Origin of the sequence: Sphingomonas melonis (genome assembly GCF_013409985.1) — a bacterium.
Taxonomy (GTDB): domain Bacteria; phylum Pseudomonadota; class Alphaproteobacteria; order Sphingomonadales; family Sphingomonadaceae; genus Sphingomonas; species Sphingomonas melonis_A.
Map to the genome: position 1 here is coordinate 1 of NZ_JACCBY010000001.1, position 111506 is coordinate 111506.

A 111506-nucleotide genomic window follows, 5' to 3' on the forward strand; every position below is an offset into this window, starting at 1 on the left:
CAAACTCTCAAGTTTATGTAACCACCCGGCGCCAGCGGAATAACCGACGTCAGGCAATCCATCTCAAGGACCCGCTCTGCACATTACTTCAGACCACCACCAAGGTCGAAACCCCAATGGCAGCCCATTACGTATGGATACGTGAAGGACATATAGAGCGAGCTATAGCTTTTACCGACCACACGACGCCTTGAAACGTCGCAGACCGGAGCCGCCGCCCACATGTCCCTTCATCTAACTAACAATGTCAAAGAGCCGACAAAAATACCGGCGCCTCGTCCAACCCTCTTTTTGGGAGAGCGACACCAGCGCCTGATTTTCGGTGACTGCAGAGGCGAACCGTATGGCCCGTCGCTGCGGTGACGTCCCTCTAGGCGGGGTGTTCCGGGCCGTCAAATGCTTTTTGCATTTTTCCTGTCACAAATCGTCAAACGGCGGTTTTGCGGGGCTTTACGGGATGTGAAGACCACGGTCTTACGCGCATGCCATGCCAGCCACTCCCCCGCTTCGCGACGAATCGCCCGAATCGTTCGGGAATCAGGTGCGGCGTGCGGTGATCTGGCGCTCGGGCAGCCAGATCGGCGCGCAGCTGGTGCAATGGGCGGCGACCTTCCTGGTGATCCGCATCCTCGATCCGCGCGACTACGGTCTCTATGCGATGACCGGGGTGATCCTCGTCTTTCTCAACATGCTCAACGGCTATGGGCTGGCGAGCGGGTTGATCCAGCGCGACGACGTGACGCCGCGGCAGGTACGCCAATTGTTCGGGATGCTGATTGTCCTCAACGGCGTACTCGCCCTCGCGCAATGGTGGCTCGCGCCGTTCGCCGCATCCTATTACCGGCAGCCGGAGGTGGCGGCGCTGCTGCGCGTGCAGACGCTGATCTACCTGTTCACGCCCTTTACCGTCCTGCCCTATGCGCTGCTCAGCCGGGCGATGGAGTTCCGCCGGCAGGCGACAGCGAATCTCGCCGCTTCGCTGGCCGGCGCGGCGACGGCCCTGGGCGGGGCGCTCGCCGGATGGGGAGTGTGGACGCTCGTCTGGGCGCCGATCGCGATGTATGCGGTGCGCGCGATCATGCTCACCTGGGGCGCACGGTCGCTGATGTGGCCGAGCTTCGACTTCCGCGGCGCCGGTCATCTCGCCCGCTATGGCGGGATCATGGCGGCGGGGCAGTTCTTCTGGTTCCTGCAAAGCCAGGTCGACGTGTTCGTCGGCGGGCGCTGGTTCGATGCGCACCAGCTGGGCATCTATACCACCGCGCTGTTCCTCGCGCAGATCTTCGTGGCGAAATTCGTGCCGCCGCTCAACGAGGTGGCGTTCAGCGCCTATGCGCGAATCCAGCATGACGAAGGCGCGATCGCGCGCGGGTTCGTGCGCACGGTGCGGATGATCATGGTGCTGGCGATGCCCTTCTACTTCGGCCTCGCGACCACCGCCGAGCCGCTGGTGCTGACCATGCTCGACGCCAAATGGGCGGAGGTCGTGCCCGTCGTGCGGCTGATCGCACTGGCGATGCCGTTCATGACCTTGCAGGTGCTCTACGCCCCCGCTTGCAACGCGCGCGGCCGGCCGGGGATCGGCGCACGCAACGGCGCGGTCGGGGCGCTGCTGCTCGGCCTCGCCTTCCTGGTCGGCGTACATTGGGGGCCGCTCGGTCTCGCCTGGAGCTGGCTCGCCGCCTACCCCGTCTACCTGCTGGTGAGCAGCTGGCGGTCGCTGCCGGTGATCGGGGTGGACAGCCGCGCCATCGTCGCGGCGGTGGCGCCGCCGACGCTCGCCGCGACCGTGATGGCGGGGGTGGTGATGATCGTCGACCAGCTGCTGCCGGCATTGCCGCCGGCGGCGCGGCTGGCGACGCTCGTCCTCGTCGGTGGCGCCACTTACGGCGGCTGGCTGCTGCTGTTTGCCCGCGCGACGCTGCACGAGCTGGTCGCGATGGTCCGCAAGCAGCCGCTGCCCGCCTGATCAGCCGCGCTGGATATAGTCGCGCATCGCCGCGGCCTCCGCCTCGATCCGGTCGATGCGATATTTGACGAGATCGCCAATCGAGACGAAGCCGACCAGCCGGTCGCCCGCGACCACCGGCAGATGGCGGATGCGCCGCCGCGTCATCAGCGAGAGCGCGCCGATCACCGGCTCGTCGGGCGACACCTGCTGCACCGGCTGCGTCATCACCGAAGCCAGCGCGCGATCGAGCGCCGCCACCCCGTGCGCGGCGAGCGAATAGACGACATCGCGTTCGGAGACGATGCCGACGACCTGGCCAGCGTCGATCACCGGCACCGCGCCGATCCGGCGCTCGGCGAGCAGCGCCACCGCCTGCCCCAAGGTGGCGTCGGGCGGCAGCGAGGTCACGTCGCCCCCCTTGTCGCGCAGGATTGCCGCGATCGTCATACATGCCTCTCCTGGTCCGACTCCGTACGATGCGGCGCCGGTTGTGCAGGATGAGACCACGTTTACCGTGACTTGGCAAAGCCCGTCGCAGCAGCCCGAAACGACGAAGGCCGGCTCCTCGCGAAACCGGCCTGGCCGTCAGGTCAGCGCCGGGCGCTTATTCGGCGGCGGGAACGTCCGCCGCCGGGGTGCGCACGCGACGGCGACGCGGCTTGGGCGCCTCGTCCTCGGCATCGTTGGCGGCAGCGATGTTGAGCGACGGCGGCAGCCGGTCGGCATCGACGCCGTTACCCTCGGACGCCTCGGCAACCGGAGCCGGCGCAGGCACCGGAGTCGCGGCAGCCTCGGGCGCGGCCTCGACCTGCGCGTCACGACGCGGACGACCGCGACGCGGGCGCGGCGCGAGCACGGGCGAATCCGCCTCGAGCACCGCTTCGGTCCGGTCCTGCAGGTTCTCGCCCTCGGCGAGCGGGTCAGCGCGGCGCTGGCCGGCGACTTCGACCGGCGCTTCGGCCTCGAAGCGCGGGCGACGGACGCGATCCTCACGCTGGGGGCGATCCTCGCGCTGCTGCTGCGGGCGATCCTCACGCGCGGCGCGCTCTTCGCGCTGGGGGCGATCGTCGCGGTTGCCGTCGCGCTGGCCGCGATCGTCCCACTGGCGCGACTGGCGCTGCTCGCCGTCCTGGCGATCGCGGCGCTGCGGGCGCTCGTCACGGTTGCCGCGGTCGTCGCGCTGCTGGTCGCCGCGCGCCTGACCCTGCTGCTCGCGCTGCGGCTCGCCGCCGTCCTGCTCGCCGGCGCGGATCGGCTCACCCTCGTCGCCGTAATCGTCGTCGTCGTTGAGATCGAACGGCTGCTGGCGCTTGGGCTGGCTGTTGTCCTCGAACCGGCCGCGCTGGTCGGCGATCACGCGGAAATAATGATCCGCGAACTGGAGGTAATATTCGGTGTTGACCCGGTCGCCCTGGCGTTGCGCCTCGCTGGCGAGATTCTTGTACTTCTCGAACAACTGGTTCGCGTTGCCGCGCGCGCGGCTGTCGATACGATTGCCGTTGTCGGGCCGACCCTGGCCACCCTGACGGGGACCGTTATTGCCACCATTGTTACCGCCACGACCGCGACGACGGCCGTTTTGCTGCCGATTGTTGATCAAGCTACTGTCCCATGATCAGAGTATAAATGGTCCCTGGAAAACCAATCCGGTCGATCGCGGCCAATCCCGCATCGACCTGCCCGACCCGGCATCCGCCGGTCAAACAAAGCGCCCTTCCGGGTCGCCGCGTGCCAGAAGCGACGCTCGAGCCTGCCATGGCCACCGGTATCCAGTGGCGTCATGACGAAGGATGCGGGTCACCGCCTGACGATCAACCTGCCAATGCTGATGGTGCGTGCCCCGGCCCGACCAATAGCTGGCGCAAGGCAGGTCCTACAAGCGAAATATGAGGGCGCGACACGCTTCTTTCAACCCCGCCGCGCGGGACGGACGAGCAGACAGCGATCGCGCCCGCCGAGATCGTGGTGAACCGCGATCGTCAGCCCCTGTTCGGCGAACAAGGCGGCGACCGCCGCCGCCTGCGTGTGACCGATTTCCACCGCAGCACAACCGCTTGGCGTGATGAGCCGGGGCAACTGCCCGGCGAGGACGCGATAATCGTCGAGCCCGTCGGCGCCCGCGAACAGCGCCGTCGCCGGCTCGTGGGCGCGGACCTCGTCGGGAAGACTTTCACCGGTGCCGATATAGGGCGGATTGGCGAGCACCAGATCGAAGCGCGCCGCGATCGCCGCCGCCCAATCGCCTCGCGCAAACCGCGCGCGCCCGGCCATGCCGAGCCGGGCGGCATTGTCGCGGGCGTAGCGCAACGCATCGGCGGACCGGTCGACGCCGAGGCCCTGCGCGCGCGGCCATTCGTCGAGCGCGGCGAGCAGCAACGTGCCGGGACCGGTGCCGAGATCGAGGATCGTCGTCGGCGCCTCGGGAGCGAAATGCGCAGCGGCGGCGATCAGCAGCGCCTCGCTGTCCGGCCGCGGGACGAGCGCGCCGGGCCCCACCGCAAGGTCGATCGTCCAGAAGCCGCGCGTGCCGGTGATATAAGCGACCGGCTCGTGCGCCGCGCGGCGCGCGACGAGCTCGGCAAAGCCGGACGGCACCGCCCGCGCCATGTCGAGCAGCAGCTGGTTGCGCTCGATGCCGAGCGCATGCGCCATCAGCAGCTCGGCATCGAGCCGCGCGGTGGCCGAAAAGGTAAACTGCGCGGCCGCGTCGCTTAGCGCAGTGCGCATCGCGCGGGCGGGGTCAGGATCGGGACTGGTCATGCTATCACCGCCCCCCCTTCGTCATCCCGGCGGACGCCGGGACCCATGGTTGCGGGCGGCCGATGGCACGTGTCCACGCCGCCGACATCGGCTCCATGGATTCCCGCCTGCGCAAGACTGACGACGATACGCCACGCGGATCGCGATCCCCATTCCGCGACCGCGCTGACCCAACACGCGCCTGCGGACCAGAACGCGCCGCCGAGCCGCAACGCCCGCCCCCCCGCCCCCGCGGGACCGGCACCGCGTGGCCGCGCCCCGCCCGCCTCACCCGTCGAGCGATGCCAGCCGCTCCGCCTCGTCCTGCGCGATCAATGCGCCGATCAGCTCGTCCATCTCGCCTTCGAGGATTTCGGGCAGACGGTGCAGCGTCAGGTTGATGCGATGATCGGTCACCCGCCCCTGCGGGAAATTGTACGTCCGGATCCGCTCCGACCGGTCGCCGGAACCCACCATCGCGCGCCGCGTGCCGGACCGCTCGCTCGCAAGCCGCTCGCGCTCCGCCTCGTAGAGCCGCGTGCGCAACACCTTCAGGGCCTTGGCCTTGTTCTTGTGCTGCGACTTCTCATCCTGCTGGATGACGACGAGCCCGGTGGGCAGATGGGTGATGCGCACCGCGCTGTCGGTGGTGTTGACCGACTGGCCACCGGGACCCGACGAGCGATAGACGTCGATGCGCAGGTCCTTGTCGTCGATGCGCACGTCGACATCCTCCGCCTCGGGCAGCACGGCGACCGTCGCTGCCGAGGTGTGGATGCGGCCGCCCGCCTCGGTCGCGGGCACGCGCTGGACGCGGTGAACCCCGGCCTCGAACTTCAGCTTGGCGAACACGCCCGACCCGGTGACGGAGGCGACGACCTCCTTGAACCCGCCCGCATCCGAGGTCGAGCCGCTGATCATCTCGACACGCCAGCCCTGCCGCTCGGCATAGCGCTGGTACATGCGGAACAGGTCGCCAGCGAACAGCGCCGCCTCGTCGCCGCCGGTGCCGGCGCGGATCTCGAGCATCGCGGCGCGTTCGTCGGCAGCGTCGCGCGGCAGCAAGGCGAGCGCCAGCCGGCGGTCGGCGGCATCGAGCGCGACGCGATTGTCGCGCAGCTCCTCGGCCGCCATCAGCCGCAGCTCCTCGTCGCCGGTATCCTCGGCCATATAGGCGAGGCTGTCGGCCTCCTGGCGCAGCCGGCGCACCTCGCCCGCCGCCTGTGCGACGGGTTCGAGCTCGGCATATTCCTTCGACACCGCGACGAACCGGTCGGACGACAGGTCGCCGGTCGCCATCAGCGCCTGCAACTCGTCGCGCCGCGCCTCGATCTGCGCGATCCGCTCGGGGGAGATGGTGGTCATCGTACGATCCTCCCCGGCGCGGAGAGGAAGGACACCGCCCTCATCGCAGCGCCTCGGCGAGATCGGCGAAGGCGACCTGCCGCTGCTCGCCGCTGGCGAGCGTCTTCACCGTTGCGACCCCGGCCGCCAGTTCGTCGTCGCCAAGGATCAGCGCGTAACGCGCACCCAGCGCATCCGCCTTGGCAAGCCGCTGCTTCATCTTGCCCTTGTACGCCATGTCGACGGCGATGCCGCCGCGGCGCAGCTCGGCGACGAGGCCGAGCGCACGCGCCTCGGCCGCCGCGCCCATCGGCACGACCACCGCGTCGATCGTCGGCGCCGCCGGTTCGTCGAGCAGCATCGCCAGCCGCTCGACCCCCGCCGCCCAGCCGACGCCGGCGGTCGGCGCGCCGCCGAGGCTCTCGACCAGCCCGTCATAGCGCCCGCCGGCGAGCACCGTCCCCTGCGCCCCGAGCCGATCGGTGACGAATTCGAACGCGGTGTGGCGGTAATAATCGAGCCCGCGCACCAGCCGCGCGTTGCGCGTCCACGCCACGCCCGCCGCATCCAGCCCCGCGGTCACACTATCGAAAAAGGCGCGCGCGCCCTCCGTCAGATAGGCGTCGATGTCCGGTGCCGCATCGGCGATCGGCCGGTCACGCGGGTCCTTCGAATCGAGGATGCGCATCGGGTTCTTCTCGAGCCGGGTCAGGCTGTCCTCGGACAATTCCCCGCGATGCGCCTCGAAATGCGCGACCAGTCCGGCGCGCCACGCCTCGCGCGTCTCGGCATCGCCCAAGGTATTGAGCTGCAACGTCACGCCGTCAGCAATGCCGAGCTCGCGCAGTAACTGGTCGGCCATCACCAGCAGTTCGACGTCGGCCGCCGGCTCGGCCGCGCCGAGGATTTCGGCGTCGATCTGGTGGAACTGGCGGTAACGGCCCTTCTGCGGGCGTTCGTAGCGGAACACCGCGCCGCTCGTCGTGATCTTGAGCGGCGCATATTGCTGCCATCCCTCGGTCAGGAAGGCGCGCGCGATCCCCGCGGTGAACTCCGGGCGCAGCGTCAGCGAATCGCCGCCGCGGTCGGGGAAGGTGTACATCTCCTTCGACACCACGTCGGTCGTCTCGCCGATCGAGCGTGCGAACACCTCGGTCGCCTCGAAGACGGGCAGATCGACCCGGCCGAAGCAATAGAGCCGCCGCACGCGCTCGAACGCCGCGAGCACATGGGCGAAGCGGCGCTGGTCGTCGCCGAAGATGTCCTGGGTTCCGCGCACCCGGCGCGGCGTTTCGATACGGGCCATATGCGGGCGCTATCTAGGCGAGCCGGCTCCCGAGCGCTAGCACCCCTGCATGACCGATCCGCAACGCTTCTGGGGCATCGGCAGCCGCATCGCCCCGCCGCGATTCGCGCTGTTCGCCGTGGTGTTCGCGGCGGGGCTGGCAGGGCTGATCCCGCGGATCGGCGCGACGCGCGGCGCGATGGCGGCGTTCGATATTGCGGCGATCCTGTTCCTCGCCTCGGTCGCCAGCCTGTTTCGTCACGGCGAGGCGGTGCGGATGCGGCAGTCGGCGCGCGACAATGACGCCAATCGCGCGCTGCTGCTCGCGATCACCGCGGCGACGATGGTGGTGATCCTGGTCGCCGTGGCCGGCGAGCTGAAGGGGCGCAACGACGCGCTGGCGATCGCGCTGGTCGTCACGACCCTGGTGCTCGCCTGGCTGTTCTCCAACATGGTCTATGCGCTGCATTACGCGCATCTCTTCTACCTGCCCGACGGCGACGGCGATCCGGGCGATGCCGGCGGGCTCGAATTCCCGGCGTGCTCCGAGCCCGATTACTGGGACTTCCTCTATTTCAGCGCGACGCTGGGGATGACCTTCCAGACCTCCGACGTGTCGATCACCTCGCGCCGCCTGCGCCGCGTCGTGCTCGGCCATTGCCTCGCCGCCTTCGTCTTCAACCTCGGCGTGCTGGCGTTCACGATCAACGTGCTGGGCGGCGGCTAGGCGGCGGCGGGCGTTGCGGCGCTGCCGAACGGGCGCACGGCAAAGGACTGGACGGGTGACCTTTCGCCCGCTTACACCTTGCCGCAACACTCTTCCGCGAAAGCCCTCCATGATCCGCAAGCTCGTCGTCGCGTCCCTCTTCCTGTCCGCCGCCGCGCCTGCCCTGGCGCAGGTGCCCGCCGGCAACAGCGCGCCGCAGCCGGTGCCCTTCGTCGATACGATCCCCGCGCCGCGCGACGTTCCCTATCCGGGCACGCTCAAGGTCGACGTCGACGCGACCGACACCGAGCGCGGCATCTTCCGGGTCAAGGAAACGATCCCGGTCGCGAAATCGGGCGCGATGGCGCTGCTGTTCCCCAAATGGCTGCCCGGCGCGCATTCGCCGCGCGGCGAGATCGAGAAGCTGGCCGGGCTGGTGATCCGCGGCAACGGCCGCATCCTGCCGTGGACGCGCGACCCCGTCGACGTCTTCGCCTTCCACATCGACGTGCCCGCCAGCGTGCGCACTCTCGATGTCGACTTCCAGTTCCTGTCGGCGACCAAGCCCGACCAGGGCCGCGTCGCGGTCACCCCCAATCTGATCAGCCTGCAGCCCAATTCGGTCAGCCTCTATCCGGCCGGCTATTTCACCCGCCAGATCCCGATCCAGATGACGGTGAAGTTCCCGACCGGCTGGACCGCCGCCGGCGCCGTGCCCGCCAAGGTGGCCGGGTCGACCTACACCTATGACAAGACCAATTACGAGGTGCTGGTCGATTCGCCGATGCTCGCCGGCCGCTACGGCAAGGTTTGGCCGCTCAGCGACCGGGTCAACCTCAACGTCTTCGCCGATTCGCCCGAGCTGCTCGCCGCCAAGCCCGAACAGATCGACGCGCACAAGCGGCTCGTCGAACAGGCGGTGAAGACCTTCGGCGCGCAGCATTACGATCGCTATGAATTCCTGCTGTCGCTGTCCGACCAGCTCGGCGGCATCGGCCTCGAACATCACCGCAGCTCGGAAAACGGGTCGCGGCCGACCTATTTCACCGAATGGGACAGCAACGTCGCCGCGCGCAACCTGCTGCCGCATGAATTCACCCACAGCTGGGACGGCAAGTTCCGCCGCGGCGCCGACCTGTGGACCCCCGATTACCGTACGCCGATGCGCGGCTCGCTGCTCTGGGTCTATGAGGGGCAGACGCAATTCTGGGGCTATGTGCTGCAGGCCCGCTCGGGCCTGGTCAGCAAGCAGGACACGCTCGACGCTTATGCCGGCATCGCCGGCAACTACGATCTCGCGCCGGCGCGCCAGTGGCGCAATCTGGTCGATACGACCAACGACCCGGTGATCTCCGCCCGCCGGCCCAAGGGCTGGACCAGCTGGCAGCGCTCGGAGGATTATTACAACGAGGGCCTGATGGTCTGGATGGAGGTCGACGCGATGCTCCGCCAGCAGTCGGGCGGCACCAAGTCGATCGACGATTTCGCCCGCGCCTTCTTCGGCGTGCGCGATGGCGACTGGGGCGAGCTGACCTACCGGTTCGAGGATGTCGCCGCGACGCTCAACGCGATCCAGCCCTATGACTGGGCCGGCTTCCTGCGCAAGCGGATCACCGAGACCGGCCAGCCCGCGCCGGTCAACGGCTTCGCGATGAACGGCTACAAGCTCGTCTACGGCCCCGAGCCGACCAGCTATTTCACCAACGCCGAAAAGAGCGGCACGATCAACGTCACTTATTCGGTCGGCCTGTCGATCGCCAAGGACGGCGAGGTCGCACAGGTGATCTGGGACTCGCCCGCGTTCAAGGCGGGGATCGATGTCGGCACGGTGATCCAGGCGGTGAACGACACCGCCTATAGTGGCGATGCGATGAAAGCGGCGATCGTCAATGCCCAGACATCGAAGCAACCGATCCGCTTACTGCTCAAGAATGGGCCACGTTACCGTGAAGTCGCCATCGACTATCACGGCGGCCCGCGGTATCCGCGCCTGCAGAAGACCGGCACCGGCGAAAGCGGCCTCGACAGACTGTTGGCGCCGCGCTGACGGACAGCAGGCGAAGAACTGTGAAGGACATGCATGCGTATTGATCTGATCCCGGTCGGCAAGAACCCGCCCGACGACCTCAACGTCATCATCGAGGTGCCGACCGGCGGCGAGCCGGTGAAGTACGAATTCGACAAGGCGTCTGGCGCGCTGTTCGTCGACCGCATCCTCCACACGCCGATGCGCTATCCGGCCAATTACGGCTTCGTGCCGCACACGCTGTCGCCCGACGGCGACCCGCTCGACGCGCTGGTGATCGCCCGCTCGCCGTTCATCCCGGGCTGCGTCGTGCGCGCCCGTCCGATCGCGGTGCTCAATCTCGAGGACGAGGCCGGCGGCGACGAAAAGCTCGTCTGCGTTCCCGTCGACGAGGTCTTCCCTTATTATTCCAACGTCGGCGGCCGCGCCGACGTGCCGGAGATCGTGTTCGAGCAGATCGAGCACTTCTTCACGCACTATAAGGACCTCGAGAAGAAGAAGTGGGTGCGCGTCGGCACCTGGGGCGACCGCGACGAAGCGCGCCGCATCACGCTGGAGGCGATCGAACGCTACGACGCCGCCAAGGCGCAGGGCGAAGAGCCGCATAACCACGACGTCCCCGGCCGCAGCTGAAGGATAAGGGCGCGACCGGTGGTCGCGCCCCCCTCTTGCCCCTCGGGACGGCCACCCGCCTTGCCCGAAGCGAGGCTGGGCGGTGTCGACCGGCACGGCGGCAGGAGTCAGCGCGCCTTGCGTCAGCCTCCGCTTTCCGCCAGCCGCCGCAGCGCGTCGCCGCTGAGCCGCTGCACGGTCCATTCGTCCATCCCCACCGCGCCCATCCGGCGGTAGAAGGCGATGGCATCGGCATTCCAGTCGAGCACCGACCATTCGAACCGCGCGCAGCCGCGCGCCACCGCCAGCGCCGCGATATGGCGCAGCAGCGCGCCGCCGACGCCGCGCCCGCGTGCCTCCGGCGTCACGTACAGATCCTCCAGGTAGATGCCGCGCCGCCCGGCCCATGTGGAAAAATTGTGGAAGAACAGGGCGAAGCCGAGCGGCCCGGTCCCGTCCTCGGCGATCACCGCCTCCGCCGCGGGCCGGTCGCCGAACAAGGCGTCGTGCAGCATCAATTCGGTCGCCTCCACGGCATCGGGTTCGCGCTCGAACGCGGCAAGATCGCGGACGAAGCGCAGGATAACGGGCACGTCGGCGGGGGTGGCGGGGCGGATCATAGGGCGGCTTCCGTTTGCGGCCCCGGCGCGGGCTTGCGCACCGCGACCAGGCAGCCGGCGATGATGAACAGCGCACCGGCGACCGTATAGGGCGACACGCGCTCGGCGAAGACCAGCCAGCCGAACAGGGCCGACCAGACGAAGGCGGTGTATTCGGTCGGCGCGAGCACCTGCGCCTCGGCGCGGGCATAGGCCCAGGCGAGCGCCACCGCCGACACCGAGCCGAGCGCCGCCGCGAGCAGCACCGCCGGCCATTGCGCCGCCGAGGGCACGACGCCGAACCACGGCGCGGCGAGCAGCAGCAGGCCGCTGAGCACGATGCTGGTGAACAGCGCCACTTCGAGCGGGTCGGCCGCCTGCGCCTGCTGGCGGAGCAGGATCAGGCTGACCGCATAGATCACCGAGGCGACGAGGATCGCGACGCTGCCCATCACCACCGTCTCTGAGGCATGCGCCTGCACCTGCCCGGCGGCGATGATCAGCACGCCCACACTGGCGACGAGCGACCCGCCGATCGCCGCGCGGCGGATGCGCTCGCCCAGCGTCAGCCCGGCGAGGAACAGCGCGATCAGCGGCGCGAGGAAGGTCAGCGCCACCCCCTGCGCCATCGGCACCCGCGCCAGCCCCCAGAAGAACAGCAGCACCGACGCGCCGCCGGCCGACCCGCGCGCAAGATGCAGTCGCAGCGCCCTGCCACCCGGCCAGGGCAGCCGCCGCGCAACGAAGATCGGCGCGAGCAGCGCCACGCCGGCCAGCGAGCGCCACAGTACCGCGGCATAGGCGCCGCTGGCGATCGACAGCCCCTTCATGACGGTATCCATCGCCGAATAGACGGCGATCCCGATCGCCGCGACGAGGAAGGCCGCGAGCGGCGGCGTCTCGTGCCTCATCGGATCGGGCGAACGTCGATGTCGAGGCCCAGCCTGACCCAATCCGTGTCGCCGGTCAGCACCGCGCATCCCGTCGCGAGCGCCGGCGAAAGACAGGCGCGATCGGCAACGGACGTATCGGTACCATGCAGCCGCGGATGCAGAGCAGCGCAGACGCGCGCCTGACCGGCATCGATCGCCACGGGATCGAGCCCCCGGCGCGCGACCTTGTGAAGACCTTCATCAAGGTTGACCGCGCTCAACAATGCCCCGCGGCAGGAGGCGAGAATCACCGCACAACCAGGCTTCTCGAAGACAAGGGCAAGGACGGCCGAAGCATCGATGACCGTTACGGCTGGCGCGCCAGCCAAGCCTCCTCCTCGGCGGCATCGAGGCGCGCTTCCTCACGGCGATCGGCGATCAATTCGGCCACGTACCACGATATCTATTCCGCCGCCACGGCCGGTACCGGCTGCGCGGCGGCGTCCGCCGCCTCGATCTCCGCCGCCTTCGCCTCGACCAGCCGGACGATATGGTCGATCATCCCCTCGTCCTGGACATGGTGGTCGGTGACGCCCGACAGATAGACCATATGCTTGCCGTTGCCGCCGCCGGTGATGCCGATATCGGTCTCGCGCGCCTCGCCGGGGCCGTTGACGACGCAGCCGAGCACCGACAGGCTCATCGGCGTGCGGATATGCTGGAGCCGTTCCTCCAGTGCCTGCACCGTGCGGATCACGTCGAAGCCCTGCCGCGCGCAGCTCGGGCAGCTCACCACGCGCACGCCGCGGTTGCGGATGCCGAGCGCCTTCAGGATCTCGAACCCGACGCGCACCTCGTCCTCCGGTTCGGCGGACAGCGAGACGCGGATCGTGTCGCCGATCCCGTACCAGAGCAGGCTGCCGATGCCGATCGACGATTTGACCGTGCCGCCGACGAAGCCACCGGCCTCGGTGATGCCAAGATGCAGCGGGCAATCCACCGCCTCGGCGAGCTGCTGGTAGGCGGCGACCGCGAGGAACAGGTCGGACGCCTTCACCGCCACCTTATATTCGTGGAAGTCGTGATCCTGGAGCAGCTTGATATGATCGAGCGCCGATTCGACCAAGGCATCGGGGCACGGCTCGCCATATTTTTCGAGCAGGTCCTTCTCGAGGCTGCCGCCGTTGACGCCGATGCGGATCGAACAGCCATTGGCCTTGGCGGCGCGGACCACCTCGGCGACGCGGTCCGACGAGCCGATATTGCCCGGGTTGATCCGCAGGCAGGCCGCGCCCGCATCCGCCGCTTCCAGCGCGCGCTTGTAGTGGAAATGGATGTCGGCGACGATCGGCACGTTCGACCCGCGCACGATCTGCTTCAGCGCCGCGGTCGATTCGACGTCGGGGCACGAGACGCGGATGATGTCGACGCCCGCCTCCTCGCAGCGGCGGATCTGATCGATCGTCGCGCGGATATCGGGCGTCGGCGTATTGGTCATCGTCTGCACGGTGACCGGGGCGTCGCCACCCACGGGAACGTTGCCGACCATGATCTGGCGGCTCGGACGGCGGATGATATCGCGCCACGGACGTAAGGACATACCCGTCATATACAGCAGCCGGGTTGCGGTTCAAAGGCGCTGGTGTAGGGCGTGTCGCGGTTAACGATGTCGCGCCCCCCGATCCCCCGCCATTATGGCCTCGACTGGCTGCGCGTCGCCGCCTTCGCGATCCTCATCGTCTATCATGTCGGCATGGTGTTCGTGCCCTGGGGATTCCACGCCAAGAGCACGCACGGTGCCGCCTGGGCGGTGCTGCCGATGCTGGCGGTCAACGCCTGGCGACTGAGCCTGCTCTTCGTCGTCTCGGGCTATGCGAGTCGCGCGCTGCTCACCCGTGCGGCGGGCACCGGCGGCTTCCTGCGCCAGCGCACCGCGCGGCTGCTGGTGCCGCTCGCCTTCGGCGTGGCCGTGGTGGTGCCGCCGCAATCCTGGGTCGAGCTCGTCACGCAGCATGGCTATGCCGGCGGCTTCCTCACCTTCTGGAGCCGCGATTACTTCCGCTTCGCGACGCTCGGCGGGATCGTGCTGCCCGCGGTGAACCACCTCTGGTTCGTGCTGTACCTGTGGCTCTACACCGTCGTGCTCGCGCTGCTGGTGCCGCTGGTCCGCTGGCGGCGCGCCCAGGCGCTGTTCGACCGGCTGTTCGCCGGACCGGCGCTGCTCGTCGTGCCGACCGCCTGGCTGATCTGCATCCACGGCTGGTGGTTCCCGATGGGCTATGAGACGCAGAACCCGTTCGACGATGCGATGGCGCACCTCATCTATCTGCCCGCCTTCCTGTTCGGCTTCGCGCTGGCGGCGTCCGCGCCGGTGCTCGCCGCCTGCGTGCGCTGGCGCTGGGTCGGCGCGGCGATGGGGGTGCTCGGCTATGGCTTCATCCTCGCGGTCGAACTGGGACTGCACGGCGACGCGCCGCGCTGGCTCTACCCGATCTACGGCGGCGCGCATGCGGTGCAGCAATGGGGGACGATCGTCGCGCTGATCGGCTTCGCCGAACGCCACTGGAACCGCGACGCGCGTTGGCGCCCGCTGCTGACCGAGGCGGTCTTCCCCTTCTACCTCGTCCATCAGACGATCATCGTCGTCGTCGCGTACTGGCTGATGCCGGCGGGCCTGTCCGGTGGCGTCGAGTTCGTGCTGCTGGTCGCGGCGACGATCCTCGGCTGCCTCGGTTTCTATCTGGTCGGGCGGCGGATCACGCCGCTGCGGCCGTTGATCGGGCTGCGCCCGCTTCCCCATCCCCAGCACAAGGCTGCATCATGACCGATACGCCCCTCTGGTCGCTCGTCCTCCACGGCGGCGCCGGCTCGATCGAGCGACACCGGCTGACCGAGGCGCAGGACCGCGGCGTCCGCGCCGCGCTGACGCTGGCGCTCGACACCGGCAGCGCGATCCTCGCCGGCGGCGGCAGCGCGCTCGACGCGGTCGAGGCGGCGGTGCGCGTGCTGGAGGAAGACCCGCATTTCAACGCCGGCCGCGGCGCCGCCTACACCCGCGAAGGGACGATCGAGCTCGACGCGGCGATCATGGACGGCCGCGACCGCGCCGCCGGATCGGTCGCCGGCCTCACCGCGACACGCTAGCCGGTCGGCCTCGCGCGCCGGGTGATGGAGGCGAGCCCGCACGTGCTGCTCAGCGGCGAGGGCGCGGAACGCTTCGCGCGCGAACAGGGCATCGCGGCGGAAGATCCGGCGTGGTTCGCCACCGCCGAACGCCGCCGCCAGCTCGACGAACTGCTCGCCCGCAACGCCGATGCCTTCGACATCGACATGAAATACGGCACCGTTGGCGCGGTGGCGCGCGACGCGGCGGGTCACCTCGCCGCCGCGACCTCGACCGGCGGCGTGACCGGCAAGCGCTGGGGCCGGATCGGCGATTCGCCGCTGATCGGCGCGGGCACCTATGCGGACGACCGGTCTGCCGCAATCTCGTGCACCGGCTCGGGCGAATTCTTCATCCGCGTCGGCGTCGGCCACGAAATCGGCGCGCGCATCCGCCTGTCCGGCGAGAGCCCGCAGGTTGCCGCCGACGCGGTGATGGCGGAGGTCCGCGCGCTCGGCGGCACCGGCGGCGTTATCGTCACCGCGCCCGGCGGCGAGGCGGTGTGGAGCTTCACCACGCCGGGCATGTACCGCGCCCGCGCCACCGCCGCGGGCGTGCGCGAGGTGGCGATCTACGGCGACGAATGACGGGCTTTTCGTTGGAGAGGCGGCGGCGAGCCGCTATGGCCTAGCGCCATGAAAATCCTCCGCTTCGTCGTCGCCGCGCTGCCGGCATTCGGGTTCGCCGCGCCGGCCTCGGCCTATTGGGAGTTCGGGCATCAGACGATCGCCAGGATTGCTTATGCCAATGTCGCCCCGCGCACGCAGGTGGCGATCCGCAAGCTGCTCGCCGAGACGCCGCGGCTCGACACCCCCGAATGCCCCGCCACGACGATCGAGGGCGCGAGCACCTGGGCCGATTGCGTCAAGCCGCTCAAGGGGCCGGATGGCAAGTCGCGCTTCGGCTATGCGTATAGCTGGCACTTTCAGGACGTGAACATCTGCCAGCCGTTCACGCTCGAAGAGGCATGCAAGGACGGCAATTGCGTCTCGGCGCAGATCACCCGCGACGTCGCGATCCTCAAGAACCGGCGCGCATCCGCGAAGGAGCGCGCGCAGGCGCTGGTGTTCCTGATCCATTTCGTCGGCGATCTGCACCAGCCGCTCCACGCCGGCGAGAAGAACGACAAGGGCGGCAACGACGTCGCCGCCGCTTATGGCAGCTACGGCCCGAAGCGCTTCAACCTGCATTCGGTCTGGGACGGCACGCTCGCCGAACGCGCGATCACCAGCGGCCCGTCGCTGGTGCGGCGCTATCCGGCCGCCGAGAAGCGGCGCATCGCCGCCGGCACGGTGACCGACTGGAGCCGCGAATCATGGCAAGTCGCGCACGACGTGGTCTATGCGAGCGCCTTGCGGGGCGATCCCTGCGCCCCCTCCCCCGCCAAGGTCACGCTGGACGAGGCGACGATCGAGCGGATCGTGCCGGTCGCACGGCTCGAGGTGGAGCGCGGCGGCCTGCGGCTGGCGAAGCTACTCGATCAGGCGCTGGGCTGACCCGGCCGTCCGGCGCCCTCGGGCGGGGGGCCCGACCGCTCATTCGACATCCGCGTCATAGTGGGCGAGCGCGGCCATGACCGCGGGATTGTTCGCATGATGTTCACGCAGGTCGGCCAGTTGCGCATCGGTTCCGGCGCAGGAATCGTCGAGCTTGCGGGCGAAATCCGCTGCGTGCGCTTCGTCGGCGGCGTCTTCGCCGCGCAGTTGGTCGCATGAGTCGCGCCGCTTGATGAAGACCGCCACCTCGCTCGGCAGCGCATCGGCGGATCGCGACGGCGATGGCCCGGCCCCGGCGCGCGCGCCGTCCGCCTGCGCGTCTTCGCCGGGCGAGAGGTTGGCGTTGGCGCCCGGCACGTCCCGCTCTGCCGGCACCGGATCGCAGCCGGTCAGCAGCCAACCCGATGCGATGAGGAGCCCCAGCGACGCTGACCGCCGCAGGATGCTCGGTGTTTCAGCCCATGATTGCACGCCTGCCTCCGTAACCCGTGACAGGTCCATCATAGCAAGGCGCAGGCCCCCGGCGCACAAACGCCGGGGGACGGCCGACAATCCTAGTTGAGCACCACCGTGACCGAGCGACGGTTCTGCGCCCAGCTCGCCTCGTCCGACCCCAGCGCGACCGGGCGTTCCTTGCCGTAGCTGATCGTCGTCAGGCGCGACGGGTCGATCCCCTTGGCGACGAGATAGTTCTTCGCCGCATTCGCGCGACGATCGCCGAGCGCGAGATTGTATTCGCGCGTGCCGCGCTCGTCGGCATGGCCTTCGATCGTCGCGCGCACCTGCGGGAAGCGCTGCAGCCACGTCGCCTGGCTGTCGAGGATCGCGCGCGCTTCCGAATCGATGTCGCTCTGGTCGAGGCCGAACAGGATCGTGTTCGAGCTGACCGAACGGCGGAAGTCGGCGTCCGACCCGGGCGTGACCGCGCCATCGGCGTTGCCGGTGGCGGGCGGCAGCGCATTGCCGGCGCCGCTGGTGTCGACCGGCGGCGGCGGCAGCTGCTTGGGCTTGTGCGCGCAGGCGCCCAGCGAGGCGAGCGCGGCTGCGGTCAGCAGGGTGGTCGTCAGTCTGGCCATCGTCGTATCTCCCGTGAGTAAGCTTATTTCGCCCCCGAAACCCGCTGTCGCGTTACGGCCGCAACGGCCCCCAGGCCGGGTCCGACCCGTCGAGCGGCGTCGGGATCCTGCGTTCGACCTGTCCGGTCAGGTCGACCATCCACAGGTCGGCCTTGCCGCCGCTGCCCTGGCCGCTGCGATAGAAGGTGATGACGCGGCCGTTCGGCGACCAGCTCGGCCCCTCGTCCTGCCCGCCGGTGAGGATCTTCTCACCGCCACCCGACGGCGACATCGTGCCGATGCGGAAGGCGCCGCCCAATTTGGTGAAGGCGATCAGGTCGCCGCGCGGGCTCCACACCGGCGTCGCATAGCGGCCGCCGCCGAAGCTGATCCGCTGCTGGTTCGATCCGTCGGCGTTCATCACATAGATCTGCTGGCCGCCGGAACGGTCGCTCTCGAAGACGATGCGCGACCCGTCGGGCGAATAGCTGCCGCCGGTGTCGATGCCGGGCGAGCTGGTCAGCCGCTGCGGCGTGCCGCCCTGCGCCGAGACGCGATAGATGTCGGTATTGCCGCCCTGCGCCATCGAGAACAGGATCCAGCGCCCGTCCGGCGAGAAGCGCGGCGCGAAGGTCAGTGCGGCATTCTGCACGACGCGGCGCGGCCGGCCCGAGCCGAGATCGTAGACGTAGATCGACGGCTTGTCGTTCTCGTAGCTCATGTACACGATCGACTGCTGGTTGGGCGCGAAGCGCGGGGTCAGCACGATCGACTGGCCGTTGGTCAGGAAGCGGTGATTGGCGCCGTCCTGATCCATGATCGCGAGTCGTTTGACGCGCTTGCCCTTCGGCCCGGTTTCCGAGACGTAGACGACGCGGCTGTCGAAATAGGGGCCTTCGCCGGTGAGCCGCGCATAGACCATGTCGGCGCATTTGTGCCCGGCGCGACGCCAGTCGGACGGCGAGACGACGAAGCCCGACCGGGTCAGCTCGACCTTGGACGAGACGTCGTAGAGATAGCAGCCGATCGTCAGATTGCCGTCGCCGGTGGCGCGGACGAAGCCCTGCACCAGCGCCTGCGCACCCGTCCCGCCCCAATAGTCGAAGGCAGGGGCGTTGACCTCCTGGAAGCCCACGGGGCGCAGCTGACCCGCGCCGAGCGGCGTGAACAGGCCCGAATTCTTGAGGTCGTTGGCGATGATCTCCGCCATCTGGCGACCGAGCACGTCGGTCGACCCCGCCGGCGTCGGGACGACCTGCGCGGTCGGCATCGCCGGAATCGCGATCGGCATCGGGGCGGAGACGCCGCCGGTGACCGACACTTCGAGCGGCGCCGCCTCCTGTCCGGCGGGGGGCGCCGGCTGCTGCTGCGGCGCGGGCGCGGGCGCTTCCTGCGCGAGCGCCGGAAGCGCGGTGGTGACGCTGAGCGCGATGAGCAACGACCGGATCATGACCTCAAACCCTTTTCGCGAGCGATTGCCGCATTGAGACGTATGCCGCTTACCACAAACGTCCCGTCACCCCGGACTTGTTCCGGGGTCCACTCCGCGGCGAGGAGCGAGGTCAGAGCCGAGCGCGATCCCCCGCGGCCAGGTGGACCCCGGAACGAGTCCGGGGTGACGGGTGGAGGGGGGGCGGTAGCGATCCGCAAACTCCGTCCGCCCTGAGCCTGTCGAAGGGCGCGTGCCACGAGAGGGCCGCTCCGGTGACGCGCCGCCGCTTCGACGGGCTCGGCACGGACGGGAATGGCCATCACTGCAGCTTCCACTGGAAGTTGATGTTGTTCCAGCCGCCCGACGGCGTCGAATAATATTCGGGCGGCAGCTTGAGCGGCGAACAGCCCTTGAAGGCTGCCACGCCGAGATCGACGACGCGCTGCTTGTAGCGCTCGTTCTCGTCGGTGACGCCCGACTGGCGGACCATCCGCGGCGTCGCCGCGAGCGTACCGTCCTCGTTGAGGCGTAGGTTGAGCGTCGTAACGATCTCGTTGGCGCCCGGCCCCGGATTGACCTGCCGGTCGGCGCACGGCTGGATCTGGCGCGCGATCGCCTGGACGATCGATGCCATCGCGCGGCCGTCGATCTTGGCGGCGCGCGGCGCGGTCGACTTGCTCGGCGACGGATCGCTGGTCAGTCCGGCGAGGAAGTCCGATCCCAGCCGCGAGCCGCGCGGCTTGGCGGTCTTCGCGGTCTCGCTGCTGCCCGATCCCTTGGCCGCGGCGGGCTTGGATGCGCTCGAAGGCTTGGCCGCGCTCTTCGCCGGCGCGGACGGCGCCTTGCTGGCGGTCTTGGCCGGGGCGGCGGGGGCGGGCTTGGCCGGCTGTTTGGCGGGCGCAGGCTTGGGCGACGGCTTGGCCGGGGCCTCGGCCGCCGGCTTGGGCCTGGGCTGCGGCTTGACCGGTGCCGGCTTGGGCGCGGGCGCAGGCGCGGGTTTCGGCGGCGCCGGCTTGGGCGGGGTCGGCTTCGGTGGTGCCGGCTTGGGCTGCGGCGCCGGTGGAGCGGGCTCGGGTTCGGGCGCCGGTTCGGCGGCCGGCTCGGGCGGCGGCGCGGCGTCTTCCGGCTCGCCCTCCTCGGGCGCGACCGACTGCGCGGGCGGCGTCACCGCCTGCGGTGCGGTCGCTTCGAGAGCGACGTCCTTGACCAGGCTGACCTCCATCGGGGTCTGCTGGAGCTTCTGCGGATTGGGCGTCGCGAGAAAGCCGACCGACAGCAGGCCGAAGAGCACGATATGCCCGACGACCGCTACGCCCAGTCCGATCTTCTCCGCGCGATCCATCAGCGGGTGCTGCCGCCTGCGCCAGCGCCTTCGACCGTCAGCAGCGAGACGCGGTTGAGCCCGGCGCGGTTGAGTTCGCCCATCACGCGCATCACCCGCCCGTAATCGAGCGCACGATCGGCGCGCAGGAAGATCTGCGGCGGTTCGCCGCCGGCCTGCACCGCGGCGATCTGTTCGAGCCGCTGCGGCAGCGCCGCCTCGCCGATCTCCTCATCGTCGAGGAACAGCTTGCCGCTCGCGTCGAGCGAGAGCTGCACCGGCTTCTGGTCCTGGTCGAGCGCCTTGGCGCGGCTGTCCGGCAGGTTGACCGGCACGCCCGCGGTGAGCAGCGGCGCGGTGACCATGAAGATGATCAGCAGCACCAGCATCACGTCGACCAGCGGCGTGACGTTGATATCGGCCACCGGCGCGCGCCGGCCACGCCCGCGGTTCGAGGGAAGGTTCATGCTCATATCGTGATCCCTCCCCCGCTAAAGCGAGGAAGGATCGGGTTGGTCGCCCCGCTCACCGGCCGCTGTCCAGCTGGCGCGACAGCGTGGTGTGGAAGCCGTCGGCGAAGCGGTTGAGCGCCGCCTCGATCCGGTTCACGCCATGGCTGAAGCGGTTGTAGGCGATCACCGCGGGGATCGCTGCGAACAGGCCGATCGCGGTGGCGAACAGCGCCTCGGCGATACCCGGCGCGACCACCGCAAGGCTCGAATTCTGCGCCTGCGCGATTCCCGTGAAGCTGCGCATGATGCCCCAGACGGTGCCGAACAGGCCGACGAACGGCGCCACCGACCCGATCGTCGCGAGGATGTTGAGCCGGTCCGAAATGGTGTCGATCTCCAGCGCCGCCGCCGCGCCCATCGCGGTCGCGAGCCGCTCGCGCGTGCCGCTCTTGTCGATCGAGCCGCCCGCGGTGGAGCGGCGCCATTCCTTCACGCCCGCCACGAACACCCGCGCCGAGGGCAGATCCTTGTCCGCCTCCGCCTTGTAGAAGGCGTCGATATCCTCCGCCTTCCAGAAGTCGCGCTCGAACCCGGCCATGCCCTTGCGGATGCGGCCGAGCCGCCGCCAGAAGGCGATGATCAGCGCCCAGGTCCAGATGCTGGCGAGCAGCAGCCCGGCCATCACGAACTTCACCACGAGGTCGGCCTGGAGGAAGAGCGCGACGGGCGAGAGCGTCGCCGCATCCATGTTGAACACCGGATTCATGAATTGGTCCCCTGCCAGATCAGGCTTTGGTAGATGTCCGTCCAGGCGGCCGGTTGACGCTTCGGCCGCCCCGATGGCGCGACCAGCGCCACCGTGACCTCGGCCTCCGCCAAGACAAGCGAACCGCGCCTGACTGTGTGATGAATGACGACGCTGGCGGCGCGCACCGCGATCACGCGGCTGATGACGAGCAAGGCATCGTCGAGCCGCGCCGGCGCACGATAGCGGATGGCGAGATCGGCGACGGCATAGGCGCCCTCGCCCGCCTCATGCGCGCCGCGCTGGTCGATACCGGCGACGCGCAGCATGTCGGACCGCGCCCGCTCCATATAGCGCAGGTAATTGGCGTGATAGACGACGCCGGACAGATCGGTGTCCTCGAAATAGACGCGCACCGGAAAGCGGTGCTCGGCTCCCAAGAAGCGTCCTGCCTGCGGCTGGTCCTCGTCCTTCATCCCGGCGGGCGTTAACCGAACCGCGGCGCCGGGGGAACCCTGTCGATGGTCTCAGTGGGTGACGGCGGCGCCGGTCTCGGCGAAGACGCTGGGGTCGAGTTCCAGTCGCGGGCGCGGCGGCGGTGCGGCGGCGGGGACCGCCTGCACCACCAGCGTCCGCGGCGGCGGGGTGACGGCGGCCATCGCCATGCGACTGGCGGCGGCGCGCTGCGCCCGCCACGCGTCATAGGCGGCGTAGAAGTCGGTGAACGGCTTCTCCAGCACGGCCAGCCGCCCGGCGGCGAAGGCGGGCAGGTCGGCGGCGGTCACCGTCGCGCTGTCGGCGAGCGTCGCCGCGGCGGCGTTGCAGAAGGCGTCGCGCGCCTGGCTCTGCGAGAAGAAATTGTAGAGCCGCGTCATCTGGTCGTCGTAGCGGTCCTGCCAGTCGCCGCCGGCCGCCTTATATTCGGCGGTGAGCCGGGTCTGCGCCGTGCTGAGCGTCGTCTTCTGCCGCGCGATCAACGCGTTGTAGCCGGCGATGATCGCCGTTTCGTCGGGTCCCCGACAGGCGAGCGCGGCGACGTTGAGCGCGGCGCGCAGATGCCAGACCGCGCCGTCGGCGGACAGGTTGCGATTCGGCGTGGCATAGCGCCCGTCGCTCATCAACGCCGGGATCTGCATGCCGACATAGGCCCCCTTCGGCATCGCGAGCGGGGCGGGGGCGGGCGTCTGCGGCACCGGCGGCGGCGCGACCGCCACCATCTTGGGCTTGATCGCGCAACCGGCGAGCAGCGCCAGCCCGACGCCAGTAAGAGCTATGGTACGGCGCATGACCAGATCGTCCTTCCCTGCCCCCCGGCCGGTCCGACTCTGAAAGGAAATGGTTAACGCGAAGTAAGCGACGAACAAATCCTCCCTCGCTTTAGCGGGGAAGGGGGACCGCCGGCCGGAGGCCGGTGGTGGAGGGGGCGTTTCGGCATACGCCGAACTGACCGTATCCTCCCCCTCCGTCAGGCCTTCGGCCTGCCACCTCCCCCTGGCGGGGGAGGAATGAACGCATCACCCCGCCCGCTTGTCCAGCGCCGCCGCCGCTTCGGCGACGAGCGCGCCGATGATGTCGGCGATCGGCTCCTCCTTGGTCACCATGCCGACCGACTGGCCGGCCATCACCGAGCCGTGCTCGACATCGCCGTCGATCACCGCGCGGCGCAGCGCGCCCGCCCAATAATGTTCGATCTGCAATTGCGCCTCGCCCATCGCCACCGCGCCCTCGTCGAGGCTCGCGGCGACTTCGCGCTGCTTGGCGGTGAACAATTCGCCGCCGGCGTTCTTCAAGGCACGCACCGGGATCACCGGCAGGCGCGGGTCGAGCTGGACGCTCGCCACCGCGTCGCGGGCCGAGGCGCGGATGAACGCCTTCTTGAAATTGGGGTGGGCGATCGATTCGGTCGCGCAGACGAAGCGCGTGCCGAGCTGGACGCCCGCCGCCCCCATGTCGAGGTAACCGGCGATCGCCTCGCCGCGGCCAATGCCGCCGGCGACGAACACCGGCACCGATCCGGCGATCTCGGGCAGCATCTCCTGCGCGAGCACGCTGGTCGAGACGGGGCCGATATGGCCGCCCGCCTCCATCCCCTCGATCACCAGCGCGTCGACGCCCGAGCGGATCAGCTTCTTGGCGAGCGCCAGCGTCGGCGCGAAGCAGATCACCTTGGCGCCGCCCGCCTTGATCGCCTCGAGCGAGCCCTTGGGCGGCAGGCCGCCGGCGAGCACGACATGCCCGACGCCATGCCTGGTGCAGACCGCGATCAGGTCGAACAGCGCTGGATGCATGGTGATGAGATTGACGCCGAACGGCTTGTCGGTCAGCGCCTTGGTCGCGGCGATCTCGGCATCGAGCAATGCGGGGGTCATCGCGCCGCAGGCGATCACGCCGAACCCGCCGGCGTTCGACATCGCCGAGACGAGGTTGCGCTCCGACACCCACGACATGGCGCCCGCCATGATCGCCACCTCCGCGCCGAGGAAGGCGGCGCCGCGCGCCATGCGGCGTTGCAGTCGCTCCCCTCCCACCTGCAGGAGGGGTTGGGAGAGGGCCTGCGTGCCGGTATCTGCTGGGGAAAGAGTCATGGACACGCCATGCCCTCCCCCAACCCCGCCCGCAAGCGGGAGAGGGATTATGCGGCGTCGGCGGCGTCGAGGCCGTAGGCGGTGTGCAGCATGCGCACGGCGAGTTCGGTCTCGTCCTCGTGGATCAGCACGCTCACCTTGATCTCGCTGGTCGAGATCGCCTGGATGTTGATGCCGCGCTTGCCGAGCGTGGTGAACATCGTGCTGGCGACGCCGGCATGGCTGCGCATGCCGACGCCGACCACCGAGACCTTGGCGACGCGGGTGTCGTGGACCAGCTCGGCGAAACCGATCGCCTCGCGCGCCTGGTTGAGCGCCTCCAGGCTGCGCGCGAGGTCGGCGGACGGCACGGTGAAGGTGACGTCGGTCGAGCCGTGGTTGTGCGCGATATTCTGGATGATCATGTCGACGTTGATGTTCGCCGCGGCGAGCGGCTCGAAGATCGCCGACACCGCGCCCGGCTGGTCGGGAACGCTGGTCAGCGTGATCTTCGCCTCGTTCTTGTCATGGGCGATGCCCGTGATGAGCTGGCGTTCCACGTCGTCGATCTCCTCTTCGCCCACGATCATCGTGCCGGGCAATGTGTCCGCCATCGGCGCCTCGGGTCCGGTGAAGGACGAGAGCACCTGGACGCGGACCTGTTCCTTCATCGCGAGGCCGACCGAACGGGTCTGCAACACCTTCGCGCCGACGCTGGCGAGTTCCAGCATCTCCTCGTACGTCACCTTGTTGAGCTTGCGCGCGCGCGGCACGATACGCGGGTCGGTGGTGTAGACGCCGTCGACATCGGTGTAGATGTCGCAGCGGTCCGCCTTCATCGCCGCCGCCACCGCCACCGCCGACGTGTCAGAGCCGCCGCGGCCGAGCGTGGTGACCCGCCCATCCTCCGCCATGCCCTGGAAGCCGGGGATCACCGCGACCTCGCCCGCCGCCATGCTGGCGTTGAGCGCGTCGACCTCGATCGTGCCGATCCGCGCCTTGGCATGCGCGTCGTCGGTGCGGATCGGCAATTGCCAGCCGAGCCACGAGCGCGCCGGCACCCCCGCCGCCTGCAAGGCGATCGCGAGCAGCCCGCTGGTGATCTGTTCGCCCGCCGCGACGACGACGTCATATTCGCGCGGATCGTAAAGCGACGACGCCTCGCGGCAGAAGCCGACCAGCCGGTCGGTCTCGCCCGCCATCGCCGAAACGACCACCGCGACCTGGTTGCCCGCCTCGACCTCGCGTTTGACGCGCGCGGCGACGCTCCGGATGCGCTCGATCCCGGCCATCGACGTGCCGCCGAACTTCATCACGATGCGTGCCATCTCTTGTCGCCAAACTCCTTGGGGTCGGGGGGTCGCCCTGATAGGAAGCGGCCATGATGATGGCAAGCAGCACGATCGACCCGCGCGAGGCGCAACACTTTGGCGCGATGGCCAAGGATTGGTGGGACCCGAAGGGGTCGTCGGCGATGCTGCACAAGCTCAATCCGGTCCGTCTGGGCTATATCCGCGCCGCGGTCGACCTCCACTGGGACGGCGACGACACCAGCTTCACCCCGCTCGCCGGCAAGACCGCGCTCGACGTCGGCTGCGGCGCGGGGCTGTTGTGCGAGCCCCTGGCACGGCTCGGCGCGGCGGTAGCGGGGATCGACGCGGCGGCGGAGAATATCGCGGTGGCGCAGGCACATGCCGCGCAGGCGGGGCTCGCCATCGACTATCGCGCGGTCGGCGTCGAGGCGATGACCGGCCGCTTCGACCTCGTCACCAGCCTGGAGGTGATCGAGCATGTCGCCGATCCCGCCGGCTTCGTGCGCGGGCTGGCGGAATCGCTCGCCGACGGCGGCCTGCTGGTGATGTCGACGCCCAACCGCACGCCCTTGTCGCGGCTGGCGCTCATCACGCTCGCGGAAGGCACCGGCCGCATCCCGCGCGGCACGCACGATTGGGACAAGTTCCTCACTCCCGAGGAACTGACCGACCTGCTGGAGCGCGCCGGCCTGACGGTGATCGACGTGCAGGGACTGGGCTTCTCGCCGGCGACCGGCTTCACGCTGAGCGCCTCGACGCAGCTCGACTATTTCGTGACGGCGAAACGGGCATAAGCCCGCCGCCGGGGCGTATCGGATCGGCTGGCCTCCGCGATCCATGCACGGGCCTCGGGCGCATGCTGTCCCACGAACGAGCCAGCACGTAGCATCGACGGGGGGAACGACGGGGACCGCGCGGGCGCGCGCCTTTCCAATCCCCCCGCCCGCCGCTACCGCCCCGCGCGATGCATCCCCTCACCCACCCGCGGCTGCGCCTGCCGATCCTGCTGTGCGTCGCGATCGCCGCCCGCGCGCTGACGTTCGGCAACCCGATCGTCCACGTCGACGAGGAATTCTATTTCGTCACCGCGCATCGGATGTGGCAGGGCGCGCTGCCGTTCGTCGACATCTGGGATCGCAAACCGGTCGGGCTGTTCCTGCTCTATGCCCTGCCGGCCGCGCTCGGCTTTCCCGCCGGCATCTGGGCATATCAGGGGCTGGCGCTGGTCTGCACGGTGGCGACCGCGTGGTGGATCGCGCGGCTCGCCGAGCGGCTCGGCTTCGCGGCCGGCGCGACCGCCGGCGCGCTCGCCTATATCCTGTGGCTCGACCTGCTCGGCGGCCAGGGCGGCCAGACCCCGGTCTTCTACAATCTGCTGATGCTTGCCGCCGCGCTGCTCGTGCTGCGCCCCGCGCCGCAGCACGCGGCGCGCGGCCTGCTCGTCATGGCGATGGTCGGCATTGCCTTGCAGATCAAATATTCGGCCGTGTTCGAAGGCATCCTGTTCGGCCTGTGCCTGCTTGCCGACGCCTGGCGCGCGACGCACCGGCCGGCGCGAACGATCCTCTACGGTGTGGCGCTGGTCGTCGTCGCGCTGCTGCCGACCGCGCTCGTCGCGGCCTATTATGCGGCGGTCGGCGCGTGGGACGCCTTCGTGTTCGCCAATTTCCTGTCGATCTTCCACCGCAACCCCGATCCGCTGTCGGAACTCGCCGGCAATTTCGGCGAGATGGTGCTGATCATCTCGCCGGTGGTCACGCTCGCCATCCTCTCGCTGTGGCGCGATCGTGACGCGCCTGCACATAGGCGCGAACGGCGCTTCGTCGCGCTGTGGCTCGCCGTCGCCATCGCGAGCGTCGCGGTCTTCCGGCCGTGGTTCGATCATTACAGCCTGCCGATCCTGCTCCCCGCCTGCGCCGCGGCGGCCGGGATGCTCGGCCGCGCCGACTGGCAGCGCTGGCGCACCCCCGCGCTGCTGCTCACCGCCGCGCTCGCCGGACAGATCGTGCTGGTCGTGCAGCGCGCCGGTCGCGGCGACGCGCGCCAACTCGCCGCGCTTGCGAATGCGGTCGGGCGCGGCCCCGGTTGCCTCTACGTCTATTCGGGCACCGACATGCTCTACAGCGCGACCGGCCGCTGCACCCTGTCGCGCTATCTCGTGCCCTCGCACCTGATCCGCTTCCGCGAGGCGGGCGCGACCGGCGTCGATCAGGATAGCGAGATCCGCCGCATCCTCGCCGCGCGCCCGGCGGTCGTCGTCGTCCGCCCGCCGTACCGCGGCGAGCGCCCCGCCGCGCACGCCATCGTCACCGCGGCGGTGGCGCGCGACTATCGGCTTACCGCGCAGCTGCCGATGGGCAACGAGATCATCAGCGTCTATCATCGCACGCGATGAAACGCCTGTTCGCCTCCATCCACGACGTCTCGCCCCGCTTCGAGGGGCAGGTGGACCGTCTGCTCGACCATCTCGCCCCCCATGTCGGGCGCCGCCTCGCGATGCTCGTCGTCCCCGATCACTGGTCGAGCGCGCCGATCACCCCCGCCTTCGCCACCCGCCTGCGCGGCTGGGCCGACGAAGGAGTCGAGATGTTCGTCCACGGCTGGACGCACCGCGACGACAGTGCGCACGCCGGCACGGCCGCAGCCCTCAAGGCCCGGCACATGACCGCGGGCGAGGGCGAATTCCTCGGCCTCAGCCATGCCGAGGCGCTGGCGCGGATGCGCCGCGGCAAGGCGCTGGTCGAGGATATCACCGGCCGCCCGGCGACCGGGTTCATCGCGCCGGCGTGGCTGTATTCCGAGGGTGCGCGCGCGGCGCTGGCCGACGCCGGCTTCGCGCTCGCCGAGGATCATGCGCGGGTGTGGCGGCCGGGTGGCGCGATCGTCGCGCGCGGACCGGTGATCACCTGGGCGAGCCGGACGCGGATGCGGCAGCTGAGCTCGCTCGCCGCGGCCGGGGCGCTGCGCTACGCGCTCCAGCCGACGCGCAACGTGCGGATCGCGGTGCATCCGGGCGACACGACGGTGCCGGTGCTGCTCGACAGCATCACGACGACCTTTGCGGCATTCCGTCGACACCGGCCCGCCGCTTATGCGGAACTGGCGGGGTAGCGAGCCAATTTCTTCCCTCGCGCAGCGGGGGAGGCCGATGGTGGTGGTGGGGGCGTTTCGGCCTACGCCGAGCTGACCGTATCCTCCCCTTTCGTCAGGCCTTCGGCCTGCCACCTCCCCTGCGCAGGGGAGGACTTCAGGTTCACGCCCGCTTCCGCACCCCGTCGCGCGCCGCGATCACGCTGGCGTAATGCGCGACCAGATCGGCGGCATGTTCCTCGTCGTTGCGGACCGTCGCCGACGCCACCCGCGCCGCGCGCCGCACGATCGCGCGATCGCGCGCGAGCATCCGCTGGATCGCATCGGCGCAGCTGTGCGCGTCGCGCTGCGTATAGACTTCGGCGAACAGCGGATCGGCGATCTCCGCGGTGCCGCCGCCATCGGGCACGATCAGCGGCGTGCCGCTCGCCAGCGCCTCGGCCGGCACCAGCCCGAACGTTTCGGTGCCGCAGCCATGGATGTAAATGTCGGCGCTCGCCATGATCGTCGCCAGCCGCCGCCGGTCGTAGACCGGGCGGAACAGGCGGATATGGGGATTGGCACCGATATGCCGTTCCAGCGTCTTGGTATCCATGCCCTGGCCGAGGATGACGAGCCCGACCGGTGCCTGCGTCCCGACGCGATGCACCGCGTCGATCACCGTCGGCCAGCATTTCTCCGGATGATGCCGACCGACGCCGAGCAGCAGATGCGCCTCCGGCGGCAGGCGACACTGGCGCAGCAGCGCGGCGCGTAACGTCTCGTCGCGCAGCGTCGGCGAGAAATGCGCCCGCTCGATGCCGAGCGGCATCGTCGCATCGACGCGGATGCCGCGCGCGGTCAGCTGCTTGGTCAGCGAGGGGCCGTTGGTGACCACCGTGTCATATTGCGCGAGACAATGGTTGAGGTAGCGATCGTACCACGAGAACGCGCGCTCGATCCGCGGCTCGGACGCGATCGGCTTGAACCAGCGCTTCGGATAAGCTTCCAGATTGTCGTTGTGCATGAAGTAGGAGCGTACCGATCGCCCCTGCCATTGCGCGACGATCCACGCCGATTTCCACGGCGAGCAATTCTCGACCACGTCGGGGTCGAGCGCATCGAGCCGCCGGTGGATCGGCTCGGCATCCCAGAACAGGCCGTAATTGGCGTCGAACGGCATGCCCGGCGCCTTGATATAATGGATCGCGCCGCCGCCGGGCCGCTCCTCGATCCGGTCCTCACGGCCGGGTGCGAGCACGATCAGCTCGTGACCCATGCCGGCGAGCACCTCGATCTTGCGGTCGATATAGGTGCGCACCCCGCCGCCGGTCGGCGAGTAGATCTCGTTGACGTCGACGATCCGCATCACTCGTCCTTGGTCGGCGAAAAGCCGCCCAGGCCGTGCAGATACTGCATCTGGACGGTGCGTTCGGCGGTGCTGCTGCCGACGTCGACCAGCGCGCGCTCCACCTTGGGCCGCGACATGCCGATCTTGCCCGGGCCGGGGAACCCGGCGCCGTCGGCGAAGAAGTTGAACTTGTTCTTGCCGTCGCGGTCGTGCGTGACGAGCAGCGCATAGCGGCCGGGCCGCGGCACGCGGATGCACACCTGCACCTGGCCGCTCGGCGGGATCGTCGTCCACACCCGGCGAAAGGTCTTGCCGGCGGCGAGCAGCACCGTGTCGTCGGCCAGGAAATCGGCCTCGTCGGCGGGATACAGCTCCAGCTTGATCCGTCCCTTGCGGTCCTTCAGCCCGGCGATCTGCGCCAGGATTGCCGGACCGCCGCCGGGCTTGCACGCGGCGGCATCGCTGCCCAGCACCTGCGTCTGTGCCTGCGCGGGTGCGGCGAGCAGCAGGACGGCGGGCAACAGCGCGGCAAGGACCGCCAACGGCGTCATGACGGTTTCCTCGTCAGCAGGTGATGGATGCCGAAGGCGACGATCAGCAGCGCATGGATCAGCAGCACCGCCGCGGCGGTGAAGGCGATCAGCTCGGACAGCGCCTGATCCTCGCCGATCATCAGGATCGCGAAATTGGCGAACAGCAGGTCCTTGTTCGGCAGCAGCGGCAGGCGCGAGAAGAGCATGCGGCCGGCGGACAGGAACAGCCAGGTGCCGATCGCGACGCTCGGCATCGCCAGCGCCCAGGCGAGCGCGAGGAAGAAGCCGCCGAGGATCAGCCGCAGGCAGTGGATGCCGAAGATCGCCCACAGCTCGCGCCGCGGCAGCGAGAATACCTTGCGCGAGAAGATCAGGAACGGCAGCGACGTGCCGAAGATCACCGCCAGCGATCCATAGACGTAGCGCATCATCTCGGGCGGGATCAGCTCGCGCCCGACCGGCAGCGCCACCGCGATCATCGCCAGCGTCACCGCATTGCCGGCGATCGCCGACAGGATCGACACGTCCTTGACCGCACCGAACGGCGCCGCGACCAGCTGCGCGCGCGCCCGCGCCCAGGCGTAGAAATAGGCCTCGCCCGAATAGCCCATGACGACGTCGTTCGCGATCCGCTTCTTGATCAGCGCGACGAGTCCGCCCAGCGGGATGTGCCACAGCCGCCGGAAAATCCAGTAATCGGCCAGCGGCGGGACGAAATACAGCGCGGCGAAGGCGATGTAGAACAGCGGGTTGCGCGGCGTCGCCCGGTCGAGCCCGGCAAGGCCCGAACTCAGCAGCTCGTGCGCGAGGCCGGCGAGCATCGCCAACGTCACCACGGCACCGATGATCGCAGGCCAGCGGCTCTTGATGGTCTTCAAGGGTTGAAGTCCCGCGATATCGGGGGAGGGCGGCACGATCTCGAGAGGACGGCCGGCACTGTGATCGATCTGCACCCGTTGATCCGAACGATGACGATGGGGTCGCTTAGCCATATAGGCTCTGTGTTGCACATGAATTTCGTTTCACTGTCGCGTCACGAAGGTCTGTGGCAAGGCGGGCGGAACGATGTCTGCCGATCATATCCTGACCTTTGCCCAAGATTTATCCGGCGGCGGCGTCGAGCGCGCGCAATTGCGGCTGGCGGCGCAATGGCTGGCGGCGGGGCGGCGGGTGACGCTCGCGGTCGGCGACGCCAGCGGCCCGCTCGCCGCCGACCTGCCCGCCGGGCTCGCGATCGAGCCGCTCGGCCACCGCCGCTATATCGCACAGCGACGCCTGGCCGAGATCACGCTGCGGCTGCGCCCCGATCTCATCTTCTGTGCGGGCAACCATTATACGCTCGTCGCGGCGTGGCTGCGCTGGCGCCTCGCCGACGACTGCCCGCCGATCGTCGCGAAATTGTCCAATGCGATCGATCGTGCCGACCACGGCCGGCTCATGGGTGCGGGGCATCGGCTGTGGCTGGCGCAACATGGTCGCTTCCTCGATCATCTCGTCGCGATGACGCCGGCGACCGCGGCACTGGCGGCGCGCGCGATGCGGATGGAGCGGCGGACCAGCGTCATCCCCAATCCGCCGGCGCCCGCCGCTAGCGGGGCGACCGGGGTCGCGCCACTGCCGCCGGGGCGGATCGTGCTCGGCGTCGGGCGGCTGGTGCCGCAGAAGCGCTGGGACCGGCTGATCGCCGCCGTCCCCGCGCTCCCCGCCGATGTCGGCGTCGTGATCCTCGGCGAGGGCGAGTTGCGCCCCGCGCTGGAGCGGCAGATCGCCGCCGCAGGGCTGGAAGGGCGTGTCACATTGCGGGGCCATGTCGCCGATCCGCTGCCGGCGATGGCGCGCGCCGCGGTGCTCGCCCTGCCCTCCGACTACGAGGGCGTGCCCGGCGTGCTGCGCGAGGCGCTGTCGGTCGGCACGCCGGTCGTCGCCACCGCGTCGAGCCCGGCGGTGCGCGAGATCGTCGGCGATCCCCGCCTCGGCAGCGTCATCCAGGCGGAGGATGCGGCGGGCTTCGCCGCCGCGATCAACCATTGGCTGGAGGCGCCCCGCCCTGCCCCGGTGCCGCAGCCCGGCCGCGATTCGGCGGCGCGCTACCTAGCCTTGTTCGACACCCTCGCCTGAGCCGTCGCGCTCGGCTTCGCGTTCGGAACTGCGCTCCAGCGCGGTCTTGATCATCGCCGTCATCGGATCGGCGAGCGCCAGCCCGAGGATGCCGAACAAGGCGCTCGCCATGATCTGCGCACCGAGCGTCAACGCCGGCGGCAGGTCGACCGTCTTCTTGGCGACGATCGGCAGCAGGACGTAGCCGTCGAAGCCCTGGACGATGACATAGGTGCCGATCGCCCAGAAGCCGATATGCGTCCCCGCCGAAAAGCCGACCGCGATCATCAGCGCGCCGCTGATGAAGGCGCCGATATTGGGAATGAAGGCGAGCAGGCCGGTGAGGATGCCGAGGATCATCGCCATCGGCACGCCGCCGATCGACAGCGCGATCCCCGTCAATATCCCCTCCGCCAGCATGCCGAGCAGCCGTCCGGCGAGCAGCCGGCGCAGCGTCTTGCCCATCCGCGCCAGCACCGTCGCGAACTCGGGCCGGTTGCGCCGCGGCACCATCCATTCGAGCCCGCGCTGATAGGTGGCTGGGTCCATCGCCACGAACAGGCCGATGACGATGATCATGAACATCGTCGTCAGCGCGCCGAAGGCGGTGCCGACCCACGAGGTGATCCGGCCGACCGAGCTGAGCGCCTGGCGCGCGATACCGCTGACGTCGGACGCGCCGGGCATCAGCCCCTGCCCGGTCAGCCAGCGCGCCAGCCGGTTCGCCTGCGTCTCCAGCGTCGCACGCAACTGCGAGAACTGGTCGGCGACCTGCACGCCGGTAAGGTAGAAGGTGCCGGCGAGGAAGGCGATGGTCAGCAGCACGACGATCAGCAGCCGCCAGCCGCGCCCGATCGGCAGCACCTTGCCGAGCAGCCGCACGCCGCCGTCGAGCAGGGCGGCGAACACCAGCCCCGCGAAGATGATCAGCAGCGGCTGGACGAGGATCACCGCCAGCGCCATCACCGCGGCGAGGCCGAGCCAGATCGCCGCGCGTTTCAGCTCCTGCCGGACGAAGGGATCGCGCAGCTCGTTGGGGCTGGGGTCCTGGATCGCCGGCGTTTCGGTCACATCATTGTCCCGTGGCAGGGTGGAGCGACAGGCCGGCGCGGCCCGAGCGCAGCGATCCCCACCAGGTCAGCGGGTTGAGCGTGGCGTCGCCGTCGAGGCTGAAGGTCAGGAATTCGGCGCGGCCCCCGAGATTCTCATAGGGCACCGGCCCGCCGAGGCCGAGCTGCGCGAGCGGGAAGCGGCTGTCCGCCGAGCGATCGCGATTGTCGCCCATCAGGAAGACGTGGTTCGCCGGGATCGTCACCTGCGGATAATTGTCGCCGGGGCTGTCGGGCTCGAGATCGACGGTGTCGTAATGGCGGCCGCCGGGCAAGGTCTCGGTGACGATCGGCAGATGGCAGACATAGCCGCCGCCCGGCGCTGGCCGGCGCGCGCCGAAATAATCGCGGTCGCTGCACGGACTGTTGGTATCGACGGGCAGGTCGACATAATGGAGCGTGCCGCGCGGGATCGGCTTGCCGTTGAGGATCACGACGCCGCCGCGCACCGCGAGCGTGTCGCCGGGCAGGCCGATCACCCGCTTGATATAGTCGTTGCGCGTGCCGGGCGGGGTGACGATGACGACGTCGCCGCGCTGCGGCAGGCTGCCGAACAGGCGGCCGTGGATGAACGGCAGGCCGACGCTCCAGCTGTCCTCGGGCTGGCGCATCACCACGCCCTTGAAGATCGCGACCGGGTTGGGGATCGTCGGCGAGACGAACGACCAGCCATAGGCGAATTTGGAGACGACCAGCCGGTCGCCGATCCGCAGCCCCGGCAGCATCGATTCGGACGGGATGTAGAAGGGCTTGGCGATGAAGCTGTGGAAGCCGAGCACGATCAGGATCAGCCAGAAGATGCCCTTCACCTCCCCCCACCAGTCGGTCTTCTTCCGCGTCGTACCGGCGGCCGGCGTGGTGGGCGCGTTCTGCGCCGTTTCGGTGGACTCGCTGCCGTCCAACACCGCTTCCTTCATGCCTTGGGGTCCGCGATCGCCTCGATGATCACAAACGCCTGTGCCCAGGGATGATCATCGGTCAAAGTCAAATGTATCCGTGCGACGTGGCCTTCGGGGATCATGCCGTCAAGCCGTTCCTTCGCGCCGCCGGTCAATGCCAGCGTCGGCGCGCCCGACGCCGCGTTGACGACGCCGATGTCCTTCATGAACACCCCCGCCTTGAACCCGGTGCCGACCGCCTTGGAAAAGGCCTCCTTGGCGGCGAAGCGCTTGGCGAGCGTACCCGCCTTGGTGAACGGCCGCTTTGCGGCGCGCGCCCGTTCGGCGTCGGTGAACACCCGCGCCTCGAACCGTTCGCCGAAGCGATCGAGCGACGCCGCGATCCGCTCGATGTTGCATAGGTCGGACCCGAGACCGACGATCATCCCTCTGAACGGGAGCGAAGCAGCGGCAAAGCCGGGCGGAGCGGTGCGGGCGTCATGCCGCCCTCTTACCGGCCCGGCACCGGCAGGAAAAGTATCGCGCCGCGATAAACCGCCGCCGCGCCGCCGCTACAAAGCCGGGAGGGGCATGACGGGAGGCCGGCTTGGGCATCGCGATGGGACGGCTGCTCGCCTGTATCGCCGCGCTGACGCCGACGCCGGGACCGGCGGCAGGACTGGCGGCGGCGGGCGACAACGGGCGGCGGCTGTTCGAACAGCGCTGCGCCGTCTGCCATGGGTCGGACATGCGCGGCACGGGTCCGCTCGCGCGCAAGAGCAACCCGCCGGCCAATGACCTGACCGCACCGGCATTCCGGCGACGGCTCGCCGCCAATCCCGGCGTCATCGTCTCCTCGATCGTGCTGCGGTCGAACGGCGACCTCATCCCGCGGACGCTGCGGCAGAACAACGTCCACATCCCGCCGCACCGCTGGACCCTCGACGACCTCCGCGACGTCGACGCCTATATCAAGGGCTATCCCCGTCGCGTGAAGTGACGTCCTCAAGCCGGAGACCTGGCCCCGTCTTTGCGGTTCACCCGCGGGCGGCGTCCATTTCCTCGCGCATCCGCTGCACCGCCGCGCCGAGGCCGACGAACAGCGCCTCGCCGACCAGGAAATGGCCGATGTTGAGTTCGCGCACCTGCGGGATCGCCGCGATCGGCCCGACATTGGCGAAGGTCAGGCCGTGACCGGCGTGGACCTCGATGCCGTTCTTCGCCGCCAGCGCCGCCGCGTCGGACAACCGGCGCAGCTCTGCGGTGCGCGCCTCGCCGTCAAGTTCGGCATAGCGGCCGGTGTGCAGCTCGACGACCGGCGCGCCGAGCCGGATCGCCGCGTCGATCTGCCGTGCGTCGGGCTCGATGAACAGCGACACGCGGATCGCCGCCTCGCGCAGCTGCGCGACCAGCGGTTCGAGCCGCGCATACTGGCCGGCCGCGTCGAGCCCGCCCTCGGTGGTCAACTCCTCGCGCTTCTCCGGCACGATGCACGCCGCATGCGGCCGATGGCGCAGCGCGATCGCCAGCATCTCGTCGGTCGCCGCCATTTCGAGGTTGAGCGGGATGGTCAGTTCGGCCGACAGCCGCGCGATATCGCCGTCGGTGATGTGGCGCCGGTCCTCGCGCAGATGCGCGGTGATGCCGTCCGCCCCTGCTTCCGCGGCGAGCAGCCCGGCCCGCACCGGATCCGGATAGCCGGCGCCGCGCGCGTTGCGCACCGTGGCGACGTGATCGATGTTGACCCCGAGCCGGAGGCGATCGTCGGCGGCCCGGCGCAGATGATCGGTCAAGCCGCGCGGCTCCCCGGCTTGATCGCGGGGATCGCCGCCAGCTCGGGCGGCAGCGCATCCGCCGCATAGGTCGGCACGTCGAGCCGGATCAGCGGAAAGAACGGCACGCCGAGGTCGACGGTGCCGCCCGACCGGTCGACCAGCGCGGCGCCGGCGATCACCGCGCCGCCCGCCGCCTCGATCGCCTTGATCGCCTCGCGCGACGACAATCCGGTGGTGACGACGTCCTCCATCATCAGCACCTGCTGCCCCGGCTCCAGACGGAAGCCGCGGCGCAGTTCGAACGTGCCGGTCGGCCGCTCGACGAACATCGCCTCGACGCCCAGCGCGCGCGCCATCTCGTGGCCGGCGATCACCCCGCCCATCGCCGGCGAGACCACCGCAGCGATGCTTGCCTTGATCTCGGCAGGGATGCGCGCCGCCAGCGCCTCGGCGAGGCGCGCGCCGCGGCGCGGGTCCATCAGCACCCGCGCGCATTGCAGGTAGCGCGAGCTGCGCAGGCCGGACGAGAGGATGAAATGTCCTTCGAGCAGGGCATCGGCGGCGCGGAATTCGGCCAGCACGTCGTCGTCGGTCATCGGCAGCCCCGGGAAAGTCGGTCGGATGCCGCCGCTCATAGGAAGTCGCCGCGCCGCCGCCAAGCGGCCAACGCGATAAACATGGGTCAGGTGCTTGAGGCCGGGGCACCCCCCGCGTATAGGTCATGGCAAAAGGGGCGTATTCCAACGCCTATAACGGCCCGTTCGCCGGGCAGGCGAGGGAATCTGGACGGGGTGACGAAACGCATGCGCAAGAGGTTCAAGGGGTTCGCACTCGCCGCCGGGTTTGCACTCGCCGGTCTGAGCGCGGCATCGCAGGCCGCCCCCGCCCCGCAGGGGGCCGCCGCGCCCGCCGGCGTTTCCAACATCGCGCCGACGACCGCCAACGCCACCGCACCGGCGGCGCCCGCCTCGCCGCTGCTGGCGATGGACGGCGCCCCCGCCATGACCGCCGAGGCCGGCATCGGCCACCCCGTCGACGGCCGCATCGGCATCCAGCCGCAGGTGACCGAAAATGGCCGGTTCGCGCACTGGTTCCACGATTCGATCCTGGTACCGCTGATCGTCGCGATCTGCCTGCTGGTGCTGGCGCTGCTGCTGTGGGTCGTCTTCCGCTTCCGCAAGGCGGCCAATCCCGTCCCGTCGAAGACCAGCCACAATACGGTGATCGAGATCATCTGGACGCTCGCGCCGGTGGTCATCCTGGTGCTGATCGCCGTGCCGTCGATCGGCCTGCTGCAGGCGCAGTTCAAACCCGCCCCGGCCGGCGCCGTGACGCTGAAGGCGATCGGCAACCAATGGTATTGGAGCTACCAATATCCCGATAATGGCGGCTTCGAAGTCACCGCCAACATGCTCAAGGAAAAGGATCAGGTCGCCAAGGGCGAGCGGTTCCGCACCGATGCTGACGGGCCGCGCCTGCTCGCCGCCGACAATCGCATCGTGCTGCCCGTCGGCGTGCCGATCCGCCTGATCACCACGTCGCAGGACGTGATCCACAGCTGGGCGGTCCCCGCCTTCTGGATCAAGCTCGACGCCGTCCCCGGCCGGCTGAACGAGACGAGCTTCACCATCAAGAAGCCCGGCCTGTATTTCGGCCAGTGTTCCGAATTGTGCGGTGCGCGCCACGCCTTCATGCCGATCGCGGTGGAGGCGGTGCCGCCGGCGCAGTTCGCCGCCTGGGTCCGCGCCAAGGGCGGCACGATGCCGACCCCCGGCAAGGCCAGCGACAAGGTCATCCCGCAGCCCGGCGCCGAAGGTTCGGCGGCCAAGCAGGCGGAAGGCAACACCGCCGACGCCGCCACCGGCCCGGTCGAGAACGTGACCACCGCCGCCCCAACGACTTCGCAAGGTGCGACCGGCAATCCGGCCACCGGCAACGCGGGACAGTAAGATGACCGATACCGCCCTCCACGCCCCCCACGGCGCGAAGTTCGTCGCGCACGACGATCACGCGCACAGCGATGCGGACCACAAGCCCGGCTTCTTCGCCCGCTGGTTCATGTCGACCAACCACAAGGACATCGGGACGCTGTACCTGATCTTCGCGATCATCGCGGGGATCATCGGCGGCGCGATCTCGGGGCTGATGCGCGCCGAGCTGGCGCAGCCCGGCATCCAGTATCTCGTCGGCTGGGCGAACTTCCTGCCCGGCGGCGACGGCGGGCTCGACCATGCGCTCCACCTGTGGAACGTGCTGATCACCGCGCACGGCCTGATCATGGTGTTCTTCATGGTGATGCCGGCGATGATCGGCGGCTTCGGCAACTGGTTCGTGCCGATCATGATCGGCGCGCCCGACATGGCCTTCCCGCGGATGAACAACGTCAGCTTCTGGCTGCTCATCCCGGCGTTCACGTTGCTGCTTGCCTCGCCCTTCTTCGGCGGCGCCGGCACCGGCTGGACGGTCTACGCGCCGCTGTCGACCTATGGCGAGCCGGGGCCGTCGGTGGACATGGCGATCCTGTCGCTCCACCTCGCCGGCGCCTCGTCGATCCTCGGCGCGATCAACTTCATCACCACCATCTTCAACATGCGCGCGCCGGGCATGACGCTGCACAAGATGCCGCTGTTCGTCTGGTCGGTGCTGGTCACCGCCTTCCTGCTGCTGCTCGCGCTGCCGGTGCTCGCCGCGGCGATCACGATGCTGCTCACCGACCGCAATTTCGGCACCACCTTCTTCGATCCGGCCGGCGGCGGCGATCCGATCCTCTACCAGCATCTGTTCTGGTTCTTCGGTCACCCCGAAGTGTACATCATGATCCTGCCGGGTTTCGGCATCGTCAGCCAGATCATCGCGACGTTCAGCCGCAAGCCCGTCTTCGGCTATCTCGGCATGGCCTATGCCATGGTCGCGATCGGCGTCGTCGGCTTCGTCGTCTGGGCGCACCACATGTTCGTCACCGGCCTCAGCGTGAACGTGAAGATGTACTTCACCGCCGCGACGATGGTGATCGCAGTGCCGACCGGCATCAAGATCTTCAGCTGGATCGCGACGATGTGGGGCGGCTCGCTGACCTTCAGGACGCCGATGGTCTGGGCGATCGGCTTCATCTTCATGTTCACCGTCGGCGGCGTCACCGGCGTCGTGCTCGCCAACGGCGGCATCGACGATTACATGCAGGACACGTATTACGTCGTCGCGCACTTCCACTACGTGCTGAGCCTCGGCGCCGTGTTCGGCCTGTTCGCCGGCTTCTATTACTGGTTCCCGAAGATGTTCGGGAAGATGTACAACGAGTTCCTCGGCCAGGCGCACTTCTGGGTGTTCTTCGTCGGCGTGAACCTGCTGTTCTTCCCGATGCACTTCCTGGGGCTGCAGGGCATGCCGCGCCGCTATCCGGACTATCCCGACGCCTATGCGACGTGGAATGCGCTGGCGAGCCATGGCTATGAGATCATGGCCGCGGGCATGGTGATCTTTTTCGTCAACGTGATCTATTCGCTGATCGCCGGACCGAAGGCGCCCGACAATCCCTGGGGCGAAGGCGCGACAACGCTGGAATGGACGCTGTCCTCGCCGCCGCCCTACCACCAGTTCGAGACGCTGCCGAAGATCGACTGAGGCACCAACCCCGGGGGAAACCCCGGGGTTTTTGTTTGGGCGTCCGGACCCGATCCGAGCATCCCCGGAGCAGCCGGGCCTGCGACCGTTCCGGCCTAAGCCGCGGTGAACCGAGCGCGATGACGAACGCTTCGTTAAGACCGTAATGGCTACATCGTTCCGCAATGCACGGCGCTTGCGGGAAGCGCCACGCATCGGGGTCGGGATCAAAGCGGTGCTGGACGAGGAACGCGTGGACGCGGGGGCGTCCGTCGACGTGGATGAGGCGAGCGGCGCCATCGCATCGCTCAAGGCGGGCGGCGTCCTCGCCCCCGCGCTGCTGCTCGCCGCCTGCGGAAGTGGCGGCGGTGGCAGCGGCGATACGGGCAGCGCCCCGGCCACGCCGAGCGCGCCGGTCGTCGTCACCCCGGCCGCGATCACCGCGACGCAGGCGAGCCGCTTTCTGGCGCAGGCGACGATGGGCGGCACGCGCACGATGATCGAAAGCGTCGTCAGCCGCCGCTACGAAGGGTGGATCGACGACCAGTTCGCGCTGCCGCGCGCCACCTCGCACTGGGACTGGCTCGTCGCCAACGGCTATGCCGTCGCCGCCAACATCAACAGCGAAGCCGGCTTCGACACGACGCTGTGGCGACAGATGATCGCCGAGCCCGATCAGCTGCGCCAGCGCATCGGCATGGCGCTGCTCGACATGCTCGTCGTCGGCATCGGCGGGGTCAATCTCAACTGGAAGCAGTTCGCCGCTGCCGCCTATGTCGACGTGCTGCTCGACAATGGCTTCGGCAATTACCGCACGCTCCTCGATGCGATCACGACGAACGCGGCGATGGGCTCGTTCCTCACCTTCCTCGGCAACCGCAAGGCCAATCCGAAGACGGGGGCGCAGCCCGACGAGAATTACGCGCGCGAGCTGATGCAGCTGTTCACGCTCGGCCTCTACCAGCTCAATATGGACGGCAGCGTCAGGACGAATGGCGGCGTGCCGCTCGAAACCTATGGGCCCGCCGACGTCAGCGGGCTGGCGCGCGTCTTCACCGGCCTCAGCCTCGCGACCACGATCGGCACCACGCCGGACCGCTATCGCCAGCCGCTGGTGATGAACGCCGCGATCAACGAGACCGGCAGCGCGAGCTTCCTCGGCACCACCACGACCGGTGGCGGCATGGCGGCGATCAAGGTCGCGCTCGACACGATCTTCGCCCACCCCAATCTGCCGCCCTTCGTGTCGAAGCAGCTAATCCAGCGGCTCGTCACCAGCAACCCCAGCCCGGCCTACGTCGGGCGGGTCGCCGCCGCCTTCGCCGACAATGGCGCGGGCGTGCGCGGCGACATGAAGGCGGTGATCAAGGCGATCCTGCTCGATACCGAGGCGCGCCGCGACGATGCGCTGACCAGCACGACCGCGGGCAAGCTGCGCGAGCCGGTGATGCGGCTGACCGCCTGGGCGCGCTTCGCCAAGGTCAATTCGCCATCCAACGCGTGGAGCTTCGGCGACACGTCGAGCCAGTCCAACCGGCTCGGCCAGTCGATGGGGCGCAGCCAGACGGTCTTCAACTTCTTCCGCCCCGCCTACACGCCGCCGGCGAGCGCGATCGGCAATGCCGGGCTGGTCGCGCCGGAATTCCAGATCACCAACGAACAAAGCGTCGTCGCCTACGTCAATTACATGCAGAATCTGGTCGCCAACGGCGCCGGCGACGCCAAGCCCGATTATACCGATCTGATCGCCAAAGCGGGCGACAGCGCCGCGCTCGTCGACGAGGTCAACCTCGTGCTCGCCGCGGGGCAACTCGGCAGCGCGACGGTGGCCGCGATCCGCGCCGCGGTCGACAGCGTCGCGGTGACGCCGACCGCGCCCAACGCCACGGTCAACCGCGTCGGCATCGCGCTGCTGCTGACGCTCGCCTCCCCCGACTTCCTGACCCTGCGGTGACTATCATGGACGTTAGCCGAGATGCCTCGCGCCGCGCCTTCCTCAAACGCTCCGCCGCGCTCGGCGTGGCGGGGGTGGCGACGCCCTTCGTCACCAGCCTCGCCGCGATCGGCGAGGCCGCCGCGGTGACCGCGACCGATTACAAGGCGCTGGTCTGCGTCTTCCTCTACGGCGGCAATGATTACGCCAACACCGTCGCCGCCTATGACGAGGCGAGCTACGCCGCCTATCTCGCCGCGCGCGCGAACATCGCGCTGACCCGCGAATCTCTGGCCGCGACAATGCTCAATCCTGACGCGGGCCTGCCCGGCGGCCGCCAATATGCGCTGGCGCCGACGATGGCGTCGCTGCTGCCGCTGTTCGACCAGGGCAAGCTGGCGGTAACGCTCAACGTCGGCACGCTCGTCCAGCCGACCACCAAGGCGCAATTCCAGCAGAATGCGGTCCGGCTGCCGCCCAAGCTATTCAGCCACAACGACCAGCAGAGCTATTTCCAGGCATCCAATCCGGAGGGTGCGACCTCCGGTTGGGGCGGGCGGATCGGCGACCTGCTCCAGTCGGGCAATGGCGCGGCGACGCTGACCTGCATCAACGCCAGCGGCAATGCGGTCTATTTGACCGGCAAGTCGGCGGTGCAATATGCGATCGGCACCGGCGGCCCGATCGCGCTGCTCAACAACGGGTCGACGCTTTACGGATCGAGCACCGCCGCGGCGACATTGCGCAGCCTGATGACCGGCGGCAGCGCGCATCTGCTCGGCAACGAACATGCCCGCGTCAGCAAACGCGCACTCGATACCTATGCGCAGGTCAGCGGCGCGCTCGCCGCGGCACCGGCGAGCGGCTTCACGCTGTTCCCCAGCGGCAACCCGCTTGCCGACCAGCTCAAGATGGTCGCACGGCTGATCTCGGTCTCGTCGCAACTGGGCGCCAAGCGGCAGGTGTTCTTCGTGTCGATCGGCGGCTTCGACCTGCACGACAATCTCGTCGCGGTGCAGCCGGGGCTGATCGGCAAGGTCGCCGATGCGATGCGCGCCTTCTACGACACCACCGTCGCGCTCGGCGTGGCGGACAAGGTGACGAGCTTCACCGCCTCCGACTTCGGGCGCACGCTGCAATCGAACGACGACGGTTCGGATCATGGCTGGGGCAGCCACCATCTTGTCATGGGTGGCGCGGTGCGCGGCAAGCGCTTCTACGGCACCGCACCGCAGGTCGGCAACGGCACCCCCGACGATGTCGGCCAGGGAAGGCTGCTGCCGACGATCGCGGTCGATCAATATGCCGCGACGCTGGCGAGCTGGTTCGGCGTGGGCAACGGCGACCTGCCGACGGTCCTGCCCAATATGGGTAATTACAACGCGTCAGCGTGGAATCTGGGGTTCGTCTAGGACGCAAATCCTCCCCCGCCAGGGGGAGGGGGACCGTTCGGCTTCAGCCGAATGGTGGAGGGGGAGGACAGGGCGGGAGCCCAATGACGAAGCTCCCGCCCTGTCCTCCCCCTCCGTGACCGCTACGCGGCGCCACCTCCTCCTGGCGGGGGAGGACTTGGGGTCAGCCCATCAACACCGCGCGATAGGCGTCGAAGCACCGCTCGCCGCACTTCAGGCGGATCAGCGCGCCCTCGGCCATCGCGGTGGCGCGACGCGGATCTTCCTCGACCGCCGGACGGATCGCCTCGCGGTTCCAGTCCTCGCTATGCTTGATGTCGAGCACCGCATGCAGGTCGAAATAGCGCCGCTCCTTGTCGGAGAAGCCGAGGCGTCGCAGCCCCTTCGCCGTCGCGGCGGAGCGATCCGGCGCGGTCAGCTCGATCACGCCGAGCGCGCCCACCGAATGCCACGCATAGCGACGGCTGGTCGCCATCGCCGTCATCGCATTGGCGAGGCACAGGCTCTGCCACAGCGTGTTCTCGATCACCGGGTCGACCGCCAGCGTCTCGACCAGGGCATCGAGCATCGGGCCGTGCATGCCCTTGGCATTGCCGCGGCCCATCTCGTCCCAATAATTGCGCGCGAGTTCGAGCTTCGGGAAGGTCGGCAGCTTGACCTGCGTCATCGCGACGAGATCGTCGAACCCCGCCTCGCCGGCTGCTTCCTGTTCGAAGAACCAGCGCAGCTGGTCGAGGTTCGCCTCTTCGGCCAGCCACGGGAACAGCGGATCATGCTGACCGGGGCCGCTCTGCTTGAGCTCCTCGAACCAGGCGATGAAGCCCTCGACGTCGGTCGGCGCGGCGGCCGCCTCCTCGGCGATCTCCTCGCGCAATTCCTCCAGGAAGCCGCCTTCCAGGCGCTGCATGCGGACGTCGCGGTCCAGCGTGCGCTGCCAGTCGGCCGTCGGGAAGCCCGGTTCCAGCCGCTCGCGGTTCCAGTGCGCCAGTCCGCGCTGGAAACTGTCAGTGAGGAATTGTGACGCGCGCAGGTCGGCGTCAACTATACGGGTAGCCATTCGAGTCTCCTAGTGGGCTGGCCAACCGCTTGATCGGTTTATCGTTCCTTGCGGCCCCGAGTCGCTTGACTTAGATCAGGACGATAGTGATCCGGGCCTCGCGCTGCTTCCCCAAGCCCCCCGGCGCGCGTATAGCCGATCGATGATGACGGTCGCGACGCCCCTGCTGCCCCCCGCCGACTGGCGCGACTTCCTTGCGCTGACCAAGCCGCGGGTGATGACGCTGGTCGTGTTCACCGGCCTGTGCGGGATGCTCGCGGCGCCGGTCGGCATCCATCCGGTGCTCGGCTTCACCGCGATCCTGTGCATCGCGCTCGGCGCGGGCGCGGCGGGTGCGCTCAACCAATGGTATGAGGCGGACCTCGACGCCAAGATGCGGCGGACGCAGAAACGGCCGCTACCGGACGGGCGGATGGAGCGCGAATCGGCGCTGCACTTCGGCGTCGGTCTCGCCGCCTTTTCCGTCATCCTGATGTATTTCGCGATCAACCTCGCCGCCGCGGCGATCCTGAGCGTCTCGATCCTGTTCTACGTCCTCGTCTACACCGTCTGGCTCAAGCGCCGTACGCCGCAGAATATCGTCATCGGCGGCGCCGCCGGCGCCTTTCCGCCGCTGATCGGCTGGGCGGCGGCGACCGGACAGGTGGCGCTGCTGCCGCTGCTGCTGTTCGGCCTCGTCTTCCTGTGGACGCCGCCGCATTTCTGGGCGCTCGCGCTGTTCGTGAAGACCGATTACGCCAATGCCGGTGTGCCGATGCTGCCGGTCGTCGCCGGCGAGCGGGTGACCCGGCGCCAGATCGGCCTCTACACGATCCCGATGGCGCTGGTCGCCATCCTGCCCTGGCCGCTCGGCCTGACCGGCCCGATCTATGGCGGGGTGGCGAGCGTCACCACCGCGATCTTCGCCGCGCTCGCGCTCGTCGTCGCGACCCGCACCACCGCCCCCGACGACGCGATGAAGCCGGAGAAGCGCTTGTTCAGCTATTCGATCCTCTACCTCTTCGTCGTGTTCGGCGCGCTCGTCGTCGACCGCTGGGTGTTCGCATGACCCCCGACGAACAGGATCTGATCCGCCAGCGCCAGCGGTCGCGCGCACGGGTGATGGCGCTGCTGCTCGGCGCCTTCGTCATCCTGATCTTCGCGATCGCGCTGACCAAGATCCGCCAGGGGATGATGTGACCGCGCCGGTCCATCCGGATGCCACCCGGCGACAGCTGCGCACCGCGCTGTTCGCGGTGCTCGGCATCTGCTTCATGACCGGCGTCGCCTGGGCCAGCGTGCCGCTCTACCGATTGTTCTGCCAGGTGACCGGGCTCAACGGCACCACCCAGCGCGGGCTGGAGGCGCCCGGCGCGGTCAACAAGCTGATCCGCATCGACTTCGACAGCAATGTCGCGCCCGGCATGAAATGGCGCTTCCGCCCCGAAGCGGGGTCGGAGACGGTCAAGATCGGCGCGCGCGACATGGCCTTCTTCACCGCGACCAACACCGATTCCAAGCCGGTCACCGGCACCGCGACGTTCAACGTCACCCCCAGCCAGGCGGGGAAATATTTCACCAAGATCCAGTGTTTCTGCTTCACCCAGCAGACGCTGCAGCCCGGCGAGACGCAGCGCATGCCGGTCATCTTCTTCGTCGACCCGAAGATCATGGACGATCCCGACGCGAAGGACGTCGAGACGATCACCCTCTCCTATACGTTTTACCCGGTGGATTCCGCCAAATCCGCGGGCTAAGCGTGGCGTTAGAGGATAAAAGAACAGGGAAACGATCATGGCCGGCGCCAAGAACCACGACTACCATATCCTGCCCCCCAGCATATGGCCCCTGTTCGGATCGCTGTCGGCGCTGGTGATGGCGGCGGGCGCCGTCATGTGGATGCACGGTGCGCATCTCGCCGCCGACAAGGCCAATGGCGGCGGCTGGATTTTCCTCGCCGGGCTCGGCGGCGTGCTGTTCACCATGTACAGCTGGTGGGCGGAAGTGGTGCGCGAGGCGCATCACGGCGACCATACCCCCGTCGTCCAGCTTCATTTCCGCTACGGCATGATCCTGTTCATCGCCTCCGAGGTCATGTTCTTCGTCGGCTGGTTCTGGGCATTCTTCGATTTCGCGCTGTTCCCGACCGCGATGAGCTTCGTCGACGGCCAGGTCGAACGCGCCGCCGAGGGCGCCGCGGCGATCGCCGCGCAATGGCCGCCCAAGGGGCTGGAGGTCATCAACGCCTTCGAACTGCCGCTGCTCAACACGCTGATCCTGCTGACCAGCGGCACCACCGTGACCTGGGCGCACCATGCGCTGATCCACAACCAGCGCGGCGGCGCGAAGACCGGCCTGTGGGGCCTGCTCGGCGTGGGGGATCGCGACGGCGTGCTCAAGGGGCTGTGGCTGACGGTCGCGCTCGGCGTGCTGTTCAGCTCGATCCAGGCCTATGAGTACATGCACGCGCCCTTCCCGTTCAAGGGCCTGAACTATGGCGCCGCCTTCTTCATGGCGACCGGCTTCCACGGCTTCCACGTGCTGATCGGCACGATCTTCCTCGCCGTCTGCCTGATCCGCGCCTACAAGGGCGACTTCACGCCGCGCCAGCATTTCGGGTTCGAGGCGGCGGCCTGGTATTGGCATTTCGTCGACGTGGTGTGGCTGTTCCTGTTCGTCACCATCTACGTCTGGGGTGGCTGGGGCGCGCCGGTCCACGGCGGCTGATCGATGAGGGGCGTCGCGTATGACTGATCCGACGCCCCTGCCACCGAGCGGGACGATACCTTCGGTGGTGCAGGCCGGTCTGCATGGCCTCTGCCCGCGCTGCGGCAAGCCGACGCTGTTCGCCAAGATGATCACCTTCGCCGATCGCTGCCCGGCCTGCGGGCTCGACTTCACGCAGTTCAACGTCGGCGACGGGCCCGCCGCCTTCCTGACGCTGATCCTCGGCACGATCGTGGTCATCGGCGCGATCATGCTCGAACTGACGCTGCACCCGCCCTTGTGGCTGCACATGCTGATCTGGATCCCGGTGACGCTCGCCGGCGTGATCTGGTCGCTGCGCCTCGCCAAGGGCGCGCTGATGTCGGCGGAATTCCGTAACGCCGCACGCGAGGGGCGGATCGACACGCGGCCATGAGGCGGGTGCCGGTGATCCCGACCCTGGTCGTCGCACTCGCGGTGGCGGCGATGGTCGCGCTGGGCCTGTGGCAATTGCTCGACCGCGCGCCGAAGAAAGAGGCGTATCTTGAGCAGCTCGCCGCCAATCCGTCCAAGCCGCCGATCGCCTTTCCGGCGGTGCCGGACGACCGGCTGCTCTTCCGCCGCACGACCGCCATCTGCAACCGGCCCGTTGCGCAGCGACTGGCCGGTGCCGGTGCCGCGGGGTTCCGGCTGATCGCGGATTGCGGCAACGGCCTGGTCATCCAGCTCGGCACCACGCCCGATCCGATGTTCAAGCCGCGCTGGTCGGGCGGATCGGTCACTGGCTATATCAGCCACGCGCCTGACGGGCGCTCGCTGATCGGGTCGCTGTTCGACCATAGCCCGCAGCGGCTGATGCTGGTCGCCGACGCGCCGCCGCTCGGCCTCGCCGCCAACGGCAAGCCGGACCTGTCGACGGTGCCGAACAACCATCTGTCCTATGCGGTGCAATGGTTCTTCTTCGCCGCGATCGCCGCGGTGATCTACGTGCTGGCATTGCGGCGGCGGGTTGCTCCCCCAAATCCTCCCTCGCGTTAGCGGGAGTGCCGGGCGATCGTCTATCGCTGGGTGATGAGGTTCGATCGGTTTCCTCATTATAGCCGTCACCCCGGGCTCGTTCCGGGGTCCACCGCGCTGCAAGGGAACGGTGTCGAATCAAGCCTTTCCCTTCGCCGCCGAGTACCCCGGAACACGTCCGGGGTGACGGGGTGGGGTTGGAAGACCGCGGGCTTGCACGAGCGTTCCTATGCGAATCCCCTGCCCCGGCGGGGGAGGAGTGGGTCTGGCCCCCACCCGATAGCCGCAACCCCATCGCCCCCAAGCAAACCCGTCGTTGCCCCTCGCGCATCGGCCCGCTACCCCGCAACGATGCGTTATGTCAGCACCCGCGGCGCCGCGCCCGCGCTCGATTTCCGCGACGTCACCCTTGCCGGGCTGGCCTCCGACGGCGGCCTCTATCTGCCCGACCACTGGCCGAGCCTGACCCGCGAGCAGATCGCCGGCCTCGCCAACCTCTCCTATGTCGATACCGCGGTCGCGGTGATGACGCCCTTCGTCGGTGACGCGCTGACGCCCGAGGAGCTGAAAGACCTCTGCACCCGCGCCTATGGCCGTTTCAGCCACGCCGCGGTGACGCCGCTGGTCCAGCTCGACCACGACCAATGGCTGCTCGAGCTGTTCCACGGCCCGACGCTGGCGTTCAAGGACGTCGCGCTGCAATTACTCGGCCTGCTGTTCGAGCGGTTCCTGACCGGCAGCGACCGGCACCTGACCGTGGTCGGCGCGACCAGCGGCGATACCGGCTCGGCGGCGATCGATGCGCTCGCCGGCCGTGCCGGGGTCGACGTGTTCATGCTCCACCCCGCCGGCCGCGTGTCCGACGTGCAGCGCCGCCAGATGACGACGGTGCTCGCCCCCAACGTCCACAATATCGCGATCGACGGCGACTTCGACACCGCGCAGGCGCTGGTCAAGCAGATGTTCAACGATCCCGGTTTCTCGGGGACGTTCGCGCTGTCGGCGGTCAATTCGATCAACTGGGCGCGGCTGATGGCGCAGGTGGTCTATTATTTCTACGCCGCCGTCCGCCTCGGCGCGCCCGACCGCGCGATCGCCTTTTCGGTGCCGACCGGCAATTTCGGCGACGTCTTCGCGGGCTATGTCGCCGCGCAGATGGGCCTGCCGGTATCCAAGCTGATCGTCGCGACCAACGTCAACGACATCCTCCACCGCGCGATCTCGGCGGGCGATTACAGCAAGGGCATCGTCCAGCAGACACCGACGCCGTCGATGGACATCCAGGTCAGCTCCAATTTCGAGCGGCTGCTGTTCGACCTCGGCGCGCGCGACGGTGCCGCGCTCGCCCAACAGATGCAGGGCTTCGAATCGTCGGGTGCGATGCGGCTGACCAACGTGCAGCATACCGGCGCCGCGCTGTTCGCCAGCGACCGCGTCGACCTCGACGACATGACGCTGGCGATGCGCTGGGCGCACGAACATGCCGGCGAAGTGATCGATCCGCACACTGCGATCGCGCTCGCCGCCGCCCGCCGTCACGCCAGCGACGTGCCGGTGGTGACGCTCGCCACCGCGCATCCCGCCAAATTCCGCGACGCGGTCGAACGCGCCACCGGCCAGCGTCCCACCCTGCCCGGCCGCATCGGCGACCTGTTCGAACGCGAGGAACGCTTCGCCACCCTCCCCGGCACGTTCGAGGCGGTGACCGCCTATATCGCCGAGCGCGCGGTGCCGCGCCCATGAAGCTCGACACGCTGATCGGCGAGCCCTGGGCGGATTACGGCCTCGTCGATTCGGGCAACGGCCGCAAGCTCGAACGCTACGGCCGCTACCGCTTCATCCGCCCCGAGCCGCAGGCGATGTGGGCGCCCGCCACCGAGAACTGGCGCGCGCAGGGCGAGTTCGTGCCGGCGAGCGACGAGGATGGCGGCGGCCGCTGGGTCTTCGCCGAGCCGGTGCCGCGCGAGGGCTGGCCGCTGAAATGGAACGAGGTGCGCTTCACCGCGCAGCCGACGCCGTTCCGCCATCTCGGCTTCTTCTCCGACATGGCGCCGGTGTGGAGCTGGATGCGTGAGCAGGTCGCCGATCTCGACCAGCCCGAATGCCTCAACCTGTTCGGCTATACCGGCGTCGGCACGCTGGCGATGGCGACCGCGGGCGCCAAGATGGTCCATGTCGACGCCTCGAAGAAATCGGTCGAGGCGGCGCGCGGCAATGCCGTCCTGTCCGGCATGACCGAGGCGCCGATCCGCTGGATCGTCGACGATGCGGTCAAGTTCGTCGCGCGCGAGGTGCGCCGCAAGCGCCGCTATGACGGCATCCTGCTCGATCCGCCCAAATATGGCCGCGGGCCGGAGGGCGAATTGTGGCGGCTGGAGGAGGATCTGCCGCGGCTGATCGCCGATTGCCGCAAGCTGATCGATGCCGACAGCCGCTTCCTGTTCCTCACCGTCTATGCGGTACGCATGTCGGCGCTGGCGATCGGCGAGCTGGTCCGCCAACTGTTCGGCGACCTGCCCGGCAAGGTCGAGGCGGGCGAACTGGGGGTGCGCGAGGAAGCGCGCGGCCTGACGCTGCCGACCGCGATCTGGGCCCGGTGGAGCCGCTGACACGCCGGTTGGTGCAGCGCAGCAAACAAACGTTACGGAACGCTCGTCGATCAGAAGGCTTTCCCGTCTATATCGGTAGATCAGCACATGGAGGCATGATGATGCGACCCAATGACGATCTCGCCAATACGACGCATGACGATGCCGAGCCGAACCCGCTGTGGGGCCGGCTGGCGCTGCTGATGTTCGGCCTGACCGTGCTCGCGTTTCTTACCGCGATCGACCGCCCTGAATGGTTTCATTTGAAACCGGCGACCGGCACCGCCGCGGCGATGGTCTATGCTTCGGATCACGGCTCGAAGTCGTAACCTCTATTCAATCCATCCCGCTCCGGATCGCCGCCGCGGCGATCCACGGCGCGCCGGCGGTCAGCACCAGGCTGACCGCGGCGAGCAGCTTCACCGCCCCCGCGCCCGCGCCGCCATCGAGCGTCCCCGCGCCGAAGATGAGCAGCGGCACGGCGAGCGGCAGCATCACCAGCCCGGCCACCGCACCGCCGCCGCGCAATCCCGCGACCAGCGCCGCGGTGGCGACTCCGAGCGCCGCCAGTCCCGGCGTGCCGATCAGCAGCCCCAGCTCGACGCGCGCCAGCGTCGCCGCCGACAGGTCGAACAGGCCCGCCGCGACTACCGCCGCCAGCATCAGCGGCGGCGCGAAGCCGATCCAGTGCGCGACGATCTTGGCGAAGGCGACCAGCGCCAGCGGCACCTGACGCACCGCATATTGATCGATCACCCCCGCCTCGACGTCGGGCGCGACGAGCCGCTCGATCGGCAGCAGCGCGGCGAGCAGCGCCGCCGCCCAGATCACGCCGCCGCCGATCCGCGCCAGCAACGCCGTGTCTGGACCGACCGCGAACGGGAACAGGATCGCGGTGAGCAGGAAGAAGGCGACCGGCCACAGCGCGCCACCACCGGCCCAGGCGCGGCGCAGGTCGCGCGCGACGATCGCGGTGATCCGCATCAGCCGAGCGCCAATTGCGCCGCTCCGGGCAGCGCGACCGGCTGATGCGTCGCGACCATCGCGATCCCGCCGGCCGCACGGTGCGCGGCAATCAGCGCCTCGATCTGCGCGACCCCCGCGGCGTCGAGTCCGTTGGCGGGTTCGTCGAGCAACCAGATCGGCGCATCGGTCCCGACGATACGTGCCAGTCCGGCGCGGCGGCGCTGCCCGGTCGACAGCACCCGCACCGGGATCGCCGCCAGATGCGTCAGTCCGACGGCATCCATCGCCGCCTGCGTCCGCGCACCCGTCCAAAACGCCAGCGCGCGGGCCAGCGGCAGTTCGGGATCGAGCGCATGCGCCTCTCCGAGCAAGGCCACCGCGCCATCCCGCGTCACCGCCCCGTCGGCGGGTCTGAGCAAGCCCGCGGCGATGCGGATCAGGCTCGACTTGCCGACGCCGTTCGGCCCGGTCACCAGCGCGGCGTCTCCCGCGCTGAGCGCAATGCTCACCCCGGCGAACAGCATCCGCCCGCCGCGCGCGCAGGCGACCGCGTCGAGCGCCAGCGCCGTCAATCCACCACCGCGTCTTCCAGCGCATGCATGTCGTCGTCGGACAGGCCGAAATGGTGGCCGATCTCATGGATCGTGACATGGCGGACGAGATCGTCGAGCCGCACCCCGGTCTCCACCCACTCGACCAGGATCGCCCGCCGATAAAGATGGATACGGTCGGGCATGGCGCCCGACTCCATCGACGATTTTTCGCCGAGCGGCCGCCCGTGATACAGGCCGGTCAAATCGAGCGGATGCTCGATCCCCAAGGCGGCGAGCGTCTCGTCATCCGCCTCTTCCTCGACCAGCAGCACGACATCGCCGAGGTGCGCGGCGAACGCCGCCGGCAGCCGCGCGATCGTGTCGCGGGCGATGGCGTCGATCGCCGCGGCATCGGGTGCCGGTCCATAAGCATCTTGCCCGTTCATGCGTGCCGCCATACCGCGTCCCTTTCCCGTCCAGCAAGGAAGACCGCCGATGATCGAGGCTCTTAGCGAAGCCGAACGTGCCGATGCCCTCGATGGCCTGCCGGAATGGGATTATGACGAGGCCCGCGATGCGATCACCCGCAGCCTCGTCTTCGCCGATTTCGTCGAGGCCTTCGGCTTCATGACGCAGGTCGCGCTGATGGCGGAAAAGGTGAACCACCACCCGGAATGGCGCAACGTCTACAATCGCGTCGAAATCCTGCTGACCACGCATGATGCCAGCGGCCTGTCGAGCCGCGACATCGAAATGGCCGAGGCGATCGACGCGATCGTCGACGAATAAGCCGACACCCCCCGCCCGTTCGCGCTGAGCCTGTCGAAGCACGTTGAGACTCAGGCCCTCCCCCGTTGGCGCCGAGCCTGTCGAAGCGCCTTGGACAAGGCCCCTCCCCGTTCGCGCTGAGCCTGTCGAAGCGCCCTGAGACTCAGGCCCTTCGACAGGCTCAGGGCAAACGGGGGGGATATCGCGCGCCGTCAGCGCAGCGACCGCCGCATCCGCTTGCGCAGCTGGCCGGGGAACCAGCGTGCGGCGAAGCGCAGCCGCTCCGCGGTCTTGCCGACATAGGTGTGGACCGCGTCGCCATGGACCGCCTTCCACGCCGCCTCGGCGACGGCTTCGACCGGGGTCAGTTCCAGCCCCGCCCCCGTCACCGATTCGCGGATCGTGCGGTTGGTGCCGCCGGCGACGCCGTCGAGCAGCGGCGTCTCGATGAAGCTCGGCAGCAGGCAGCGTACCTTGATGCCCTCGCGGTGCCATTCGCCGTCCAGCGCTTCGCTGAGGCCGCGCACCGCGAACTTGGTGGCGGAATAGGTCGCCAGCCCCGACGAGCCATAGATGCCCGATGCCGACGAGGTGTTGAGCAGCACCGATCCCGGCGTACGTGCCAGATAGGCGTGGCCGATCCGCGCACCGTTGACCACGCCGGTGAAATTGATCGCGATCGTCCGGTCGATCTCGTCGAAGCTCGCCTCGGCGAGCGGCCCGCCGGTGCCGATCCCGGCGTTGTTGAACAGCACGTCGAGCCGGCCGCCGGTCGCCTGCGTGAAGGCGTCGAGGCTGGCGGTCCAGGCATCACGGTCCCGCACGTCCATGACATAGCGCTCTACCATGCCGACGGGGATCAGCGCCGCGGTCTCGTCCAGCCCGGCGGTGTTGACGTCGGCGATGCCGACCCGCCAGCCGCGGCTGGCGAACAGCCGGGCGACGGCGCGGCCGATGCCCGATCCGCCCCCGGTGATGAAGATCGCGCGTCCGTCGCTCATCCTGCCCTCCTCACGTCCATTGTTGGACTTTCCCAACGGCATCCCGCATCCTCTGCGGCGATGCCAGCAGAATCGCTCCGTTTCGACGCCGTGATCAAGAGGTTCGGCGACACCTTGGCGGTCGACCGCGTCACGCTCGCCATTCCGGCGGGCAGCTTCGTCGCGCTGGTCGGCGCCTCGGGATCGGGCAAGTCGACGCTGCTCCAGACGATCAACCGGCTGATCGAGCCCAGCGACGGCCGCGTGCTGATCGACGGGGACGACGTCGCCGCCGGACCGGCACCGGCCCTGCGGCGGCGGATCGGCTACGTCTTTCAGGGGATCGGCCTGTTCCCGCATATGACCGTGGGCGAGAATATCGGCATCGGCCCGCGTATCGCCGGCGAGCCGTCTGCCGATGTCGCCGCGCTGCTCGACCTCGTCGCACTGCCCGCCGCGATCGCCGACCGGCTGCCCGACGCGCTATCGGGTGGCCAGCGCCAGCGGGTGGCGATCGCCCGCGCGCTCGCACCGGGCGCCAAGCTGCTGCTGCTCGACGAGGCATTCGGCGCGCTCGACCCGGTGACGCGCGACGCGCTCGGCAGCGAGATCCGCCGGCTGCACGAACGGCTCGGCCTCACCACGATCCTCGTCACCCACGACATGGCGGAGGCGCTGCTGCTCGCCGACCGCGTGCTGGTGATGGCGGCGGGGCGGATCGTCGCCGATGCGACGCCGGCCGAGCTGCTCAACGGCGGCGGCGGCGAGGCGGCGCAGGCGCTGGTCGCGGTGCCGCGGCATCAGGCCGAGCGACTGAGGACGCTGGCGGGCGGAGCGGCGGCATGAGCGCCTTCCTCGACGCGCTCGGCCGGGTGCCGCCGCTGCTCGCACAGCACGTGCTGCTGTCGGCATCGGCGCTGCTGCTCGGCATCGCGATCAGCCTGCCGCTGGCGATCGTCGCGGCGCGGCGGCCGCGTACCGGGCGCGTCATCCTCGGCGTCGCCAGCCTCGTCCAGACCATTCCCAGCCTGGCGCTGCTCGCGCTTTTCTACCCGTTGCTCCTATGGCTCTCGGCGCTCCTCGGCGGCGGCATTCCCGCGCTCGGCTTCCTGCCGTCGCTGATCGCGCTGACGCTCTATGCCCTGCTGCCGATCATCCGCAACGGCGTCGCCGGGCTGACCGGCATCGATCCGGCGGTGCGTCAGGCGGCCAAGGCGGTCGGCATGACGCCGGCGCAGACGCTGCGTCTGGTCGAGGCGCCGCTGGTCGCGCCGGTGCTGATCGCGGGCATCCGTACCGCCGCGGTGTGGACGATCGGTGCGGCGACGCTGTCGACCACCGTCGGCCAGCCGAGCCTCGGCGACATGATCTTCGCCGGCTTGCAGACCCAGAATTGGGCGCTGGTGCTCGCCGGCTGTTGCGCCGCGGCCGGGCTCGCGCTCGCCGTCGACGCGCTGATCGGCATGATCGAACATGGCATCGCCCACCGCCGCCGCCTGCTGTGGCTCGGCGCGACGGTGACGTTGATCGCCGCGTTGCTCGCCGCCACCGCGCCGCTCTGGCCGCGCAGCGGCGGGGGCAAGGTGGTGACGGTCGGCGCCAAGAACTTCTCCGAACAATATATCCTGGCGCGGCTGATCGGCGACCGGTTGACCCGCGCCGGCTATAGCGTGCGGTATCGCGACGGGCTCGGCTCCGCGGTGATCTACGGCGCGCTGACCAGCGGCGCGATCGACGTCTATGTCGATTACGCCGGCACCCTCTGGACCGGGCCGATGCGGCGCCGCGACGTGCCCGACCCCAAGGCGATGGCCGCCGCCATCGCGCGCTGGACACAGACGACCAGTGGCGTGCGCCTCGTCGGGTCGCTCGGCTTCGAGAATGCCTATGCCTTCGCGATGCGCGGCGATGACGCCCGCCAGCGCCATATCGCCAGCCTGTCGGATCTCGTCGCGGCGGCGCCCGCACTGCGCCTTGGCAGCGACCTCGAATTCCTCGAGCGCCCCGAATGGGCGGCGGTGCAGCGCGCCTATCCGCTACGCTTCAAGGCGACGACGCCATACGCGCCGACCTTCATGTACCGCGCGCTGGCGAGCGGCGAGGCGGATGTGATCTCGGCCTTTTCGTCGGACGGCCGGATTGCGGCGGACCATCTGGCGGTGCTGAGCGATCCCAAGCACGCCATCCCGAGCTATGACGCCCTGCTGCTCGTCGCGCCGGGACGCGCCAAGGACGCGGCCTTCACCGCGGCACTCACGCCGCTGGTCGGACGCATCCCGGTCACCGCGATGCGCGAGGCCAATTATCAGGTCGATCGCGACAGCGCCAAACGCACGCCCGAACAGGCGGCGGACTGGCTCGCGCGGCGACTGGGCCTGTAAGGTCCGCACCCCGTCGTGGACCGCCGATGGCGGGCTACGGCGGGATGCGGACGTGCCGCGCCGGTACAGGGCGCCTTGTGTCGACGAGGGCTCAGAAGAATAGCTTGCGCAGGCTCAACCGCACCGTCCGGCCGAGGGGATCGAGATAGTCGGGCTGGTAGCTGATCGGCGTGACGCCGGCGGCATCGCGCACGGTCTGGCGGGCATTGAAGATGTTGTCGACCGACAGCGTCACCCGCGCGCCACGCACCCAGGGATGCGCCTTCACCAGGTTGAGCCGCTGGCCGAGGTCGGCGAACAGCCGCAGGTTGGCGGTTCCCAGCCCCGAGAAGCGCAGCGTCTGCGGATTGGCCGAAGTCCCGCCGTTGACGCGCGTACCGGTCGCGTAATCGGCCGACAGCCGTACGCCGATGCCGTTGTTCGAATAGCCCGCCTGCGCCTCGAACTCGTGCCGCGGTTGTCCACCGTTCGCCCCGGTCGCGTCGCCGTTGAGCAGGTCGAGCAGCGGCCCGCCGTTGGCGATGGTCACGCGCTCGGCGAGGTGCCAGGTATGGTAGAGCGCGAACTGGACGCGCCCGCCGCCCTGTCCACGACCACCGCCGCCGAAGCCGCGCCCGCCGCCGAACCCGCGACCACCACCGCCACCACCGCCGCCCGGTGGCGGCGGTCCGTCCGCACCGGGGGGTGGCGAAGGGGGTCCGTTATCGGCGCCCGGCGGTGGCGGCGGCGGACGCTCGCCATCGGCACCGCGCGGCGGCGGTGGGGGCGCGCCATCCGCGCCCGGCGGCGGCGGTGCCCCTTCCGCGCCGGGCGGCGGCGGACCGCCATCGGCCGCCGTGCCGCCGGCACCGCGACTGAAACGCCCGCCCGCGCCGGGAAAGCGCATGCCGGCGAAGGGATTGGGGCCGTTCCCGGCGCGGAACGCCTCCAGCTCCCGTTGCACCTTGGACTTCAGCGGCTTGGAGAAGTTGATGCCCCAGCGGATCTGCTCGCTCTCGGCGCGCGCGAAGTTGATGGGTCGCGCGTCGAGCCGGGTCAGATTGCGGTCCGCGTCGCGGGTGAAGCGATCGGGAAACGCCGCCTCGATCGCCGCGGTCGGCGACGGGAAGGACTGGATCGGGTTGCGCGTGTCCTGCTTGGTGTAATTCGCGATCAGCGTCAGGTCCTTGTCGCTCCACGGTTTGAGCGTCAGCCCGAGCCGGGTGACGCGACGGCTGCTCGACCGCAGGTCGGGATTGCCGCCGCTCAGCGTCGTCACGGTCACGGTTTCGCCGCGCACATAATCGAAGACCCGCGCGTTGGGCATCGAGACCAGCGGATTGCCGAGCTGCGTCGCAGTCGGCGCGACATCCTGCTGGTTGATCGATCCGATCACCCGCAGCGCGTTGATCGGGCCCCAATTGATGCCATAGCCATAGGCCGTCAGCGTGCCGAAATCCGAAAGCTGGTTAATCGCGGCATTGCCGTTGACCGACAGATTGCCGAGCCAGCCGAGTACGGCGCGCGATTTGCTGGCGATCGGCACGTCGATATTGACGCGACCGTTGGCCGCATCCCGCGACACGTCGCCGCTGCTGATCCGTTCGCCGAAGGATCGGCTGGAGAAATCGCTGGTCTGCGCGCCGACGCGGATCGCGGTGGAGACATCGCCCGCGGGCAGCGTAAACAGCGGCCCGTTGACCAGCGCTTCGAGGTCGCCGGTGTTCGACGTCGAGCGTGCGCGATTGTCCGGCATGGCCACGCCGGTCTGCGTGTCGGTGTGGCTTTCGGCGCGATCATAGGCGCCGGTGACCGTCCACAGCCAGCGCGGGCTCAGCCGGCCGTTGAGGCTGGTGCCGAGATGCGCGGTGATGCCGTCGTTGCGCTGGGTCAGCGCATCGCCGACCGGCTGGTTGTTTGCGTCGAGCGGGCGACCGAAGCGGCCGACGCTTTGCGTTGCGGTCAGCTCGCCGTTGATCGAGGCGCTGACGTCGCCGAGCGGACGGGCATAGGTGGCGTTGGTGCCGAAGCTGCGGCTGAACGGCTGCAACGTCCGATACGGCCGCTGGTCGTAGCCGGCCGCGCCGCCCTCGGTGCGCTGCGGGCTGATGTCGCGCTCGGCCTCCGTGAGCGCCGAACTCTGCTGATAGCGGCTGTGGATGTTGAGCCGCGACCCGTTGCGGATCGTCAGCAGGTCGAGGTCGCCCTGCGGGCTGTTGCGGCCGCCCTCGGTCGGCGCGGTGTCGGCGAGTTCGACGGTGGTCGAGCGGAAGCGGCGACGCAGTACGAAGTTCACGACCTTCTGGTCGGCGGTATAGCCGTATTTGAGCGCCACCTCTTCGGGCAGGATGTCGACGCGCAGGATCGCCTCGGTGGGGATATCGCGGATTTCCTGGAAGCCGGATATACGCTTGCCGTCGAGCAGCACCACCGGCGATCCCCCCGCGCCACTGCGCGTCTGCGGCGCCAGTTCGGTGAGCAGGTCGGAGACGCTGCTGACACCGTAACTGCGCACGTCGGCCGGGCTGAGCACCTGTTCGGCGGGAATGTCGCCGACCACCGATCCGGGCGGCCGGCGGCCGGTGACGACGATGTCGCTCTCTTCCTCCTCGGCGTCTGCGGCAGGCGCGGTCTGCGCGTTGGTGGTGGACACGGGCGCCGTCGACTGCGGAGCCGTGGCGGCCGGCGGCTCGGTCGGGGCCGGTGCGGTCTGCGGCTGGGCCTCGGGCGCCACCGCAGCCGGAGCGGGCGCCTGCTGCGCCACCGCCAGCGCGGGCCAGCTTACCGCCATCATCATCACGACCGCCACACGCATACAATAACCCTCACACCGTCAGGGTGCTGCTAATCGGCAATTGTCGCATAAATGTGCCGGTCGCACGATCGACTGTGACTTATCTGCCGATATCGAGCGTGACGCTCTCGATCCGGCGCAGCATCGCGACGAATTGCGCGACCTCGTCGGGGGCGAAGGCGGCGAAGATGCGGCGTTCCAGGTCGAGCGCCTTGGGTGCGATCGCGGCATACAGGTCACGGCCCGCCTCGGTGAGTTCGAGCAGGTGCGAGCGCCGGTCGTCGGGATTGTCGCGCCGGGCCAACAAGCCGCGGCCGACCAACGCGATGGCGGCGCGGCTGACCGTCACCTTGTCCATCAGCGTCTTCGCGCCAATCGCCTGCTGGGTGATGCCGCCCGTCTCGGCGATCACCGCGACCAGTCGCCATTCCGGAATCGTCAGCCCGAACAGCGACTCATAGGCCCGCGCGATCGAGTCGCTGACCAGGTTGGAGGTCACCGACAGGCGGTAGGGGATGAAGTCGTCGAGGACGAGCGGGCGGTCAGAGGATGGCGCGGCCATCAGGTTTCGTATCAGTTGACACCAGTTTGGCAATGCCGCAGAGAATTGGTAACAGACGATACCATTTCGGAGCTGCTGCCATGTCCGACCCCTCGGCCGATCAGATCGACGTCAACCCGATGGGGCTCGACGGCTTCGAGTTCTGCGAATTCACCTCGCCCGACCCAGACGCGCTCGCCGCGCAGTTCGAGGCGCTCGGCTTCGTCGCGGCGGCGACGCATCCGACCAAGGCGCTGACCCGCTACAAACAGGGGCGGATCAACCTGCTGCTCAACCGCGAGGCGACCGGCCATGCCGCCGACTTCCGCGCGGCGCACGGCCCGTCGGCGAGCGCGATGGCGTTCCGTGTCGCCGATGCACGGGCCGCCTATGACGCGGCGATCGCGCGCGGCGCCAAGCCGGCGCCCGCCGGCGCGGCGCTCGAGGGGCTGCCGGCGCTGGAAGGGATCGGCGGCTCGCTGCTCTATCTCGTCGATCGCCACGGCGGTGCGGGCAGCGTCTACGACGACTGGCATCAGGTTCCCGGCGCGGCCGAGGCGGAGGCCGCCAACAGCGTCGGGCTCGACCTGCTCGACCATCTCACCCACAATGTCCGTCGCGGCCAGATGCGCACCTGGTCGAGCTTCTACGGCCAGATCTTCGGCTTCGAGGAGCAGAAGTATTTCGACATCAAGGGCAAGGCGACCGGCCTGTTCAGCCAGGCGATGATCGCGCCCGATCGCGCGATCCGCATCCCGCTCAACGAGAGCCAGGACGACAAGAGCCAGATCGAGGAATTCATCCGCGATTACAACGGCGAGGGCATCCAGCATCTCGCGCTGACCACCGACGATATCTACGCCACCGTCGAGAAGCTGCGTGCCCGCGGCGTCAAGCTCCAGGACACGATCGAGACCTATTACGAACTCGTCCACAAGCGCGTGCCGAATCATGGCGAGGACCTGGAACGCCTGCGCGCCAACCGCATTCTGATCGACGGCAATGTCGGCGAGGAAGGGTTGTTGTTGCAGATCTTCACCGAGACGATGGTCGGTCCGATCTTCTTCGAGATCATCCAGCGCAAGGGCAATGAAGGGTTCGGCAACGGCAATTTCCAGGCGCTCTACGAGTCGATCGAACTGGACCAGATTCGTCGCGGGGTCATTACCGTCGACGCATGAGCTTGCGGACGGGGTGGTGGAGCAGGAGAGGACGCCAAAACAATGACAGTCCACCACCCCGGGAACGAAGCCGGTTACATCCCCGGCTTCGGCAACCACGTGTCCACCGAGGCCGTCGCCGGCGCGCTGCCGATCGGTCGCAACGCGCCGCAGCGGCCCGCCTTCGGCCTCTATGCCGAGCAGCTCAGCGGCACCGCCTTTACCGCGCCGCGTCACGAGAACCGCCGCTCGTGGCTCTACCGGATGCGGCCCACCGCCGAACACCCGCCGTACACGCGCTATGACGGCGCGCCGCAATTCGCGCCCGGTACCGGCGACGCGCCGCTGCCCCCCAACCGGCTGCGCTGGGACCCGTGTCCCGACGCCCCTGCGGGTACCGACCTGATCGACGGCATGACGACGATGCTCGCCAATCGCGATCCCGCCGACCTCGAGGGTGTCGCGCTCCACGTCTATGCCGCCAATGCCGACATGACCGGCCGCGTCTTCACCGATGCCGACGGCGAGCTGCTGTTCGTTCCGCAGGCCGGGCGGCTCGACCTGCTTACCGAGCTCGGGCGGATCGTGGTCGCGCCGGGCCAGATCGCGCTGGTGCCGCGCGGGGTGCGCTTCCGGGCGCTGCTGCCCGACGGCAGCGCGAAGGGCTATGTCTGCGAGAACCACGGCAGCCTGTTCCGCCTGCCCGATCTGGGCCCGATCGGCGCCAACGGCCTGGCCAACCCGCGCGATTTCGAGACGCCGGTCGCCTGGTTCGAGGATCGCGACGAACCGACCGAGGTGATCCAGAAGTTCATGGGATCGCTGTGGGCGACGACGCTCGACCATAGCCCGCTCGACGTGGTGGCGTGGCACGGCAATCTGGCGCCGTGGCGCTACGACCTTGCGCGGTTCAACACGATCAACACGGTGAGCTTCGACCATCCCGACCCGTCGATCTTCACGCTGCTGACCAGCCCGAGCGACGTGCCCGGGCGGGCCAATGCCGATTTCGTCATCTTCCCGCCGCGCTGGATGGTCGCGGAGGACACGTTCCGGCCGCCCTGGTTCCACCGCAACGTGATGTCCGAGGCGATGGGGCTGATCACCGGCGCCTATGACGCCAAGGCGCATGGTTTCGCGCCGGGGGGGATCAGCCTGCACAATCTGATGGCCGGCCACGGCCCCGACCTCGCCAGCTGGCAGGGCGCCTCCGCCGCCGAGCTGAAGCCGCACAAGATTGAGGGCACGATGGCGTTCATGCTGGAAAGCTGCTGGCCGTACCGGCCGACCCATTATGCGCTCGACCATGCGCAGCTCGACTATGACGCGGTGTGGGCGGACTTCCCCAAGGCACGGCTGCCGCACGATCCGGCGTCGTGATCCTCCACGGTTACTGGCGATCGGGTGCGGCCTATCGGGTGCGGATCGCGCTGGCGTTGAAGGACCTCGCCTACGACCAGGTCAACCACGACCTGCGCACCGGCGGCCAGGCCGCGCCCGATTATGCCGCACGTAACCCGCAGCGGCTGGTGCCGGCGCTGGAGGTCGACGGGCTGGTGCTGCCGCAGAGCGTGGCGATCCTCGAATGGCTGGAGGAACGCTATCCGGCGCCACCGCTGCTGCCCGCCGACGCGGACGGCCGTGCGATCGTCCGCGCCATCGTCGCGACGATCGCCGCCGACGTTCACCCGCTCCACAACCTGCGCGTGCTCAAGGCGCTGCGCGAGCGGTTCGGCGCCAGCGAGGCGCAGGTACAGGATTGGATGGCGCAATGGATCGGCGACGGCTTCGCCGCGGTCGAGGCGCTGATCGCGCGCCACGGCGGGGCCTTCGCTTATGGCGATGCGCCGACGCTCGCCGATTGCGTGACCGTGCCGGCGCTCTATTCGGCGCGGCGGTTCGGGGTGGATATCGCCCCCTATCCGCGGCTCGTCGCCACCGCCGACCGCGCCGCAGCGCTCGCCGAGGCGGCGCATCCGAGCCGCCAGCCCGACGCCGACGCGTGAGCGAACGCCTGACCAGCACCCCCGCCGGCGTGCCGCTGGCGCCGCTCGCCACGATCGCCGACGGCGCGGCACGCAATTTCGTGCTCCAGATGCGCGCCGGCCGGTTCCACGGCTTCGTCATCCGCCGCGGCGCGGGCGTGGTCGGCTATGTCGACCGCTGCCCGCATGCCGGTGTGCCGCTCGCGCAGACGCTCGACGATTATCTGACCCCCGCCGGCGACCTGATCGCGTGCAGCTGGCACGGCGCGCTGTTCACGCTCGACGAGGGGCTGTGCGTCGGGGGGCCGTGCCTCGGCCAGCGGCTCGGCAGCTGGCCGGTGGCGGTGATCGACGGGGTCGTCACGACCGCCTGACAAATCCGGCGCCGCTGTTACACTCGGCAGATGGGCAAGGCTGAGGGAGCACGGAGATGACGAGCGGCGCACGCTGGACCCTGGCGCCCCTGATCGGCGCGAGCGCGGTGGCGGCCGGCGGGATCGGCCTGTCGCTCTATTCGGAGCGGGTGGCGCGCGAGGCGGAGCGGCTGGTGCCGCAGGACGGCCGCCATCTTCAGGTCGAGGGCGCGCGGCTCCATTATGTCGACCGCGGCAGCGGGCCGGCGATCGTCATGATCCACGGGCTCGGCGGCCAGTTGCGCAACTTCAGCTATGCGATGCTCGACCGGCTCGCCACCGATCATCGCGTCATCCTGGTCGACCGGCCGGGGTCGGGCTATTCGACCGCGGAGGATGGCGCCGAGCCGGGCATCGGCGCGCAGGCGGCGATCATCGGCCGGTTCATCGAAGCGCTCGGGGTCGAGCGGCCGCTGGTCGTCGGCCATTCGCTTGGCGGTGCGGTGGCGCTGTCGCTCGCGACGCAGCGGCGCGCGCTGATCCGCGGGCTCGCGCTGATCGCGCCCTTCACCCAGCCGCAGGACGACCTGCCCGAGGCGGTGAAGGGCCTGTCGGCGATCCCGCCGGCGCTGCGCCGGCTGATCGCGCAGACGATCGGGACGCCGCTGAGCCGGCTTACCGCGGAGCGCACGCTGGCCGCCGTCTTCGCGCCCGACACGCCGCCCGCCGACTTCGCCACGCGCGGCGGCGGCGCGCTGTCGCTGCGGCCGGCCAATATCACCGCCGCCGCCGCGGACCTGTCCGCCGCCGCGCGCGAGATCGCCGGGATCGCAGCGCATTACCCGACGGTCGATGTGCCGACCACGATCCTGTTCGGCCGCGGCGACGCCATCCTCGACCCGGCGCTCCACGGCGAGCGTACCGCGGCGATCATCCCCGGCGCGCGCATCACGATCGTGCCGGGCGGCCATATGATCCCGGTCACCGCGCCCCAGACGACGGTCGACTTCGTGCGTCAGGCATCGGCGGAATGTGGCTGATTTGGCGCGAGATGGACAAGATGGACGCCTGAACGGAAACGATCCGCCCCGATCGTTTCCGGTCTTCCGGCATCGGAGCGGCGCCGATCCAACGACGGTGAGATGGAGCGTGCGCCCTACCGGGCCGCCGTCGTATAGGACGACACCCCGGCTATCCGTTCGCGCCCTCGGACACGTGCGGCAGCGGCGTCAGCGCGGCGGCATAGCGGCGGGCATTGGCGACATAGGTCGCCGCGGACAGGCGCAGGCCGGCGATCTCCGCATCGGTGAGGGGGCGAACCAGCCGTGCGGGCGCGCCGACGATCAGCGAGCCTGGCGGGAAGACCTTGCCTTCGGTGACCAGCGCATTGGCGCCGACGATCGAATCCGCGCCGATCACCGCGCGGTTGAGCACGGTCGCGCCCATGCCGATCAGGCTGTGGTCGCCGACCGTGGCGCCGTGGACGATCGCGTGATGGCCCACCGTCACCGCGCGGCCGATCGTCGCGGGGACACCGGGATCGGCATGGATCATCGCGCCGTCCTGGATATTGCTGTCGTCGCCGACGGTAATCGGGTCGTTGTCGCCACGCAGCACCGCCCCGAACCAGACCGAGGCACGCGCGCCCAGCGTGACGCGGCCGATGACATGCGCGCCGGGCGCGACATAGGCGCCCTCGCCGAGCTGCGGCGCGAGATCCCCCAGAGCGTAACACACCATCGATCATCTCCTAGGGCGTCCTGCGTGATGCGATAGCGGGACGGCGCGGCCGGCGAAACCGCGATCGTCGCCGGCTGCGCGCGCGTCACCACCGTCGCAGCGCGCGCGCCTGCGGTATCCGCGAGGAGGCGGGCGGCCGGAGGTCGCTGACGATCGCCTGCACCTCGTGCGGCGTCGGCCGGGTCCGCGCGGGGATGCGGATGGTGCGATAGCCGGCCTGCGCGGTCGCGGCATCCCGCGCGCGATCCGCGGCAGCGCGGGAGGCGCGATCGTCCACCTCGATCAGCGCCAGGATCGCGCCGCTGTCGCGATCCTGCGCGACGAAATCGATCGTCGGCGTCGCCGCGACACTGCCCTCCCCCTGACGGCGCGGGCGACCGAGTCCGGGTGGCGCACCCAGCAGCGCGTCGATCGCCACCTGCGCATGGATGCGGCAATGCGGCAGGATCTGTTCGAGCGTGGCGAGCATCGCGGTTTCGCGCGCGGTGAGGAACGGGCGGACGGCGGGTCGCCTCGGGCGGGCGGTGTTGCGGGCGGCCCGCCCGGCTGCGACGCCTTCAAGGATGACGGCGAGCAGCAGGAACAGGACGGCAAGGAGGATGACCTGGTTCACGGTCAGCGGCCCCCGATCGATACGACGCGATTGCGCGGACGGCCACGCCGCACCGACCAGCGGACGGCGCAGCAGGCGGAGCGGACGGGGCGGCGGCTAACGCTGCTGGCGGGCGTCACGGCGGGCCTACGTCCACCCCTGCCATGGGCGTTCGGGATCGATGTCGGCGAAGCCGCGCCGGTCGGCGAGGTGCTGCGCCCGCGAGCGGCGGAGCACCATGCACACCGCGCCATCCCGGATCGCCAGCACCTCCTCCTCGGACAGTGGCGCGCCTTTCAGCATCTCCTGATGCTCGAGCAGAGACAGAAGCGGTGGGATCGGCACCGCCACCAGCGGATCGTCCGCGTCGGAATCGTCCTCGCCGACCTGCATGGCCTCGCGATAGTGGACCAGGCTCAGCGGCGACCGGGCCGCGGCGTCCGGCGTCGGGCCATCCGCCGTGTCTTCGCTTGTCCCCAACAGCTTCGACAACCAGGTCATGCGTCCCCCACCTCGGCGGTTCGCGTGGCGAGCCGGCCGACCGCTAATCCCCGCCCTGCGTCGCTCGATGATCCCGGCCTGCCCCGGTCCGGATCATCGAACGCGTGGGCGGTCGATTCCGTATTATAGACGTGTTGAGGCGAACGCAGTGACCGCACCCCGCACAGCAGGTCGCCCGTCGGGCCGTATCGGGGACAGGCGCGGGGATGTCGGCCCGGTCGCGCAGCCATCCCATACCAATGTAGCAAAGCATTGATGTTAACGGTAACGGAGAAATTTCTGTCGATATTGGTACATCATCAATGGTCTGCCACCCCGCGAAGGCCGTGACAGCGACGTTTGTTAGCGTTAGCACTGCGACGGGCACGGTGGGATGCCATCAGGGGCGACCCGCCGCGTCGAACGACGACGTAGCGACTTGATTTCGGATTGGGTCCGTTTATGCCGTTCTGTGTCTACGGGAGCGACGATCACGATGGGTGCCGGGTTACGCGACAATTTCACTTATTCCGGCGGTGCGGACACCGGTAGCAAGTTCGCCGGCATGCCCGTGCCGCCGGTGATCGAGGGGCAGGACCCTGAAGCCGCCGCGCTGGCCTCGCTGGCCTCGAACATCGCCGCGGCGCGCCGCAAGCTCGGCACGCATCTGGAGGCGTCCTTGTTCGCCAATCCGGGGCTGGACATCATGCTGTTCCTGTTCGCCGAGGGGATCAACGGCGCGACGGTGACGACCAACGCCTGTTGCGCCGCCGCCGGCGTGCCGCGCACCACCGCGCTGCGCTGGATCAAGCTGCTGCAGGACCGCGGGCTGGTCGACGGCAGCGACGACATCAGCGATCGCCGCGTGACGATGCTGGCGCTGAGCCCGCAGGGCCGCACCACGATCCGCACCTGGCTGAGCGAGATCGCCGCACTGCCGCTGCGCGGTCTCGATTCGCGGGATCGCTGAGCCCGGGCGACCCGGCGGGATGATCGCTGCGATGATCCTGCCGCTGCTGCTCGCCGCCACGCCTGCCGCCGCCGCGCCAGCACCCGCGCATCTGTCGCCGGCCGAGTCGCGGATGGTGGCGACGGTCGATGCCGAGCAGGCGCGATCGGTCGCGCTGCTCGAACGGCTGGTCAACCAGAATAGCGGGACGATGAACCTCGCCGGCGTCGCGCGGGTCGGCGCAATGATGGCGGAGGCGCTGCGCCCGCTCGGCTTCACCGTCACCTGGAAGCCGCTGCCGCAGACCGGCCGCGCCGGGCATCTGATCGCGACGCATGCCGGCACGCCGGGCACCAAGCGGCTGCTGCTGATTGGCCATCTCGACACAGTGTTCGAGGCCGATTCGCCGTTCCAGCGCTTCGTCCGCCGCGGCGACGAGGCGAGCGGCCCGGGTGCCGGCGACGACAAGGGCGGCATGGTGGTGATGCTCGCCGCGCTGCGCGCGATGCAGGCGGCCGGCACGCTCGGCTCCGCCAATATCGAGATCGTGCTGACCGGCGACGAGGAGGATTCGGGCGACCCCGTCGCGGTGGCGCGCGCCGACCTGATCGCCGCGGGCAAGCGCGCCGATGCCGCGCTCGACTTCGAGGGGCTGGCGGTCGAGGACGGCCGCGACATGGGATCGATCGCGCGGCGCTCGGTCAACGACTGGACGCTGGTCGTCACCGGCAGGACCGGGCACAGTTCGCGCATCTTCAGCGCGGACTTCGGCGACGGCGCGGCGAACGAGCTGGCGCGCATCCTCGCCGCCTTCCGCAGCGAGCTGCCCGAGGCGAACCTGACCTTCAACACCGGCCTGCTCGCCGCGGGCGCGAGCGCGACGATCGCCGCGGGCGGTGACAAGGCGCAGGCGCAGGGCAAGAGCAACATCATTCCGGCGCAGGCGGTGGCGAGCGGCGACTTCCGCACGCTCAGCGAGGCGCAGACGCAGCGGGTCGGCGCGCGGATGCGGGGAATCGTCGCGCGGCACCTGCCCGGCACCGACGCGGTGCTGACGATCAAGCCGGGCTATCCGGCGATGGCGCCGACCGCCGGCAACCAGGCGCTGCTGGCGCGACTCAACGCGGTCAACCGCGACCTGGGGCTGGCCGAGATGCCGCCGCTCGATCCGCTGAAGCGCGGCGCGGGCGATATCTCGTGGGTGGCGGCGGATGTCGACGGGCTGGTCGGGCTGGGGACCGCCAGCCGCGGCGATCACACGCCCGACGAGGTGGTCGACCTCGAGTCGATCCGGCGCCAGGCGAAGCGCGCGGCGATCCTGATGTCGCGATTGAGCGCCGAGCGGCGGTGATGCGCTGCCGGGCTGATCCCCGGCCGCCCTACTCCGTCCGGTCGAGCAGCCTCAGCCGGCGGTGACCAGCGGATGGCGCAGGCGGAGGTCGTCGGCGATACGCTCGATCGTGTCGTTCTCGCCGGCCGAGCCGGTCGGCGTCACCGACCAGTTGCAATGCGGGTGGGTCGCGGGATCGTAGAGGCGGATCTCGCCGAGCACGAGTCGCCAGCGGCGGCGATTGCCGCCCGCCTGCTTCACCAGCGTCGAGAGGAAGAGGTCGTGGAGCATGCCGCTGGTCATGCCGCAGCCCCTAGACGGCTGCGCCGGCGAGGAAAAGCACCGGCGGCAAGGCAGACGCCGACCCGCGCCAAGCACCGCTTTGTTGCGCTGGCGCACCGACCGGCGCAGGAGGCGGGCATGGCTCATTCTCCCGATGCTCGCGCCGGTCTGTTCTATGCGGTCGGCGCCTATATCTGGTGGGGGCTGCTGCCCCTGTACCTGCACCTGCTGACCGCGGTGGCGCCGTTGCAGGTGCTGGCGAGCCGCATCCTGTGGTCGCTGCTGCTGCTGCTCGCGATCGTCGTGGTGACGCGGCGGCTCAAACCGCTGGTGGCGGCGGCGCGCGGGCGGGTGCTGGCGATGCTGACGGCGAGCGCATTGCTGATCGGCATCAACTGGTTCGTCTATATCTGGTCGGTGACCAACGCCCATCTGGTCGAGGCGAGCCTGGGCTATTTCATCAACCCGCTGCTCAACGTGGCGCTCGGCATGCTGCTGCTCGGCGAGCGGCTCAACCGGTTGCAGGCGGCGGCGGTGGCGGTGGCGGCGCTCGGCGTCGCGATCCTCGCGGCGGGCGGCGGCGGCGCGCTGTGGGTGTCGCTGGTGCTGGCGCTCAGCTTCGGCTTCTACGGGCTGATCCGCAAGGTGGCCGCCGTCGATGCGCTGGGCGGGCTGACGATCGAGACGATGATCCTCGCGCCGTTCGCGCTGGTCGTGCTGCTACAGGCGCAGGGGGCCGGTACCGGCAGCTTCGGCCATGACCGCACGATCGACCTGCTGCTGGCGCTCGCCGGGCCGGTGACCGCCGTGCCGCTGCTGATGTTCGCGGCGGGCGCGCGGCGGCTGCGCTATACGACGATCGGCCTGCTCCAGTTCATCGCGCCGACGCTGCAATTCCTGCTCGCGGTGCTCGTCTATCACGAGCCGATCCGCGCGACGCAGCTTGCCACCTTCACGCTGATCTGGCTCGGCTGCGGCCTGTATGCATGGAGCAGCATCCGCGCCGCGCGGGCGCTGCCCGCCTAGCGGCGGACGTCGAGCCCGCCGGCCAGATAGGCGTCGATATCCGCCTGGCGGAACAGCGAGGCGTCACCGGGCAGCGAATGTTTGAGCGCGGTGAGCGCAAGGCCGGTGCGCGCCGCCTCGCCGATGTCGCCGCCGGTGCGCAGCGCATGCAGCACGCCGCTGGCGAAGGCGTCGCCGCCGCCGATCCGGTCGACGATGCCCGCCAGCGTCACCTCGCCGGTCTGGGCGTGGCCGTCGCGCGTGTCGACGCGCGCCGAGATGCGGTGCAGGTCGACATTCTCGACATGGCGCGCGGTCGAGGCGATCGTGCGCAGCTTCGGGAAGGCGGCGAAGGCGGCCTCGGCGGCGTCGCGGCGGCGGTCCTCGCCGTCATGGCCGGCGAAATCGCGGTCGAGCAGCAGCGCGATGTCGCGATGGTTGCCGAACAGCAGGTCGGCATGCTCGACCAATTGCATCAGGATGCCGCGCGGATCGCTGTCCCAGCGCTCCCACAATTTGGCGCGGTAATTGCCGTCGAACGAGATCGGGATGCCGCGTGCGGCGGCGGCGCGCGCGGCGGCGATCGCACTCTGCGCCGGCACCGGGCCGAGCGCCGGGGTGATGCCCGACAGATGGAACCAGTCGACGCCGTCGAACAGCGCGTCCCAGTCCCATGCCGATACCGGCGCCTCGGCGAAGCTGGAATGCGCGCGGTCGTAGATCACTTCGGTGGCGCGCATGCCGGCGCCCGAGGTGACGAAATAGAGGCCCATGCGCTCGCCGGCGAGCGCGATCCGGCGGGTATCGACGCCATGGCCGCGCAGCGTCGCCACCGCCGAACGGCCGAGGTCGTTGTCGGGAACCATGCTGGCCAGCGCGACGTCATGGCCGAGCCGGGCGAGCGCGGTGACGACATTGGCCTCCGCGCCGGCGACCCAGACGTCGAACCGGGGGGTCTGCAACAGCAGTTCGCGGCCGGGCGGCGACAGGCGGAGCATGATCTCGCCGAATGCCAGGAATGTCATGCGCGTCGCTCCCTCAGCCGTCGATGCGATAGGCGCGACGGACGAGGCCGCTGGTCAGCTCCTGCGCCAGCTCGGCCGCTTCCCAATCGGCGAGGCGGTGCTCGGCGACGAGGCGGGCGAGGAAGCCGCAGTCGATCCGCCGCGCGACGTCGTGGCGCGCGGGGATTGACAGGAAGGCGCGGGTGTCGTCGTTGAAGCCGACGGTATTGTAGAAGCCGGCGGTCTCCGTGGTCATCTCGCGGAAGCGGCGCATGCCCTCGGGGCTGTCGTGGAACCACCAGGCGGGGCCGAGCTTGAGGCAGGGATAATGGCCGGCGAGCGGCGCGAGTTCGCGCGCGTAGACGCTCTCGTCGAGCGTGAAGAGGATGATCGACAAGTCGGTCGAGGTGCCGAACCGGTCGAGCAGCGGCTTGAGGGCGTGGACGTAATCGGTGCGGCCGGGGATGTCGGCGCCCTTGTCGCGACCGTGGCTGGCAAACAGGCCGGCATTGTGGTTGCGCACACTGCCCGGATGGATCTGCATCACCATGCCGTCCTCGACGCTCATCCCCGCCATCTCGGTGAGCATCTGCGCGCGGAACAGCTCGGCGTCGGCCGGCGTCCAGTCGCCACCGGTGATGCGCGCGAACAGCGTCTCGCATTCCGCCGTCGACAGGTTGGCGGTGGCGGCGGTGGGGTGACCGTGATCCGTGGCGGTGGCGCCGGCGGCGCGGAAGTCGGCACGGCGCTTGCGGTGCGCGGCGAGATAGCCCTGCCAGCTGTACACGTCCTCGCCGGTCAGTTCGGCGAGGCGGCGCAGCGCACCGGCGAACTGCTCATGCTCGACGTCGATGACGCCGTCGGGGCGGTAGGTGGTGACGACGCGGCCGGTCCAGCCGCTGTCCCGGATGCGGTGATGCGCATCGAGGCTGTCGTGCGCGCCCTCGGTGGTGGCGAGGAAGTCGATGCGGAAGCGGTCGAACAAGGCGCGCGGGCGGAAGGCGTCGGTCGCCAGCTTCTCGGCGATCGCATCGTAATAGAGATCGGCGGTGGCGGGTTCGAACGCGACCGTCATGCCGAACACCTCGGCAAAGACATGGTCGAGCCACATGCGCGACGGCGTGCCGCGGAACAGATAATAATGGTCGGCGAGCAGCCGCCACGCCGCGCGCCGGTCCGCGGTGACCGCGCCGTCGCTGCGCGGGATCGCCAGCGCGTCGAGGTCGATGCCCTGGCTGTAGAGCATGCGGAACAGATAATGGTCGGGCGCAAGCAGCAGCGTCGTCGCGTCGGTCCAGGCGCGATTGTCGGCGAACCAGGTCGGATCGGTGTGGCCGTGCGGGCTGACGATCGGCAGGTCGGCGATTGCCGCGTACAGCGTGCGGGCGATGCCGCGCGTCGTCGGATCGGCGGGGAAGAGCCGGTCGGGGTGCAGGTCCAGGGGGCGGGTCATGCGCGGTCCTCTCGCTTTGCGCGGGTGGTAACCGGTGTCAGGATGGGGTGCAACCGTGGTTTGCGGAGGTGGCGCGCCGGGCGAAGCTCCGCCCCGTCCTCCCCTTCCATCAGCGCGTTGCGCTGGCACCTCCCTCAGCGTGCAGACATATCGAAGTCCTCCCCCGCCAGGGGGAGGTGTCGCGCCGAAGGCGTGACGGAGGGGGCGGAAAGGGCGGAAGCCTAGTTACGACACTCCGTGCTCTGCCACCTCCCCCGGCGGGGGAGGCGTGACCGGCGCCTCCGCGACCGAGGCGCGGTGGATGAGGGTCGAGGGAAAATGGCAGGGTTGCGCCTCGCCTTCCGCCGCGATCAGCTTGCGGGCGGCGGCTTCGGCCATGACCGTGCTCGGCCAGCGCACGGTGGTGAGCGGCGGCCACAGGTGGGCGGCGATCGGCGTGTCGTCGAAGCCGATGATCGACAGGTCGTCGGGGATGGCGAGACCGCGCCGGCGCGCCGCATGGACGACGCCGGCGGCCATCTCATCGTTGGCGGCGAAGATCGCGGTCGGGCGCGGCACGGCGTCGAGCAGGCGCTCGGCGGCGGCGAGGCCCGATTCGAAGGTATAAAGACCGCCCGCGACACGCGCGTCGGGCAAGGCGAGGCCGGCGGCGGCGAGCGCGGCGTCGAAGCCGGCGCGGCGCTCCTCCGCCGAGCGGAATCCGGCCGGACCGCCGATGAAGCCGATGTGGCGGTGGCCCTGCGCGATGAGATGGGCGGCAGCCTCGCGCACGACGCTGCGATCGTTGGAGGCGACCATCCGGTCGGGCTGATCGAGCGTCGCCGAGCCCATGCGCACGTAGCGACAGCCGATCGCGGCGCAGAGATGCGCGACGCCGTCGTCCTCGCTGATCGGCGGCATCAGCAGCACGCCGAACAGCCGCTGGCGTTCGAGGAAGTGGCGCAGATCGTCGAGCATCGTCGGCGAGGCGCGATCGACCGGGCGCACCACCAGCTCGAACTCGCTGCCGCGCAGCCCGGCGAGCATGCCGTGCTGGACGTTCATCACCGTCTGCGCATTGGGATTGTCGTGGACCAGGCCGATCAGGAAGTTGCGGCGCAACGCCAGCGCGCGCGCCTGCGGATTGGGGATATAGCCGAGCTCGCCGATCACCCGCTCGACCCGCGCGCGGGTGTCGGCGTGGAGCAGCGGCGAGCGGTTGATGACGCGGCTCACCGTCTTCTTCGACACGCCCGCGATCCGGGCCACGTCATTGATCGTCGGCTGGCCGGATCTGCGCATGGCCGCGACGATAGCCGCCCGCCCCCGCCTTCGCCAGAGCGACCGCCGGTGTTGATGACACCGGTAGACAGGCGCGGCGCCAGCTTGCAGAACGGCGCTCCGCAACAACGAGGGGCGATGCCCGTGACCCGACTGACCCGCACCACGCTTGACCGGCTGCCCGCCACGATTGCCAGCCCGCGCGGCCGTGCCGTGCCTGAGGTCGGCATCGTCCATTTCGGGCCCAGCGCCTTCCACCGCGCGCATCAGGCGGCCTATATCGACACGCTGCTCGCGCACGATCCGCGCTGGGGCATCGCCGCCGTATCGATGCGCAGCCGCGGCACGGTCGAGGCGCTGGAACAGCAGGATGGCCTGTACACGCTGGCGATCCGCGACGCCGCGCCGGCGATGCGGGTGATCGGCGCGCACCGCCGCTTCCTCGCGCCCGACGCGGCGGCGCAGACGCATGCGCTGCTCGCCGATCCGGCGGTGACGCTGGTGACGATGACGGTGACCGAGAAGGGCTATTGCCTGGCCGGCGACGGCACGCTCGACCTCGACCATGCCGATATCGTCCACGACCTTGCCGGAACCGCGGTACCGCACAGCGTGATCGGCTGGATCGTCGCCGGGCTCGCCGCGCGCCGCGCCGCGGGGGTGCAACCGTTCGTGCCGATGCCGTGCGACAATCTCGCCAGCAACGGCGCCAAGCTGCATGCGGCGCTGGTCGCCTTCGCCCGTGCGCGCGATGCCGGCCTTGCCGACTGGATCGCCGACGCGGTGCGCGTGCCGTCGACGATGGTCGATTCGATCACACCGGCGTCGGACGCGGCGCTCTATGCGGCGGTTGCCGAGACGATCGGGCTGGAGGATCGCGCCGCGGTCCAGCGCGAACAGTTCGCGCAATGGGTGATCGAGGACATCGTGCCGCTCGGCCCCGATCTCGCCGGCGCGGGCGCGACGCTGACCAGCGACGTCGCCGGCTATGAGAAGGCCAAGCTGCGCATCCTCAACGGCGCGCATTCGACGCTCGCCTATCTCGGGCTGCTGCGCGGCCATGGCAGCGTCGCCGAGGCGATGGCGGATGCGCCGCTCGCCGGCTTCGTCGACGCGATGATCCGCCGCGACATTGTGCCGATGCTGCCCGCGGTGCCGGGGCTCGACCTCGACGCCTATCGCGCCGCGGTGCTGGCGCGCTTCCGCAACCCGGCGATCGTCCACCGGCTCGACCAGATCGCGATGGATGGCTCGCAGAAGCTGCCCTACCGGCTCGGCGACACGCTCGCCGCGAACCGGGCGGCGGGGCGGATGCCGACGCATGTCGTCGCGGCGATCGGCGGCTGGGTCGCCTTCCTGATCGGGCGCAGCCGCGCCGGCGTGGCGATCGCCGACCCCGCCGGCGCGCGACTCGCCGCCGCCGCGCACGACGCCGATCCGGCGACGCTGGTGCACCGCCTCGCCGAAGCCGGGCTCGGCCTGCCGCCGCAGGTGGCCGGCGATCCGCCGCTGCTCGCCGCGATCGCGCGGGCGGCGGAGGCCGCGCAGGCGGGGCGCTGGGAGGCGCTGTTCGACGACGGCAACGATTCCTAACGTAACACCGCTGGTATAAATGGACCCCGGTTGCGGCTTCGCGCGTCTGGTGCGCGAGGCCGGCAGCCGCCGGTCCGTGTCTTCCCGGAGGGTCCCCCTTGGCCGCTTCCTTCGTGCGTCACCTCGAGCCGACGCTGCTCCCCGATCCCAAACGTACCGTCATCCGCCCCTTCCTGCCCGAGGACCCCGACCCGTTCCGCGTCGAGGGCAAGCCGCGCGGCGACCGCATCGTCGAGCGGATGCTCGCGATGCCCGACGCGGAGATCGACGCGATGATCGCGGTCATCGTCGAGGGGCTGGGATCGCGGCACCGCGAGATCCCCGGCCTGCTGCTGCGCCGCTTCGACGAGGTGGCGGGGCCGCTGAAGCTCGACCCGGGGCTGGCCGACTCGCGCAAGATGCTGATCGGCGCCTATTTCAGCGCCGAATATTCGTTCGAGGCGGCGGCGCTGTTCAACCCGAGCATCGTGCCGCACCCCGACCAGAGCGGCTGTGCCGACGGCGCGATCCGCTTCGTCCTGTCGCTGCGCGGCATCGGCGAGGGGCATCTGTCCTCGGTCACCTTCCGCACCGGCACCTGGGGGCCGGCGGACGACGATCTCGTCATCGACACGCCGAGCCGGCAGGGCGTGCCGCCGGTGATCGAGGAGCCCGCACCCGAACTGATCCGCGAGATCGGCGCCAAGGCGCTGGTCCAGCTCAACTGCCGCGATGCACGCGAACCGTCGGAGACGGTGCTGTTCCCGGTGGTCGAGAGCCAGAACCGCGGCATCGAGGACCTGCGCCTCGTCCATTTCCGCGACGAGGACGGGCGCGAGACCTATATCGGCACCTATACCGCGGTCGGCGGCCAGGGCGCGCGGCAGGAGGTGCTGCAGACCGACGACTTCCGCCTGTTCCACATGCACCCGGTCGACGGGCCGGTGGCGAGCGGCAAGGGCATGGCGCTGTTCCCGCGCAAGATCGGCGGCCGGTTCGCGGCGCTGTTCCGCCACGACAACGAGAGCCTGTGGTTCGCGCAGAGCGACACGCCGCTCGCTTGGGCCGATCCGGTGCGGATCATGACGCCGCAGTATCCGTGGGAGTTCGTGCAGATCGGCAATTGCGGTTCGCCGATCGAGATCGACGAGGGCTGGCTGGTGCTGACCCATGGCGTAGGCGTGGTGCGCAGCTATTGCATCGGCGCGGCACTGCTCGACCGCGACGATCCGACCAAGGTGCTCGGGCGGCTGCCCGAACCGCTGATCGCGCCGGACGGCGAGACGTGGGACGGCTATGTGCCGAACGTGGTCTATTCGTGCGGCGGGCTGGTGCGCGGGCGCACTTTGCTGCTGCCCTATGCGCTGGCCGACGACATGACGAGCTTCGCCACCGCCCCGCTGGACGCGCTGCTCGCCGCGATGCGGTGACCACATTCCTCCCCCGCAAGGGGGAGGCGTTATGCGTTGGCCCACACGGCCAGCAGGGTATGCGCGATCGCATAGGGCGGCGGCGGCAGGAACGGGCCGGGGTCGCCCGCCAGCACCGCGCGGACCATGTCGCGCGGCACCCACATCGCATCCTCCAGCTCGTTGGTGTCGAGCGTGATCGCGTCGTCCTCCGCCTCGCCGATGCAGGCGATCATCAGCGACGACGGAAACGGCCAGGGCTGGCTGGCGACGTAGCGGACGTTGCCGACGCGCACGCCGGCCTCCTCGCCGATCTCGCGCGCGACCGCCTCCTCGATCGATTCGCCGGGTTCGAGGAAGCCGGCGAGCGCGGAATAGCGGCCCTCGGGCCAGTTCTTGCCGCGGCCGAGCAGCGCGCGGCCGTCATGTTCGGCGATCATGATGACCACCGGGTCGACGCGCGGGAAATGCTCGGTGCCGCAGGCGTCGCACTGGCGCCCCCAGCCGGCACGGAACAGGTGCGTACCCGCGCCGCAGCGCGCGCAGAAGCGGTGCCGCGCATGCCAGTCGAGCAGGCTGCGCGCCGCGGCATAGGTCGCCGCCTCGCCCGGCTGCAACGCGGCGAGCACCGCCATCAGCGCGGGCGAACGCATCGCCGGCGCGGTGCCCTCCGCTCCCGCCGGCGGGACCACGGCGACATGCGCGCGGCCGGCGCCGTCGAGGCCGAGCAGCACCAGCTCCGCACCCGCGGGCGCCTCGGCGAGCGCGCTCCACGCCAGCAGGCCGTCCGCCGTCACCTCGGGCATCAGTCCGTCGAGCCGCAGCACGCGGGCATTGCCGTCGAGCTTGGCGGCGAGCGCCTCGGCATCGTGGCGCAGCGCATCGGCACGATCGAGCGTGCCGCCGGTGAAGCCCGGGGTCATCGGCGGACCCCGGCCATGTCGGCGGCGAGGGCGGCAACCGTGTCCTGGCGCACCGGCCAGCGATCGGCGGGGAAGTAATTGACCATGATCGTACCACGTACCTTCTTGACCGGATCGACGAAGGCGACGGTGCCGGCGGCACCGCCCCAACCATAGGTGCCCTTCGACGGGAAGCCGCCGGGTGCGTCGGCGAGATAGACCGACCCGCCCGCGCCATAGCCCATCGGCACCGCCTTGGCGGACGCGCCGCCGGTGGCGCCGCCGACCCCGCCGAAGCGGACCCCGGGCGGCAGCAGGTTCGACATGGCGAGCCGCACCGTCTCCGGCTTCATGATCCGTACGCCGTCCAGCGTGCCCTCGTCGGCGAGCATGTGGAGGAAGCGGTCATAGTCGCGCGCCGACATCACCAGCCCGGCGCCACCATAAGGGAAGCTGGGCGGCTGGAGGTAGACCGAGGTGGCGGCGGGATCGAGCGGCACCATCGCATCGCCGGTGAATGCGTAATTGGTCGCCAGCCGGCGCGCCTCGGACCGCGGGACGGTCCAGTAGCTCGACGTCATCCGGAGCGGCGCGAGGATGCGCGTGGTGACGAAGGTGTCGAACGGCATGCCGCCGGCGATCTCGATCACCCGGCCCATGACGTCGAGGCCGACCGAATAGTTCCAGGCGGTGCCCGGCTGCGCGATCAGCGGCGTCTGCGCGACGCGGTCGGCGAACGCGGCGAGCGTCGCCGGACGGGTGCGGCGCATCGCCGGCTCGATGCTGGCGCTGACCTGCGCGGGCAGGATGCCGAGCCGTTCATAGTCCTTGAGCAGCGCGCCCTTGGCGATGATGTTGTAGCTCAGCCCCGAGGTGTGGGTCAGCAGCATGCGGATGGTGATCGGCCGCTCCGCGGGCACGCCGGCGAAGCTGGTCACCGGGCTGGTCGCGACCGTCATCTTCGCAAAGGCGGGGATATATTTGGCGACGGGATCGTCGAGGCCGATCCTGCCCTCCTCGATCAGCATCATCGCCGCCATCGCGGTGATCGGCTTGGTCATCGAATAGACGCGCCACAGGCTGTCCGGCGTCGCCGGCGCGGCGTCCGCCTCCATCGACAGTTTGCCCGCGGAGACGAACCAGGTCGGCCGGTCGCCGATGCCGAAGGCGGCGGTGATGCCGGGCATCTTGCCGTCGCGGACATAGCCGTCGAACAGCGCCTGCGTCTGCGGCAGCGCGGCCGTCTGGGTCGCCGGGGCGGACTGTTGCAGCGCCTGCCCGCCGAGCGCGGCGGTGGCGGCCAGGGCGACGAGGCCCAGTCCGGCGAACATCTTGCGCTTCATCCGTCTCTCCTCAGCACCGCCGCCGCGGCCTTGGCGAACACCGTCGGCAGGCCGGCGCGGTCGAGCTCCGCGATCGGCCACCATTCGCCCGCCTGATGCGCGTCCGTCCGGGCGACGGCAAGCGCCAGTTGCAGGTCGAAATGCGTAAAGCCGTGCGCTACCGTCGCGTTGCGCATTTCCCAGTCGGCGGCGAGCGGCGCCTCGGCGAGCCCCGGCGGCGCCTCGCCCCACGGCCCGGTCGGCAGCGCCCGCATGCCGCCGAGCAATCCCCTGTCCGGCCGGGTGACGAGCAGCACCGCGCCGTCGCGTTCGACCCAGAAGATCGTGCCATAGCGTTGCGGCTTCGCCTTCTTCTTCGCCTTGACCGGCAGCGCCTCGGGCGCCCCCTCGCGCACCGCGCGGCATTCGGGTTCGAGCGGGCAGAGCAGGCAGTACGGCTTCTTCGGCGTGCAGATGCCCGAGCCGAGGTCCATCATCGCCTGCGCGAAGTCGCCGGCGCGCGCGTCGGGCGTAATCCGGTCGGCGGCGGCGCGGATCGCGACCCGTGCCCCCGGCAGCGGCGTGCGGATCGCGAACAGCCGCGCGACGACGCGCTCGACATTGGCGTCGACCACCACCGCGCGCTTGCCGAAGGCGATCGCCGCCACCGCGGCGGCGGTATAGGCGCCCAGTCCCGGCAGCCTGCGCAGCACCGCCTCGTCCTGCGGGAAGACGCCGCCGTGATCGGCGACCACCGCCTTCGCCGCGGCGACCAGATTGCGCGCGCGGGCGTAATAACCGAGCCCCGCCCAGGCGGCCATCACCTCGGCATCCTCGGCGGCGGCGAGGCTGGCGAAATCGGGCCAGCGCGCCACCCAGGCGTCGAACCGCGGCCGTACCGCAGCGACCGTCGTCTGTTGCAGCATCACCTCCGACAGCCAGACGCGATAGGGGTCGGCGGCCTGGCCGGGCAGCGCGCGCCACGGCAGCGCACGGCGGTGGCGATCGTACCAGGCGAGCAGCATCGCGGGAATCGCCGCGGGGTCGGGATAAGAGCGAGTAGCGTCCACGACTTGGCTATGGCATGGAGCCGCCGATGAGCAAGCGCGTCCGCGCCCCCGAAGCCGAGCCCCTCCGCCACAACCGCGCCCGCGCGGTCAGCGAACTGCTGCCCGCGATCCACGGCGCCGCGTTCAAGCGATTCGGCTTCGTGCAGAGTGCGTTGGTGACGCGCTGGCCGGAGATCGTCGGCGAGCGCTGGGCCAGCGCCTCCGCCCCCGAATCGCTGCGCTTCCCGCCCGGCAAGAAGGCGGAGGGCGTGCTGACCATCGTCGTCCGCGGCGCGCATGCGCCGATGATGCAGCATATCGCGCCCGAGATCGTCGAGCGGGTCAACCGCTTCTTCGGCTATGCCGCGGTGGCGCGGCTGACGATCCGCCAGGGCGAGGTCGCCAGGCCGATACCGCGCAGCGCGCCGACCGCGCTCAAGCCCGCGCCCGCCGAGATCGGCGAGGGATTGAAGGCGATCGCCGATCCCGAATTGCGCGCCGTGCTCGAATCGCTCGCCGCCGGCGTCCACGCTACGCGTGGCGTCCCCAAGATAGGATGATCCCGGTCATGCCCCCTGTCCTCTCCGCTGCCCTGCGCTTCGTCCCCGCCGCCGCGCTGCTGCTCGCCGCGGCACCGGCGACCGACTGGAGCCAGGTCGCGCGACCGACTGCCAAGGGCGCCTATGTCTTCGGCAATCCGGCGGCGCCGGTGAAGCTGGTCGAATATGGCAGCTACACCTGCTCGCATTGCGCCGATTTCGCCAACGAGAGCGCGCCGGTGCTCAAGGGGCAGATGATCCGGTCGGGCAAGGTCAGCCTGGAATATCGCCATCTGATCCGCGACCCCGCCGATCTCGGCGCGGCGATCCTCGCGCGCTGCGCGGGGCCGCGCGGCTTCGGCGCGGCGCATGCGATGATCTTCGCGACGCAGGCGACGTGGCTGCCCAAATTGGGCACCTATCAGCAGGCGCATCCCGATATCGACGCCAAGCCGCTGATCGCGCAGGCGCGCAGCTATATGGACGCCGCCGGCCTGACCGCGGCGATGCGCGCGCGCGGGCTCACGCCGGCGAAGATCAACGCCTGTTTCGCCGACAAGGCCGAGGTGGCGCGGATCACCGCGATGACCGGCGACGCGCCGGTCGAGGTGCGCAGCACGCCGACCTTCTACATCAACGGCGAACTCCAGCCGCCCGCCGGCTGGGACAAGCTGGAAGCCGTCCTGCGCGCCAAAGGCGCCAGATAAGTGCCCAAAGAAATGGAGCGTAACCCGATGAAAATGCTTGCGTCGCTTCTCGTCCTGTCGCTGGCGCTGGCCGGCTGCTCGAAGGAGACGGGAACGCCGACCGCGCCCGCCAGCCCCGCCGCCGCGGTCGCCGCGCCCGCCGGCCAGAGCTGGACCGAGACCGCGGCGCGCACCGCCGAGGGGACGGTCGTCGGCAACCCCAATGCGCCGATCAAGCTGGTCGAATATGGTTCGCGCCTGTGCCCGACCTGCGGCGCGCTGGCGCGCGAGGGCTTCGCGCCGCTGCTCGACAAATACGTCAAGACCGGCAAGGTCAGCTTCGAATATCGCGAATTCCTGGTCCACGGCGCGCCCGACCTGCCGCCGGCGCTGCTCGGCAATTGCACCGATCCGTCGACCTTCTTCCCGATCCTGGAGCAGATGTACCAGGCGCAGGAGGGCTTCAATACCAAGCTGCAGGCGATGCCGCAGCCGATGCAGCAGCAGTTGCAGACCGCCAAGCCGGTCGACGCGATCCGCATCATGGCCGAGCAGATGGGCCTGATCGACTTCGCCAAGCAGCGCGGCATCCCCGAGGCCAAGGCGCGCGCCTGCCTCGGCGACATGAAGCAGATCGACCGCTGGACCAAGCAGACCCAGGACAAGAGCGCCGACGGCACCGTCACCGGCACACCGACGCTGATCCTCAACGGCAAGAAGATCGACGCGCTGAGCTGGGGCCAACTGGAGCCGTTGCTGAAGGCGGCCGGGGCTTAAACTTTTCGCGCGAAGCCGCGAAGCCGCGAAGGGTCGCGCGGAGGCGCGGAGTAGAAGGGTTTTGCGCGCAGAGGCGCAGAGGCCGCAGAGAGGCGCGCGCCTGCCGCGAAGCGGCCTCGACCTCCGCTTCCGTTCGCCCTGAGCCTGTCGAAGGGCCTGGGTCTCACCTGCCCTTCGACAAGCTCAGGGCGAACGGAGGTGCGGGTTGCGAGGAGGGGCGCTCCGCGCCGCGCGCGCTCTCTGCGGCCTCTGCGCCTCTGCGCGCAAAACCCCTTCTCCGCGCCTCGCGAGCCTCCGCGTGAACACCCTGCTCGCACCTCCGCATGCCCCTCTCGCGGCTTCGCGGCTTCGCGCGCCCTCTTGCAACGCCGCGCCATAAACGGCACCCCGCCGCCGTGCAGATCAAGCGGCTCCGCATCGCCGGGTTCAAGAGCTTCGTCGATCCGGCCGACCTCGCCATCGAGCGCGGGCTGACCGGGGTCGTCGGGCCGAACGGCTGCGGCAAGTCCAACCTGCTCGAAGCGCTGCGCTGGACGATGGGGGAGAACAGCGCCAAATCCCTGCGCGGCGCGGGGATGGAGGACGTGATCTTCGCCGGCACCGCGACGCGGCCGCCGCGTGACTTCGCCGAGGTCTCGATCCTGCTCGACGGCGCCGATGGCGAGGAACGCGAAATCGTCCGCCGTATCGAGCGCGGCGCGGGCAGCGCCTATCGCATCGACGGCCGCGACGTGCGCGCCAAGGACGTCGGGCTGCTGTTCGCCGATGCCGCGACTGGCGCGCACAGCCCGGCGCTGGTCAGCCAGAACCGGATCGGCGCGGTGATCGCCGCCAAGCCCGCCGAACGCCGCGCGATGCTGGAGGAAGCGGCCGGGATCGCCGGGCTGCACGTGCGGCGCCGCGACGCCGAACAGAAATTTCGCGCGACCGAGGCCAATCTGGTGCGGCTCGACGAACTCATCGCCGACCAGGACACGCGCGCCGCGGCGTTGCGTCGGCAGGCGCGCGCGGCGGAACGCTATCGCGCGCTGTCGGAGCAGATCCGCGTCGCGGAGGGACGGATGATCTTCGCGCGCTGGCGCGAGGCGGTCGCCGCCGCCGACACCGCCAGGGCGGAGGCCGAGGCCGCCGATGCCGCGGTCGCCGCCGCCACCGCCGCCGAACAGGCCGCCGCCGCCGCGCAGCACGACGCCGCCGCCGCGGTCGCCGAGGCACGCGCCGCCGCACTCGCGGCACGCGACCGGGCGAGCGAGGCGGGGCATGCGCTCGCCACGCTGCGCGCCGAGCGGAGCGCGGCGGTGCGGCGGGTCGCCGAACTGGCCGAGGCGCGCGCGCGGATCGCCGAGGATCGCGCGCGCGAGGGCACGCTCGCCGCCGATGCCGCAGCGGCGCTGGCGCGGCTTGCCGAGGAGGGCAAGGCGCTCGACCGCGCGATCGCCACCGCCGCCGAAGAGGCGCCCAGGCTGGCGGCGCAGCTGGCCGAGGCAGAGCGCGACGCGCGCGATGCCGAGGTCGCGCTGGCGCAGGGCATGGCGCGGCAGGCGAGCGAGGCGGCGGAGGCGCGCGTCGCCGATGCGGCGCTGGCGGCGGCGCGGACGCGCGCGGAGCGGGCGGAGCGCGATGCGACGCAGATCGCCCAGGCGACCGCCGCGCTCGGCGATCCCGCGCCGCTCGCCGCCGCGCGCGAGGAGGCTGCCGGGCGGCGACGCGCGGCGGCACTGGCTGCCGATCAGGCGCGGGCGGCCCTGGCGGAGGCGGAGGCGGCGGAGCGCGCCGCCATCGCCGGTCGCGATGCGGCGGAAACCAGACGGGCCACCGCGCGCGCCGACCTCGCCGCGCTCGACAGCGAGGCAGCGGCGCTGACCAAGGCGACGCAGCGCAGCGGGCGCGACCGGCTGCTCGACCATGTCGCGCCGCAGGCCGGCTATGAACGGGCGCTCGCCGCCGCGCTGGGCGACGATCTGGAGATCGGGCTCGCCGCCTGGACGGGCGCGGAGGTGCAGCCGGAGGACCCGGCGGCGCCCGCTGACAGCACGCCGCTGGCGGCCTATGTCGCGGCGCCGGCGGCGCTCGCGCGGCGGCTGGCGCAGACCTTCGTGGCGGACGATCGCGGCCAGCCGCTCGCGGTCGGGCAGCGGCTGGTGACGCGCGACGGGCGGTTGCGGCGCTGGGACGGGTTCGTCGCGAGCGGCAGCGGCGCCGCCGCGGCGGAGCGGCTCGAACGGCTCAACCGGCTGAAGGCGCTGACCGAAGCGCGCCCCGCCGCCGCTGCCGCGCTGGAAGCGGCGGAGGCGGCGCGTGCCGAGGTGGATCGCACGATCGCCGCCGCCCGCAACGCGGCGCAGGCGGCGCGCACCGCGCTCGCTCAGGCGGAGACCGCCGGCCGCGATGCCGAGCGCGCCGAGGATCGCGCCGCCACCGCGCTCGAACGGCTCGCCGGGCAGCGCGCCGATCTCGACGCGCGCGCCGCGCGGATCGGCGACGAACGCGCCGAAGCGCTTGCCGAACGCGCCACCGCGCAAGCCGCCCGCGACGCCCTGCCCGACGGACGCGACAGTGCCGCGGCGGTCGCGGCGCTCGCGCGCACCGCCGACCGGCATCGCGCCGCGGTGGCGCAGGCGCGCGAGCGCGGGGCGACGCTCGATCGCGCGGTGCAGGCGAACCGCGAGCGGCTCGCCGCCGCGCAAGCGGACGGACGCAGCTGGCGCGCCCGCGCCGGCGAGGCGGCCAAGCGCATCGCCGAGATGGACAAGCGCGACGCCGCGCTTGCCATCGATGCCGCCGCGGTCGCCGACCGGCCCGCCGCGCTCGATGCCGCGATCGCCGCGCAGGAGACGGATCATGCCGCCGCCCGCGCCGCCGCCGAGACGCAGGCCGCCGCCGAGCGCGAGGCCGAGGCGGCGTTGCGCCGGGCGGACGACGCCCAGCGGCGCGCGATCGAGGCGCTCAGCCAGGCGCGCGAGGCGCGCGCCGGCACCGCCGCGCGGCTGGAGAATCACGCGCAGCGGCGGGTCGAACTCGGCCGGCTGGCGGGGGAGCGGTTCGAATGCCCGGCACCGGTGCTGCCCGAGCGGCTCGGCTTCGCGGTCGCCGAGGTCCGCGCCCCCGCCGAGGAAGCGGCGGCGCACGACCGGCTCGTCGCCGATCGCGAGCGGATCGGGCCGGTCAACCTCGTTGCCGAACGCGAACTCGCCGAGCTGGAGAGCGCAAGCCAAGCCAATGTCGCCGAGCGCGACGAACTGGGGCAGGCGGTCAACCGGCTGCGCGGCTCGATCGGCACGCTCAACCGCGAGGGGCGGCAGCGGCTGCTCGCCGCCTTCGCCGCGGTCGACGGCCATTTCCGGCGCCTGTTCACCACCTTGTTCGATGGCGGCGCCGCCCATCTGGAGCTGGTCGATTCGGACGATCCGCTCGAGGCGGGGCTCGAAATCCTCGCACAGCCGCCGGGCAAACGGTTGCAGTCGTTGACCCTGTTGTCCGGCGGCGAACAGGCGCTGACCGCGGTGGCGCTGATCTTCGCCCTGTTCCTGACCAATCCGGCGCCGATCTGCGTGCTCGACGAGGTCGACGCGCCGCTCGACGACGCCAATATCGAGCGCTTCTGCGACCTGCTCGACCGCATGTCGCGCGAGACCGACACGCGCTACCTCATCGTCACGCACAATGCGGTGACGATGAGCCGGATGCACCGCCTGTTCGGCGTGACGATGGTCGAGCGCGGCGTCAGCCGGCTGGTGTCGGTCGATCTCGGCGGCGCGACCTCGCTGCTTGCGGCAGAATAACCGACGCGCTCCTGGGTTCTTCCCCTGCCCCCAAATTCCACGTCACCCCGGACTCGTTCCGGGGTCCACCGGGCCGCAGGGGACGGAGTATGTGGGGCAAACGGGACTCAGGTCCGTGACCCGCGCAGCAGGTCGGCGAGCACCCGCCCCGTATAGAGTAGGCACATTTCCTGATGCACCGCCGCAGCAGCGGGATGAGTCGCCTGGATTGCGCGGACCGCCTCGGTGAAGGAGCGTTCCGACAGATAGGACGTCTGGTTGCGGATCATGGGCTTTTCCTCTGCGATCCCCTGCACGCCCCTTCTGCACGACGCGGATTGCGGCGATATTGCCGAGACTCGAAATCGTGTTTCCACCGCCCCTTGTTCCGGAAGGGTGCGGAACGTATATCGAACGGATGGCCCAGCTCGACACCCGTGAAAAGCTGGCGATCCTCGCCGATGCGGCGAAGTATGACGCATCCTGCGCCTCCTCCGGCACCGCCAAGCGCGACAGCCGCGACGGCAAGGGGTTGGGATCGACCGAAGGCATGGGCATCTGTCACGCTTATGCGCCCGATGGCCGCTGCATCAGTTTGCTCAAGATCCTGCTGACCAACAGCTGCATCTTCGACTGCCATTATTGCATCAACCGCAAGAGCAGCAACGTCCGCCGCGCGCGCTTCACCGCGCAGGAGGTCGTCAACCTCACCATCTCCTTCTACAAGCGCAATTATATCGAGGGGCTGTTCCTCTCCTCGGGCATCATTAAATCGTCCAATTACACAATGGAGCAGATGGTCGAGGTCGCGCGCAGCTTGCGCGAGGATCATCATTTCCGCGGCTATATCCACCTCAAGACGATCCCCGACGCGGACCCCGAGCTGGTGCATCAGGCGGGCCTCTATGCCGATCGCGTCTCGATCAACGTCGAGCTGCCGACGGTCAGCGGGCTGAAGCGGCTCGCGCCCGAGAAGGACGGCGCGCGGATCGAGGGCGCGATGAAGGACGTGAAGACGTCGATCGCGGACAACGGCGACGCCCGCAAGAAATACAAATCGGCGCCGCGCTTTGCCCCCGCCGGCCAGTCGACGCAGATGATCGTCGGCGCCGATGCCGCGACCGACGGCGAGATCGTCACCCGCGCCTCGACGCTCTACGACCGGTTCGGTCTGCGCCGCGTCTATTACAGCGCGTTCAGCCCGATCCCCGACGCCAGCACGGTGCTGCCGCTGCAACGCCCGCCGCTGATGCGCGAACATCGCCTCTACCAGTCCGACTGGCTGATGCGCTTCTACGATTACAGCCCGCACGAGGTGGTCGCGGCGGCGGACGACGCCACCGGCATGCTGCCGCTCGACATCGACCCCAAGCTCGCCTGGGCGCTCAAGTTTCGCGAGAGTTTCCCGGTCGACGTCAACCGCGCCCCGCGCGAGATGCTGCTGCGCGTGCCCGGCCTCGGCGTGAAGGCGGTCGACCGGATCGTCGCCAGCCGGCGCTGGCGGCGGCTGCGGCTGGACGATGTCGCGCGGCTGACGGTGAGCGTCGCCAAGGTGCGGCCGTTCATCGTCGCCGAGGACTGGCGCCCGGTGCTGCTCACCGACCGCGCCGATCTCAAGCCGATCGTCGCGCCCAAGCGCCAGCAGCTCGAACTGTTCGCCGCGTGAGAATGACTCACAAGTGAAACGCCGTGCGTCCTCGCCGGTTGGTCGCGGCGAAGGAGACACGATCATGGCGCTGGCGCAGATCTACGCAGACCTGAAGCGGGACCACGACAAGCAACGCGACATGCTCAAGCAGCTCGCCGAACTGCAGGGCGCGAGCGAGGAGCGGCAGCGCCTGTTCGAGGCGTTCCGCCTTGAAATTCAGAGCCATGCCGCCGCGGAGGAGGAATCGCTCTACGCGACGATGCTGCGCGATCCCGACCTGCGCGACGACGCGCGCCATTCGGTCAGCGAGCACAAGGAGGTCGACGACCTGCTCGGCGAGATGGCCGACGAGGACTTCGGCTCGGACGCGTGGAGCGAGAAATTCTTCCACATGCGCCGCCGCTACGAACATCACATCACCGAGGAAGAGGAAGAAATGTTCCCCGCCGCCGCGGAGGAGCTCGACGACGCGACCGAGGACGAACTCGCGTCGATTTACGAAGAGCGCAAGCCCGAGGAGCTGGAGATCGCCAAGGCCAATCCGCCGGGCGGCGACGAGCGGGACTGACGCGGCGCATGCGCCTGGCGACGCTGCCCGCCCCCGACGATTTCGACGCGTGGCGCGATGCGGCGCGCGGGTTCGCCGCGGCCGACGTGCCGCCCGACGATATCGTCTGGCAGGTCGGCAGCACGCCGGCCGACCTGTTCGCCACGGCGGCCGAAGAGGCCGTGCCGCCGCCGGTGCCGGGCGCTTTGTCGGTGCCGCGCGCGTTCATCGATCTCGCGCGCAGCGTCGTGATGGCAGCCGAGCCGGAGCGGTTCGCCTTGCTCTACACCGTGCTGCACCGGCTGCGCCGCGAGCCAAAGCTGATGGAGGATCACGCCGATCCGCTGATCCGCAGGCTGGAGGTGATCGCCAAGACCGTCCGCCGCGACATCCACAAGATGCGCGCCTTCCTGCGCTTCCGCGAGGTCGCCGACGATGACGGCGCGAGTCGCTACGTCGCCTGGTTCGAGCCCGACCATCATATCGTCCGCGCCAATGCCGCCTTCTTCGTCAACCGCTTCGCCAGCATGCGCTGGTCGATCCTGACGCCGGAGGTGTCGCTGCACTGGGACGGGACGATGCTGTCGGAAGGCCCCGGCGCGAGCAAGGGCGACGCGCCCGACGGCGATCCCACCGAAGAGGTGTGGAAGACCTATTACGCCAGCATCTTCAACCCGGCGCGCGTCAAGGTCGGCGCGATGCTCAAGGAGATGCCGCGCAAATATTGGAAGAACATGCCCGAGACGGCGCTGGTCGGCCAGCTGATCGCGGGCGCACAGGCACGGGAGAGCGGGATGATCAGCCAATCGCGCGAGGCGCCGACGATCGGCGACAACGTCCAGGCGGCCTGGGCGGCGCTGCGCGACGAGTCCGCGGCCTGCACCCGTTGCCACCTGTACAAACATGCCACGCAGACGGTGTTCGGCGAGGGGCCGGTCGATGCGCAGATGATGTTCGTCGGCGAACAGCCGGGCGATCAGGAGGATCTCGCCGGGACGCCGTTCGTCGGCCCGGCGGGGCAGGTGTTCAACCGCGCGGTGGCGGCGGCGGAGATCGACCGCGCGCGCGTCTACGTCACCAATGCGGTCAAACACTTCAAGTTCGAGCAACGCGGCAAGCGCCGCATCCACGCCAAGCCCGACACCGGCGAGATCCAGGCATGCCGCTGGTGGATCGAGCAGGAGCAGATGCTGGTCCGGCCCAGGGTGACGGTGGCGCTCGGCGCGACCGCGGGCCGGTCGCTGTTCGGACGCACGGTGACGATCGGGCGCGAGCGCGGCCAGGCGCTACGGCTGCCGGACGGCGGCGAGGCGTGGATCACCGTACACCCGAGCTACCTCCTCCGCCTGCCCGACCCGGCGCAGAAGGAGGACGAATTCGCGCGCTTCGTCGAAGATCTGAAGAAGGCAAAGGCGGCGGCGGCATAATCCTCCCCGGCACGGGGAGGGGGACCACCACGCGTCAGCCTGGTGGTGGAGGGGGATCGCCGCGGACGCCGCGCGTGTGGAAGCCCCCCTCCGTCACGGCTCCGCCGTGCCACCTCCCCGTACCGGGGAGGACTATGCCCTAATTCCTCCCCCGCCAGGGGGAGGGGGACCGTTCGGCGCCAGCCGAATGGTGGAGGGGGAGGACAGGGCGGCAGCTCGGTCATCGCGCGTGCCGTGTCCTCCCCCTCCGTCACCGCTTCGCGGCGCCACCTCCCCCCCGCGGGGGAGGACTTGGATCACATCTCGCGCGCGTCCTGACCCATACGCTCACCGGTCTCCAGCGCGTCGATCGCCGCGATATCCTCCGCGTCGAGCGTCAGGTCGAGCGCGGCGAAATTGTCGCTCATATGTTCGGCATCCGCTGCCTTGGGGATCACCGACAGGCCATGGGCGAGGTGCCAGGCGATCACCACCTGCGCCGGCGAGCGGCTGTGCTTTTCCGCCACCCGCACGATCGCGGCATCGCGCAGCAGGTCGCCGCCCTGCCCCAGGGGGCTCCACGATTGCGTCACGATGCCGTGCGCCGCATGATAGGCGCGTTCCTCGCGCCGCTGATGATGGGGGTGGAGTTCGATCTGGTTGAGCGCCGGCGTCACGCCGGTGGCGTCGATGATCGCGTCGAGATGCTCGGGCAGGAAGTTCGACACGCCGATCGAGCGCGCCTTGCCCGCGTCGCGCAAGGCGACCAGCGCTTTCCACGCGTCGACATACTGCCCCTGCCCCGGCGCGGGCCAGTGGATCAGGTAGAGATCGACCGCATCCATGCCGAGCAACGCCAGACTCTCGTCGAGTGCCGCGGCGGGATCGCCCTGCCGGTCGTTCCACAATTTGGTGGTGAGGAACGCTTCGCTGCCGTGCACGCCCTCGCCGACGCCGCGCTCGTTGCCGTAGATCGCGGCGGTGTCGATCAGGCGATAGCCGAGGTCGAGCGCCCGGCGCACGACCAGCGGCGCCTGCGCGTCGGGCAGCTTCCAGGTGCCGAGGCCGAGCCGCGGCATCGTGCGGCCGTCGTTGAAGGTGAGATCATCCATAATGGCACGAGCGCGCGAGCGCCCCGCCCGGTTCCCCCTTCCCTTGGCCGCCGCGATCCGCCAAGCCCCGGCCCCATGTTCGAGAAAATCCTGGGCGTTCTTGCCACCTTCACCATCTGGGTGATCTCCAGCGGCGGCTATGTCGGCATCGCGATCCTGATGGCGATCGAGAGCGCGTGCATCCCGCTCCCGTCCGAGATCATCATGCCCTTCGCCGGCTATCTCGTCTCGACCGGGCGGTTCGACCTGATCCTCGCCGCGACCGCGGGGGCGATCGGCTGCAACATCGGCTCGATCGTCGGCTATGAGGTCGGCAAGCGCGGCGGCCGGCCGATGGCCGAGCGCTGGGGCCGCTACGTGCTGATCGGGCCGGGCGAGCTCGACGCCGCCGACCGCTTCTTCGCGCGCTGGGGCAGCCTCGCGGTGCTGATCGGGCGGCTGCTGCCGGTGATCCGCAGCTTCATCGCCTTCCCCGCCGGCGTCGCGCGGATGCGGCTGGTGCCGTTCCATATCTATACCTTCCTTGGCTCGTGGCCGTGGTGCTTCGGCCTCGCCTGGGTCGGCATGACGCTCGGCGACAAGTGGAACAGCGACCCGCGCGTCAAGGCCGCCTTTCACCGCGCCGACCTGCTGATCGGCATCGTGCTGATCGCGCTGGTCGCCTTCTACATCTGGCACCGGGTGCGCGGGCTGAAGCGTCACCCCTGAGTGGCGGGCGTGCGCACCCGCCAGGCCAGCCAGCCGATCGCCGGCAGCGCCAGCGCCGCCCACAGGGCAAAGCCCGCCCACGGGCTCCAGCCGAACCATTCGCTCGGCGCGGTGCGCAGATAGCCGCGGACGAAGGCGCGGACGACCCATTGCCACAGCGGGAAGGTGACGAGCGGCGGCGCGAAGATCTCGGCGGCGGCGATTGCCGCGTTGATCGCGATCGAGAGGCCGAGCAGGACACTCATCGCGCGCCGCTCGCCGCGGCCGCCGGCGCGCATCCACTCCGCCGCCAGCCCGAGCGCGAGCGGCGCCAGCGCGGGGATCAGGAAGCGCGGGCCGGTGGTGTTGCCGCCATTCCAATAGACATAGGCCGCGTTGACCAGCAGCACGACGAGCGCGCTCAGCGTGGCGGCAAGCGCGACCGGCCGCATCGCCGGACGGCTCAGCCAGTACCACAGGCCGAGCGGCGCGAGCAGCAGCACCGGCGCGACCCAGACCAGCCCGACCTGGAAGCTGAACAGCACCGCTTGCATCACCCACGGCCGCGGCCAGCCGAGCCCGAACAGCCCCTGATGCATCCCCTCCCACCCGACGACGCCGGAATAGCCGACACGGAACGGCGTGCCGAAGGCGACGAGATTGTAGAGCGCGAGCGGCAGCAGCGCGAGCACGCCGGCGCCGATCGCGACGCCGGCGAGCCGCAGCCGGTCGGGCCGGTCGCGCAGCAGCCACAGCGCCCAGCCGACGATCGGCAGCGCGGCGAGCACCGCCTGATGTTCGACCACCACCGCCCAGCCGAGCGCCGCCCCGGCGAGCGCGGCGGACCAAACACCGCCGGCACCGGGCCGGCTGCCGCGCCAGATCGCCCAGAGCGCGATGCCATAGCAATCGGCGACGACGGCATGACCGAGCAGGGTGGTCGACCAGCCCCAGATCGGCGTGCCCAGCGCATAGCCGAGCGCGGCGAACAGCGCGGCGGCGGCGCTGCCGGTCAGCCCGGCGGCGAGGTCGAACAGCAGCACGGCGGCGAGCGCGGTCAGCAGCGCCGGGCCGGTCGCCGCGGCGATGCGGGTGCGTAGCCGCAGGTAGCGTTCAAAATCGGCACCGGCCGGGGCGTTGCCGAATGCCGCGGCGCGCGTGCCGGTCACCGTATCAGCGATCCAGACCGCGGGCAGCGCCATCAGCGTCATGCCCGGCGCCTTGTCGAGATAGGCGTGGCCGGCGAAGCTCGCCTTGTCGATCGTCAGCGGCGCGAAGTCGTCGATCGTCGCGTCGCCGTCCTCGACCAGGCTGATCGCGGCGAACATCCGCGTCGCGCTATTGGGATTGAGCTCCCACGAGCCGAACCAGGCGCAGCTGAACCAGACGAGCGCGAACAGGACGATGCGAAGGTCACGCATGGCTCAGACCGACCGCCGCGATTCGCGCGGACCGGTGACGCCACCGGCAAGCAGCGCCGCCACCGCCAGCGCCCTGGATGCTGCCGTTCGTCCGTTTGCCCGCATACCCTATCCCCTGCTCACCCGGACGACAGGTATCGCATTGGCGAGGCGAGGCAAACGGTCGAGGCGTCGCCGGGCGGGCCCGGGCACGCGTTACGGTACGCGCGCCTCTTCGGCCTTGCGCGCCTGGTTCTCCTTGCGGGCGGCGCGGGCGTTCTGCAGGAAGCAGCCGGTCTGGCCGCTAGCGCCGACCGTCGAGCAGCTGCCGGTGCTGTTGGCGCCGACGCCGACATCGAGCGTACCCTGCGCGCGCGCCGCCCAGCTTTCGTTCTGCGGCGTCACCTGGAATTCGCGCAGCTCCTTGGGCACGCGATATTGCTCGCGCGCGCTGCGCCGTTCGCAGATCACGATCTCGGCGCCGTCGGTGTTGGTCGGGCAGCGTTCGTTGCCATAGAGCACGAGCACGCCGTTGACCGGCGCACGCTTGGCGACCTCGCCCGGCGTGTTGATCACCACCGGCTTGCTCGCGGCGGGGCCCGCCGGGGTCGGCGTGACCTGCGCCGCGCCGGGGGCGGCCTGCTGCGCCAGCGCCGGGGCGGCGGTCAGCATCAACGCGGTCGCGATGATCGTACGCATGGGTCTTCCTCTCAAATCCGCTTCGCCGCGGCGATCGCCACCTTGCAGCCGAGCCGGATCAGCCCGCTCAGCACCGGATAGGCGATGGCGTTCTCGGCGCCGTTGGCGAGCGCATGGTCGCGGTGCTCCAGCTCTTCCGCCTGGAATTCCAGGATCGCCGCGGACAGTTCGGGTTCGCTGCTGCCGAGTTCGTCGAGCTGATGCTGGTAATGTTTGTCGATCTCGGTCTCGACCGCGGCGGTGCAGGCCATCGCGGCATTGGGGCCGATCGCGGCGGTGATCGCGCCGAGCGCGAACCCCGCCTTGTCCCAGAACGGCTGGAACAGCGTCGGGCGCACGCCGCGCTTGACGATCAGGTCGTCGAAGAAGGCGCGGTGGCGCTCCTCCTGGCTCGCCATATGGTGGATCGCGCGGCTCGCCGGATGGCGGTCGCCGAACACCGCGAGCTGCCCCGCATAGATGCGGATCGCGCCGAATTCGCCGGCCTGGTCGACGCGGATCATAGCCTCGGTCGGTTCGCGCCGGTCGCCGGGCCTCCAGCGGCGGGCGGGCTGCGGGGTCTCTGCCATCATCGCGCTTTCCTCATCAGCCACAAGATAAGGCCGGCGCCGCCAAGCGAAAGGATCGCGTTGAAGCCGGCAAGCGAAATGCCGGCAAGCGTCCATTGCGCGACGTCGCAGCGGATCACCGGCGCCTTCATCAACGCCTCCAGCCGCGCATCAGGTCCGAGGCCGCGCAGGTCGACCGTCTGGGTGCAGGCGGTGAAGCCGTTCCACCAATCATATTCGACCCCCGCATGGGCGACGCCGATCGCCCCCGACACCGCGATCAGCAGCGCGGCGACGATCACGAACGCCTTGGCGATGCTCCGCTGCGGCACGACGAAGGCGAGCAATGCGAACGGCAGCGCCGCATAATGCGGCCAGCGCTGCCAATGGCACATTTCGCAGGGGTAGAGATGCCCGACGAGCTGCGAGCCCCAGGCGCCGGCGAGCAGCGCCACCGGCAGCAGCAGCGCGATCCAGCGGGCGAGGCGCTCGTCGCGGGTCATTTCGGCTGCGGCGTCGCCGCCGGGATCGGCCGGGGCTTGGTCGCCGCGGCGATCTGCGCCGGGCCGCCGAGCCGCGCGACCGTCTTGAGCGCATAATAGAGCTGGAAGTCGTCGATCCCCTGCTTCTTGAGCTGGTCGGCGGTCAGCGCGAAGCGCGGATCGTCCTTGGTGTCTTCTTCCAGGATCTTGTTGTCCGCCTTGACCTCGTTGATCAGGTGGCGGCGCAGGTCGGCCTCACGGAACACCGGCCGCGACTTGAAGTCGGGATCGCTGATCTGCGGCACCTTGATGTCGGGCTCGATCCCGCCCTCCTGCACGCTGCGCCCCGACGGGGTGTAATAGCGCGCGGTGGTGAGGCGCAGCGCGGTCTGCGGTCCGAGCTGGAGCAGCGTCTGCACCGAACCCTTGCCGAAGCTGCGCTCGCCCATCACCAAGGCGCGGTGATGGTCCTGCAACGCGCCGGCGACGATCTCCGAGGCGGAGGCGGTGCCGGGGTTGGTCAGCACGACGACCGGCAGGCCGTGCGCATCGTCGCCGGGCTTGGCGAAATAGCGTTCGATATCGGTCTTCTCGCGGCCGCGCTGCGAGACGATCTCGCCATGGTCGAGGAAGGCGTCGCTGACCGCGATCGCCTGCGTCAGCAGCCCGCCGCCATTGTCGCGCAGGTCGACGACATAGCCGAGCGGACGATGGCCGAGGCTCTTGTCGATCGCCATGATCGCGGCGCGCGTGTCGGCGCCGGTGCTCTCCGAGAAGGTGTTGATGTTGATATAGCCGACATCGCCGCGCACCTCCCATTTCACCGGCTTCTGGACGATCACCTCGCGGTTCATCGTCACCTCGATCGGCTTGGTCTGGCCGGGGCGGACCAGGGTCAGGCTGATCTTGGTGCCCGGCTTGCCGCGCATCAGCCCGACCGCCTCGTCGAGCGTCTCGCCGTAGATCAGCTTGCCGTCGATATGGGTGATATAGTCGCCCGACTTGACCCCGGCGCGCTGCGCGGGCGCATCCTCCTGCGGCGCGACGACCTTGACCGCGCCGTCCTCCATCTGGACGGTGAGGCCGAGGCCGCCGTAATTGCCCTCGGTCTGGATGCGCAGATTGTCATAGTCGAGCGCATCGACGTAGCTCGAATGCGGATCGAGGCTGGCGAGCATGCCCTGGATCGCGCCCTTGATCAGCTTCTGGTCGTCGACCTTGTCGACATAATCGGACTTGATCCGGTTGAAGACGTCGAGGAACTGGTCGAATTCACGATAGGTATCGGTGTCGACCGCGGCCATCGCCTGCGTCGCAAGCGGGATGAGGGACAGCGAGCCGAGGATTGCAGTCGCGGTAAGTAGCGGACGGGCCATCGAACATCCTGAAGGCGGAGAGACAGGGCTCGTTTAGCCGCTTTCTCGGGCCGGAGCAAAGCGCAGCGCGGCTGAATACAGGCTGACTTGGCGGACCGGTTCAGCCGAGCAGCGCGGCGATGTCCATCGGCCGGCCGCGGCGGCGCAGCTCGACGGTGACCTGCGGCTCCTCGCCCGTCGCGGCGCGGCCGAGCGGCGCGCCGGCGGCGACGCGCTGGCCGACGCGGACCTGCGGCGCGGCGAGGCCGGTGACGAGGCTGGTCCAGCCATCGCCATGGTCGATGATGACGATGCCGCGATAGCCGCGAAACGCACGGGCATAGCGGACGATACCACCGGCGGGCGCGCGCACCGCGGCATTGGGCGCGACCGCGAAGGTCAGGCCGCGCGCGCGCACGCCGGAGTCGGACAGCTCGTCGAGCCCGGTCACCAGCCGGCCGCGCACCGGCAGGCGATAGACGCCGTGGAGCGGCGGCGGCGCGACGCTGCCGGCGGCGAGCGGGCGCGGCAGCGGCCCCGGCAAAGCGGCGAGCTCGGTCGCGGTCGCGCTGGCGATCGCGCCGGCATCGAGCGAATCGATGAGGTCGCGGGCGCGTTCGCCGAGCGCCAGCGCGCGATCCGATTCGCTCATCGCGTTGCGGCCGAGCGCCTGGCTGCGCCGGCGGTGATCCGCCTCCAGCCGGGCAAGCGCGGTCCGGTCCGCCTCCAGCCGGATGCGGCTCTGCCGCAGCGCCGCGGCGGCCTGTGCGGCATCGGCCTGGAGCGAGCGGGTGGCGGCGATCGCCTGGCGCACCGCATCGGTCCGCGCCCGCACCACCGGCAGCGCGCCGCCGAGCACGGCGCGGACATGGACGAGATCGTCGACCGATCCCGGCTGCGCGATCGTGACCAGCGCGGGGCGGCGGGCGAGCGCGGTCAGCGCGGCGAGCAGCCGCGCGACCGGCGCCTGCTGCGCGGCAAGCCGGCCCTGCTGGTCGGCGAGCAGTTGCGCGGCGATCGCCTGCCGTGCGCGCGCGGCGGCGAGGTTCGCCTCCGCGACGGTGACGCGGGCGGCGAGCGCGGCCTCCTCGGCGCGCGCCTTGTCGGCGGCGTCGCGCTCGGCGGCGGCATCGCGCGCGAGGTCGCTGGCGCGCGCGGTGGCGAGCGCGGCATCGCGCCGGGCGGCGGCGAGGCGCTGGCGCTGGTCGGGCAGCGTCTGACCCTGCGCCGGGAGCACGAGGGCGAGCAGCGCCAGGCACAGGGCAGCGCGGCCGCGCGCGCCCGTCCGGCATCGCGCGGCGTTCCCCCGCAGCGGGCCGACCGTGCTTCCGATAGCGATCGGCGGAGACCCGCCCGAGGCGCGGCGGGGTGCGCGCAGGAGCCTGACGGCCACCGTCACCCCTCCCGGTGGTAGGGGTGCCCCGCGAGGATCGACGTCGCGCGGAACAGTTGCTCGGCCAGCATCGCCCGCGCCAGCATATGCGGCCAGGTCGCGCGGCCGAACGAGAGCAGCAGGTCCGCCTCGGCGCGCTCGGCATCGCCGAAGCCGTCCGCCGCGCCGATCATGAAGCGCACCTCGCGCGTGCCGGTGTCGCGCCAGCGCTCCAGCCGGCGGGCGAAGTCGAGCGATCCCAGCACCTCACCCTTCTCGTCGAGCAGCACGCGCACCGTCTGCGGCTCGAGCGCCGGCATCTTGCCGCCGGTGTCGGGCAGTTCGGTGACGCGCGTCGGCCAGACGATCCGCTTGAGGTAGCGCGTCACCAGCTCGGCCTCGGGCGAGCGCCCGATCCGTCCGCGCGCCACGACGTGGAGTAGGATGTCAGGCCTCGGGAGCGGGAACGGGCAGCGGCTTCAGCGACGACGACACGGTATCGCCGAACTGCCACATCCGTTCCAGATTGTAGAAGGTGCGCACCTCCGGCCGGAACAGGTGGACGATGACGTCGTTCGCGTCGATCAGCACCCAATCCGCGGTCTGGAGGCCCTCGATCCGCACGCTCCGCTTGAATTCCGCCTTGATCTTCTCGGCGAGCTTGTTCGCCATCGAGGCGACCTGGCGCGTCGAACGGCCGCTGGCGATCACCATATGATCGGCGATCGTCGATTTGCCGGCGAGCGGGATGGTGATCACTTCCTCGGCCTGGTCGTCTTCGAGGGACGCCATGATCAGCCGGTGCAGAGCCTCGACTTCGGCCGGATCGGCCGGACGCACGGCATGGGGGTTAGTCGCCAAGGGGACTCCTGGGTTGCTGGGCCGGGTGGCGCCGGTGCCAGTCGGGATCGGCCGCACGGGCCGCGGTAGCGGAGGTAGGGTCGGGGCGGAAGCGCAACAGCACGAGTGCCGGCAATCTCCACATCGTCCAATGCTTCGCGTGACTTGCGGGCCGTTGGAAGCGCCGCAGCCAACCCATGGCGACGCTCGCCCGGGCCTGTCGCTCATACCCCGGACGGGCGATCACCGCAATCGGCATCGTGCGTGCGATCTCACGCCAGCCGCGCCAGCGATGGAATTGCGCCAGATTGTCCGCCCCCATCAGCCAGATGAACTGGCGATGCGGATAGCGGCGCTGCAATTTGCGCAGCGTGTCGACGGTATAGCGGGTGTGCAGCCGCGCCTCGATATCCGTCGCGCGGATCGGCGCGCGCCGCGCCTGCCGCTTCGCCGAGGCGAGCCGCATCGCCAGCGGCGCCATGTCGCTGACCCCGTCCTTCAGCGGGTTGCCCGGCGACACCAGCCACCAGGCCTCGTCGAGATCGAGCGCGCGGATCGCAGCGAGCGTGATCGCGCGATGCCCGCGATGCGCCGGGTTGAACGACCCGCCGAGAATGCCGGTGGGGGTCAAGGATCGGTACGCCAGTTCTCATGAGCATGCCGCATGCGCAGGATTTGGACGCCGTCGTCCGTTATGCGATAAATCAAAAGATAGTCCGTGTGCTTGATCCGCCACTTGCGGGAAGGCCCGCCGAAAACGCTCCCCGCACATGGATAGTCCGCGAGGAACCGTGCCGCGGCGACCGCAGCCTTACCGATCCGATAGGCGTAATCCGGATTGATTCCCTGATAATAGTCATCCGCACGAACCAGATCGGCCTTCGCGCGTCGCGTCCATGATGCCACCCTCATTCGGCAGCGGCGGACCGGTATCGCGCCTCGAACCACGCTTCCATATCGTCTTGGCCGATGAGTTCACCGCGATCCGCGGAATCGACACCTTCCTGCACGAACGCAGCGAGGTCCGTATCCATCCGCACCGCCGTAGCAAGTACATCGCGAATATAGTCGTCAACGGGCATGTGCCGCCATGCGGCAGCGGCGTACAACGCGGTTCGCAGCGACTCGTCCATATCGAGCGAGATGATCGGCCGCTGGTCCATGATCCCAAGCTATGCCCTGTGGGCGGTGAGATCAACCGCGCACCTGCCCCGTCCCCCGCCCGATCCATTTGTACGTCGTCAGCCCCTCCAGCGCGACCGGCCCGCGGGCATGGAGGCGGCCGGTGGCGATGCCGATCTCGGCGCCCAGCCCGAACTCGCCGCCATCGGCGAATTGCGTCGACGCGTTCCACAGCACGATCGCGCTGTCCACGCCGGCGAGGAAACGCTCGGCGATGCCCTCGTCCGCCGCGACGATCGCGTCGGTATGGTGCGAGCCATAGCGCGCGATATGCGCCATCGCGCCGTCCACGCCGTCGACCAGCGCGACCGAGGCGATCGCGTCGAGATATTCGGTGTCCCAGTCCGCCGCATCGGCCCGCGCGATCCCCGGCACCAGCGCGACGATCCGGTCGTCGCCGCGTATTTCGCATCCCGCGTCGCGCAGCGCTTCGACCAGGGCGGCGGCGTCGGCGAAGTCGCGATCGATCAGCAGCGTCTCCATCGATCCGCAGATGCCGGTGCGGCGCAGCTTGGCGTTGACGACGATCTCCCGCGCCATCGCGGGATCGGCGGAGCCGTCGACATAGACGTGGTTGATGCCGTCGAGATGCGCCAGCACCGGCACCCGCGCCTCCGCCTGGACGCGCGCGACGAGGCTCTTGCCGCCGCGCGGCACGACGAGGTCGATGACGCCGTCCGCGGCGAGCATCGCGCCGACCGCGGCGCGATCGGTGGTCGGCACCAGCTGCACCGCGTCCGCCGGCAGTCCGGCGGCGGCGAAGCCCGCCGCGAGCGCCGCGTGGATCGCGCGGTTGCTGTGCACCGCCTCGGACCCGCCGCGCAGGATCGCGGCATTGCCCGCCATCACGCAGAGCGCCGCGGCGTCGGCGGTCACGTTGGGACGCGATTCGTAGATGATCCCGATCACCCCGATCGGCACGCGGACGCGGCTGAGCTGCAGGCCATTGGGCCGTTCGCTGCGATCGATCACCTGCCCGACGGGATCGGCGAGCCCCGCCACCGCCTCGACCCCCGCCGCCATCGCGGCGATGCGGCCGGAATCGAGCCTGAGCCGGTCGAGCAGCGCCGCCGACAGGCCGCGGCCCTCGCCCGCCGCCATGTCGCGCGCGTTGGCGGCGTGGATCGTCGCCTCCGCATCGCGCAGCGCCGCGGCGGCGGCGCGCAGCCCGGCGGCCTTGGCGGCGGTCGGCAGCCCGGCCAGCGTCGCTGCGGCGATGCGCGCGCGCCGTCCCATCTCGGCGATCAATTCGGTCGGATTCTCTGTGTCGGCCATAAGGTTCGTTACCACGATCTGCCCTCTCGCGCCATGATCGCACTCTTGCTACGTCCATGACATGTCGGGGGATATCACAGCAGCAGCGACGCTCATCACCGGTGCGCGCGGCGCGCCGGCATCGGCGGCGCAGGCCGGGGGCGGCGATCATGGCACGGCGGAAGAGCTCTGCCTCAATTGCGGGACACGGCTGATCGGCGCGCATTGCCATGCCTGCGGGCAGAGCGGCCATGTCCACCGCAGCGTCGGCGCGATCGGTCACGAGATCGCGCACGGCGTGTTCCATTTCGAAGGCAAGATCTGGCGGACGCTGCCGATGCTGCTGTGGCGGCCGGGCGACCTGACCCGCCGCTACGTCGCCGGCGAGCGCGCGCGCTTCGTTTCGCCGCTGGCGCTGTTCCTGTTCACCGTCTTCCTGATGTTCGCGACGATCAGCGCGATCGGCGGCGACATCGCCGAACTGGTCACGCCGGAGCGGATGAACGGCGACATCATGGGCCTCGCCCGCGGTGCCGAACAGGCGCAGCAGGAACTGGTCGCCGCGCAGGCCCGCCGCGCCAAACTGGTCGCTGCCGGCCGGCCGACGCAGAAGATCGACCAGGAGATCGCCTCGCTGCGCACCGCGGTGTCCGCGCTGCGCCGGGTCAAGGGCGGCGCGGCGGCGGATACGCCGTTCACCCTCGCCAATACCGAGACGGGCTGGCCGAGCCTCGATCATGGCCTGCAGAAGGCGAACAGGAACCCCGGCCTCGCGCTCTACAAGCTGCAATCGAGCGCCTACAAATACAGCTGGCTGCTGATCCCGATCTCGACGCCGTTCGTCGCGCTCTTGTTCCTGTGGCGGCGGCGCTTCGGCCTGTACGACCACGCGATCTTCGTCACCTATAGCCTCGCCTTCATGATGCTGATGGTGATCGCGCTGATGCTGCTCGGCGTCGCCGGCCTGAGCAGCGACTGGATCGTGCTGGCGGTGATCGCGCTGCCGCCGCTCCACATGTACCGCCAGTTGCGCGGCGCCTATCGGCTGCGCAAGCGATCCGCGCTGTGGCGGACGGCGGTGCTGCTGATCTTCGCCTGGGCGGCGCTGCTCACCTTCGTCACGCTGCTGCTGATGCACGGACTGACCGACTGACGCGGGCTGCCGTTTATCCCGAGCCTGTCGAAGGATCTGCTGCCCTCGCCACGCCCGGCACGAACGCCGGTGCCGGGACGGGCGCCTGGGCAGGATCGATATTCACCGGTGGACTATGACACTTCCTCCCGCCTGAGGAAGGGCTATCGCATATGGCCGCGGCGATGAGGCTCGACCGGCTTCCCCCTCGTATCCGTCACCCCGGACGTGTTGCGGGGTCCACCGGGCCACAAGAGAACGGCGGCTCATCAAGCCTTCTTCCTCGCCGCAGAGTGGACCCCGGAACACGTCCGGGGTGACGGAGGGGGGTAGGTCAGATCGACATTCAGCCCAATTCCTCCCCGCCGAGAGGGCGGGCTATCGCATATGGCTTCGCTGATGAGGTTCCACCGGCCTCCTCCTCGTATCCGTCACCCCGGACGTGTTGCGGGGTCCACTGGGCCACAAGAGAACGGCGTCCCATCAAGCCTTTCTCCTCGCCGCAGAGTGGACCCCGGAACAAGTCCGGGGTGACGGGGAATTAGAAGGCCGCGGACCCAACGAACGTCCACATGCAACAGCCCTGACCTGCCGGGGTAGGCGTTTTCTCCCTCGCGTGAAGTCGATCCGGCTTAGGCCGCCACCAGCGCGCGATAGGTCGCCCGCAACGCGACCTTGTCGATCTTCTCCGTGCCCAGTCGCGGCAGCGGCGCGTCGGCGATCCAGATGCGCGTCGGCACCTTGAAGGCGGCGATATGGTCGGCGAGGAAAGCCTGTAGCGCCGCTTCGGTCAGCGTCTCGCCGTCGCGTGGCTGGACGACCGCGCCGGGCACCTCGTCGAAACGCGCGTCGGACAGGCCGAACACCGCCGCCTCCGCAACCGCGGGATGCGTGTACAGCGCCGCTTCGACCTCCTGGCACGAGATGTTCTCGCCGCCGCGTATGATGATGTCCTTCTTGCGGTCGACGATGAACAGATAGCCGTCCTCGTCGAGATAGCCGATGTCGCCGGTGCGGAAATAGCCGTCGGCGGTCATGCATGCCGCGGTCGCGTCGGGCCGGTTCCAATAGCCGAGGAAGTTGCAGATCGACCGGATCGCCACCTCGCCGCGCGCGCCCTGCGCCACGGGCGCGCCGGCATCGTCGAGGATCGCGAGATCGACCAGCGGCGGCGAGGCGCGGCCGGCGCTGTTCGGCTTGGCGAGATAGTTGGTGCGCCAATTGCCGGTGCCGACCGCATTGGTCTCGGTCAGCCCGTAACCGATCAGCGGGGCGCCGCCGCCCATCTCGGCATCGATGCGGCGGACGTGCTCGACCGGTCGCGGCGCGCCGCCGGCAGCAAAGTCGGTAACGGTCGACAGGTCGTAGCGCGCGCGATCGGGATGGGTCAGGATCTCGAAGCTCATCAGCGGCACGCCGACGAAATAGCTGATCCGCTCCTGCGCGATCAGCCGCATCGCCTCGCCGGCGTCCCATTTGGGCATCAGCACCAGCTTGCGCCCCATCGCGAAGCTTTGCAGCAGCACCGGCACTTCGGCGGTGACGTGGAACAGCGGCAGCGTCAGCAGGGTCGAGGGCTGTTCGGTCGGCGCCTTGCCGTCCTGCGCGGCGATGCCCAGCATCGTCAGCGCCTGCGCGAGATAGTTGAAGACCCCCTGGATGACGGCGCGATGGTCGCACAGCGCGCCCTTCGACTGGCCGGTCGAGCCCGAGGTGAACAGGATCGTCGCATGATCCTCCGCGCCCACCGCGGGCAGCGGCATGTCGGGCTGGCCCGCCGCGGTGACCGGGCCGAGCGCCTGCGCCAGCGGCAGCGTGTCGTCGATCGTCACCACCGGCGCGGTGACGCCGGCGAGTCGCTTCGCGCGCGGCGCATCGGCGAAGACCAGCGCGCAGTCGACCTCCTGGATCGCCCCGGCCAGCTCCTCCGCCTGCCACCAGCCGTTGAGCAGGGTCGCGACGCCGCCCGCCATCACCACGCCCATGTAGAGCACGATCCACGACGGCGAGTTGCGCATCGCGATGCCGACGCGGTCGCCCCGCGCGATGCCGTGAGCGGCGATCAGCGCCCGCGCGACCCCGGTCGCGACGCCATGAACCTGCGCGAAGGTCAGTCGCTCGTCGCCCGAGACGAGGAAGGTCTTGTCGGCATGTTCCTGACAATAATGGGCAAAATACAGGGGGAGCGAGGGCGGCGCGGCGGTGATGATCGGATAGTCGCGGCCGTCGCGCTGTACCGTGCCGAGCGGCAGCATGCCGCCGGGGGCGGTCAGCGCCGCCATGGTCGCGTCCATGCGCACGTCGAGCGTCGTCCTCATATCTCTCTCCGCTTGGTCTTGTGCCTTTGGCCCACTATGCAGACGGCAAACCCTGGGGGAAAGCCTTGATCCTGCCGTTGCTCGCCGCTGCCGCCCCCACCGCCGTCTCGGCGGGCGGCGGCCACATCCGTTTCGCCGATCTGGGGCTCCACCCCGACATCTTCTCGATCGGCTTCTTCACTTTGCGCTGGTACAGCCTGGCCTATATCGCCGGCATTCTCGTCGGTTGGTGGTATCTGCTCAAGCTGCTCGCCCAGCCCGGCGCGCCGATGGCGCGGCGCCATGCCGACGATCTCGTCTTCTACGCGACGCTCGGCATCATCCTCGGCGGTCGAATCGGCTATGTGCTGTTCTACGCGCCCGAGATGCTGCTCCACCCGATCCGCATCCTGCGGCTGTGGGACGGCGGCATGAGCTTCCACGGCGGCGTGATCGGCACGTCGATCGGGATCATCCTCTTCGCGCGCAAGCACAAGCTCGATTGGCTGCGGGTCCACGATTACATCGCCTGCGTCGTGCCGTTCGGGCTGTTCTTCGGCCGGCTCGCCAATTTCGTGAACGGCGAATTGTGGGGCAAGCCCGCCGACGTGCCCTGGGCGATCGTGTTCGAGCGCACCGTGCCGTTCGACGTGCCCGAGCCGGCGCGTCACCCGAGCCAGCTCTACGAAGCGGGCCTCGAGGGGATCGTGCTGTTCGCCATCCTGTGGTTCGCCTTCTGGCGGACCAAGGCGCGCTACCAGCCGGGCAGGCTCGTCGGCCTGTTCGTGCTCGGCTATGGCATCGCGCGGTTCATCGTCGAATTCTTCCGCGAACCCGATGCGCAGTTCCGCGGCTCGTTCATCGAGGCGACCGGCATCCATATGGGCCAGTGGCTGTGCGTGCCAATGATCGTCGGCGGCCTGTACCTGGTGTTGACCGCACCGGAGCGCCGCACACGGGTGGAGCCGATCGCGGGGACGGAGAGCGTGGCGTAGGGGCTTCGCCTTTCGTTTGTTCGCCGTTTCCCCCTTACGCGTCATTCGGCGAACGCCGGAACCCATGGATACGATGTGACCCGCGACGGCGCGCGCTATCAGCCGCCCGCGACCATGGGTCCCGGCGTTCGCCGGGATGACGATGGGTTGGGAGGTTGGGACCGCCCCTAAGCCCTTGCGCCGCCCCCTCCGCGCCGTCATCTCGGCGGCGTGACCGACACCCCCACCGCCCCCCTTCCCGATCGCCTCGCGCGCGCCATCACCCTCGCCGGACCGATGCCGGTGTCGCAGTTCATGGCCGCCGCCAACGCGCATTATTACGCGACGCGCGATCCGTTCGGCGCGCGCGGCGATTTCGTCACCGCGCCCGAGATCAGCCAGATGTTCGGCGAATTGATCGGCCTGTGGTGCGCCGATCTGTGGGACCGCGCGGGCCGGCCGGACGTCGCCTGGGTCGAGCTCGGCCCCGGCCGCGGTACGCTCGCCGCCGACGCGCTGCGCGCGATGGCCAAGGCGGGGCTCACCCCGCCGGTGCATTTCGTCGAGACCAGCCCGCTGCTGCGCGCCGCCCAGGCCGAGCGGGTGCCCGGCGCCACCTGGCACGACGGCACCGACACGCTGCCGACCGACATCGCACTGATCGTCGTCGCCAACGAATTCTTCGACGCGCTGCCAATCCGCCAGCTCGTCCGCCGCAGCGCTACTGACCAAGGCGGCGGCTGGCACGAGCGGCTTGTCGCCTGCCAGGATACGTTGTTCCTGCCGATCGCGGGCAAGCCGGTGCCGATCGAGGTGCTGCCCGAGCCGCTGCGTGACGCGCCCGCCGGATCGGTGCTGGAGATTTCGCCGGCCAGCGTCGCGGTAATGCAGGCGCTGGGGCAGCGCATCGCCGCGCAGGGTGGCGCGATGCTGACGATCGATTACGGCTATGAAGGGCCGGCGCTCGGCGAGACGTTGCAGGCGGTGCGCGGCCACGGCTTCGCCAATCCGTTCGAGACGCCGGGCGACAACGATCTGTCCGCACACGTCGATTTCACCACGCTTGCCGCGGCGGCGCAGGCGGCGGGGGCCGTCGCCTGGGGGCCGGTGACGCAACGCGACCTGCTCGGCGGGCTGGGGATCGACGGCCGCGCCACCGCGCTGGCACGCCATACGCCCGAGCGGACCGAGGCGATCCTCGCCGACCGCGCACGATTGATGGGAGACATGGGTATGCTGTTCAAAGCTCTGGCGGTGACGCACCGGGACTGGCCGACGCCGGCGGCATTCGGCGCATGACCGCGACGCTGCGCACCCCGACGGTTGCCGATGCCGACGCGATCGCGGGCGTGATGGCGGATTGTTTCACCGCGACCTTCGGCCACCTCTACGATCCCGCCGATCTGGCGGAGTTCCTCGATTCGCTGACGCTGGAGAGCTGGCGCGAGGAACTGGCCGATCCGGCCTTCGCCTTCCTGCTCGCCGAGGACGACGGCGTGGCGGTCGGCTTCGCCAAGCTGGGGCCGCACGCGCTGCCGGTCGAGCCGGCGGGGTCATCGATCGAGTTGCGTCAATTGTACCTGCGCGAATCGCAGCATGGCAGCGGCCTGGCGGCCCGGATGATGGACTGGGTGATCGCCACCGCACGCGCCCGCAGGGCGGACGAGCTTTTCCTGTCGGTCTATGTCGACAACCATCGCGCGCGGCGCTTCTACGAACGCTATGGCTTCGAGGAGATCGGCGTCTACACCTTCATGGTCGGCAACCATGCCGACGAGGATCATCTGATGCGGCTGGCGCTGTGAGTGTCGAGGTGATCCGCGCGCGCCGGCTGGGCGACGTGCCGCACGGCTTCCTCGGCCGGCTCGGCGGCGTGTCGGACGGGGTGGTCGCGGGGCTCAACGCCGGTTTGGGTTCGGCCGACGATCCCGCTGCGGTCGCCGAGAACCGCCGCCGTGCCGCCGCCGCGGTGCTGCCCGGCGCGGCCTTGCTCGGGCTCTACCAGATCCATTCCGCCGAGGCGGTGATCGTCACCGCACCGTATGACGACGCGGCGAGGCCGCACGCCGACGCACTGGTCACCGACCGGCCGGGCCTGCTGCTCGGCATCCTCACCGCCGATTGTGCCCCGGTGCTGTTCGCCGATCGCGACGCCGGTGTCGTCGCCGCCGCGCATGCCGGCTGGAAAGGCGCGCTCGGCGGCGTCACCGATACGACGCTTGCCGCGATGGAGTCGCTGGGCGCGCGGCGCGAGCGGATCGTCGCCGCGATCGGCCCGTGCATCGCGCGCGCCTCCTATGAGGTGGAGGACGGCTTCCTGCGCGCCTTTGCCCGCGAGGAGGCGGCGAACGAGCGCTTCTTTGCCGACGGGCGCGCGGGCCATCACCAATTCGACCTCGAAGCCTATGTCATGCATCGGCTGGCGGAGGCGGGCGTGACGCGGATCGAGGCGCTCGGGCTCGACACCTATGCTGACGAGGACCGTTTCTACAGCTTCCGCCGCGCGACGCATCGCGGCGAGGCGGATTACGGGCGGCAGATCAGCGTGATCGGAGTGGGGTAAGGTCTCGTCGCCCGCGCCCACCCCCTTTCGTCATCCCGGCGAACGCCGGGACCCATGGTTGCGGGCGGCCAATGATACGCGCCATCGTCGGCGACATCGTGTCCATGGGTCCCGACTTTCGTCGGGATGACGGATTGGGGGGTGGACCGGGCACCTCCCGCCAATTCCAGCCGCAAACTGGTGTCATCGGTTACGATCCGCGGCTATGCTCTTCGCCATCAAGGAGAAGACCATGCCCGACGAAGCAGAACTGACCGGCGCCGGCGGCACCCCGAGCCCGGCCGCGATCGATATCGGCGTCGAGAAGATCGGCGACCGCAAGCTGCGCCCCTCGACGATGATGATGGGCCACGGCTTCGACCCGGCGCTGTCGGAAGGCGCGCTCAAGCCGCCGATCTTCCTCACCTCGACCTTCGTCTTCCCCAATGCCGCCGCGGGCAAGCGCCATTTCGAGGGCGTCACCGGCAAGCGGCCGGGCGGCGCCGACGGCCTCGTCTATTCGCGCTTCAACGGCCCGAATCAGGAAATCCTCGAGGACCGGCTCGGCATCTGGGAAGAGGCGGAGGACGCGCTCGCCTTCTCCAGCGGCATGTCGGCGATCGCCACGCTGTTCCTCGCGATGACCAAGCCGGGCGACACGATCGTCCACTCCGGCCCGCTCTATGCGGCGACCGAGACGCTGATCGGCCGCATCCTCGGCAAGTTCGGGGTCAAGTGGCTCGACTTCCCCGCCGGCGCGACCCGCGAGGAGATCGACGCGGTGATGACCGAGGCCAAGACCGGCCATGTCGCGCTGATCTACCTCGAAAGCCCCGCCAACCCTACCAACGCCTTAGTCGATATCGAGGCGGTGGCGGCGAGCCGCGACGCGATCTTCGCCGATGCCGACGAAAAGCCGCCGATCGCGATCGACAACACCTTCCTCGGGCCCTTGTGGCAGCAGCCGCTGCGCCACGGCGCCGATATCGTCGTCTACAGCCTCACCAAATATGCCGGCGGGCATAGCGACCTCGTCGCGGGCGGCGTGCTCGGCAGCAAGGCGCACATCAATACGATCCGCTCGATGCGCAACACGATCGGCACGATCTGCGATCCGCACACCGCGTGGATGCTGCTGCGCAGCCTCGAAACGCTGGAACTGCGGATGAGCCGCGCCGGCGAGAATGCGGTCAAGGTCTGCGCCTTCCTGCGCGACCATCCCAAGGTCGAGCGCGTCGGCTATCTCGGCTTCCTGCCCGATACGCCGGGGATGGAGCGCCAGGCCGACATCTACCGCCGCCATTGCACCGGCGCGGGCTCGACCTTCTCGCTGATCGTCAAGGGCGGCGAGGCGGAGGCGTTCCGCTTCCTCGACGCGCTACGCATCGCCAAGCTCGCGGTGTCGCTGGGCGGTACCGAGACGCTCGCCAGCCATCCCGCGGCGATGACGCATCTGTCGGTGCCGGAAGAGCGCAAGGCCGCGCTGGGGATCACCGACAATCTGGTCCGCATCTCGATCGGCGTCGAGGATGCCGACGATTTGATCGCCGACTTCGACCAGGCGCTCAACGCGATCTGACGGGCGGGCGCGGCGGCCCGGAGAGTGGTGCGCGCAGAGGCGCAGAGGACGCAGAGGGCCACGCCCTCTGCGCCGAAGGCGCTCTTACGACGGGGGCGCGTAACCTGCCCTGGATCACGCGCACCATCTCTGCGTCCTCTGCGCCTCTGCGCGAAAATGGAATCACGCGAAGACGCGAAGACGCGAAGAGGTCGCGCCGCAGGCTATCTCGCCTTCCTATCTAAAGGGGAACAGGCCACGCCAGCGGCAAGCGGGACACCTTCGCGTCTTCGCGCCTTCGCGTGAATCTTCCTTGTCCCTCCCCCGGCCCCGCCTTGCCCCGATGCGGTAATGCCACGATGATAAGCGGATGCCCGATCTCGCCACCTTCATCACCGGCCTGCCCAAGGCGGAGCTGCACCTGCATATCGAGGGCAGCCTCGAACCCGAACTGATGTTCGCGCTCGCGCAGCGCAACCAGGTCGCCATCCCCTTCGCCAGTGTCGAGGAGGTGCGCGCCGCCTACCGCTTCACCCGCCTGCAGGACTTCCTCGACATCTATTATCAGGGCGCCAACGTCCTGATCCGGCGTGAGGATTTCCGCGACCTCGCGATCGCTTATTTCGACCGCGCCGCCGCCGACGGCGTCGTCCATGCCGAGATCATGTTCGATCCGCAGACGCATCTCGCCCGCGGCGTGGCGTTCGAGACGGTCATCACCGGCCTGCTCGACGGCATCGCCGATGCCGAGGCGCGCCATGGCATGAGCGTGGCGCTGATCCTCTGCTTTCTGCGCCACCTCGACGAGGCGGACGCCTTCGCCACGCTGGAGGCGGCACGGCCGTGGCTCGACCGGATCGCCGCGGTCGGGCTCGATTCGTCCGAACTCGGCCACCCGCCGGAGAAATTCGCCCGCGTCTTCGCCGCGGCGCGCGCCGCCGGGCTGCGGCTGGTCGCGCATGCCGGCGAGGAGGGGCCGCCCGACTATGTCCATCAGGCGCTCGACCTGCTCGGCATCGACCGGCTCGACCATGGCAACCGCAGCCTCGAGGACCCGGTGCTCACCGCGCGGCTGGCGCGCACCGGCATGACGCTCACCGTCTGCCCGCTGTCCAACCTCAAGCTTTGCGTCGTCGACGCCATGACCGACCATCCGATCGACCGCATGCTGCGCGAGGGGCTGCGCGCGACGATCAATTCGGACGATCCCGCCTATTTCGGCGGCTATGTCGCCGCCAATTACCAGGCCGCCGCGGAAGCACGCGACCTCAGCCGCGCCGACCTCGCGCTGCTCGCGCGCAACAGCTTCCTCGGCTCGTTCCTGCCCGACGAGACGGTGGCGGCGCATCTCGCCACGCTCGACGCCTATGTGGCGGCGCGGTGATGCCGGTCTTCACCCATATCCCGCACGCGGACTTCGTCGCCGCGGTCCATGCCCTCGCCGGCGCGGTGCGCGACGGCGACTGGACGCCCGATTTCATCATCGGCATCGGCCGCGGCGGCCTCGCCCCCGCCGTCTACCTCAGCCACGCCACCGGCCTGCCGATGCTCTCGGTCGATTATTCCAGCCAGGTGAAGGAATTCGCCGAGGCGCCGCTGATCCGACTCGCCGAGCGGACGCGTGCCGGCGAGAAGCTGCTGTTCGTCGACGACATCAACGATTCGGGCCGGACGATCGGCCATATCCGCAAGACGCTCGCCGGCGCCGGTGCCACCGCGGCGGTGCTGCGCTTCGCGACGCTGATCGACAACGTCAGCTCGGCCGAGCGCGTCGATTACGCCGCCCGCACGATCGACCGGCGCGACACCAAGGACTGGTTCGTCTTCCCGTGGGAGGCGGTCGCGCCGCAACAGTCGCTCGCCGACGATGCCGCCGAAGTCCCCGACCGGATCGCCTGAGCTATACCCCCTTTACACATGATGCCGCCCTTCCCCGTTCGTGCTGAGCTTGTCGAAGCACCTTGAGTCTCAAGCCCTTCGACAGGCTCAGGGCGAGCGGGGTTTGGCCGTTGCCATGCCCCAACCTATGGAACACCCTCATGACGCCCCATAACGCCCGCCTCGCCGCGCTCCGCACCGAACTCGCCCGCCTCGGGCTCGACGGCTTCGTCGTGCCGCTCACCGACGAGCATATGAGCGAATATGTCGGCGCCTATGCGCAGCGGCTCGGCTGGCTGACCGGCTTCGGCGGCTCGGCGGGCAGCGCGGTGGTGCTCGCCGACCGCGCCGCGATCTTCACCGACGGCCGCTATACGTTGCAGGTGCGCGAACAGGTGTCGGGCGACGACTGGACCTATGTCCCGGTGCCGCAGGAAAGCGTCGCCGGCTGGCTCGCCGCCCATGTCGGTGACGGCGCGCGCATCGGCTATGATCCGTGGCTGCACACCAGCGGCTGGGTCAACGACACCGCCGCCGCACTCGCCGACCGCGATGCGACGCTGGTGCCCGTCGCCGCCAATCCGATCGACGCGGTGTGGCACGACCGCCCCGCGTCCTCGCCCGCGCCGCTGGCCGCGCACGACGACGCCTATGCCGGCGAATCCTCCGCCGCCAAGCGCGCCGGCATCGCCGACTGGCTGGCCGAGCAGCGCGCCGATGCAGTGGTGCTGACGGCGCTCGATTCGATCGCCTGGGCGCTCAACGTCCGCGGCGGCGACGTCGCGCACACGCCGGTCGCCCTGTCCTATGCGATCGTCGGCAGCGACGGCACCACCGACCTGTTCATCGCGCCCGAGAAGATCGACGATGCGGTCCGCCAGCATCTCGGCAACGCCGTCCGCCTGCATGATCGCAGCGCCTTCGCCACGGCGCTCGGCGGCTATGCCGGCAAGCGCGTCGCCGCCGATCCCGAGCGCGCCGTCGCCGCGATCTTCGATGCGCTGGCCGCCGCGGGCGCCAGGGTGCTGCCGCTGCGCGATCCCGTCGTCCTCGCCAAGGCGCGCAAGAACCCGGTCGAGGTCACCGGCCACCGCGCCGCCTCGATCCGCGACGGTGCCGCGCTCACCCGTTTCCTGCGCTGGGTCGAGATCGAATGCCCCAAGGGCGGCGAGACCGAACTCTCCGCCGCTGCCCGCCTGCTCGCCTTCCGCGAGGAGACCGGCCTGCTGCTCGACACGTCGTTCGATACGATCTCGGCGACC

General features: G+C 69.8%; 114 protein-coding genes and 1 pseudogene (1 of these 115 running past the window's edge). 56 read left to right on the forward strand and 59 right to left on the reverse strand.

Annotated elements, in window-relative coordinates:
* On the forward strand, window positions 1-194 hold a 194-nt coding region (locus tag HD841_RS20555), incomplete at its 5' end, for a hypothetical protein (protein ID WP_218845333.1).
* Window positions 195-487: 293 nt separating this feature from the next.
* Window positions 488-1969 carry a lipopolysaccharide biosynthesis protein gene (locus HD841_RS00005; RefSeq protein ID WP_179506860.1) on the forward strand — a complete coding sequence of 494 codons (1482 nt, stop codon included), beginning with the start codon at window positions 488-490 and terminating at the stop codon, window positions 1967-1969.
* Here the strand turns inward: HD841_RS00005 and HD841_RS00010 are convergent, their stop codons facing one another.
* From HD841_RS00010 to hisS, 5 genes are all read right to left on the reverse strand, one after another.
* Window positions 1970-2398: a CBS domain-containing protein gene (locus HD841_RS00010; RefSeq protein WP_179506861.1), complete on the reverse strand. Its 429-nt coding sequence runs from the start codon at window positions 2396-2398 to the stop codon at window positions 1970-1972.
* A gap of 157 nt (window positions 2399-2555) precedes the next feature.
* Window positions 2556-3551 carry a DUF4167 domain-containing protein gene (locus HD841_RS00015; RefSeq protein ID WP_179506862.1) on the reverse strand — a complete coding sequence of 332 codons (996 nt, stop codon included), beginning with the start codon at window positions 3549-3551 and terminating at the stop codon, window positions 2556-2558.
* A 308-nt stretch (window positions 3552-3859) separates the two neighbouring features.
* On the reverse strand, window positions 3860-4711 hold the full coding sequence (prmC, locus tag HD841_RS00020; protein WP_257015160.1) for a peptide chain release factor N(5)-glutamine methyltransferase: 852 nt from the start codon (window positions 4709-4711) through the stop codon (window positions 3860-3862).
* A gap of 267 nt (window positions 4712-4978) precedes the next feature.
* Window positions 4979-6055 carry a peptide chain release factor 1 gene (gene prfA / locus HD841_RS00025; RefSeq protein ID WP_179506863.1) on the reverse strand — a complete coding sequence of 359 codons (1077 nt, stop codon included), beginning with the start codon at window positions 6053-6055 and terminating at the stop codon, window positions 4979-4981.
* Between the two features lie 40 nt (window positions 6056-6095).
* Window positions 6096-7340, reverse strand: a complete 1245-nt coding sequence (gene hisS, locus HD841_RS00030; RefSeq protein WP_179506864.1) for a histidine--tRNA ligase — start codon at window positions 7338-7340, stop codon at window positions 6096-6098.
* 49 nt (window positions 7341-7389) lie between these two features.
* Here hisS and HD841_RS00035 point away from each other — a divergent pair, with 49 nt between their 5' ends.
* From HD841_RS00035 to ppa, 3 genes are all read left to right on the forward strand, one after another.
* Complete coding sequence (locus HD841_RS00035; protein WP_179506865.1) at window positions 7390-8046, forward strand: DUF1345 domain-containing protein; 657 nt, start codon at window positions 7390-7392, stop codon at window positions 8044-8046.
* Between the two features lie 109 nt (window positions 8047-8155).
* Complete coding sequence (locus HD841_RS00040; protein ID WP_179506866.1) at window positions 8156-10072, forward strand: M61 family metallopeptidase; 1917 nt, start codon at window positions 8156-8158, stop codon at window positions 10070-10072.
* 33 nt (window positions 10073-10105) lie between these two features.
* Window positions 10106-10684, forward strand: a complete 579-nt coding sequence (gene ppa / locus HD841_RS00045; protein ID WP_179506867.1) for an inorganic diphosphatase — start codon at window positions 10106-10108, stop codon at window positions 10682-10684.
* Window positions 10685-10806: 122 nt separating this feature from the next.
* On the opposite strand, the gene HD841_RS00050 is transcribed toward ppa, so the two are convergent.
* The 4 genes from HD841_RS00050 to ispG form a co-directional block, all read right to left on the reverse strand.
* Window positions 10807-11283 carry a GNAT family N-acetyltransferase gene (locus HD841_RS00050; protein WP_179506868.1) on the reverse strand — a complete coding sequence of 159 codons (477 nt, stop codon included), beginning with the start codon at window positions 11281-11283 and terminating at the stop codon, window positions 10807-10809.
* Window positions 11280-12173 carry a DMT family transporter gene (locus HD841_RS00055; RefSeq protein ID WP_179506869.1) on the reverse strand — a complete coding sequence of 298 codons (894 nt, stop codon included), beginning with the start codon at window positions 12171-12173 and terminating at the stop codon, window positions 11280-11282. The genes HD841_RS00050 and HD841_RS00055 overlap by 4 nt, the downstream gene beginning before the upstream one ends.
* Window positions 12170-12523 (reverse strand): twitching motility protein PilT, encoded by a 354-nt coding sequence (locus tag HD841_RS00060; protein ID WP_179506870.1) that lies wholly within the window; start codon window positions 12521-12523, stop codon window positions 12170-12172. The genes HD841_RS00055 and HD841_RS00060 overlap by 4 nt, the downstream gene beginning before the upstream one ends.
* Window positions 12524-12597: 74 nt before the next feature.
* Window positions 12598-13734, reverse strand: coding sequence for a flavodoxin-dependent (E)-4-hydroxy-3-methylbut-2-enyl-diphosphate synthase (ispG, locus tag HD841_RS00065; RefSeq protein ID WP_179506871.1), 1137 nt, complete (start codon window positions 13732-13734; stop codon window positions 12598-12600).
* A 66-nt stretch (window positions 13735-13800) separates the two neighbouring features.
* Between ispG and HD841_RS00070 the strand changes: the two genes are divergently transcribed.
* The 3 genes and pseudogenes from HD841_RS00070 to HD841_RS00080 all read left to right on the forward strand — a co-directional run bounded on the left by HD841_RS00070 (window position 13801) and on the right by HD841_RS00080 (window position 16793).
* The gene (locus HD841_RS00070; RefSeq protein WP_179506872.1) at window positions 13801-14958 is read left to right on the forward strand and encodes an acyltransferase family protein; all 1158 of its coding nucleotides are present in this window, start codon (window positions 13801-13803) and stop codon (window positions 14956-14958) included.
* Window positions 14955-15884, forward strand: a pseudogene (locus HD841_RS00075) (isoaspartyl peptidase/L-asparaginase family protein). The gene HD841_RS00070 and the pseudogene HD841_RS00075 overlap by 4 nt, the downstream one beginning before the upstream one ends.
* Window positions 15885-15932: 48 nt before the next feature.
* Window positions 15933-16793 (forward strand): S1/P1 nuclease, encoded by an 861-nt coding sequence (locus tag HD841_RS00080; protein WP_179506873.1) that lies wholly within the window; start codon window positions 15933-15935, stop codon window positions 16791-16793.
* A 39-nt stretch (window positions 16794-16832) separates the two neighbouring features.
* On the opposite strand, the gene HD841_RS00085 is transcribed toward HD841_RS00080, so the two are convergent.
* The 10 genes from HD841_RS00085 to HD841_RS00130 form a co-directional block, all read right to left on the reverse strand.
* On the reverse strand, window positions 16833-17297 hold the full coding sequence (locus HD841_RS00085; protein ID WP_179506874.1) for a hypothetical protein: 465 nt from the start codon (window positions 17295-17297) through the stop codon (window positions 16833-16835).
* Window positions 17298-17347: 50 nt separating this feature from the next.
* Window positions 17348-17869, reverse strand: coding sequence for a peptidoglycan-associated lipoprotein Pal (gene pal, locus HD841_RS00090; RefSeq protein WP_179506875.1), 522 nt, complete (start codon window positions 17867-17869; stop codon window positions 17348-17350).
* 52 nt (window positions 17870-17921) lie between these two features.
* Window positions 17922-19298 (reverse strand): Tol-Pal system beta propeller repeat protein TolB, encoded by a 1377-nt coding sequence (tolB, locus tag HD841_RS00095; protein ID WP_179506876.1) that lies wholly within the window; start codon window positions 19296-19298, stop codon window positions 17922-17924.
* A gap of 301 nt (window positions 19299-19599) precedes the next feature.
* Window positions 19600-20622, reverse strand: a complete 1023-nt coding sequence (locus tag HD841_RS00100) for a cell envelope biogenesis protein TolA (protein ID WP_179506877.1) — start codon at window positions 20620-20622, stop codon at window positions 19600-19602.
* Window positions 20622-21074 (reverse strand): protein TolR, encoded by a 453-nt coding sequence (gene tolR / locus HD841_RS00105; RefSeq protein WP_179506878.1) that lies wholly within the window; start codon window positions 21072-21074, stop codon window positions 20622-20624. Before tolR ends, HD841_RS00100 begins: the two co-directional genes overlap by 1 nt.
* 52 nt (window positions 21075-21126) lie before the next feature.
* A complete protein-coding gene (gene tolQ, locus HD841_RS00110) occupies window positions 21127-21819 on the reverse strand; it encodes a protein TolQ (RefSeq protein ID WP_179506879.1) in 693 nt (230 codons plus the stop codon).
* On the reverse strand, window positions 21816-22274 hold the full coding sequence (locus HD841_RS00115; RefSeq protein ID WP_179506880.1) for a YbgC/FadM family acyl-CoA thioesterase: 459 nt from the start codon (window positions 22272-22274) through the stop codon (window positions 21816-21818). Before HD841_RS00115 ends, tolQ begins: the two co-directional genes overlap by 4 nt.
* A gap of 51 nt (window positions 22275-22325) precedes the next feature.
* Window positions 22326-23084, reverse strand: a complete 759-nt coding sequence (locus HD841_RS00120; protein WP_179506881.1) for a hypothetical protein — start codon at window positions 23082-23084, stop codon at window positions 22326-22328.
* A gap of 228 nt (window positions 23085-23312) precedes the next feature.
* A complete protein-coding gene (locus HD841_RS00125; protein WP_179506882.1) occupies window positions 23313-24299 on the reverse strand; it encodes an NAD(P)H-dependent flavin oxidoreductase in 987 nt (328 codons plus the stop codon).
* Between the two features lie 131 nt (window positions 24300-24430).
* The gene (locus HD841_RS00130) at window positions 24431-25690 is read right to left on the reverse strand and encodes an aspartate kinase (RefSeq protein WP_179506883.1); all 1260 of its coding nucleotides are present in this window, start codon (window positions 25688-25690) and stop codon (window positions 24431-24433) included.
* Window positions 25691-25743: 53 nt separating this feature from the next.
* On the opposite strand from HD841_RS00130, the gene ubiG reads away from it, so the two are divergent.
* From ubiG to HD841_RS00145, 3 genes are all read left to right on the forward strand, one after another.
* Complete coding sequence (ubiG, locus tag HD841_RS00135) at window positions 25744-26469, forward strand: bifunctional 2-polyprenyl-6-hydroxyphenol methylase/3-demethylubiquinol 3-O-methyltransferase UbiG (RefSeq protein WP_179506884.1); 726 nt, start codon at window positions 25744-25746, stop codon at window positions 26467-26469.
* A 170-nt stretch (window positions 26470-26639) separates the two neighbouring features.
* Window positions 26640-28070 (forward strand): glycosyltransferase family 39 protein, encoded by a 1431-nt coding sequence (locus HD841_RS00140; RefSeq protein WP_179506885.1) that lies wholly within the window; start codon window positions 26640-26642, stop codon window positions 28068-28070.
* Window positions 28067-28786 carry a polysaccharide deacetylase family protein gene (locus HD841_RS00145; RefSeq protein ID WP_179506886.1) on the forward strand — a complete coding sequence of 240 codons (720 nt, stop codon included), beginning with the start codon at window positions 28067-28069 and terminating at the stop codon, window positions 28784-28786. Before HD841_RS00140 ends, HD841_RS00145 begins: the two co-directional genes overlap by 4 nt.
* Before the next feature lie 142 nt (window positions 28787-28928).
* Here HD841_RS00145 and HD841_RS00150 read toward each other — a convergent pair whose 3' ends face one another.
* From HD841_RS00150 to HD841_RS00160, 3 genes are read right to left on the reverse strand one after another with little or no spacing between them, the layout of a single operon-like run.
* Window positions 28929-30113 (reverse strand): glycosyltransferase, encoded by a 1185-nt coding sequence (locus HD841_RS00150; RefSeq protein WP_179506887.1) that lies wholly within the window; start codon window positions 30111-30113, stop codon window positions 28929-28931.
* On the reverse strand, window positions 30113-30646 hold the full coding sequence (locus HD841_RS00155; RefSeq protein WP_179506888.1) for a DUF2141 domain-containing protein: 534 nt from the start codon (window positions 30644-30646) through the stop codon (window positions 30113-30115). Before HD841_RS00155 ends, HD841_RS00150 begins: the two co-directional genes overlap by 1 nt.
* On the reverse strand, window positions 30643-31506 hold the full coding sequence (locus HD841_RS00160; RefSeq protein ID WP_257015161.1) for a hypothetical protein: 864 nt from the start codon (window positions 31504-31506) through the stop codon (window positions 30643-30645). The genes HD841_RS00155 and HD841_RS00160 overlap by 4 nt, the downstream gene beginning before the upstream one ends.
* Window positions 31507-31693: 187 nt before the next feature.
* Here HD841_RS00160 and HD841_RS00165 point away from each other — a divergent pair, with 187 nt between their 5' ends.
* Window positions 31694-32746, forward strand: coding sequence for a glycosyltransferase (locus tag HD841_RS00165; RefSeq protein WP_179506890.1), 1053 nt, complete (start codon window positions 31694-31696; stop codon window positions 32744-32746).
* On the opposite strand, the gene HD841_RS00170 is transcribed toward HD841_RS00165, so the two are convergent.
* From HD841_RS00170 to acpS, 3 genes are read right to left on the reverse strand one after another with little or no spacing between them, the layout of a single operon-like run.
* On the reverse strand, window positions 32720-33796 hold the full coding sequence (locus tag HD841_RS00170) for an AI-2E family transporter (protein WP_179506891.1): 1077 nt from the start codon (window positions 33794-33796) through the stop codon (window positions 32720-32722). The two genes, HD841_RS00165 and HD841_RS00170, sit on opposite strands and share 27 nt — an antisense overlap.
* A 1-nt stretch (window position 33797) precedes the next feature.
* The gene (gene lepB / locus HD841_RS00175; RefSeq protein ID WP_179506892.1) at window positions 33798-34751 is read right to left on the reverse strand and encodes a signal peptidase I; all 954 of its coding nucleotides are present in this window, start codon (window positions 34749-34751) and stop codon (window positions 33798-33800) included.
* On the reverse strand, window positions 34748-35158 hold the full coding sequence (acpS, locus tag HD841_RS00180; RefSeq protein ID WP_179506893.1) for a holo-ACP synthase: 411 nt from the start codon (window positions 35156-35158) through the stop codon (window positions 34748-34750). Before acpS ends, lepB begins: the two co-directional genes overlap by 4 nt.
* Window positions 35159-35319: 161 nt before the next feature.
* Here acpS and HD841_RS00185 point away from each other — a divergent pair, with 161 nt between their 5' ends.
* Window positions 35320-35712, forward strand: a complete 393-nt coding sequence (locus tag HD841_RS00185) for a c-type cytochrome (protein ID WP_218845335.1) — start codon at window positions 35320-35322, stop codon at window positions 35710-35712.
* Between the two features lie 37 nt (window positions 35713-35749).
* Here the strand turns inward: HD841_RS00185 and HD841_RS00190 are convergent, their stop codons facing one another.
* Window positions 35750-36505, reverse strand: a complete 756-nt coding sequence (locus HD841_RS00190; RefSeq protein WP_179506894.1) for a pyridoxine 5'-phosphate synthase — start codon at window positions 36503-36505, stop codon at window positions 35750-35752.
* A complete protein-coding gene (gene pyrE / locus HD841_RS00195; protein WP_179506895.1) occupies window positions 36502-37083 on the reverse strand; it encodes an orotate phosphoribosyltransferase in 582 nt (193 codons plus the stop codon). The genes HD841_RS00190 and pyrE overlap by 4 nt, the downstream gene beginning before the upstream one ends.
* Window positions 37084-37290: 207 nt before the next feature.
* Here pyrE and coxB point away from each other — a divergent pair, with 207 nt between their 5' ends.
* The 4 genes from coxB (at window position 37291) to HD841_RS00215 (ending at window position 43432) form a co-directional block, all read left to right on the forward strand.
* The gene (coxB, locus tag HD841_RS00200; RefSeq protein ID WP_179506896.1) at window positions 37291-38436 is read left to right on the forward strand and encodes a cytochrome c oxidase subunit II; all 1146 of its coding nucleotides are present in this window, start codon (window positions 37291-37293) and stop codon (window positions 38434-38436) included.
* A gap of 1 nt (window position 38437) precedes the next feature.
* The gene (ctaD, locus tag HD841_RS00205; RefSeq protein ID WP_179506897.1) at window positions 38438-40108 is read left to right on the forward strand and encodes a cytochrome c oxidase subunit I; all 1671 of its coding nucleotides are present in this window, start codon (window positions 38438-38440) and stop codon (window positions 40106-40108) included.
* 214 nt (window positions 40109-40322) lie between these two features.
* The gene (locus tag HD841_RS00210; protein WP_373562901.1) at window positions 40323-42041 is read left to right on the forward strand and encodes a DUF1800 domain-containing protein; all 1719 of its coding nucleotides are present in this window, start codon (window positions 40323-40325) and stop codon (window positions 42039-42041) included.
* A 5-nt stretch (window positions 42042-42046) separates the two neighbouring features.
* Window positions 42047-43432, forward strand: a complete 1386-nt coding sequence (locus HD841_RS00215) for a DUF1501 domain-containing protein (protein ID WP_179506899.1) — start codon at window positions 42047-42049, stop codon at window positions 43430-43432.
* Window positions 43433-43595: 163 nt separating this feature from the next.
* On the opposite strand, the gene HD841_RS00220 is transcribed toward HD841_RS00215, so the two are convergent.
* Window positions 43596-44489 carry an iron-containing redox enzyme family protein gene (locus tag HD841_RS00220; protein WP_179506900.1) on the reverse strand — a complete coding sequence of 298 codons (894 nt, stop codon included), beginning with the start codon at window positions 44487-44489 and terminating at the stop codon, window positions 43596-43598.
* Between the two features lie 145 nt (window positions 44490-44634).
* Between HD841_RS00220 and HD841_RS00225 the strand changes: the two genes are divergently transcribed.
* The 9 genes from HD841_RS00225 to HD841_RS00260 all read left to right on the forward strand — a co-directional run bounded on the left by HD841_RS00225 (window position 44635) and on the right by HD841_RS00260 (window position 51108).
* Window positions 44635-45537 carry a heme o synthase gene (locus HD841_RS00225; RefSeq protein ID WP_179508023.1) on the forward strand — a complete coding sequence of 301 codons (903 nt, stop codon included), beginning with the start codon at window positions 44635-44637 and terminating at the stop codon, window positions 45535-45537.
* A complete protein-coding gene (locus tag HD841_RS20625; RefSeq protein ID WP_257015162.1) occupies window positions 45534-45668 on the forward strand; it encodes a hypothetical protein in 135 nt (44 codons plus the stop codon). The genes HD841_RS00225 and HD841_RS20625 overlap by 4 nt, the downstream gene beginning before the upstream one ends.
* Window positions 45665-46225 carry a cytochrome c oxidase assembly protein gene (locus tag HD841_RS00230; RefSeq protein WP_373562902.1) on the forward strand — a complete coding sequence of 187 codons (561 nt, stop codon included), beginning with the start codon at window positions 45665-45667 and terminating at the stop codon, window positions 46223-46225. Before HD841_RS20625 ends, HD841_RS00230 begins: the two co-directional genes overlap by 4 nt.
* A 37-nt stretch (window positions 46226-46262) precedes the next feature.
* Window positions 46263-47195, forward strand: coding sequence for a cytochrome c oxidase subunit 3 (locus HD841_RS00235; RefSeq protein WP_179506901.1), 933 nt, complete (start codon window positions 46263-46265; stop codon window positions 47193-47195).
* A 19-nt stretch (window positions 47196-47214) separates the two neighbouring features.
* Entirely contained in the window at window positions 47215-47610 is a 396-nt protein-coding gene (locus tag HD841_RS00240; RefSeq protein WP_179506902.1) for a DUF983 domain-containing protein, read from the forward strand.
* On the forward strand, window positions 47607-48212 hold the full coding sequence (locus tag HD841_RS00245; RefSeq protein WP_179506903.1) for an SURF1 family cytochrome oxidase biogenesis protein: 606 nt from the start codon (window positions 47607-47609) through the stop codon (window positions 48210-48212). Before HD841_RS00240 ends, HD841_RS00245 begins: the two co-directional genes overlap by 4 nt.
* A gap of 330 nt (window positions 48213-48542) precedes the next feature.
* Entirely contained in the window at window positions 48543-49934 is a 1392-nt protein-coding gene (gene thrC / locus HD841_RS00250) for a threonine synthase (protein WP_179506904.1), read from the forward strand.
* Complete coding sequence (locus HD841_RS00255) at window positions 49931-50800, forward strand: class I SAM-dependent methyltransferase (protein WP_179506905.1); 870 nt, start codon at window positions 49931-49933, stop codon at window positions 50798-50800. Before thrC ends, HD841_RS00255 begins: the two co-directional genes overlap by 4 nt.
* 95 nt (window positions 50801-50895) lie before the next feature.
* Window positions 50896-51108 carry a hypothetical protein gene (locus HD841_RS00260; protein ID WP_257015163.1) on the forward strand — a complete coding sequence of 71 codons (213 nt, stop codon included), beginning with the start codon at window positions 50896-50898 and terminating at the stop codon, window positions 51106-51108.
* 7 nt (window positions 51109-51115) lie between these two features.
* On the opposite strand, the gene HD841_RS00265 is transcribed toward HD841_RS00260, so the two are convergent.
* Genes HD841_RS00265 through HD841_RS00275 form a run of 3 tightly spaced genes read right to left on the reverse strand, consistent with a single transcriptional unit; the run spans window position 51116 to window position 52724 of the window.
* Window positions 51116-51763, reverse strand: coding sequence for a heme exporter protein CcmB (locus HD841_RS00265; RefSeq protein ID WP_179506906.1), 648 nt, complete (start codon window positions 51761-51763; stop codon window positions 51116-51118).
* Window positions 51763-52317 carry a heme ABC exporter ATP-binding protein CcmA gene (gene ccmA, locus HD841_RS00270; RefSeq protein ID WP_179506907.1) on the reverse strand — a complete coding sequence of 185 codons (555 nt, stop codon included), beginning with the start codon at window positions 52315-52317 and terminating at the stop codon, window positions 51763-51765. Before ccmA ends, HD841_RS00265 begins: the two co-directional genes overlap by 1 nt.
* On the reverse strand, window positions 52314-52724 hold the full coding sequence (locus tag HD841_RS00275) for a metallopeptidase family protein (RefSeq protein ID WP_179506908.1): 411 nt from the start codon (window positions 52722-52724) through the stop codon (window positions 52314-52316). The genes ccmA and HD841_RS00275 overlap by 4 nt, the downstream gene beginning before the upstream one ends.
* A gap of 49 nt (window positions 52725-52773) precedes the next feature.
* Here HD841_RS00275 and HD841_RS00280 point away from each other — a divergent pair, with 49 nt between their 5' ends.
* Window positions 52774-53067 (forward strand): 4a-hydroxytetrahydrobiopterin dehydratase, encoded by a 294-nt coding sequence (locus tag HD841_RS00280; RefSeq protein ID WP_179506909.1) that lies wholly within the window; start codon window positions 52774-52776, stop codon window positions 53065-53067.
* A 191-nt stretch (window positions 53068-53258) separates the two neighbouring features.
* On the opposite strand, the gene HD841_RS00285 is transcribed toward HD841_RS00280, so the two are convergent.
* A complete protein-coding gene (locus HD841_RS00285; RefSeq protein ID WP_179506910.1) occupies window positions 53259-54047 on the reverse strand; it encodes an SDR family oxidoreductase in 789 nt (262 codons plus the stop codon).
* Between the two features lie 60 nt (window positions 54048-54107).
* On the opposite strand from HD841_RS00285, the gene HD841_RS00290 reads away from it, so the two are divergent.
* Window positions 54108-54872, forward strand: coding sequence for an ATP-binding cassette domain-containing protein (locus tag HD841_RS00290; RefSeq protein ID WP_179506911.1), 765 nt, complete (start codon window positions 54108-54110; stop codon window positions 54870-54872).
* Complete coding sequence (locus HD841_RS00295; RefSeq protein ID WP_179506912.1) at window positions 54869-56407, forward strand: ABC transporter permease/substrate-binding protein; 1539 nt, start codon at window positions 54869-54871, stop codon at window positions 56405-56407. The genes HD841_RS00290 and HD841_RS00295 overlap by 4 nt, the downstream gene beginning before the upstream one ends.
* 91 nt (window positions 56408-56498) lie before the next feature.
* Here HD841_RS00295 and HD841_RS00300 read toward each other — a convergent pair whose 3' ends face one another.
* Together HD841_RS00300 and HD841_RS00305 are read right to left on the reverse strand one after the other, a co-directional pair.
* The gene (locus HD841_RS00300; RefSeq protein WP_179506913.1) at window positions 56499-59201 is read right to left on the reverse strand and encodes a TonB-dependent receptor; all 2703 of its coding nucleotides are present in this window, start codon (window positions 59199-59201) and stop codon (window positions 56499-56501) included.
* A 79-nt stretch (window positions 59202-59280) separates the two neighbouring features.
* On the reverse strand, window positions 59281-59742 hold the full coding sequence (locus HD841_RS00305) for a MarR family winged helix-turn-helix transcriptional regulator (RefSeq protein WP_179506914.1): 462 nt from the start codon (window positions 59740-59742) through the stop codon (window positions 59281-59283).
* A gap of 80 nt (window positions 59743-59822) precedes the next feature.
* On the opposite strand from HD841_RS00305, the gene hppD reads away from it, so the two are divergent.
* Genes hppD through HD841_RS00330 form a run of 5 tightly spaced genes read left to right on the forward strand, consistent with a single transcriptional unit; the run spans window position 59823 to window position 64259 of the window.
* The gene (gene hppD, locus HD841_RS00310) at window positions 59823-60902 is read left to right on the forward strand and encodes a 4-hydroxyphenylpyruvate dioxygenase (protein WP_179506915.1); all 1080 of its coding nucleotides are present in this window, start codon (window positions 59823-59825) and stop codon (window positions 60900-60902) included.
* 42 nt (window positions 60903-60944) lie between these two features.
* Complete coding sequence (hmgA, locus tag HD841_RS00315) at window positions 60945-62261, forward strand: homogentisate 1,2-dioxygenase (protein WP_179506916.1); 1317 nt, start codon at window positions 60945-60947, stop codon at window positions 62259-62261.
* Complete coding sequence (gene maiA / locus HD841_RS00320; RefSeq protein ID WP_179506917.1) at window positions 62258-62887, forward strand: maleylacetoacetate isomerase; 630 nt, start codon at window positions 62258-62260, stop codon at window positions 62885-62887. The genes hmgA and maiA overlap by 4 nt, the downstream gene beginning before the upstream one ends.
* Complete coding sequence (locus HD841_RS00325; RefSeq protein ID WP_179506918.1) at window positions 62884-63240, forward strand: Rieske (2Fe-2S) protein; 357 nt, start codon at window positions 62884-62886, stop codon at window positions 63238-63240. Before maiA ends, HD841_RS00325 begins: the two co-directional genes overlap by 4 nt.
* Before the next feature lie 56 nt (window positions 63241-63296).
* Complete coding sequence (locus HD841_RS00330) at window positions 63297-64259, forward strand: alpha/beta fold hydrolase (protein WP_179506919.1); 963 nt, start codon at window positions 63297-63299, stop codon at window positions 64257-64259.
* A gap of 151 nt (window positions 64260-64410) precedes the next feature.
* Here HD841_RS00330 and HD841_RS00335 read toward each other — a convergent pair whose 3' ends face one another.
* The 3 genes from HD841_RS00335 to HD841_RS00345 all read right to left on the reverse strand — a co-directional run bounded on the left by HD841_RS00335 (window position 64411) and on the right by HD841_RS00345 (window position 66052).
* Complete coding sequence (locus HD841_RS00335) at window positions 64411-64959, reverse strand: gamma carbonic anhydrase family protein (protein WP_179506920.1); 549 nt, start codon at window positions 64957-64959, stop codon at window positions 64411-64413.
* An 85-nt stretch (window positions 64960-65044) separates the two neighbouring features.
* On the reverse strand, window positions 65045-65572 hold the full coding sequence (locus tag HD841_RS00340; RefSeq protein ID WP_179506921.1) for a DUF2726 domain-containing protein: 528 nt from the start codon (window positions 65570-65572) through the stop codon (window positions 65045-65047).
* Window positions 65573-65698: 126 nt separating this feature from the next.
* A complete protein-coding gene (locus tag HD841_RS00345; RefSeq protein WP_218845336.1) occupies window positions 65699-66052 on the reverse strand; it encodes a hypothetical protein in 354 nt (117 codons plus the stop codon).
* A 475-nt stretch (window positions 66053-66527) separates the two neighbouring features.
* Between HD841_RS00345 and HD841_RS00350 the strand changes: the two genes are divergently transcribed.
* Both HD841_RS00350 and HD841_RS00355 read left to right on the forward strand, forming a co-directional pair.
* Complete coding sequence (locus HD841_RS00350; RefSeq protein WP_257015164.1) at window positions 66528-67001, forward strand: hypothetical protein; 474 nt, start codon at window positions 66528-66530, stop codon at window positions 66999-67001.
* Between the two features lie 31 nt (window positions 67002-67032).
* Window positions 67033-68331: a M20/M25/M40 family metallo-hydrolase gene (locus HD841_RS00355; RefSeq protein WP_179506922.1), complete on the forward strand. Its 1299-nt coding sequence runs from the start codon at window positions 67033-67035 to the stop codon at window positions 68329-68331.
* A gap of 51 nt (window positions 68332-68382) precedes the next feature.
* On the opposite strand, the gene HD841_RS00360 is transcribed toward HD841_RS00355, so the two are convergent.
* A complete protein-coding gene (locus HD841_RS00360) occupies window positions 68383-68613 on the reverse strand; it encodes a hypothetical protein (RefSeq protein WP_179506923.1) in 231 nt (76 codons plus the stop codon).
* A gap of 117 nt (window positions 68614-68730) precedes the next feature.
* Between HD841_RS00360 and rarD the strand changes: the two genes are divergently transcribed.
* Window positions 68731-69618, forward strand: a complete 888-nt coding sequence (rarD, locus tag HD841_RS00365) for an EamA family transporter RarD (protein ID WP_179506924.1) — start codon at window positions 68731-68733, stop codon at window positions 69616-69618.
* Here rarD and HD841_RS00370 read toward each other — a convergent pair.
* The 3 genes from HD841_RS00370 to HD841_RS00380 all read right to left on the reverse strand — a co-directional run bounded on the left by HD841_RS00370 (window position 69615) and on the right by HD841_RS00380 (window position 73335).
* Entirely contained in the window at window positions 69615-70622 is a 1008-nt protein-coding gene (locus HD841_RS00370; RefSeq protein ID WP_179506925.1) for a sugar kinase, read from the reverse strand. The genes rarD and HD841_RS00370 overlap by 4 nt on opposite strands.
* A 13-nt stretch (window positions 70623-70635) precedes the next feature.
* Window positions 70636-72054, reverse strand: coding sequence for a glucuronate isomerase (gene uxaC, locus HD841_RS00375; RefSeq protein ID WP_179506926.1), 1419 nt, complete (start codon window positions 72052-72054; stop codon window positions 70636-70638).
* Between the two features lie 225 nt (window positions 72055-72279).
* Entirely contained in the window at window positions 72280-73335 is a 1056-nt protein-coding gene (locus HD841_RS00380; RefSeq protein ID WP_179506927.1) for a LacI family DNA-binding transcriptional regulator, read from the reverse strand.
* Window positions 73336-73458: 123 nt separating this feature from the next.
* Here HD841_RS00380 and HD841_RS00385 point away from each other — a divergent pair, with 123 nt between their 5' ends.
* Entirely contained in the window at window positions 73459-74907 is a 1449-nt protein-coding gene (locus tag HD841_RS00385; protein ID WP_373562903.1) for a mannitol dehydrogenase family protein, read from the forward strand.
* 98 nt (window positions 74908-75005) lie between these two features.
* Complete coding sequence (locus HD841_RS00390) at window positions 75006-76316, forward strand: glycoside hydrolase family 130 protein (protein ID WP_179506929.1); 1311 nt, start codon at window positions 75006-75008, stop codon at window positions 76314-76316.
* Between the two features lie 29 nt (window positions 76317-76345).
* Here HD841_RS00390 and nudC read toward each other — a convergent pair whose 3' ends face one another.
* The 3 genes from nudC to HD841_RS00405 are packed head-to-tail and all read right to left on the reverse strand — an operon-like array spanning window position 76346 to window position 79544.
* Window positions 76346-77218 (reverse strand): NAD(+) diphosphatase, encoded by an 873-nt coding sequence (gene nudC / locus HD841_RS00395; protein ID WP_179506930.1) that lies wholly within the window; start codon window positions 77216-77218, stop codon window positions 76346-76348.
* Window positions 77215-78540: a serine hydrolase domain-containing protein gene (locus HD841_RS00400; RefSeq protein ID WP_179506931.1), complete on the reverse strand. Its 1326-nt coding sequence runs from the start codon at window positions 78538-78540 to the stop codon at window positions 77215-77217. Before HD841_RS00400 ends, nudC begins: the two co-directional genes overlap by 4 nt.
* Window positions 78537-79544, reverse strand: coding sequence for an A/G-specific adenine glycosylase (locus HD841_RS00405; protein ID WP_179508027.1), 1008 nt, complete (start codon window positions 79542-79544; stop codon window positions 78537-78539). The genes HD841_RS00400 and HD841_RS00405 overlap by 4 nt, the downstream gene beginning before the upstream one ends.
* A gap of 71 nt (window positions 79545-79615) precedes the next feature.
* Here HD841_RS00405 and HD841_RS00410 point away from each other — a divergent pair, with 71 nt between their 5' ends.
* The 4 genes from HD841_RS00410 (at window position 79616) to HD841_RS00425 (ending at window position 85352) form a co-directional block, all read left to right on the forward strand.
* Window positions 79616-80128: a DUF721 domain-containing protein gene (locus HD841_RS00410; RefSeq protein WP_373562904.1), complete on the forward strand. Its 513-nt coding sequence runs from the start codon at window positions 79616-79618 to the stop codon at window positions 80126-80128.
* Window positions 80129-80136: 8 nt separating this feature from the next.
* Window positions 80137-80814, forward strand: coding sequence for a DsbA family protein (locus HD841_RS00415; RefSeq protein ID WP_179506933.1), 678 nt, complete (start codon window positions 80137-80139; stop codon window positions 80812-80814).
* A gap of 27 nt (window positions 80815-80841) precedes the next feature.
* On the forward strand, window positions 80842-81570 hold the full coding sequence (locus HD841_RS00420) for a thioredoxin domain-containing protein (RefSeq protein ID WP_179506934.1): 729 nt from the start codon (window positions 80842-80844) through the stop codon (window positions 81568-81570).
* A 395-nt stretch (window positions 81571-81965) separates the two neighbouring features.
* Window positions 81966-85352, forward strand: coding sequence for a chromosome segregation SMC family protein (locus HD841_RS00425; RefSeq protein ID WP_179506935.1), 3387 nt, complete (start codon window positions 81966-81968; stop codon window positions 85350-85352).
* Between the two features lie 107 nt (window positions 85353-85459).
* Here the strand turns inward: HD841_RS00425 and HD841_RS00430 are convergent, their stop codons facing one another.
* Window positions 85460-85621, reverse strand: a complete 162-nt coding sequence (locus HD841_RS00430; protein WP_179506936.1) for a hypothetical protein — start codon at window positions 85619-85621, stop codon at window positions 85460-85462.
* A 128-nt stretch (window positions 85622-85749) separates the two neighbouring features.
* Between HD841_RS00430 and HD841_RS00435 the strand changes: the two genes are divergently transcribed.
* The 3 genes from HD841_RS00435 to HD841_RS00445 all read left to right on the forward strand — a co-directional run bounded on the left by HD841_RS00435 (window position 85750) and on the right by HD841_RS00445 (window position 88953).
* Window positions 85750-86997: a putative DNA modification/repair radical SAM protein gene (locus HD841_RS00435; protein ID WP_179506937.1), complete on the forward strand. Its 1248-nt coding sequence runs from the start codon at window positions 85750-85752 to the stop codon at window positions 86995-86997.
* Between the two features lie 64 nt (window positions 86998-87061).
* Window positions 87062-87547 carry a hemerythrin domain-containing protein gene (locus HD841_RS00440; RefSeq protein ID WP_179508028.1) on the forward strand — a complete coding sequence of 162 codons (486 nt, stop codon included), beginning with the start codon at window positions 87062-87064 and terminating at the stop codon, window positions 87545-87547.
* An 8-nt stretch (window positions 87548-87555) separates the two neighbouring features.
* On the forward strand, window positions 87556-88953 hold the full coding sequence (locus HD841_RS00445; protein ID WP_179506938.1) for a UdgX family uracil-DNA binding protein: 1398 nt from the start codon (window positions 87556-87558) through the stop codon (window positions 88951-88953).
* Between the two features lie 296 nt (window positions 88954-89249).
* Here the strand turns inward: HD841_RS00445 and HD841_RS00450 are convergent, their stop codons facing one another.
* Entirely contained in the window at window positions 89250-90044 is a 795-nt protein-coding gene (locus HD841_RS00450) for an aldo/keto reductase (protein ID WP_179506939.1), read from the reverse strand.
* Between the two features lie 75 nt (window positions 90045-90119).
* On the opposite strand from HD841_RS00450, the gene HD841_RS00455 reads away from it, so the two are divergent.
* Window positions 90120-90752, forward strand: coding sequence for a DedA family protein (locus HD841_RS00455; RefSeq protein WP_179506940.1), 633 nt, complete (start codon window positions 90120-90122; stop codon window positions 90750-90752).
* Here the strand turns inward: HD841_RS00455 and HD841_RS00460 are convergent.
* The 12 genes from HD841_RS00460 to HD841_RS00515 all read right to left on the reverse strand — a co-directional run bounded on the left by HD841_RS00460 (window position 90743) and on the right by HD841_RS00515 (window position 99884).
* Window positions 90743-92152: a hypothetical protein gene (locus tag HD841_RS00460; RefSeq protein ID WP_179506941.1), complete on the reverse strand. Its 1410-nt coding sequence runs from the start codon at window positions 92150-92152 to the stop codon at window positions 90743-90745. The genes HD841_RS00455 and HD841_RS00460 overlap by 10 nt on opposite strands.
* A 195-nt stretch (window positions 92153-92347) precedes the next feature.
* Complete coding sequence (locus tag HD841_RS00465; protein ID WP_179506942.1) at window positions 92348-92830, reverse strand: hypothetical protein; 483 nt, start codon at window positions 92828-92830, stop codon at window positions 92348-92350.
* Between the two features lie 11 nt (window positions 92831-92841).
* Window positions 92842-93399, reverse strand: coding sequence for a demethoxyubiquinone hydroxylase family protein (locus HD841_RS00470; RefSeq protein WP_179508029.1), 558 nt, complete (start codon window positions 93397-93399; stop codon window positions 92842-92844).
* The gene (locus HD841_RS00475; protein ID WP_179506943.1) at window positions 93399-93881 is read right to left on the reverse strand and encodes a disulfide bond formation protein B; all 483 of its coding nucleotides are present in this window, start codon (window positions 93879-93881) and stop codon (window positions 93399-93401) included. The genes HD841_RS00470 and HD841_RS00475 overlap by 1 nt, the downstream gene beginning before the upstream one ends.
* A complete protein-coding gene (locus HD841_RS00480) occupies window positions 93878-95236 on the reverse strand; it encodes a S41 family peptidase (RefSeq protein ID WP_179506944.1) in 1359 nt (452 codons plus the stop codon). Before HD841_RS00480 ends, HD841_RS00475 begins: the two co-directional genes overlap by 4 nt.
* A 100-nt stretch (window positions 95237-95336) precedes the next feature.
* Window positions 95337-96476 carry a murein hydrolase activator EnvC family protein gene (locus tag HD841_RS00485; RefSeq protein ID WP_373562943.1) on the reverse strand — a complete coding sequence of 380 codons (1140 nt, stop codon included), beginning with the start codon at window positions 96474-96476 and terminating at the stop codon, window positions 95337-95339.
* A 134-nt stretch (window positions 96477-96610) separates the two neighbouring features.
* Window positions 96611-97033: a 23S rRNA (pseudouridine(1915)-N(3))-methyltransferase RlmH gene (locus tag HD841_RS00490; protein WP_179508031.1), complete on the reverse strand. Its 423-nt coding sequence runs from the start codon at window positions 97031-97033 to the stop codon at window positions 96611-96613.
* 1 nt (window position 97034) lies between these two features.
* Window positions 97035-97379 carry a ribosome silencing factor gene (gene rsfS, locus HD841_RS00495; RefSeq protein WP_218845377.1) on the reverse strand — a complete coding sequence of 115 codons (345 nt, stop codon included), beginning with the start codon at window positions 97377-97379 and terminating at the stop codon, window positions 97035-97037.
* A gap of 58 nt (window positions 97380-97437) precedes the next feature.
* Window positions 97438-98058, reverse strand: coding sequence for a nicotinate-nucleotide adenylyltransferase (locus HD841_RS00500; protein WP_179506945.1), 621 nt, complete (start codon window positions 98056-98058; stop codon window positions 97438-97440).
* On the reverse strand, window positions 98055-98339 hold the full coding sequence (locus tag HD841_RS00505) for a type II toxin-antitoxin system RelE/ParE family toxin (protein ID WP_179506946.1): 285 nt from the start codon (window positions 98337-98339) through the stop codon (window positions 98055-98057). The genes HD841_RS00500 and HD841_RS00505 overlap by 4 nt, the downstream gene beginning before the upstream one ends.
* Window positions 98336-98590 (reverse strand): hypothetical protein, encoded by a 255-nt coding sequence (locus tag HD841_RS00510; RefSeq protein WP_179506947.1) that lies wholly within the window; start codon window positions 98588-98590, stop codon window positions 98336-98338. Before HD841_RS00510 ends, HD841_RS00505 begins: the two co-directional genes overlap by 4 nt.
* 31 nt (window positions 98591-98621) lie before the next feature.
* A complete protein-coding gene (locus HD841_RS00515; protein WP_179506948.1) occupies window positions 98622-99884 on the reverse strand; it encodes a glutamate-5-semialdehyde dehydrogenase in 1263 nt (420 codons plus the stop codon).
* Between the two features lie 61 nt (window positions 99885-99945).
* On the opposite strand from HD841_RS00515, the gene HD841_RS00520 reads away from it, so the two are divergent.
* Window positions 99946-101016, forward strand: coding sequence for a DUF3667 domain-containing protein (locus HD841_RS00520; protein WP_179506949.1), 1071 nt, complete (start codon window positions 99946-99948; stop codon window positions 101014-101016).
* Window positions 101017-101627: 611 nt separating this feature from the next.
* On the opposite strand, the gene HD841_RS00525 is transcribed toward HD841_RS00520, so the two are convergent.
* Window positions 101628-103313, reverse strand: coding sequence for a class I adenylate-forming enzyme family protein (locus HD841_RS00525; protein WP_179506950.1), 1686 nt, complete (start codon window positions 103311-103313; stop codon window positions 101628-101630).
* A gap of 65 nt (window positions 103314-103378) precedes the next feature.
* On the opposite strand from HD841_RS00525, the gene lgt reads away from it, so the two are divergent.
* From lgt to HD841_RS00565, 8 genes are all read left to right on the forward strand, one after another.
* The gene (lgt, locus tag HD841_RS00530) at window positions 103379-104287 is read left to right on the forward strand and encodes a prolipoprotein diacylglyceryl transferase (RefSeq protein WP_179506951.1); all 909 of its coding nucleotides are present in this window, start codon (window positions 103379-103381) and stop codon (window positions 104285-104287) included.
* A gap of 276 nt (window positions 104288-104563) precedes the next feature.
* The gene (locus HD841_RS00535; protein ID WP_179508033.1) at window positions 104564-105565 is read left to right on the forward strand and encodes a class I SAM-dependent methyltransferase; all 1002 of its coding nucleotides are present in this window, start codon (window positions 104564-104566) and stop codon (window positions 105563-105565) included.
* Entirely contained in the window at window positions 105562-106071 is a 510-nt protein-coding gene (locus HD841_RS00540) for a GNAT family N-acetyltransferase (protein ID WP_179506952.1), read from the forward strand. The genes HD841_RS00535 and HD841_RS00540 overlap by 4 nt, the downstream gene beginning before the upstream one ends.
* A gap of 8 nt (window positions 106072-106079) precedes the next feature.
* Window positions 106080-106829: a peptidoglycan editing factor PgeF gene (gene pgeF / locus HD841_RS00545; RefSeq protein ID WP_373562905.1), complete on the forward strand. Its 750-nt coding sequence runs from the start codon at window positions 106080-106082 to the stop codon at window positions 106827-106829.
* 232 nt (window positions 106830-107061) lie between these two features.
* On the forward strand, window positions 107062-108387 hold the full coding sequence (locus HD841_RS00550) for a cystathionine gamma-synthase family protein (RefSeq protein ID WP_179506954.1): 1326 nt from the start codon (window positions 107062-107064) through the stop codon (window positions 108385-108387).
* Between the two features lie 349 nt (window positions 108388-108736).
* A complete protein-coding gene (locus HD841_RS00555; RefSeq protein WP_179506955.1) occupies window positions 108737-109750 on the forward strand; it encodes an adenosine deaminase in 1014 nt (337 codons plus the stop codon).
* On the forward strand, window positions 109750-110265 hold the full coding sequence (locus tag HD841_RS00560) for a phosphoribosyltransferase (protein WP_179506956.1): 516 nt from the start codon (window positions 109750-109752) through the stop codon (window positions 110263-110265). The genes HD841_RS00555 and HD841_RS00560 overlap by 1 nt, the downstream gene beginning before the upstream one ends.
* A 140-nt stretch (window positions 110266-110405) precedes the next feature.
* Window positions 110406-111506, forward strand: partial view of an aminopeptidase P family protein gene (locus tag HD841_RS00565; RefSeq protein WP_179506957.1) — the 5' portion only. It continues 702 nt past the right edge of the window; 1101 of the gene's 1803 nt are visible here — the first part of the coding sequence; it begins with the start codon at window positions 110406-110408; its stop codon lies beyond the right edge, outside the window.

Coding starts and splice junctions, on each gene's coding strand:
- HD841_RS00005 (WP_179506860.1), top strand. CDS start 488: ATGCCAGCCACTCCCCCGCTTCGCGACGAATCGCCCGAATCGTTCGGG.
- HD841_RS00010 (WP_179506861.1), bottom strand. CDS start 2,398: ATGACGATCGCGGCAATCCTGCGCGACAAGGGGGGCGACGTGACCTCG.
- prmC (WP_257015160.1), bottom strand. CDS start 4,711: ATGACCAGTCCCGATCCTGACCCCGCCCGCGCGATGCGCACTGCGCTA.
- prfA (WP_179506863.1), bottom strand. CDS start 6,055: ATGACCACCATCTCCCCCGAGCGGATCGCGCAGATCGAGGCGCGGCGC.
- hisS (WP_179506864.1), bottom strand. CDS start 7,340: ATGGCCCGTATCGAAACGCCGCGCCGGGTGCGCGGAACCCAGGACATC.
- HD841_RS00035 (WP_179506865.1), top strand. CDS start 7,390: ATGACCGATCCGCAACGCTTCTGGGGCATCGGCAGCCGCATCGCCCCG.
- HD841_RS00040 (WP_179506866.1), top strand. CDS start 8,156: ATGATCCGCAAGCTCGTCGTCGCGTCCCTCTTCCTGTCCGCCGCCGCG.
- ppa (WP_179506867.1), top strand. CDS start 10,106: ATGCGTATTGATCTGATCCCGGTCGGCAAGAACCCGCCCGACGACCTC.
- HD841_RS00050 (WP_179506868.1), bottom strand. CDS start 11,283: ATGATCCGCCCCGCCACCCCCGCCGACGTGCCCGTTATCCTGCGCTTC.
- HD841_RS00055 (WP_179506869.1), bottom strand. CDS start 12,173: ATGAGGCACGAGACGCCGCCGCTCGCGGCCTTCCTCGTCGCGGCGATC.
- ispG (WP_179506871.1), bottom strand. CDS start 13,734: ATGTCCTTACGTCCGTGGCGCGATATCATCCGCCGTCCGAGCCGCCAG.
- HD841_RS00070 (WP_179506872.1), top strand. CDS start 13,801: ATGTCGCGCCCCCCGATCCCCCGCCATTATGGCCTCGACTGGCTGCGC.
- HD841_RS00080 (WP_179506873.1), top strand. CDS start 15,933: ATGAAAATCCTCCGCTTCGTCGTCGCCGCGCTGCCGGCATTCGGGTTC.
- HD841_RS00085 (WP_179506874.1), bottom strand. CDS start 17,297: ATGATGGACCTGTCACGGGTTACGGAGGCAGGCGTGCAATCATGGGCT.
- pal (WP_179506875.1), bottom strand. CDS start 17,869: ATGGCCAGACTGACGACCACCCTGCTGACCGCAGCCGCGCTCGCCTCG.
- tolB (WP_179506876.1), bottom strand. CDS start 19,298: ATGATCCGGTCGTTGCTCATCGCGCTCAGCGTCACCACCGCGCTTCCG.
- HD841_RS00100 (WP_179506877.1), bottom strand. CDS start 20,622: ATGGATCGCGCGGAGAAGATCGGACTGGGCGTAGCGGTCGTCGGGCAT.
- tolR (WP_179506878.1), bottom strand. CDS start 21,074: ATGAGCATGAACCTTCCCTCGAACCGCGGGCGTGGCCGGCGCGCGCCG.
- tolQ (WP_179506879.1), bottom strand. CDS start 21,819: ATGAATCCGGTGTTCAACATGGATGCGGCGACGCTCTCGCCCGTCGCG.
- HD841_RS00115 (WP_179506880.1), bottom strand. CDS start 22,274: ATGAAGGACGAGGACCAGCCGCAGGCAGGACGCTTCTTGGGAGCCGAG.
- HD841_RS00120 (WP_179506881.1), bottom strand. CDS start 23,084: ATGCGCCGTACCATAGCTCTTACTGGCGTCGGGCTGGCGCTGCTCGCC.
- HD841_RS00125 (WP_179506882.1), bottom strand. CDS start 24,299: ATGGCGCGCGGCGCCGCCTTCCTCGGCGCGGAGGTGGCGATCATGGCG.
- HD841_RS00130 (WP_179506883.1), bottom strand. CDS start 25,690: ATGGCACGCATCGTGATGAAGTTCGGCGGCACGTCGATGGCCGGGATC.
- ubiG (WP_179506884.1), top strand. CDS start 25,744: ATGATGATGGCAAGCAGCACGATCGACCCGCGCGAGGCGCAACACTTT.
- HD841_RS00140 (WP_179506885.1), top strand. CDS start 26,640: ATGCATCCCCTCACCCACCCGCGGCTGCGCCTGCCGATCCTGCTGTGC.
- HD841_RS00145 (WP_179506886.1), top strand. CDS start 28,067: ATGAAACGCCTGTTCGCCTCCATCCACGACGTCTCGCCCCGCTTCGAG.
- HD841_RS00150 (WP_179506887.1), bottom strand. CDS start 30,113: ATGCGGATCGTCGACGTCAACGAGATCTACTCGCCGACCGGCGGCGGG.
- HD841_RS00155 (WP_179506888.1), bottom strand. CDS start 30,646: ATGACGCCGTTGGCGGTCCTTGCCGCGCTGTTGCCCGCCGTCCTGCTG.
- HD841_RS00165 (WP_179506890.1), top strand. CDS start 31,694: ATGTCTGCCGATCATATCCTGACCTTTGCCCAAGATTTATCCGGCGGC.
- lepB (WP_179506892.1), bottom strand. CDS start 34,751: ATGAAGGAAGCGGTGTTGGACGGCAGCGAGTCCACCGAAACGGCGCAG.
- acpS (WP_179506893.1), bottom strand. CDS start 35,158: ATGATCGTCGGTCTCGGGTCCGACCTATGCAACATCGAGCGGATCGCG.
- pyrE (WP_179506895.1), bottom strand. CDS start 37,083: ATGACCGACGACGACGTGCTGGCCGAATTCCGCGCCGCCGATGCCCTG.
- coxB (WP_179506896.1), top strand. CDS start 37,291: ATGCGCAAGAGGTTCAAGGGGTTCGCACTCGCCGCCGGGTTTGCACTC.
- ctaD (WP_179506897.1), top strand. CDS start 38,438: ATGACCGATACCGCCCTCCACGCCCCCCACGGCGCGAAGTTCGTCGCG.
- HD841_RS00215 (WP_179506899.1), top strand. CDS start 42,047: ATGGACGTTAGCCGAGATGCCTCGCGCCGCGCCTTCCTCAAACGCTCC.
- HD841_RS00220 (WP_179506900.1), bottom strand. CDS start 44,489: ATGGCTACCCGTATAGTTGACGCCGACCTGCGCGCGTCACAATTCCTC.
- HD841_RS00225 (WP_179508023.1), top strand. CDS start 44,635: ATGACGGTCGCGACGCCCCTGCTGCCCCCCGCCGACTGGCGCGACTTC.
- HD841_RS20625 (WP_257015162.1), top strand. CDS start 45,534: ATGACCCCCGACGAACAGGATCTGATCCGCCAGCGCCAGCGGTCGCGC.
- HD841_RS00235 (WP_179506901.1), top strand. CDS start 46,263: ATGGCCGGCGCCAAGAACCACGACTACCATATCCTGCCCCCCAGCATA.
- HD841_RS00240 (WP_179506902.1), top strand. CDS start 47,215: ATGACTGATCCGACGCCCCTGCCACCGAGCGGGACGATACCTTCGGTG.
- HD841_RS00245 (WP_179506903.1), top strand. CDS start 47,607: ATGAGGCGGGTGCCGGTGATCCCGACCCTGGTCGTCGCACTCGCGGTG.
- thrC (WP_179506904.1), top strand. CDS start 48,543: ATGCGTTATGTCAGCACCCGCGGCGCCGCGCCCGCGCTCGATTTCCGC.
- HD841_RS00255 (WP_179506905.1), top strand. CDS start 49,931: ATGAAGCTCGACACGCTGATCGGCGAGCCCTGGGCGGATTACGGCCTC.
- HD841_RS00260 (WP_257015163.1), top strand. CDS start 50,896: ATGATGATGCGACCCAATGACGATCTCGCCAATACGACGCATGACGAT.
- HD841_RS00265 (WP_179506906.1), bottom strand. CDS start 51,763: ATGCGGATCACCGCGATCGTCGCGCGCGACCTGCGCCGCGCCTGGGCC.
- HD841_RS00275 (WP_179506908.1), bottom strand. CDS start 52,724: ATGAACGGGCAAGATGCTTATGGACCGGCACCCGATGCCGCGGCGATC.
- HD841_RS00280 (WP_179506909.1), top strand. CDS start 52,774: ATGATCGAGGCTCTTAGCGAAGCCGAACGTGCCGATGCCCTCGATGGC.
- HD841_RS00285 (WP_179506910.1), bottom strand. CDS start 54,047: ATGAGCGACGGACGCGCGATCTTCATCACCGGGGGCGGATCGGGCATC.
- HD841_RS00290 (WP_179506911.1), top strand. CDS start 54,108: ATGCCAGCAGAATCGCTCCGTTTCGACGCCGTGATCAAGAGGTTCGGC.
- HD841_RS00295 (WP_179506912.1), top strand. CDS start 54,869: ATGAGCGCCTTCCTCGACGCGCTCGGCCGGGTGCCGCCGCTGCTCGCA.
- HD841_RS00300 (WP_179506913.1), bottom strand. CDS start 59,201: ATGCGTGTGGCGGTCGTGATGATGATGGCGGTAAGCTGGCCCGCGCTG.
- HD841_RS00305 (WP_179506914.1), bottom strand. CDS start 59,742: ATGGCCGCGCCATCCTCTGACCGCCCGCTCGTCCTCGACGACTTCATC.
- hppD (WP_179506915.1), top strand. CDS start 59,823: ATGTCCGACCCCTCGGCCGATCAGATCGACGTCAACCCGATGGGGCTC.
- hmgA (WP_179506916.1), top strand. CDS start 60,945: ATGACAGTCCACCACCCCGGGAACGAAGCCGGTTACATCCCCGGCTTC.
- HD841_RS00330 (WP_179506919.1), top strand. CDS start 63,297: ATGACGAGCGGCGCACGCTGGACCCTGGCGCCCCTGATCGGCGCGAGC.
- HD841_RS00335 (WP_179506920.1), bottom strand. CDS start 64,959: ATGGTGTGTTACGCTCTGGGGGATCTCGCGCCGCAGCTCGGCGAGGGC.
- HD841_RS00345 (WP_218845336.1), bottom strand. CDS start 66,052: ATGACCTGGTTGTCGAAGCTGTTGGGGACAAGCGAAGACACGGCGGAT.
- HD841_RS00350 (WP_257015164.1), top strand. CDS start 66,528: ATGGGTGCCGGGTTACGCGACAATTTCACTTATTCCGGCGGTGCGGAC.
- HD841_RS00355 (WP_179506922.1), top strand. CDS start 67,033: ATGATCCTGCCGCTGCTGCTCGCCGCCACGCCTGCCGCCGCCGCGCCA.
- HD841_RS00360 (WP_179506923.1), bottom strand. CDS start 68,613: ATGACCAGCGGCATGCTCCACGACCTCTTCCTCTCGACGCTGGTGAAG.
- rarD (WP_179506924.1), top strand. CDS start 68,731: ATGGCTCATTCTCCCGATGCTCGCGCCGGTCTGTTCTATGCGGTCGGC.
- HD841_RS00370 (WP_179506925.1), bottom strand. CDS start 70,622: ATGACATTCCTGGCATTCGGCGAGATCATGCTCCGCCTGTCGCCGCCC.
- uxaC (WP_179506926.1), bottom strand. CDS start 72,054: ATGACCCGCCCCCTGGACCTGCACCCCGACCGGCTCTTCCCCGCCGAT.
- HD841_RS00380 (WP_179506927.1), bottom strand. CDS start 73,335: ATGCGCAGATCCGGCCAGCCGACGATCAATGACGTGGCCCGGATCGCG.
- nudC (WP_179506930.1), bottom strand. CDS start 77,218: ATGACCCCGGGCTTCACCGGCGGCACGCTCGATCGTGCCGATGCGCTG.
- HD841_RS00400 (WP_179506931.1), bottom strand. CDS start 78,540: ATGAAGCGCAAGATGTTCGCCGGACTGGGCCTCGTCGCCCTGGCCGCC.
- HD841_RS00405 (WP_179508027.1), bottom strand. CDS start 79,544: ATGCTGCTCGCCTGGTACGATCGCCACCGCCGTGCGCTGCCGTGGCGC.
- HD841_RS00410 (WP_373562904.1), top strand. CDS start 79,616: ATGAGCAAGCGCGTCCGCGCCCCCGAAGCCGAGCCCCTCCGCCACAAC.
- HD841_RS00415 (WP_179506933.1), top strand. CDS start 80,137: ATGCCCCCTGTCCTCTCCGCTGCCCTGCGCTTCGTCCCCGCCGCCGCG.
- HD841_RS00420 (WP_179506934.1), top strand. CDS start 80,842: ATGAAAATGCTTGCGTCGCTTCTCGTCCTGTCGCTGGCGCTGGCCGGC.
- HD841_RS00430 (WP_179506936.1), bottom strand. CDS start 85,621: ATGATCCGCAACCAGACGTCCTATCTGTCGGAACGCTCCTTCACCGAG.
- HD841_RS00435 (WP_179506937.1), top strand. CDS start 85,750: ATGGCCCAGCTCGACACCCGTGAAAAGCTGGCGATCCTCGCCGATGCG.
- HD841_RS00440 (WP_179508028.1), top strand. CDS start 87,062: ATGGCGCTGGCGCAGATCTACGCAGACCTGAAGCGGGACCACGACAAG.
- HD841_RS00445 (WP_179506938.1), top strand. CDS start 87,556: ATGCGCCTGGCGACGCTGCCCGCCCCCGACGATTTCGACGCGTGGCGC.
- HD841_RS00450 (WP_179506939.1), bottom strand. CDS start 90,044: ATGGATGATCTCACCTTCAACGACGGCCGCACGATGCCGCGGCTCGGC.
- HD841_RS00455 (WP_179506940.1), top strand. CDS start 90,120: ATGTTCGAGAAAATCCTGGGCGTTCTTGCCACCTTCACCATCTGGGTG.
- HD841_RS00460 (WP_179506941.1), bottom strand. CDS start 92,152: ATGCGTGACCTTCGCATCGTCCTGTTCGCGCTCGTCTGGTTCAGCTGC.
- HD841_RS00465 (WP_179506942.1), bottom strand. CDS start 92,830: ATGCGTACGATCATCGCGACCGCGTTGATGCTGACCGCCGCCCCGGCG.
- HD841_RS00470 (WP_179508029.1), bottom strand. CDS start 93,399: ATGGCAGAGACCCCGCAGCCCGCCCGCCGCTGGAGGCCCGGCGACCGG.
- HD841_RS00475 (WP_179506943.1), bottom strand. CDS start 93,881: ATGACCCGCGACGAGCGCCTCGCCCGCTGGATCGCGCTGCTGCTGCCG.
- HD841_RS00480 (WP_179506944.1), bottom strand. CDS start 95,236: ATGGCCCGTCCGCTACTTACCGCGACTGCAATCCTCGGCTCGCTGTCC.
- rsfS (WP_218845377.1), bottom strand. CDS start 97,379: ATGGCGTCCCTCGAAGACGACCAGGCCGAGGAAGTGATCACCATCCCG.
- HD841_RS00505 (WP_179506946.1), bottom strand. CDS start 98,339: ATGAGGGTGGCATCATGGACGCGACGCGCGAAGGCCGATCTGGTTCGT.
- HD841_RS00510 (WP_179506947.1), bottom strand. CDS start 98,590: ATGGACCAGCGGCCGATCATCTCGCTCGATATGGACGAGTCGCTGCGA.
- HD841_RS00515 (WP_179506948.1), bottom strand. CDS start 99,884: ATGGCCGACACAGAGAATCCGACCGAATTGATCGCCGAGATGGGACGG.
- HD841_RS00520 (WP_179506949.1), top strand. CDS start 99,946: ATGTCGGGGGATATCACAGCAGCAGCGACGCTCATCACCGGTGCGCGC.
- HD841_RS00525 (WP_179506950.1), bottom strand. CDS start 103,313: ATGAGGACGACGCTCGACGTGCGCATGGACGCGACCATGGCGGCGCTG.
- HD841_RS00535 (WP_179508033.1), top strand. CDS start 104,564: ATGCCGGTGTCGCAGTTCATGGCCGCCGCCAACGCGCATTATTACGCG.
- HD841_RS00540 (WP_179506952.1), top strand. CDS start 105,562: ATGACCGCGACGCTGCGCACCCCGACGGTTGCCGATGCCGACGCGATC.
- HD841_RS00550 (WP_179506954.1), top strand. CDS start 107,062: ATGCCCGACGAAGCAGAACTGACCGGCGCCGGCGGCACCCCGAGCCCG.
- HD841_RS00555 (WP_179506955.1), top strand. CDS start 108,737: ATGCCCGATCTCGCCACCTTCATCACCGGCCTGCCCAAGGCGGAGCTG.
- HD841_RS00560 (WP_179506956.1), top strand. CDS start 109,750: ATGCCGGTCTTCACCCATATCCCGCACGCGGACTTCGTCGCCGCGGTC.